The 93,274-nt window shown below is 60.9% G+C and carries 110 protein-coding genes, 1 tRNA gene and 7 pseudogenes (1 of these 118 only partly in view); 76 read left to right on the top strand and 42 right to left on the bottom strand.

The features are described 5' to 3' along the window. Both msbA and DY250_RS13825 read right to left on the bottom strand, forming a co-directional pair. Nucleotides 1–2,191, bottom strand: a 2,191-nt coding sequence (gene msbA / locus DY250_RS13520) for a lipid A export permease/ATP-binding protein MsbA (RefSeq protein ID WP_115612721.1), incomplete at its 3' end; no start/stop codon positions are given. 337 nt (nt 2,192–2,528) lie between these two features. Then, the gene (locus tag DY250_RS13825) at nt 2,529–2,729 is read right to left on the bottom strand and encodes a hypothetical protein (protein WP_147293526.1); all 201 of its coding nucleotides are present in this window, start codon (nt 2,727–2,729) and stop codon (nt 2,529–2,531) included. Here DY250_RS13825 and DY250_RS14140 point away from each other — a divergent pair. From DY250_RS14140 to DY250_RS13510, 3 genes and pseudogenes are all read left to right on the top strand, one after another. After that, nucleotides 2,728–2,901, top strand: coding sequence for a hypothetical protein (locus tag DY250_RS14140; protein ID WP_006984528.1), 174 nt, complete (start codon nt 2,728–2,730; stop codon nt 2,899–2,901). The two genes, DY250_RS13825 and DY250_RS14140, sit on opposite strands and share 2 nt — an antisense overlap. 181 nt (nt 2,902–3,082) lie before the next feature. Beyond that, nucleotides 3,083–3,418: pseudogene (locus DY250_RS15185) on the top strand (transposase); the annotation flags it as partial. Next, a complete protein-coding gene (locus DY250_RS13510) occupies nt 3,346–3,555 on the top strand; it encodes a hypothetical protein (RefSeq protein ID WP_174904609.1) in 210 nt (69 codons plus the stop codon). The pseudogene DY250_RS15185 and the gene DY250_RS13510, both read left to right, overlap by 73 nt. 8 nt (nt 3,556–3,563) lie before the next feature. Here the strand turns inward: DY250_RS13510 and DY250_RS13505 are convergent, their stop codons facing one another. The 3 genes and pseudogenes from DY250_RS13505 to DY250_RS14700 all read right to left on the bottom strand — a co-directional run. Continuing rightward, nucleotides 3,564–4,145 carry an IS630 family transposase gene (locus tag DY250_RS13505; protein ID WP_172542399.1) on the bottom strand — a complete coding sequence of 194 codons (582 nt, stop codon included), beginning with the start codon at nt 4,143–4,145 and terminating at the stop codon, nt 3,564–3,566. After that, nucleotides 4,135–4,788, bottom strand: a complete 654-nt coding sequence (locus tag DY250_RS13500) for an IS1595 family transposase (RefSeq protein WP_172542397.1) — start codon at nt 4,786–4,788, stop codon at nt 4,135–4,137. The genes DY250_RS13505 and DY250_RS13500 overlap by 11 nt, the downstream gene beginning before the upstream one ends. Before the next feature lie 70 nt (nt 4,789–4,858). Next, nucleotides 4,859–5,122: pseudogene (locus DY250_RS14700) on the bottom strand (transposase); the annotation flags it as partial. Between the two features lie 14 nt (nt 5,123–5,136). On the opposite strand from DY250_RS14700, the gene DY250_RS14695 reads away from it, so the two are divergent. After that, nucleotides 5,137–5,592, top strand: coding sequence for an IS256 family transposase, variant Zn-binding type (locus tag DY250_RS14695; protein ID WP_425455476.1), 456 nt, complete (start codon nt 5,137–5,139; stop codon nt 5,590–5,592). Nucleotides 5,593–5,655: 63 nt separating this feature from the next. Here DY250_RS14695 and DY250_RS14135 read toward each other — a convergent pair whose 3' ends face one another. From DY250_RS14135 to DY250_RS13430, 14 genes are all read right to left on the bottom strand, one after another. After that, the gene (locus DY250_RS14135; RefSeq protein ID WP_172542395.1) at nt 5,656–5,811 is read right to left on the bottom strand and encodes a hypothetical protein; all 156 of its coding nucleotides are present in this window, start codon (nt 5,809–5,811) and stop codon (nt 5,656–5,658) included. A gap of 149 nt (nt 5,812–5,960) precedes the next feature. Beyond that, nucleotides 5,961–7,253, bottom strand: coding sequence for a serine--tRNA ligase (serS, locus tag DY250_RS13485; RefSeq protein ID WP_115612718.1), 1,293 nt, complete (start codon nt 7,251–7,253; stop codon nt 5,961–5,963). Between the two features lie 12 nt (nt 7,254–7,265). Beyond that, complete coding sequence (locus DY250_RS13480; RefSeq protein ID WP_115612717.1) at nt 7,266–7,595, bottom strand: outer membrane protein assembly factor BamE; 330 nt, start codon at nt 7,593–7,595, stop codon at nt 7,266–7,268. 156 nt (nt 7,596–7,751) lie between these two features. Continuing rightward, nucleotides 7,752–8,393: a hypothetical protein gene (locus DY250_RS13475; RefSeq protein WP_115612859.1), complete on the bottom strand. Its 642-nt coding sequence runs from the start codon at nt 8,391–8,393 to the stop codon at nt 7,752–7,754. Between the two features lie 374 nt (nt 8,394–8,767). After that, nucleotides 8,768–9,025 (bottom strand): hypothetical protein, encoded by a 258-nt coding sequence (locus DY250_RS13820; RefSeq protein WP_147293525.1) that lies wholly within the window; start codon nt 9,023–9,025, stop codon nt 8,768–8,770. 104 nt (nt 9,026–9,129) lie between these two features. Further along, nucleotides 9,130–9,753: a YdbL family probable chaperone protein gene (locus tag DY250_RS13470; protein ID WP_115612716.1), complete on the bottom strand. Its 624-nt coding sequence runs from the start codon at nt 9,751–9,753 to the stop codon at nt 9,130–9,132. A 24-nt stretch (nt 9,754–9,777) separates the two neighbouring features. After that, nucleotides 9,778–10,347 (bottom strand): elongation factor P, encoded by a 570-nt coding sequence (gene efp / locus DY250_RS13465; protein ID WP_006984540.1) that lies wholly within the window; start codon nt 10,345–10,347, stop codon nt 9,778–9,780. 151 nt (nt 10,348–10,498) lie between these two features. After that, nucleotides 10,499–11,593 carry a redox-regulated ATPase YchF gene (gene ychF, locus DY250_RS13460; protein WP_115612715.1) on the bottom strand — a complete coding sequence of 365 codons (1,095 nt, stop codon included), beginning with the start codon at nt 11,591–11,593 and terminating at the stop codon, nt 10,499–10,501. A 65-nt stretch (nt 11,594–11,658) separates the two neighbouring features. Further along, a complete protein-coding gene (gene pth, locus DY250_RS13455) occupies nt 11,659–12,231 on the bottom strand; it encodes an aminoacyl-tRNA hydrolase (RefSeq protein WP_172542393.1) in 573 nt (190 codons plus the stop codon). Between the two features lie 2 nt (nt 12,232–12,233). Then, nucleotides 12,234–12,881, bottom strand: coding sequence for a 50S ribosomal protein L25/general stress protein Ctc (locus DY250_RS13450; protein ID WP_115612713.1), 648 nt, complete (start codon nt 12,879–12,881; stop codon nt 12,234–12,236). A 74-nt stretch (nt 12,882–12,955) separates the two neighbouring features. Continuing rightward, nucleotides 12,956–13,894 (bottom strand): ribose-phosphate pyrophosphokinase, encoded by a 939-nt coding sequence (locus DY250_RS13445; RefSeq protein WP_115612712.1) that lies wholly within the window; start codon nt 13,892–13,894, stop codon nt 12,956–12,958. Nucleotides 13,895–13,938: 44 nt separating this feature from the next. Continuing rightward, nucleotides 13,939–14,014: transfer RNA gene (locus tag DY250_RS13440), tRNA-Gln, on the bottom strand. 109 nt (nt 14,015–14,123) lie between these two features. Next, entirely contained in the window at nt 14,124–14,576 is a 453-nt protein-coding gene (locus tag DY250_RS13435) for an outer membrane lipoprotein LolB (protein WP_245951145.1), read from the bottom strand. Nucleotides 14,577–14,661: 85 nt separating this feature from the next. Next, a complete protein-coding gene (locus DY250_RS13430) occupies nt 14,662–16,356 on the bottom strand; it encodes a tetratricopeptide repeat protein (protein WP_245951144.1) in 1,695 nt (564 codons plus the stop codon). Between the two features lie 88 nt (nt 16,357–16,444). Here DY250_RS13430 and hemA point away from each other — a divergent pair, with 88 nt between their 5' ends. Further along, nucleotides 16,445–17,728, top strand: coding sequence for a glutamyl-tRNA reductase (hemA, locus tag DY250_RS13425; protein WP_115612709.1), 1,284 nt, complete (start codon nt 16,445–16,447; stop codon nt 17,726–17,728). Then, nucleotides 17,729–18,808 (top strand): peptide chain release factor 1, encoded by a 1,080-nt coding sequence (prfA, locus tag DY250_RS13420; protein ID WP_115612708.1) that lies wholly within the window; start codon nt 17,729–17,731, stop codon nt 18,806–18,808. It abuts the gene before it with no gap. A gap of 112 nt (nt 18,809–18,920) precedes the next feature. On the opposite strand, the pseudogene DY250_RS15180 reads toward prfA, so the two are convergent. Continuing rightward, nucleotides 18,921–19,788, bottom strand: a pseudogene (locus tag DY250_RS15180) (IS256 family transposase, variant Zn-binding type); the annotation flags it as partial. Nucleotides 19,789–19,913: 125 nt separating this feature from the next. On the opposite strand from DY250_RS15180, the pseudogene DY250_RS15000 reads away from it, so the two are divergent. Further along, nucleotides 19,914–20,404, top strand: a pseudogene (locus DY250_RS15000) (tellurium resistance protein TerA); the annotation flags it as partial. 181 nt (nt 20,405–20,585) lie between these two features. Here DY250_RS15000 and DY250_RS13395 read toward each other — a convergent pair. Next, complete coding sequence (locus DY250_RS13395; protein ID WP_115612705.1) at nt 20,586–22,757, bottom strand: primosomal protein N'; 2,172 nt, start codon at nt 22,755–22,757, stop codon at nt 20,586–20,588. Nucleotides 22,758–23,008: 251 nt separating this feature from the next. On the opposite strand from DY250_RS13395, the gene DY250_RS13390 reads away from it, so the two are divergent. The 7 genes from DY250_RS13390 to manA all read left to right on the top strand — a co-directional run bounded on the left by DY250_RS13390 (nt 23,009) and on the right by manA (nt 30,894). Continuing rightward, nucleotides 23,009–23,725 carry an ATP-binding cassette domain-containing protein gene (locus DY250_RS13390; protein WP_115612704.1) on the top strand — a complete coding sequence of 239 codons (717 nt, stop codon included), beginning with the start codon at nt 23,009–23,011 and terminating at the stop codon, nt 23,723–23,725. Further along, the gene (locus tag DY250_RS13385) at nt 23,722–24,417 is read left to right on the top strand and encodes a 1,3-beta-glucan synthase regulator (RefSeq protein WP_115612703.1); all 696 of its coding nucleotides are present in this window, start codon (nt 23,722–23,724) and stop codon (nt 24,415–24,417) included. Before DY250_RS13390 ends, DY250_RS13385 begins: the two co-directional genes overlap by 4 nt. 6 nt (nt 24,418–24,423) lie before the next feature. Continuing rightward, complete coding sequence (locus tag DY250_RS13380) at nt 24,424–25,245, top strand: metal ABC transporter permease (RefSeq protein WP_115612702.1); 822 nt, start codon at nt 24,424–24,426, stop codon at nt 25,243–25,245. 66 nt (nt 25,246–25,311) lie between these two features. Beyond that, a complete protein-coding gene (locus tag DY250_RS13375) occupies nt 25,312–27,561 on the top strand; it encodes a DUF1176 domain-containing protein (RefSeq protein ID WP_115612701.1) in 2,250 nt (749 codons plus the stop codon). 550 nt (nt 27,562–28,111) lie between these two features. After that, nucleotides 28,112–28,774, top strand: a complete 663-nt coding sequence (locus DY250_RS13370) for a Crp/Fnr family transcriptional regulator (protein WP_006985839.1) — start codon at nt 28,112–28,114, stop codon at nt 28,772–28,774. Between the two features lie 360 nt (nt 28,775–29,134). Next, nucleotides 29,135–29,641 (top strand): DUF986 family protein, encoded by a 507-nt coding sequence (locus DY250_RS13365; RefSeq protein WP_115612700.1) that lies wholly within the window; start codon nt 29,135–29,137, stop codon nt 29,639–29,641. 65 nt (nt 29,642–29,706) lie between these two features. Further along, nucleotides 29,707–30,894 carry a mannose-6-phosphate isomerase, class I gene (manA, locus tag DY250_RS13360; protein ID WP_115612699.1) on the top strand — a complete coding sequence of 396 codons (1,188 nt, stop codon included), beginning with the start codon at nt 29,707–29,709 and terminating at the stop codon, nt 30,892–30,894. Nucleotides 30,895–30,974: 80 nt separating this feature from the next. On the opposite strand, the gene prmC is transcribed toward manA, so the two are convergent. The 9 genes from prmC to DY250_RS13315 all read right to left on the bottom strand — a co-directional run bounded on the left by prmC (nt 30,975) and on the right by DY250_RS13315 (nt 38,666). After that, nucleotides 30,975–31,805: a peptide chain release factor N(5)-glutamine methyltransferase gene (prmC, locus tag DY250_RS13355; protein WP_115612698.1), complete on the bottom strand. Its 831-nt coding sequence runs from the start codon at nt 31,803–31,805 to the stop codon at nt 30,975–30,977. Next, on the bottom strand, nt 31,802–32,050 hold the full coding sequence (locus tag DY250_RS13350; RefSeq protein ID WP_115612697.1) for a hypothetical protein: 249 nt from the start codon (nt 32,048–32,050) through the stop codon (nt 31,802–31,804). The genes prmC and DY250_RS13350 overlap by 4 nt, the downstream gene beginning before the upstream one ends. A gap of 87 nt (nt 32,051–32,137) precedes the next feature. After that, nucleotides 32,138–32,347: a hypothetical protein gene (locus DY250_RS13345; protein ID WP_040389202.1), complete on the bottom strand. Its 210-nt coding sequence runs from the start codon at nt 32,345–32,347 to the stop codon at nt 32,138–32,140. Between the two features lie 107 nt (nt 32,348–32,454). Beyond that, complete coding sequence (locus DY250_RS13340) at nt 32,455–33,573, bottom strand: iron-containing alcohol dehydrogenase (RefSeq protein WP_115612696.1); 1,119 nt, start codon at nt 33,571–33,573, stop codon at nt 32,455–32,457. Continuing rightward, the gene (locus tag DY250_RS13335) at nt 33,570–34,550 is read right to left on the bottom strand and encodes a phosphoglycerate dehydrogenase (protein ID WP_115612695.1); all 981 of its coding nucleotides are present in this window, start codon (nt 34,548–34,550) and stop codon (nt 33,570–33,572) included. The genes DY250_RS13340 and DY250_RS13335 overlap by 4 nt, the downstream gene beginning before the upstream one ends. Next, on the bottom strand, nt 34,547–35,497 hold the full coding sequence (locus DY250_RS13330) for a dihydrodipicolinate synthase family protein (RefSeq protein ID WP_115612694.1): 951 nt from the start codon (nt 35,495–35,497) through the stop codon (nt 34,547–34,549). The genes DY250_RS13335 and DY250_RS13330 overlap by 4 nt, the downstream gene beginning before the upstream one ends. Before the next feature lie 12 nt (nt 35,498–35,509). Then, complete coding sequence (locus tag DY250_RS13325; RefSeq protein WP_115612693.1) at nt 35,510–36,997, bottom strand: tripartite tricarboxylate transporter permease; 1,488 nt, start codon at nt 36,995–36,997, stop codon at nt 35,510–35,512. 58 nt (nt 36,998–37,055) lie between these two features. Then, nucleotides 37,056–37,748 carry a tripartite tricarboxylate transporter substrate binding protein gene (locus tag DY250_RS13320; RefSeq protein ID WP_245951143.1) on the bottom strand — a complete coding sequence of 231 codons (693 nt, stop codon included), beginning with the start codon at nt 37,746–37,748 and terminating at the stop codon, nt 37,056–37,058. 213 nt (nt 37,749–37,961) lie between these two features. Further along, on the bottom strand, nt 37,962–38,666 hold the full coding sequence (locus tag DY250_RS13315; protein ID WP_115612692.1) for an XRE family transcriptional regulator: 705 nt from the start codon (nt 38,664–38,666) through the stop codon (nt 37,962–37,964). Nucleotides 38,667–38,853: 187 nt separating this feature from the next. On the opposite strand from DY250_RS13315, the gene DY250_RS14810 reads away from it, so the two are divergent. The 54 genes from DY250_RS14810 to DY250_RS13045 all read left to right on the top strand — a co-directional run bounded on the left by DY250_RS14810 (nt 38,854) and on the right by DY250_RS13045 (nt 74,367). Then, a complete protein-coding gene (locus DY250_RS14810; RefSeq protein WP_006984866.1) occupies nt 38,854–39,087 on the top strand; it encodes a helix-turn-helix domain-containing protein in 234 nt (77 codons plus the stop codon). Between the two features lie 12 nt (nt 39,088–39,099). Then, nucleotides 39,100–41,037, top strand: a complete 1,938-nt coding sequence (locus tag DY250_RS13305) for a DNA-binding protein (RefSeq protein ID WP_115612691.1) — start codon at nt 39,100–39,102, stop codon at nt 41,035–41,037. Between the two features lie 8 nt (nt 41,038–41,045). Then, nucleotides 41,046–41,927, top strand: a complete 882-nt coding sequence (locus DY250_RS13300; RefSeq protein WP_115612690.1) for an AAA family ATPase — start codon at nt 41,046–41,048, stop codon at nt 41,925–41,927. A gap of 13 nt (nt 41,928–41,940) precedes the next feature. Then, entirely contained in the window at nt 41,941–42,135 is a 195-nt protein-coding gene (locus DY250_RS13295) for a hypothetical protein (RefSeq protein WP_115612689.1), read from the top strand. Then, nucleotides 42,132–42,647 (top strand): hypothetical protein, encoded by a 516-nt coding sequence (locus DY250_RS13290; protein WP_115612688.1) that lies wholly within the window; start codon nt 42,132–42,134, stop codon nt 42,645–42,647. Before DY250_RS13295 ends, DY250_RS13290 begins: the two co-directional genes overlap by 4 nt. Before the next feature lie 13 nt (nt 42,648–42,660). Then, nucleotides 42,661–43,182, top strand: a complete 522-nt coding sequence (locus DY250_RS13285; protein WP_115612687.1) for a host-nuclease inhibitor Gam family protein — start codon at nt 42,661–42,663, stop codon at nt 43,180–43,182. Continuing rightward, a complete protein-coding gene (locus DY250_RS13280) occupies nt 43,179–43,745 on the top strand; it encodes a hypothetical protein (protein WP_115612686.1) in 567 nt (188 codons plus the stop codon). The genes DY250_RS13285 and DY250_RS13280 overlap by 4 nt, the downstream gene beginning before the upstream one ends. Beyond that, complete coding sequence (locus tag DY250_RS13275) at nt 43,742–43,897, top strand: hypothetical protein (RefSeq protein ID WP_006984859.1); 156 nt, start codon at nt 43,742–43,744, stop codon at nt 43,895–43,897. Before DY250_RS13280 ends, DY250_RS13275 begins: the two co-directional genes overlap by 4 nt. Then, a complete protein-coding gene (locus tag DY250_RS13270; protein WP_115612685.1) occupies nt 43,894–44,091 on the top strand; it encodes a hypothetical protein in 198 nt (65 codons plus the stop codon). The genes DY250_RS13275 and DY250_RS13270 overlap by 4 nt, the downstream gene beginning before the upstream one ends. Then, a complete protein-coding gene (locus tag DY250_RS13265; protein WP_115612684.1) occupies nt 44,088–44,567 on the top strand; it encodes a hypothetical protein in 480 nt (159 codons plus the stop codon). The genes DY250_RS13270 and DY250_RS13265 overlap by 4 nt, the downstream gene beginning before the upstream one ends. 9 nt (nt 44,568–44,576) lie before the next feature. Further along, nucleotides 44,577–44,939, top strand: coding sequence for a hypothetical protein (locus DY250_RS13260; RefSeq protein WP_115612683.1), 363 nt, complete (start codon nt 44,577–44,579; stop codon nt 44,937–44,939). Next, the gene (locus DY250_RS14125) at nt 44,936–45,097 is read left to right on the top strand and encodes a hypothetical protein (RefSeq protein WP_172542389.1); all 162 of its coding nucleotides are present in this window, start codon (nt 44,936–44,938) and stop codon (nt 45,095–45,097) included. Before DY250_RS13260 ends, DY250_RS14125 begins: the two co-directional genes overlap by 4 nt. After that, the gene (locus tag DY250_RS13255) at nt 45,094–45,525 is read left to right on the top strand and encodes a gp16 family protein (protein WP_115612682.1); all 432 of its coding nucleotides are present in this window, start codon (nt 45,094–45,096) and stop codon (nt 45,523–45,525) included. The genes DY250_RS14125 and DY250_RS13255 overlap by 4 nt, the downstream gene beginning before the upstream one ends. Continuing rightward, nucleotides 45,512–45,976 (top strand): Mor transcription activator family protein, encoded by a 465-nt coding sequence (locus tag DY250_RS13250; RefSeq protein WP_115612681.1) that lies wholly within the window; start codon nt 45,512–45,514, stop codon nt 45,974–45,976. Before DY250_RS13255 ends, DY250_RS13250 begins: the two co-directional genes overlap by 14 nt. Nucleotides 45,977–46,083: 107 nt before the next feature. Then, on the top strand, nt 46,084–46,614 hold the full coding sequence (locus DY250_RS13245) for an N-acetylmuramoyl-L-alanine amidase (protein ID WP_115612680.1): 531 nt from the start codon (nt 46,084–46,086) through the stop codon (nt 46,612–46,614). After that, entirely contained in the window at nt 46,611–46,853 is a 243-nt protein-coding gene (locus tag DY250_RS13240) for a DUF2644 domain-containing protein (protein WP_115612679.1), read from the top strand. Before DY250_RS13245 ends, DY250_RS13240 begins: the two co-directional genes overlap by 4 nt. Next, entirely contained in the window at nt 46,843–47,082 is a 240-nt protein-coding gene (locus tag DY250_RS13235; protein ID WP_115612678.1) for a hypothetical protein, read from the top strand. Before DY250_RS13240 ends, DY250_RS13235 begins: the two co-directional genes overlap by 11 nt. Further along, nucleotides 47,066–47,269 (top strand): hypothetical protein, encoded by a 204-nt coding sequence (locus DY250_RS13230; RefSeq protein WP_115612677.1) that lies wholly within the window; start codon nt 47,066–47,068, stop codon nt 47,267–47,269. Before DY250_RS13235 ends, DY250_RS13230 begins: the two co-directional genes overlap by 17 nt. Further along, the gene (locus DY250_RS13225; protein ID WP_115612676.1) at nt 47,266–47,541 is read left to right on the top strand and encodes a hypothetical protein; all 276 of its coding nucleotides are present in this window, start codon (nt 47,266–47,268) and stop codon (nt 47,539–47,541) included. Before DY250_RS13230 ends, DY250_RS13225 begins: the two co-directional genes overlap by 4 nt. Continuing rightward, a complete protein-coding gene (locus DY250_RS13220; protein WP_115612675.1) occupies nt 47,538–47,768 on the top strand; it encodes a hypothetical protein in 231 nt (76 codons plus the stop codon). The genes DY250_RS13225 and DY250_RS13220 overlap by 4 nt, the downstream gene beginning before the upstream one ends. A gap of 2 nt (nt 47,769–47,770) precedes the next feature. Then, nucleotides 47,771–48,268, top strand: a complete 498-nt coding sequence (locus DY250_RS13215) for a DUF1804 family protein (protein ID WP_115612674.1) — start codon at nt 47,771–47,773, stop codon at nt 48,266–48,268. Then, nucleotides 48,265–48,549 (top strand): hypothetical protein, encoded by a 285-nt coding sequence (locus DY250_RS13210; RefSeq protein ID WP_115612673.1) that lies wholly within the window; start codon nt 48,265–48,267, stop codon nt 48,547–48,549. Before DY250_RS13215 ends, DY250_RS13210 begins: the two co-directional genes overlap by 4 nt. Beyond that, nucleotides 48,546–50,168 (top strand): phage terminase large subunit, encoded by a 1,623-nt coding sequence (terL, locus tag DY250_RS13205; RefSeq protein WP_115612672.1) that lies wholly within the window; start codon nt 48,546–48,548, stop codon nt 50,166–50,168. The genes DY250_RS13210 and terL overlap by 4 nt, the downstream gene beginning before the upstream one ends. Before the next feature lie 11 nt (nt 50,169–50,179). Next, the gene (locus tag DY250_RS13200) at nt 50,180–51,784 is read left to right on the top strand and encodes a DUF935 domain-containing protein (protein WP_115612671.1); all 1,605 of its coding nucleotides are present in this window, start codon (nt 50,180–50,182) and stop codon (nt 51,782–51,784) included. Further along, on the top strand, nt 51,771–53,225 hold the full coding sequence (locus tag DY250_RS13195; protein WP_172542387.1) for a phage head morphogenesis protein: 1,455 nt from the start codon (nt 51,771–51,773) through the stop codon (nt 53,223–53,225). Before DY250_RS13200 ends, DY250_RS13195 begins: the two co-directional genes overlap by 14 nt. Further along, the gene (locus DY250_RS13190) at nt 53,201–53,656 is read left to right on the top strand and encodes a hypothetical protein (protein WP_115612669.1); all 456 of its coding nucleotides are present in this window, start codon (nt 53,201–53,203) and stop codon (nt 53,654–53,656) included. Before DY250_RS13195 ends, DY250_RS13190 begins: the two co-directional genes overlap by 25 nt. Beyond that, nucleotides 53,649–54,128: a phage virion morphogenesis family protein gene (locus DY250_RS13185; RefSeq protein ID WP_115612668.1), complete on the top strand. Its 480-nt coding sequence runs from the start codon at nt 53,649–53,651 to the stop codon at nt 54,126–54,128. The genes DY250_RS13190 and DY250_RS13185 overlap by 8 nt, the downstream gene beginning before the upstream one ends. Before the next feature lie 556 nt (nt 54,129–54,684). After that, on the top strand, nt 54,685–55,788 hold the full coding sequence (locus DY250_RS13175; protein ID WP_115612666.1) for a HigA family addiction module antitoxin: 1,104 nt from the start codon (nt 54,685–54,687) through the stop codon (nt 55,786–55,788). A 361-nt stretch (nt 55,789–56,149) separates the two neighbouring features. Next, nucleotides 56,150–56,734, top strand: coding sequence for a hypothetical protein (locus tag DY250_RS14120; protein ID WP_172542383.1), 585 nt, complete (start codon nt 56,150–56,152; stop codon nt 56,732–56,734). A 164-nt stretch (nt 56,735–56,898) separates the two neighbouring features. Then, nucleotides 56,899–57,957, top strand: a complete 1,059-nt coding sequence (locus DY250_RS13155; RefSeq protein WP_115612663.1) for a phage protease — start codon at nt 56,899–56,901, stop codon at nt 57,955–57,957. Next, nucleotides 57,950–58,861 (top strand): Mu-like prophage major head subunit gpT family protein, encoded by a 912-nt coding sequence (locus DY250_RS13150; RefSeq protein ID WP_115612662.1) that lies wholly within the window; start codon nt 57,950–57,952, stop codon nt 58,859–58,861. The genes DY250_RS13155 and DY250_RS13150 overlap by 8 nt, the downstream gene beginning before the upstream one ends. A gap of 9 nt (nt 58,862–58,870) precedes the next feature. Beyond that, on the top strand, nt 58,871–59,296 hold the full coding sequence (locus DY250_RS13145; protein ID WP_115612661.1) for a hypothetical protein: 426 nt from the start codon (nt 58,871–58,873) through the stop codon (nt 59,294–59,296). Next, a complete protein-coding gene (locus DY250_RS13140) occupies nt 59,293–59,712 on the top strand; it encodes a gp436 family protein (RefSeq protein WP_115612660.1) in 420 nt (139 codons plus the stop codon). Before DY250_RS13145 ends, DY250_RS13140 begins: the two co-directional genes overlap by 4 nt. Continuing rightward, entirely contained in the window at nt 59,696–60,349 is a 654-nt protein-coding gene (locus tag DY250_RS13135) for a phage protein Gp37 (protein WP_172542381.1), read from the top strand. Before DY250_RS13140 ends, DY250_RS13135 begins: the two co-directional genes overlap by 17 nt. Further along, entirely contained in the window at nt 60,346–60,549 is a 204-nt protein-coding gene (locus DY250_RS13130) for a DUF2635 domain-containing protein (protein ID WP_218565606.1), read from the top strand. The genes DY250_RS13135 and DY250_RS13130 overlap by 4 nt, the downstream gene beginning before the upstream one ends. Beyond that, nucleotides 60,536–61,960 (top strand): phage tail sheath C-terminal domain-containing protein, encoded by a 1,425-nt coding sequence (locus DY250_RS13125; RefSeq protein WP_115612658.1) that lies wholly within the window; start codon nt 60,536–60,538, stop codon nt 61,958–61,960. The genes DY250_RS13130 and DY250_RS13125 overlap by 14 nt, the downstream gene beginning before the upstream one ends. 9 nt (nt 61,961–61,969) lie before the next feature. Further along, a complete protein-coding gene (locus DY250_RS13120) occupies nt 61,970–62,344 on the top strand; it encodes a phage tail protein (protein WP_115612657.1) in 375 nt (124 codons plus the stop codon). 71 nt (nt 62,345–62,415) lie between these two features. Continuing rightward, entirely contained in the window at nt 62,416–62,793 is a 378-nt protein-coding gene (locus DY250_RS13115) for a hypothetical protein (RefSeq protein ID WP_115612656.1), read from the top strand. 2 nt (nt 62,794–62,795) lie between these two features. Beyond that, the gene (locus DY250_RS14115; RefSeq protein ID WP_006984826.1) at nt 62,796–62,957 is read left to right on the top strand and encodes a hypothetical protein; all 162 of its coding nucleotides are present in this window, start codon (nt 62,796–62,798) and stop codon (nt 62,955–62,957) included. Next, entirely contained in the window at nt 62,944–65,130 is a 2,187-nt protein-coding gene (locus DY250_RS13110) for a phage tail tape measure protein (RefSeq protein ID WP_115612655.1), read from the top strand. Before DY250_RS14115 ends, DY250_RS13110 begins: the two co-directional genes overlap by 14 nt. 9 nt (nt 65,131–65,139) lie before the next feature. After that, a complete protein-coding gene (locus DY250_RS13105; protein ID WP_115612654.1) occupies nt 65,140–66,462 on the top strand; it encodes a DNA circularization protein in 1,323 nt (440 codons plus the stop codon). Beyond that, complete coding sequence (locus tag DY250_RS13100; protein WP_115612653.1) at nt 66,446–67,543, top strand: phage baseplate assembly protein; 1,098 nt, start codon at nt 66,446–66,448, stop codon at nt 67,541–67,543. The genes DY250_RS13105 and DY250_RS13100 overlap by 17 nt, the downstream gene beginning before the upstream one ends. A 22-nt stretch (nt 67,544–67,565) precedes the next feature. Continuing rightward, entirely contained in the window at nt 67,566–68,057 is a 492-nt protein-coding gene (locus DY250_RS13095; protein WP_115612652.1) for a phage baseplate assembly protein V, read from the top strand. 46 nt (nt 68,058–68,103) lie between these two features. Further along, nucleotides 68,104–68,454 (top strand): phage GP46 family protein, encoded by a 351-nt coding sequence (locus DY250_RS13090; protein ID WP_115612651.1) that lies wholly within the window; start codon nt 68,104–68,106, stop codon nt 68,452–68,454. Beyond that, nucleotides 68,451–69,512, top strand: coding sequence for a baseplate J/gp47 family protein (locus tag DY250_RS13085; protein ID WP_115612650.1), 1,062 nt, complete (start codon nt 68,451–68,453; stop codon nt 69,510–69,512). The genes DY250_RS13090 and DY250_RS13085 overlap by 4 nt, the downstream gene beginning before the upstream one ends. Beyond that, nucleotides 69,512–70,063 (top strand): putative phage tail protein, encoded by a 552-nt coding sequence (locus DY250_RS13080; RefSeq protein ID WP_006984819.1) that lies wholly within the window; start codon nt 69,512–69,514, stop codon nt 70,061–70,063. The genes DY250_RS13085 and DY250_RS13080 overlap by 1 nt, the downstream gene beginning before the upstream one ends. Before the next feature lie 3 nt (nt 70,064–70,066). Then, nucleotides 70,067–70,894, top strand: a complete 828-nt coding sequence (locus DY250_RS13075; RefSeq protein WP_115612649.1) for a hypothetical protein — start codon at nt 70,067–70,069, stop codon at nt 70,892–70,894. A gap of 9 nt (nt 70,895–70,903) precedes the next feature. Beyond that, nucleotides 70,904–71,542 carry a hypothetical protein gene (locus tag DY250_RS13070; protein ID WP_115612648.1) on the top strand — a complete coding sequence of 213 codons (639 nt, stop codon included), beginning with the start codon at nt 70,904–70,906 and terminating at the stop codon, nt 71,540–71,542. Next, the gene (locus DY250_RS13065; protein ID WP_115612647.1) at nt 71,539–71,799 is read left to right on the top strand and encodes a hypothetical protein; all 261 of its coding nucleotides are present in this window, start codon (nt 71,539–71,541) and stop codon (nt 71,797–71,799) included. The genes DY250_RS13070 and DY250_RS13065 overlap by 4 nt, the downstream gene beginning before the upstream one ends. Continuing rightward, nucleotides 71,796–72,263 carry a hypothetical protein gene (locus DY250_RS13060; RefSeq protein ID WP_115612646.1) on the top strand — a complete coding sequence of 156 codons (468 nt, stop codon included), beginning with the start codon at nt 71,796–71,798 and terminating at the stop codon, nt 72,261–72,263. Before DY250_RS13065 ends, DY250_RS13060 begins: the two co-directional genes overlap by 4 nt. 116 nt (nt 72,264–72,379) lie before the next feature. Further along, nucleotides 72,380–72,565 carry a Com family DNA-binding transcriptional regulator gene (locus DY250_RS14995; RefSeq protein WP_115612645.1) on the top strand — a complete coding sequence of 62 codons (186 nt, stop codon included), beginning with the start codon at nt 72,380–72,382 and terminating at the stop codon, nt 72,563–72,565. Then, complete coding sequence (locus DY250_RS14110; protein WP_172542378.1) at nt 72,540–72,677, top strand: hypothetical protein; 138 nt, start codon at nt 72,540–72,542, stop codon at nt 72,675–72,677. Before DY250_RS14995 ends, DY250_RS14110 begins: the two co-directional genes overlap by 26 nt. After that, the gene (locus DY250_RS13050) at nt 72,674–73,786 is read left to right on the top strand and encodes an ABC transporter ATP-binding protein (protein ID WP_115612644.1); all 1,113 of its coding nucleotides are present in this window, start codon (nt 72,674–72,676) and stop codon (nt 73,784–73,786) included. Before DY250_RS14110 ends, DY250_RS13050 begins: the two co-directional genes overlap by 4 nt. Continuing rightward, nucleotides 73,774–74,367: a formyltransferase family protein gene (locus tag DY250_RS13045; protein WP_115612643.1), complete on the top strand. Its 594-nt coding sequence runs from the start codon at nt 73,774–73,776 to the stop codon at nt 74,365–74,367. The genes DY250_RS13050 and DY250_RS13045 overlap by 13 nt, the downstream gene beginning before the upstream one ends. Nucleotides 74,368–74,468: 101 nt before the next feature. Here DY250_RS13045 and DY250_RS13040 read toward each other — a convergent pair whose 3' ends face one another. Genes DY250_RS13040 through DY250_RS13020 form a run of 5 tightly spaced genes read right to left on the bottom strand, consistent with a single transcriptional unit; the run spans nt 74,469 to nt 78,585 of the window. After that, a complete protein-coding gene (locus tag DY250_RS13040) occupies nt 74,469–74,810 on the bottom strand; it encodes a Bug family tripartite tricarboxylate transporter substrate binding protein (RefSeq protein WP_115612642.1) in 342 nt (113 codons plus the stop codon). A gap of 27 nt (nt 74,811–74,837) precedes the next feature. Beyond that, nucleotides 74,838–75,305 (bottom strand): tripartite tricarboxylate transporter TctB family protein, encoded by a 468-nt coding sequence (locus tag DY250_RS13035; protein ID WP_115612641.1) that lies wholly within the window; start codon nt 75,303–75,305, stop codon nt 74,838–74,840. Beyond that, on the bottom strand, nt 75,302–76,336 hold the full coding sequence (pdxA, locus tag DY250_RS13030; RefSeq protein WP_115612640.1) for a 4-hydroxythreonine-4-phosphate dehydrogenase PdxA: 1,035 nt from the start codon (nt 76,334–76,336) through the stop codon (nt 75,302–75,304). The genes DY250_RS13035 and pdxA overlap by 4 nt, the downstream gene beginning before the upstream one ends. Then, complete coding sequence (locus DY250_RS13025; RefSeq protein WP_115612639.1) at nt 76,333–77,592, bottom strand: four-carbon acid sugar kinase family protein; 1,260 nt, start codon at nt 77,590–77,592, stop codon at nt 76,333–76,335. Before DY250_RS13025 ends, pdxA begins: the two co-directional genes overlap by 4 nt. A gap of 3 nt (nt 77,593–77,595) precedes the next feature. Continuing rightward, complete coding sequence (locus tag DY250_RS13020; protein WP_115612638.1) at nt 77,596–78,585, bottom strand: 2-keto-3-deoxygluconate permease; 990 nt, start codon at nt 78,583–78,585, stop codon at nt 77,596–77,598. Between the two features lie 412 nt (nt 78,586–78,997). Between DY250_RS13020 and DY250_RS13015 the strand changes: the two genes are divergently transcribed. The 7 genes and pseudogenes from DY250_RS13015 (at nt 78,998) to DY250_RS12985 (ending at nt 85,270) form a co-directional block, all read left to right on the top strand. Then, entirely contained in the window at nt 78,998–79,711 is a 714-nt protein-coding gene (locus DY250_RS13015) for a GntR family transcriptional regulator (protein ID WP_172542376.1), read from the top strand. Nucleotides 79,712–79,748: 37 nt separating this feature from the next. Next, nucleotides 79,749–80,546, top strand: a pseudogene (locus DY250_RS13010) (McrC family protein); the annotation flags it as partial. A 344-nt stretch (nt 80,547–80,890) separates the two neighbouring features. Beyond that, entirely contained in the window at nt 80,891–81,328 is a 438-nt protein-coding gene (locus DY250_RS13005) for a SixA phosphatase family protein (RefSeq protein ID WP_115612635.1), read from the top strand. A 9-nt stretch (nt 81,329–81,337) separates the two neighbouring features. Then, complete coding sequence (locus DY250_RS13000; protein ID WP_115612634.1) at nt 81,338–81,853, top strand: hypothetical protein; 516 nt, start codon at nt 81,338–81,340, stop codon at nt 81,851–81,853. Nucleotides 81,854–81,858: 5 nt separating this feature from the next. Further along, nucleotides 81,859–82,413, top strand: coding sequence for an isochorismatase family protein (locus DY250_RS12995; protein WP_115612633.1), 555 nt, complete (start codon nt 81,859–81,861; stop codon nt 82,411–82,413). 56 nt (nt 82,414–82,469) lie between these two features. Beyond that, entirely contained in the window at nt 82,470–84,332 is a 1,863-nt protein-coding gene (locus tag DY250_RS12990) for an MFS transporter (protein WP_115612632.1), read from the top strand. A gap of 53 nt (nt 84,333–84,385) precedes the next feature. Next, nucleotides 84,386–85,270: an HpcH/HpaI aldolase/citrate lyase family protein gene (locus DY250_RS12985; RefSeq protein ID WP_115612631.1), complete on the top strand. Its 885-nt coding sequence runs from the start codon at nt 84,386–84,388 to the stop codon at nt 85,268–85,270. A 237-nt stretch (nt 85,271–85,507) separates the two neighbouring features. On the opposite strand, the gene ilvE is transcribed toward DY250_RS12985, so the two are convergent. From ilvE to DY250_RS14990, 6 genes and pseudogenes are all read right to left on the bottom strand, one after another. Next, entirely contained in the window at nt 85,508–86,509 is a 1,002-nt protein-coding gene (gene ilvE / locus DY250_RS12980; protein ID WP_115612630.1) for a branched-chain-amino-acid transaminase, read from the bottom strand. 182 nt (nt 86,510–86,691) lie between these two features. Next, nucleotides 86,692–87,243, bottom strand: coding sequence for a metallophosphoesterase family protein (locus DY250_RS12975; RefSeq protein WP_245951141.1), 552 nt, complete (start codon nt 87,241–87,243; stop codon nt 86,692–86,694). A 121-nt stretch (nt 87,244–87,364) separates the two neighbouring features. Next, a complete protein-coding gene (locus DY250_RS12970) occupies nt 87,365–88,153 on the bottom strand; it encodes a transferrin-binding protein-like solute binding protein (protein ID WP_115612628.1) in 789 nt (262 codons plus the stop codon). Between the two features lie 654 nt (nt 88,154–88,807). Further along, a complete protein-coding gene (gene leuS / locus DY250_RS12965; protein WP_115612627.1) occupies nt 88,808–91,414 on the bottom strand; it encodes a leucine--tRNA ligase in 2,607 nt (868 codons plus the stop codon). Between the two features lie 92 nt (nt 91,415–91,506). Next, nucleotides 91,507–91,821 (bottom strand): HigA family addiction module antitoxin, encoded by a 315-nt coding sequence (locus tag DY250_RS12960; RefSeq protein WP_115612857.1) that lies wholly within the window; start codon nt 91,819–91,821, stop codon nt 91,507–91,509. A 17-nt stretch (nt 91,822–91,838) separates the two neighbouring features. Next, nucleotides 91,839–92,118 (bottom strand): annotated as a pseudogene (locus DY250_RS14990) (type II toxin-antitoxin system RelE/ParE family toxin). 156 nt (nt 92,119–92,274) lie between these two features. Here DY250_RS14990 and DY250_RS12950 point away from each other — a divergent pair. Next, nucleotides 92,275–92,805: pseudogene (locus tag DY250_RS12950) on the top strand (sulfate ABC transporter substrate-binding protein); the annotation flags it as partial. A gap of 5 nt (nt 92,806–92,810) precedes the next feature. Here DY250_RS12950 and DY250_RS12945 read toward each other — a convergent pair. After that, nucleotides 92,811–93,274, bottom strand: partial view of a HemK family protein methyltransferase gene (locus DY250_RS12945; protein ID WP_115612626.1) — the end only. Its footprint extends 508 nt past the window's final position; the window shows 464 of its 972 coding nt (coding positions 509–972); the start codon falls outside the window, past its right edge; the stop codon is at nt 92,811–92,813.

Raw genomic sequence — 93,274 nt, 5'->3', positions numbered from 1 at the left:
GGGCAAAGCGCAGGCGTAGTGCCTGTTCCAGCAGGGTGAAGGTGCGCTCGAAATCTTCCGGCTGACCGAGATACGGGTCGGGCAGTTCCGGGCTGTCCGGCAGGTTTTCCAGCATAAAACCGACTTTGTCGCGTTGCGCGTCATCACTGGCGAGTGCGCTCACATCCTGATGGTTGCGCCGGTCGGCGACGAGGATGCGGTCGAAGCGGTCAAAGTCATCCAGGTTGAAGGCGCGGGCGCGCAGATCGTCAATCGGCATGCCGTGCGCGCGCATGACGCGGCGGGCGCGCGGGTCGGGGGCGTCGCCGTCGTGATAAGCGGCGTGGGTACCGGCGGAGTCGAGGATAACATCGCTGCGGCCCATTCCGCGCAACAGATAACGGGCAACACCTTCCGCCATCGGCGAGCGGCAGATGTTGCCCATGCAGACCATTAATATTTTCAAGTTTTTCATAATGTTACTGATAATGTTGGGACAGCAGTTTAGCATAACTGCCCCCCGCCCGAGCAGTTCGGTGTGGTTGCCGCTTTCGACAATACGCCCCTGTTCGAGGACGACGATGCGGTCGGCATTGCGGATGGTCGAGAGGCGGTGCGCGATGATGATGGCGGTGCGTCCCTGACGCAGCCGTTCCACCGCTTCCTGCACCTTGGCCTCACTGTGATTGTCCAGCGCTGAAGTCGCCTCATCCAGAATCAGAATTGGCGCGTCTTTATAAAGGGCGCGGGCAATGGCAATGCGCTGCTTCTGCCCGCCGGAGAGGCGCCCACCCTGCGGCCCGATGTTTTCCGTGTAACTATGCGGCAGTTTGGTGATGAAATCCGCCGCGTTGGCCGATGCCGCCGCCATTTCAATGTGCGCCGCATCCGGCTCAGGGTCGGCGTAGGCGATATTGGCGGCGATGGAGGTGGAAAACAGCACCGTATCCTGTGAGACAAAAGCAATGGCGCGGCGGCGGTCGGCGAGCGACATTTCTGCCGTATCCGTGCCATCAATCAGAATCGCCCCCGCCTCTGGTGCATAAAAACCGGCAAGCAGCGCGGCAATGGTCGATTTGCCGCTGCCCGACTCGCCAATAAGAGCCACCGTTTCGCCCGCCTGAATATGCAGATTGAAACCGCGCAATACCGGCTGTTCCGGATAAGAAAAAGACACATCGTGGAAGACAATCTCGCCGCGCGTGATGGTACAGGGCGGCAGGGCAGGCTGCGGTTCAGCTGGCGTATCCAGAAAATCAAAAATACTCTGTGCCGCTGCCAGCCCGCGCTGAATCGGCTCGTTCACCTTGCCGAGGCGTTTTATGGGCGGGAATAGCAGCGCCATGGTGCCGAGGAAGGAGACAAACACCCCGGTTGTCATCTGATCCGGCGTGGCGCGTGCTTTCAGGGCAAAAAGAATAATCACCGCTGATAGCGCAGCAATAATCGTCATTTCGACGACAGGCGACGCGCCGGCGGCGATTTGCGTTGAACGCACCGCATGAAAACGCACCGCCTCCGCCTGACGGTCAAAGCGGGCGAACTCAAAGTCCTGACCGTTATAAATGCGCACAATCGCCCGCCCGCGCAGCGCCTCATCCACCACATGATTCATGCCGCTCATATCCTCCTGCATTGCCCGCGCCATGCGGCGCAGCTTGCGTGATACATGGATGATGACAAACGCCAGGACCGGTGCGACGACAAAAAGCAGCAGCGTCATTTTCCAGTCAAGATAAAGCAGGAACACCGTCAGCGCGATGATGGTCACCACTTCGCGCAGCAAAATCGCGACCGCATCCGTGCTCGCCGCCATAAGCTGCAACACATCATAAGTAAAACGCGAGACGACGCTGCCGGCGCTGTGCGCATCAAAATAGCCCATCGGCAGACGCAGCAACTGGCGGAACATCAGCCCGCGCAGCGTGTATACCACCTGCTGCGCCAGCCAGTTCATGCTGCACGTCGCCATATAACTGGCCAGCCCTCTCAGGGCAAAGCCGAAAAAGAGCAGGGCGGTGAGGGTATACACCGTGCGCATGTCTCCCTCGGCAAAGCCGCCATCTACCAGCGGTTGCAGGACAAACGGCACCAGCGGTTCAGTGAGGCCGTAGAGCACCGTGCCGACGATGGCGAGCAGCACGACCTTCCAGTGCGGGCGGATGAAAGCAAGCAGGCGCGCATAACGCGCACGGTCTTCGGCATTAAACATGAGCGGTTACAGGATGATTAAGGAGGAAAGGGCATTGTAGCCCAAGCGGCGTAGATACTGGGCCCGCCAAGCGGCGTCAATACTGGGCCCGCCAAGCGGCGTCAATACTGGGCCCGTCAAGTGGCCATAGGTATCTACCCATCTCAATGGCTGTTGGAAATAAAGGGAAAGCCATCGCTCGCTTACAGGAGCGGGACAGCGTGTAGCGAGAAAAGGGTAGGGAGTGAAAGCGTTCGCCGGCAGGATGAAGCATGCCAAGCTGAACGAACAGGTATTTTTGCCCTTTGTCGCTTCGTGCCACCTCCCGGGCTTCCATGAAAGAAATGCGAACATTTTTTCATGGAAATCCCTCTTTCCCCGCAGGCGGCAGGAGAGATTGTCGGCTGTTTTTTAAAGATTTTTTCTCTCTGCGCAATGTGTAGATACCTATGCCGCCTTTGGTGCACCTGATTTGCAAAATTGGTAAACCATTGCACCATTGTGCGCGAAGAGGCGTACAATGCGCACCCGGATAAACAACCTGACTTTCATCAATCATGAGCAATACTCCTTATACTTTTAGTATTGATGGCACCCTGCAACAAGCCTTTGTCCTCGCCGCCCGCCAGCCGGACAGTGATAGAGCGGCGCTGCTGCGCGACTATGTGCGCGCCATCGTCTCTTATCAGGTGCAAAGTGGTGAGTTACCGCCCGATTCTTACGCGTTATAAGTGGTCGCCATAAAAACGGCGCGGTTTCCTAGCGGGAACCGCGCCGTTTTTTGTCGTGAAAAGGGTCGGGCAACGGCAAAAGTGGCGTAATGGACAAATTTCATGCTAAGAATCGCCGTAGCCCTTACGCTGCAAGGCTTTACGCGAGGTCAAAACCTTTGAACACAAAAAATGCTTTTTCTGCGGCTCAAAACAGGTCAAGAAAAACGGGCATCGTGACAACGGGAAACAGCAATACCATTGCGGCTCCTGCAAGCGCCAATTCATAGGGGGCCAACGCCTTAATCCCAACACCCTTTGGCGGCGCTACAGCGAAGGCAAGCAAAGCGCCGCACAGCTTGCCGCGCAGTACGGATGCAGCATCAAAACGATCCGTCGCCACCTCATCAAAGCCGCTACACAGGCCGAATGCGCGCTGCCACAGGCACCCGTGAACCTCTCATCATGGACACCACCTATTTCGGCCGAAAATGGGGCGTCATGGTCCTCTACGACGCTTGCAGCAAGCGCGCCTTGATGGTCGTGGCAGTTGAGCGGGAAACCAACGCGCTCTACACGCAGGCGGTCGCGGCGTTGCGAGAAAAAGGCATTGAGATACAAAGCATTATCTGCGATGGCAAAAGCGGCTTGCTGGATTCGTTCCTGGGTATATAGTCGAATCGCTAATAAAGAGTAACGAGAGTAAAGAACCAAAACAGCAGGGCATTCACATCAGCCAACCGCCATTGTTTCCTCAACCGTTTGATCCATGCCCATGTCTTCTCTATCGGGTTGAAATCCGGGCTATAGGGCGGAAGCCACAGCACCGTATGTCCCTCAGCCTGTAACGCATCCAGCGTGTCCTGCCGTTTGTGGAAGGAGGCGTTGTCCATCACGATCACGCTGCAGGCGGGCAGTTCCGGCAGCAGTATTTCTGTCGCCCATGTATGAAAAACATCGCTGTCTATGCTGCAATCAAAGGCAGTGAAAGCAAATGGCACAGTGCCACACAGGGCGCCTATAACGTTGGTTTGTGCCTTGCTCCATCCGGATACGCCTGCGCATTTTTGCCCGCGTGGTGCATAGCCGTAAGGACGGGAGATGTCTTTTCTGAAGCCGCTTTCATCGATATAAACGAATGGATGCAGGCGTGCTTCATAGACACTTTTTACTTCGAGGAATTCACGGCGTTTTTCTTCGTCTGCCTTGCGGTGGCGGAAGTCTTTTTTTTTTAGGGGCTGTACTAGATTAGCCCTAAATTCCACACCAATCACGCAGTGTTTTTAGCTGCTGGGACGGCGTACCGAAGTTAAACCGAAATTCACATTCTTTCAAGAACAGCGGGAAAGATTTGCGGTCAATGCCGTTGTATTTGCGCAGTATACGCTTCGCTTGGTTCCAAAAATTTTCAATGCCGTTGATATGATTCTGGCGCTCGGCAAACGCTTTGCAATGGTTGATGCGGTGATGGATAAAACCGCTCACATCCAGTTTGTCATAACTGCTCAGGCTGTCTGTATAAACAATACTGTCAGGCATGATTTTCTTCTTGATAACAGGTAGTAAGCTTTCAGATTTGGCATTATCTACCACAACTGTATAGACCCGTCCGTTGCGTTTCAGGATGCCGAAGACAACAACTTTTTCTGCCGCACCGCGACCACGTCTGCCCTTGCGACGTCCGCCGAAATAGCTTTCGTCTAATTCGACAGAACCATCAAAAACTTCATCGGCAGCCAAGGTCAAACGATGGCTGATAACCATACGAATTTTGCGGTAGAACAGGACTGCTGAATTGGGATGGATACCCAAAATATCGGCGGCGGAACGTGCAGTAACTTCTAGCACAAAAAAACGGAGTAGTTCTTTCTGTACTTTTTTCTTTAATTTGCAGTGTGTTATCTTCATTTTCGGAGGGTAACATATCTGCTAATCTAGTACAGCCCCTTTTTTTAACGGTGAAGCGATAGCGTTTGAGCGCCTTGCAGATGCCGTTTTGCGAGCAGCCCAGACGTGCAGCCCTTTCCCATTGATAGTCATCAGGGTGCTCGGCCACGTCTTGCCGGATGACTTCTTCTGTGAGAAGGCGAGGCGTAGAACGGCGGCTGCCTTTGGGTTGTGGCTGTTTCTTCCAGGTAGCAAGGGTGTTGGGGCTGATGCGGTGTCTGGCTGCCACTTCGCGATAGGTGCTATCTTCGAGTTCTGCAAGGATTTTTTTACGGATATGGGCTGGATAGGTCATAATTTTGATGGTTACTGTTTTTTTGCTATTTAACTATACCCGTGCAGATGTGCCAATTTCACCAAATAAAAATCATCGTGCGCCACCTGAGCAGAAAGCCTAAAAGCCGGGCAGCACAGGCGCTGCGGGCCCTGTCATTGACCCTGACGGAGACCACTCAGGCGGCGTTTGAAGCGGCGCTCAAGCGCTGGTACGAGCAGTACGCCGCCTTCCTGAACGAACGCAGCGTGAACGAGAAAACAGGCCACTCACACTACACACATAAGCGCCTGCGCACCGCCTACAACAGCCTGAAACGGCATCTGCCATGGTTGTTTACCTGCGAGCGCTTTCCCGACCTGGGTATCCCGAATACGACCAATTTGCTGGAAGGAAAATTCAGCGAAATGAAGCAGCTTTTGCAGTGTCATCGGGGCTTGAAAAAAGAGAGTAAGTTGCGGTTTATAAAAGATTATTTCAGCAAAAAATAGAGGGAAGAGCATGAAATTTGTCCATTAGAGCGCAACGTCTCAAAAAAGCATGGAATTTGTCCATTACGCCCTTTTTTGCGGGGTGGCACCGGCGTGGTTCCAGTTGAGGTTGACGCGGATGGTGCCGTAATCCGTCTGTTTGGCGAGGCTGACAGCGGGGTTGCGTTTGTCGAGGGTGATTTTGGCGCGGCGGGGTGGTGGGCGCGGGAGCGTCGGCAATTTCCACGCCGACGTGTTCGGAGAGCGGTTTCAGAACGTGTTCATACTCTCCGTCTCTGCTGTAAACTATCGGCATGAACACGTTCTGAGAAGGCGGCGCGGCGAAGACAGTATGTGTAAATACGGTGAGGCGCGCCAACACACTCGGATTATTTCCTGGGATTAGTGCCAGGGCGGATTTCGGTGAGGCCTCCCATGTAGGGGATAAGCACTTCCGGGATGGTGATGCTGCCGTCGGCGTTTTGGTAGTTTTCGAGGATGGCGACGAGGGTGCGGCCAACCGCGAGGCCGCTGCCGTTCAGGGTGTGCACCGGCTGCGGTTTTTTACTGTCTTTCGGACGGTAGCGCGCCTGCATCCGCCGTGCCTGGAAGTCACCGCAGTTACTGCACGAGCTGATTTCGCGGTATTTGCCCTGTCCCGGCAGCCAGACTTCGAGGTCGTAGGTTTTGGTCGCCGAGAAGCCCATGTCGCCGGTGCAGAGCAGGACGACGCGGTAGGGCAGGTTGAGTTTTTGCAGGATGATTTCGGCATTGGCAGTGAGTTTTTCCAGTTCGTCAAAGCTGGTTTCCGGCGCGACGATTTTCACCATTTCCACTTTTTCAAACTGGTGCTGGCGGATCATGCCGCGCGTGTCTTTGCCGTGTGCACCCGCCTCGCTGCGGAAGCACGGGGTCTGCGCGGTGATGTAGAGCGGCAGGTCGGCTTCGTCAAGGACGGTGTCGGCGACGAGGTTGGTAAGACTGACTTCAGCCGTCGGGATGAGGTAGAAGGAACGCTCGCCGAGGGCGGTTTTGAAGAGATCTTCTTCGAATTTGGGCAGTTGTCCCGTGCCGAAAAGGGTTTGCGCGTTGGCGAGGTAGGGGACGTACATTTCGGTGTAGCCGTGTTCGCGCGTGTGCGTGTCGAGCATGAACTGGGCGATGGCACGGTGCAGGCGGGCGAGACCATCGCGTAGGACGGTGAAGCGCGCCCCGGCGATTTTTGCGCCGTCATCGAAATCAAGGCCGATGTTTTCCAAGTCGGCGTGTTCTTTCGGTGGGAAGTCAAAGACGCGCGGTGCGCCCCAGCGGCGTACTTCGACGTTGTCGTCTTCGTCTTTGCCAACTGGTACGCTCTCGTGCGGCAGGTTGGGCACACCGGCCAGCAGGGTATCCAGCGCAGTCTGGATGTTGGCGTATTCCTGCTCACTGGTTTGTTGCTGGCTGTCCAGCGCGCCGGCTTCAGTCATGAGCACTGAAGTGTCTGTGCCATTGCGCTTCGCCTGGCCAATTTGCGCGGAAAGGGTGTTGCGCCGCGCTTGCAGTTGTTCGGCGGCGACTTGCGCGGTTTTGCGCGCTTCTTCAAGGCGCTGGTATTCGGCAAGCGGGAATTCGTAGCCACGGGTTTTCAGGCGTTCGGCAATGGCGGCGGCGTCCTGACGCAGGAGTTTGCTGTCTATCATGATGTTTTCCTTTTATTTTGCGGTGAGGTTCTGTTGCTCAACGTGGGCGACGGTGTTGTCGGCGGTGTAGTACACGACCAGGCGACGGCTGAAGGTGTGCTTGCTGTCGCCGGCGAAGTAGCGGTAGAGATAGTTGGCACGGTCGGGATGGAAGGGATCAACCAGCTGCGGCGTACCGAGAATGCGCTCGACTTCGGCGCGCGACATACCGCGCTGGATGCGGGCGATATCGGCGTCGGAATAGACGTTGCCCTGAATGACGTCGGTTTTATAAAGATACGGGGTGTAGCTGCCACAGCCACCGAGGGCAAGGGCAAACAGGCAGAGGGTAGCAAGGCGCATGCGGATTCCTGTGGTTGACAAAGCGTGCATTATAGCGCGGGCAAAAGGAAACCATGCGGACGGGGCAATAGACGAAAATTCCCGTTTATTCAAATAATTAGTAATAAGGGCAAAGATAGGGTAGCGATACCATCCCCGGCAAAGCGGCAAGCAACTTCATCCCTGCTGTGGTTTGTTGATGGCTTTTTCGACGAGAGCGATCAGTTCGTCAGGGGTAAGGAAGGTATTGAGGTAGTCTGCCAATGTTCCTTCATTCGTTATTTCGCGGAAAAAGACTTCATGATCGGTGCCAAATAGCGTGGGATTATCGGGATTGGGGTCGCTGAGCGCGATGTAGAGGTTATCCGGATAACCATAGGCATAAAACAGGCGGATGAAATCCGGGGTGTCATCCCCGGTAAAGGCGGTAATTTCCTGTAAATCCACTTCTTCGGGATCGACAAAGTCGGCATGCCATTCGTCGTAATCCGCCGTGCCCTGTTTATACGGGGTAAAGGGTTGGGCAATCCAGAAATGCTGACCATAAGGTTCTTCGGTCAGGCGGTAGTAATGCGCGATCATTTTTTCGTAGAAGGCTTCTTTGTCGGCTTGATAGAGCGTCATGTGTGCTTCGACAAATGCACCCAGCCCATAGATGGGCTCTGCATCCTCCGCTTTTTCCCACGGGGTATCTACCGGCCGTGGATACAGCACGGTATTGAAGGTAATGGATTGCAAGTCATCTTGCAGCGATACCCCGCTGACTTGGCTGATGTCTCCGCCAAGGGCCTGAATACGGTCGAGGATGTCTTTTTTCATGGTCATGCTGTGTGAAGGGGGAATAGACGGGGAAGCCTGTACCTTCGCCGCTTGGCGAGTGTAGGGTGGGCTTCAGCCCACCGAGCAGGCGTAGTCTGCTTTGTCACTATTTTTATCAAACGCCGCAAACCCAGTATTTACACCGCCTGGCGGATTCCCACTCTATCCTTCGGACACCCCACTCCGCAAGCGGGCGGAGAGATTTTGCTTGGCGGGGCCAGTATTTATGCCGCCTAGCGAGAAATGTTGTTGTTTTATCTCGCTTTGCAGTTTTTGATGGTTGTGGATGTCTGTTTTGTTCCGCTTAGTAGCTACTGGAAATAAGGGAATTCTTCCTTACGTCATTGACGGCTTCGTTGAGCATACTTTTCAGGTCACCACTTACAAGAGCCTGGACACAGAGCGTTAAATAAAACTAAAAGAACCAATATGCCACCCAAAATTATCATAAGTCTAGAGATAATAATTATTGTGCCCTCAGCAAAGCCTCTACTTGCAGCTTCTGTATAGCTTTTATTACTTTCTTCCCCTTCTTCTCTTTCAATGCGACGATAGAATTTTCTTCTATCAATAACGATTAAAAGGATTGTGCCAATAATTATAAAAATAATACCAACTGGTAAATTTCCCATTTTTTTCTCCTAATTTAATAGTTGCGTTTCAGCGGTGGAAATGTTTTCCATGCTGTCTATATTTGTGAGAAGCCTGTGTTGTTCGTCATCTCACGCAGAAGGTTTTATTTCTGTTTCCAGCCACCGCCGCTTTGGTACCACCAGCCTTTGTTGGCCTGGGTTATCCAGCGTTCGGCAAAGGTTTTCTGGATTTGTGCCGCCCAGCTTGGCTGGTTGTTGGCATCCGCAATAGCTTGGTAGAGGGCTTTGCGGTCTTTGTTTTCGGCGCTGACGAGCTGGTTCATGCGGGCCCGATCACGCATTTCGGCGGCACCTGCGTCACGTACGGCGATAAGGCCGTCAGCGGTGAGGCCGATCGCGCCTTTATCTAGGAAGGGCCGCAGCTCACCGAAGCGGCCTGCCATGCGCGCTTTGATTTGTTCAATTTGCGGCGAGGTGGCGTTGAAGTCCACGTTTTGGGCGTGGGCTTCGCTGCTGATGCCGTTTAGTACGGCGATAAGGATGTAGCGCGGGTCAAGCGCGCTTTGTTCGGCTTTTTTGCCCGGGGTGGCAGGTAGGGCTTTGTTTTCTTCATCTGCTGCCGGGGCGTCGCCGCCCTGTTTGTGCCACACATCCAGGATGATTTGGTCGGCAACTTTTTCGACGGCTGCCGCCGGGAAGTAGATGTTGACGGTGACGCAGGAGACGACGGCGATGGGGGCAAGCAGAGCGAGGCTGCGACTGAGCATGGTGTGCTCCTTCCCGATAGGGGGTTATTCTTTGGCGCGTCCGAGGTATTCGCCGCTGCGGGTATCAACACGAATGACGTCGCCGATGTTCATGAAGAGCGGTACGCGAACGACGGCGCCGGTTTCGAGGGTAGCCGGTTTACCACCACCGCCAGAGGTGTCGCCGCGCAGGCCGGGATCGGTATCCACAACTTTGAGTTCGACGAAGTTCGGCGCGGTGACGCTGATGATGTTGCCGTTCCAGAGGACGACGGTGCATAGCGCCTGTTCGAGCATCCATTTGTCAGCATCCGCCACGGCAGCGGCGTCAGCTTGCAGTTGTTCGAAGGTTTCGGGGTGCATGAAGTGCCAGCTGCTTTCGTCTTTGTAGAGGTATTGCATTTCGGTTTCGTGCACGTCGGCCGCTTCGACGCTGTCGCCGGATTTGAAGGTACGCTCGATGACGCGGCCAGTTTTGAGGTTGCGCACTTTGACGCGATTAAAGGCTTGTCCTTTGCCGGGTTTGACGAATTCGTTTTCGACGATGTTATAGGGGTCGCCGTCGAGCATGATTTTCAGGCCGGCTTTGAATTCGTTGGTTGAGTAGTTTGCCATTGGGGTTCCTTAGTTGTGGTGTTGTGGGGGTGCTATGTTAACGGAATCAGACCGATACCAGAAAATTATCTGGCTGCGCTGACGCACCTTACCGTATTAAGCATACGGTTAGCGACGCGCCGCCTTCCCGGCTCTATTTCCGGTATTGGCATCAGACGTTGAAGCGGAAATGGATAACGTCGCCTTCTTGGACGCGGTAGTCCTTGCCTTCAAGCCGCCATTTGCCGGCTTCTTTGGCGCCCGCTTCACCGTGGTAGCGGATGAAGTCGTCGTAGGCGATAACTTCGGCGCGAATGAAGCCGCGTTCGAAGTCGGTGTGGATGACGCCCGCAGCCTGCGGTGCAGTGGCATTGGCGGGCATGGTCCAGGCGCGAACTTCTTTGACGCCAGCGGTGAAGTAGGTGCCGAGACCGAGCAGGTCGTAACCGGCGCGGATGACGCGATTCAAACCGGGTTCGGCAAGGCCGTAACTGGCGAGTAATTCGCTTTGTTCGTCGTCTTCCAGCTGGGACAGTTCGGCCTCAATAGCGGCGCAAACGGTGACAACCACAGCGCCGCTTTGTGCGGCTTTGTCGCGCACTTGCTGGACGTAGGCGTTGTCGCCGTTAATATGCGCTTCATCCACGTTGGCGACGTACATCATTGGCTTCATGGTGAGCAGGAAGAGTTCACGCAGGGCTTTTTTTTCTTCGTCAGCAAGCGGCAGGGTACGCGCGAGATTGCCGTCTTCAAGGTGCGGGGTAAGGCGGGCGATGATGTCGAGTTTGAGCTTGGCGTCTTTGTCACCGCCTTTGGCAACGCGGGTCAGGCGCTGCTGGGCTTTTTCCAGTGAAGCCATATCGGCAAGGATGAGTTCGCTTTCGATGACCTGAATGTCGCTCAACGGGTCGATTTTGCCGGCAACGTGAACGACATCATCGTTATCAAAGCAGCGTACGACTTGCGCGATAGCGTCTGTTTCGCGGATGTTGGCAAGGAACTGGTTGCCCAGGCCTTCACCTTTGGATGCGCCCGCGACGAGGCCGGCGATATCTACAAATTCCATGGTGGTCGGCAAGATGCGTTCGGGTTTGACGATGGCGGCCAGCGCATCCAGTCGTGGATCGGGCATATAGACAATGCCGGTATTCGGCTCAATGGTACAGAAGGGGTAGTTTTGGGCGTCAATGCCTGCGTTGGTCAGGGCATTGAAGAGAGTGGACTTGCCGACATTTGGCAGGCCGACGATGCCGCAGTTAAATCCCATATGGTGTGTCCTCTTGTTTCGTGTGAAACGACAATGTTGTGAAGCTGGTGTATCCGTATAGCAGGTTATTCGGTACTGTGCAGGCGGTGCATAGCTTTTTCCGCACCGTCTTGCAGCAGGATGGGCAGGACGTTCAAGCCACGTATGATGGCAGTATCGATTTGTGCCTGTTCTGCCTTTCCAGGCGGATGTAGGACGTAATCCACAACTTGATTGCGATCGCCGGGATGGTTGATACCGATGCGCAGACGGTAGAAATCTTTACTGCCGAGCGCAGCGATAATGTCACGCAGACCGTTATGGCCACCGTGACCGCCACCGTATTTAAGTTTGACCGCACCTTCCGGCAGATCTAGTTCGTCGTGAACGACCAGGATTTCTTCCGGGGCAATATCATAGAATTTTGCCGCAGCACTCACCGCACGCCCGCTGGCATTCATGAAGGTCAGCGGTTTAAGCAAGTGCAGCGGGTGGTTGGCCAGGAAGATTTTGCCGTATTCACTTTGGAATTTTTTGTCTTCAGCAAGACGGTTATGCTCATTAACAACCAATTGGTCTAATAACCAAAAACCCGCGTTGTGGCGGGTTTTTTGGTAGCGATCCCCGGGGTTCCCGAGACCGACGATCAGTTTGATCATGCTTATTCAGCGTCGCTGTCGCCGTCTGTGGCAACACTTTCATCACTTGCGACTTCATCATCAGCAGCAGCACGATTCGGGTGAATGATTTGTGCCACCACGACTTCGGCACGTTCGTCTTCGTGAACAAGGCGCACACCTTGTGGCAGTTTCAGGTCACGCAGATGAATAACGTCACCCAAGGCAACTTCCGCCATATCAATCTCGATGTTTTCCGGCAGGTCACGCGGTAAGCAGACGATGTCCACACTGTTGAGGTGGTGTTCGACCAAGCCGCCCGCTTTCACACCAACACTGCTGTCTTCGTTGATGAAGTGCAAGCTGACAGTCGCTTGCAGTTCTTGACCACGAACAATGCGTTGGAAGTCAAGGTGTTGATACAGCGGTTTGTAGAGGTGGCGCTGTACGTCACGGACGATCACTTCAATATCGCCCTGCCCTTCGACTTGTAGGCAGATGATTTGCGAATAGAAACTATCAAATTTGCCGTAACGAACAAGCGAATCTTGTGAGATAGCGATAGACAGCGGTTTTTCTTCACCGCCATAGATGATGGCGGGTACCAGTCCTTCACGACGCAGGCGGCGGCTCGCACCTTTCCCGTTGTCCTGACGAACAGTGGCACTCAGGGTATAAGCATAGTTACTCATAGTTTTGTTTTCTCCATAATATAAAAAAGAGCGCTTGCGACCAGCGCTCTCCCGTTTTTCGCGTTCGTTCAAGATTAGTTGACGAACAGCGAAGAAATCGATTCCTCAACGTGAATGCGCCGAATACTTTCAGCCACCAATCCAGCGATAGAAAGTACACGAATTTTTTTACAAGCTTTTGCCGGCTCACGCAGGGCGATGGAATCCGTCACAATCAGCTGATCCATACCGGATTTCTCAATGTTATCAATCGCCTTGCCCGACAAAATGGCATGGGTGCAATATGCAGTGACAGAGCGCGCATTACGTTCTTTCAGTGCAGTCGCCGCGTTGGTCAAGGTTCCAGCAGTATCAACCATGTCATCAACCAAGATACAATCGCAACCTTCAATGCTGTCGCCAATGATATTCATTACTTCCGATTCGTTCGGACGGGGGCGACGTTTGTCAATAATGGCCAGTTTGGCGTTCATTTGTTTGGCAGTAGCCCGCGCCCGCAGCACACCACCTATATCCGGCGATACAACTACCGGATTTTTGAAATCTTGCGCCATCAGGTCATTAAGAATGATCGGGGTGGCATAGATGTTATCCACTGGAAAATCAAAAAAGCCTTGGATTTGATCGGCATGCAAGTCAAGGGTGAGGACTCGATCTATACCGACGCCAACAATCATGTTAGCCACTACTTTAGCCGATATCGGTACACGCGCCGAACGGGGACGCCGATCCTGACGGGAATAGCCAAAATAGGGGATAACAGCTGTAATGCGGTTGGCAGATGCACGACGTAAAGCATCGCTCAAAATGAGTAATTCCATGATGCTGTCGTTAGTTGGATGGCTGGTTGGCTGGATAACAAAAACGTCTTTACCGCGTACGTTCTCTTGCAGTTCAACGCGAATTTCGCCATCTGAAAATTTATCAACGACGGCATTGCCGAGTGGCAAGCCAAGATGCTGAACAATCTGACGGGCAAGCTGTGGATTGGCATTGCCCGTGAATACGGTCATGCTGCCTCTGGACACGTGTTCACCTTACATATGGGAAAGAAAGATGGCTGGGGTGGAAGGATTCGAACCTACGAATGCCGGGATCAAAACCCGGTGCCTTAACCACTTGGCGACACCCCAGTATTGTGGCGGATGTTCCGCTTGGCCTCTGCCACTGTCAGCGCGAGGCGGGCATTATAGCGATTTGTCACTCCACCGCAAGGAAAAAGTCGGTTTTTTGTGCATCTCTCTATATCGCATAGATATTTTGTACAACGAGACGCGTCTGATAGTCTTTCTGCCGCAAACGGATGCTGCGGTAATGCGTACCCTGCCAATCACTCAGCTCGACATGCCAACCTTCAGCATCAAAGGCTTCATCAGCGCGTTTTGTCGTTAACCATGCGGCTAACGATTCAAACGGCAGAGGGATCCCCATTTCGCGGATCATGTCCTCACGATTGAAGCTGCGTTCACGTGAGCCTTCGCGCACATTGACTACGCCGTCAGCATAGGTGATGCGCATTCTTTCCTGCCCCATCGGATCGGACAGAACCAGCATTTCGGTTTTGTTTTGGTGCGTCCAGGCGGCGGTCGCCATCACGCTTTTTTCTTTGCAACCATGCACTTTTGAACATTCCGGATAGCGTAGGGCAATTTTGCCTTCTGCCAGCCAGCGTTGCGGATTGAAAGCGACATACACCTGCGGTTGTGTGGTATCCGGCGGTGGTGTTTGTGCGCACCCTGCCAGTAACAGCCCCAATGCAAATGCCCATTTATAGCTCGCGTTACTTTTTTTTGTCATCGTTCAGTTTCAGTTTTTTACCAATTTCTTTCAACGGCGTGTTATCCGGCTGCCCTTGTCGCTCATAGCGATACACTTCTTGTGCCAGCGCCTTTTCGCCAGTGGCGTAGAGCACTTCGATGTAATGCGCCGAGATTTCGTTACTGCGATAAGCGGCGTAAGCGCGACGCAGCCAGGATAATGCTTCTTCCGTCTTGCCCTGGCGAAATAGCAGCCAACCATAGCTGTCCTGAATCGCCGGTGAATCGGGATACAGCTTGATCGCTTCCTCGATTAACTGCGCTGCTTTTTCTGCGTCATCCGTCTGCGTCAACAGCAAATAGCCATAGGCGTTGAGTGCATCAATATTTGCTGGATCAATGGCAAGAATTTTTGCGAACTGCGCGGCAGCATCCTCAATTTGCCCACGCGCGGCATGATATTCGGCGAGGACATACAGCAAATCCACCTGATCGGGATAGCGGGCCAGCGCTTCTTGTAGCAGCGTTTCCAGCCGCTTCCACTGCTTCGTCTGCTGCAATTGCGCTGTTTCAATCAGATAAGTATCCAGTACCTGCGCATCATCGGGAAAATCCTGACGCAGTGCGGCAAAACGTGTCTGTGCCGAATCATAGGCACCACGCCGGAAAGCAAGCAGCGCCAACTGTTCCTGTGCCTGCAAATAGCGGGTTGAGTCCTTGCTGACCTTACCCAACATCGATACCGCCGTATCCATTTGTCCGGCGCGTTCGGCGGCGTTGGCGACAAAAAACAGATAACTATTGAGATCAATACGCCGTGCATCCAGCAACTCGCGAAACGCTTGCGAAGCAGCAGGAAAATTCCCGGCAGACGCATACAACTGCGCCACCAACTGCCGTACTGCGCTATCGTGCGGCTGCAATTCCTGCCAACGCAAGGCTAACGGCAGCGCATCCTGCCACTGATAATGCGCCGCCAGTATATCCACATAAGCCGAAAGCACATTGGTATCCTGCGGATAACGCGTCGTCATCTTATCCATCACCTTGCGTGCTTCCTGCAACTTGCCGATGCTTGCCAACACCTGCGCCTGCATCAATTCCAGTTCACGCCAGTTGCCGTCCAGCGCAATCGCACGGTCAAACGCGTCCACGGCAAGCGTCACCTTACCCTGTTCCTTGGCCATCAATCCCAAATAATAAAAAACATACGGGTTCTTCGGGAACTGTCCGCTTAACTGCTGCAACAAATCCAACCGCGCGGCACCATCAGGCAAATCGGCAAGCACACGAAACACTTGCGCCACCATCTGCGGGCCACCATCCCGTTCCAGCAAAGCCTGCATATGCCCCAGTGCCTCATTACTGCGCCCATCGGCAAGCAGTACCCGCAGCAACGCCAGTCGTGCCGCATCATCCTTGGGAAAAGCGCCAAGCCAGGCACGGGCAATCTTTTCTGCGCGGGCAAAATCCCGCGTATCCCAAGCAAGACCAAACCCATATTCCAGCGCGTCATATTCGCCGCTCTGCACCGCCACATCGGCCATCGTATCCAGTGCTGCTGCGTACTTGCCGGCATGATCCTCAAAACGTGCCGTCATTGCACCATAAAGCCATTGCGAAGACTGTGACCACTCCTGCTGCGCCCGTTTTTGCACAGGCACAGCCATGGCCTGCACATACAAAGACGGCAGCACACAGAACAAAGCAAAAGACAAACAATTACGGCGTGGCAACCTATCCACCATCGGCTGAAAGAGAAAGCGCGATAGCTTAAAATAGAAGCACCAAAAAAATCATGACCATATGTTGACCCCCCTTGACGAAACCATAAAAACCATAACTGCCTACGGCATCAACCATCACACCGCCGACGCCGCCGTGCGCGAAAAAATCGCCTTCAGCCTTGCAGAAACCGCCTCCGCCCTTACCGACTGCCGCCGGCAAACCGGCGTGGATGAAGTCGTCCTGCTCTCTACCTGCAATCGCAGCGAACTCTATACTGTCGGTGACCACAGCGCGCACGTTGCTGCCTGGCTTGCCGCCTACAAACACCTCGACCCCGCCGCTCTCGCCCCGCTCACCTTCCAGGTGCACAACCGCGACGCCATCCGCCACATCTACCGCGTCGCCAGCGGCCTTGACTCCCTCATCCTCGGCGAACCGCAAATCCTCGGCCAAATCAAACAGGCTTACCGCCTCGGCCAACAAGCGGGCACTATCGGCAGCGTCCTCGAACGCCTCTTCCAGCAAAGCTTCGCCGTTGCCAAACAAATCCGCCACAGCACCGCCATCGGCGCGAACAACGTCTCCGTCGCCGCCGCCGGCGTCAAACTCACCCACCGCTTCTTTGACGACCACGACCGCCGCACCGCCCTCATCATCGGCGCGGGCGAAACCGCCCAACTCGTCGCCAAATACCTCAAAGACACCGACATCAAACGTCTCATCATCGCCAACCGCACCCTCGCCCACGCGCAAAAACTTGCCGAAGAACACGGTGGTTTCGCCATCAGCCTCGAACAACTGCCTGCGCAACTGCACGAAGCCGACATCATCATCGGCGCAGCGCGCAGCGACTGCCTCCTCATCCATCGTGAACACATCAAAGAAGCACTCAAACGGCGGCGCAACCGCCTGCAAGTCCTTATCGATCTTGCCATCCCGCGCAACCTCGACCCCGCCATTGATAGCCTGAATCAAGCCTTCCTGTACGACGTGGACGACCTCGCGCAAATCATCGACGACAACCTCAAAGCACGGCAAAGCGCCGCACGCCAGGCCGAAGCCATCATCAACCTCTACAGCGACGACCTCATTGGCTGGCTGCGCTCCAAACCCCAACAACAAATCGTGCGCAAAATGCGGGAAAACGCCAACATCATCCGCGAACAACTCCTGCAAGAAAGCTACCGCCGCCTCGCCCACGGTGAAGACCCGGCGCACCTGCTCGAACAACTCAGCCGCAAACTCACCAACAAACTGCTACACAACCCCAGCGAACTCATCCATGCCATCCCGCCGGATCACAAAGACTGGCTGGCCATCATCGCCGATACCTTCAAAACCGAAACCCACGAGAACCCCTGAATGCACCCTGCCATCCGCGAAAAACTCGCCACCCTGCGCGAGCGCCATGAAGAACTGAACGCCCTGCTTGCCGATCCGGCGACCGCCGCCAATGCCGACCTGCTGCGCCGTTACGCCCAGGAACACGCGCAAATTGCGCCTGTTATCACCATCCTGGACGACACCGCCCGCCTCGAACAAGAACTCGCCGGACTTGCCGAACTCGCGCACGACCCCGACATGGCGGAACTTGTCGCCGCCGAACGCCCGCAACTCGAAGCACAAATCGCTGCCAACGAACAAACACTTGCCCGCCACATGATCCCGAAAGACCCGCTGGATGGCGCCGACGTGTACCTCGAAATCCGCGCGGGCACCGGCGGGGACGAAGCCGCCATCTTTGCGGGCGACCTCTTCCGCATGTACGGCAAATACGCCGAACAAAAAAACTGGAAACTCGAAATCCTCAGCGAAAACCCCGGCGAACACGGCGGCTACAAAGAAATCATCAGCCAAATCAGCGGCCAGAACGTCTATTCCACCCTCAAATACGAATCGGGCGCGCACCGCGTGCAGCGCGTGCCCGAAACCGAATCCGGTGGCCGCATCCACACCTCGGCGGCGACCGTCGCCATCCTGCCCGTTGGCGACGAAGTCGAGCCCATCGACATCAACCCCGCCGATCTCAAAGTGGACACCTACCGTTCCTCCGGCGCCGGCGGTCAGCACGTCAACAAAACCGACAGCGCCATCCGCATCACCCACCTGCCAAGCGGCATCGTCGTCGAATGCCAGGAAGAACGCTCACAACACAAAAACCGCGCCAAAGCCATGCGCCTGCTTGCCGCACGACTGCTCGACATCGAACGGCAAAAAGCGCAAAGCGAACAGGCGGCAGAACGCAAAAGCTTGGTCGGCAGCGGTGATAGAAGCGAACGCATCCGCACCTACAACTACCCGCAAAGCCGCATCACCGACCACCGTATCAACCTCACCCTGTACAGCCTCGCCGAAGTACTGGAAGGCGGGCTGGATGCTGTCATCATCCCGCTGCAACAAGAGCAGGAAGCCAACGCCTTACTCGCCCTGCAAAACGGTTAACCGCTTGACGGCCTGTCGCGAGCCAGCATTTATCCCGCCTGGCGGATAAGACAAGCTTGTCGCCAATCATGCAACTTTTGCGGCGTAATGGACAAATTTCATGCTCTTCCCTCTATTTTTTGCTGAAATAATCTTTTATAAACCGCAACTTACTCTCTTTTTTCAAGCCCCGATGACACTGCAAAAGCTGCTTCATTTCGCTGAATTTCCCTTCCAGCAAATTGGTCGTATTCGGGATACCCAGGTCGGGAAAACGCTCGCAGGTAAACAACCATGGCAGATGCCGTTTCAGGCTGTTGTAGGCGGTGCGCAGGCGCTTATGTGTGTAGTGTGAGCGGCCTGTTTTCTCGTTCACGCTGCGTTCGTTCAGGAAGGCGGCGTACTGCTCGTACCAGCGCTTGAGCGCCGCTTCAAACGCCGCCTGAGTGGTCTCCGTCAGGGTCAATGACAGGGCCCGCAGCGCCTGTGCCGCCCGGCTTTTAGGCTTTCTGCTCAGGTGGCGCACGATGATTTTTATTTGGTGAAATTGGCACATCTACGGGTATACCCAGGAACGAATCCAGCAAGCCGCTTTTGCCATCGCAGATAATGCTTTGTATCTCAATGCCTTTTTCTCGCAACGCCGCGACCGCCTGCGTGTAGAGCGCGTTGGTTTCCCGCTCAACTGCCACGACCATCAAGGCGCGCTTGCTGCAAGCGTCGTAGAGGACCATGACGCCCCATTTTCGGCCGAAATAGGTGGTGTCCATGATGAGGTTCACGGGTGCCTGTGGCAGCGCGCATTCGGCCTGTGTAGCGGCTTTGATGAGGTGGCGACGGATCGTTTTGATGCTGCATCCGTACTGCGCGGCAAGCTGTGCGGCGCTTTGCTTGCCTTCGCTGTAGCGCTGCCAAAGGGTGTTGGGATTAAGGCGTTGGCCCCCTATGAATTGGCGCTTGCAGGAGCCGCAATGGTATTGCTGTTTCCCGTTGTCACGATGCCCGTTTTTCTTGACCTGTTTTGAGCCGCAGAAAAAGCATTTTTTGTGTTCAAAGGTTTTGACCTCGCGTAAAGCCTTGCAGCGTAAGGGCTACGGCGATTCTTAGCATGAAATTTGTCCATTACGCCCAAAAAAGCGGCTTCCACAGCGGCCTTTTCAATAAAAACAAGGGGATTGACCTCGACCTCGGCGCTTTCATCCGCCTGCAAAACGGCGCCGCGACTGCGTGCAGGCGCTTGGCAACCGCTTCGGCAGCTTCGACCGCCCGCCGTATGTACGCCTGAGCGGCGACGACCGTACCGGCGCGGTCATTGACGGCGAATGGCAGCACATCAACGGTTCGCACTGGTCGGATATCGCCGAAGTCCTCGTCTTCGCCTTCATCTACGACGGCGTGCCGAACCGGAACGTTACTGACGGCATCGTCACCCTCCATGTGCAGGGGCAGGAAATCGAAACCTGCCTCACCGACGGCAACCCGCGCCACGGCATGTGCGCCATCGCCCGTCTGATTAACGACGGCGGCAGCATCCGCGTCGAACGCATCAACCGCTATTTTCCCGGCCACCGCGACATGAACCGCGCCTTCGGTTGGGGTTTCCAGTGGACGGCAGGGCGGAGTAAGGGTCGTCGTACCACCCTTCTGGCAGGAAAGGGTTGGATAAATCGCGATGCGACGAAAACGCTAGGCCCGCCAAGCGGCGTCAATACTGGGCCCACCAAGCGGCGAAAACACTGGGCCCGCCAAGCGGCGTCAACACTGGGCCCGCCAAGCGGGATAAATCCCGGCCTCCCGCCTATTCCAGCCACAGCGGGTCAACATCCACCGCGCACCGCACCCGAAACGCCTTCGCTTGCGCCTGCAACCACGCCACCAGTTGCGGCAGTTCGCGTTGCAGACTGTTTTTATCCGCCGCCTGCACCAGCAGTTGCGCGCGTTGCTGACCGTCCTTGCGCGGCATGACGGCGGGCGCGGGGCCGAACCATTGCCAGTCCCGGCCAATCCCCGCCGCTTGTGCGCCGTCGCGGGTGAAGGCGAGTGCCTGCATGACGCGGGCGGCGTCGCGGTGGCGGGCGAGCAGCGATACTTGCGCGCTGTGCGGCGGCAGGCCGGCGGTGTGGCGTTCGCTGTCGAGGCGGCGCGCGGTCGTTTCATATGGCGCGGTGAGGACGCCGAATACGGGATGCTGCGGCTGCCGCGTCTGCACCCACACCTGTCCCGCGCTCTCCATTTCCCGCCCTGCCCTGCCACCCACTTGCACGAGTAATTGCGCAAGCCGTTCTTCGCCGCGATAGTCCACGCTGAACAGCGCCTGGTCGGCATCAACGATGGCGACAAGGTGCAGGTTGGGGAAGTGGTGGCCTTTGGACAGCCACTGTGTGCCGAGGATGATGTCTACTGCGCCCGCATGTACTTGTGCCACGGCGGCCTCAAACTGGCGGCTGGTGGTGAAGGCGTCGCTGTCGATGCGCAATACGCGCGCCTGCGGGAATTGCCGCGCTACAGTCTGTTCAAGGCGCTGGGTGCCGAGGCCGATCATCTGCAAGCCGTCGCTGCTGCCGCAGGCAGGGCAATGCAGCGGCATGGGCTGGGCGCGGCCGCAGTGGTGGCATTGCAGCTGGCGGCTGGCAGTGTGCACGGTCGTCATCGCGTCGCAGGCGGGGCATTCGCTGCACCAGCCACAGGCATCGCAGCGCAGGAGCGGCGCGTAGCCCCGGCGGTTCAAGAACAGCATCACCTGCCCACCTGCTGCCAGCGTTTGCCGCATGGCGCGCATCAATTCGTGGGCAAGCCCGCCGCTCGCTTCCGCACCGCGCATATCGAGAATGCGCACGGCGGGCATCGCCGCTGTTGCCGCCCGCACGGGCAGGCGCAGGTGTTGCCAGGCACCCGCCCAGGCATGTTGCAGGGTTTCCAGCGACGGCGTCGCCGAGCCGAGCAGGAGCGGCACGCCCGCCTGCCGCGCCCGTACTACGGCGAGGTCGCGGGCGTGGTAACGGAAACCGTCCTGCTGTTTGTAAGCGCCGTCGTGTTCTTCGTCAATGATGATGCCGCGCAGATCGGCAAAGGGCGCGAACACCGCCGAACGTGTGCCGACCAGCACTTGCGCCTCGCCTGCGCGCACTGCCAGCCAGTTGTCAAGGCGCGCGCCATCGGCCAGCGCGGAATGGGATACGGCGACCTGTCCGGCAAGCCGTGCCGCCAGCCGCGCCGCGAGCGCCTGCACCAGGCCGATTTCCGGCACAAGCAGCAGCACCTGCCCGCCGTCCGTGCTCAGGCGCTCAATCCAGCGCAGATAGACTTCGGTTTTGCCTGAACCCGTAACGCCGTCGAGCAGGGTCACGCTGTGCCCTGCCAGCGGCAGGGCGGCGAGCGCCGTCGCTTGCGCGTCGTTCAAGGTTGGGGCGGCAACGGCTTCCGCCGCCACGCCGCGCCAGCTCTCGTGACAGGCGAGCCAGCCGCGCCGCTGCAAGTCCATCAACCAGGCGGGCGAGGCAGGGCAGGCCTCGCGCAATGCCGCTTCATCCGCCTCGCCATGCGCCGCGAGATACGTCAACGCCGCTGCCTGTTTCGCGCCGAGGCGTCCCGCTTGCGCCGCCACGCCCGCCTCCGTCAGCCGCCAACGGCGCGGCAGTTGCCGCAGGACAGGCCGACCTTCGCGCAGCGGCACGGGTAACGCCGCCTGCACGACCTCGCCGATGGGGTGCTGGTAATAGCGGGCGGCGAAGCGCAACAGGGCGAGTTGCGCGGCATCGAGCAGTGGCGCGCTGTCCAGCACCGCCTCGACCGTTTTCAGACCGCTGGCACCATCCACATCCGCCACCGCCAGCACCACGCCGATGACGCGGTCCCGCCCGAAAGGCACCCGCACCCGCGCCCCGACCGTCACCGGGCCGGCGCAGAGATAATCAAAACATCCGGCCAGCGGGCGCGGCACGGCAACGCTGACCTTACGCATAGCGGTCATTGGCGATCCCTGAAAAGCGCGTGGTTGTCCTGCTTAGTCATAGGTGCCTACACATCTCACAGAGAAAAAATCTTTTAGAAAGCCGCAGACCATCCCGCCTCCCGCAAGCGGGCGAGGGATTTTCCTTAAAATCCGGCATCCACCCTGCGCGCCGGCAAAAAGCAAAACCCCGCCCCGCAAAGATAGCGCTTACCCCGTGCAAACCCGATAACATATAACCCTGCCCCGAACCACAAAAAAACACACCATCCATGACCGACCAACTCCTCATCGAACTGCGCGACGTCGCCTACCACGCGGGTGGGCGCAGCATTCTACATGACATCACCCTCACCATCCGCCGCAACCGGATTCTCACCATCGTCGGCCCGAACGGCGCCGGCAAAAGCACCCTGCTCGCCCTCATTCTTGGCCACCTCGCGCCGACAGCGGGCAGCATCTACCGCAGAAAACCGCTCAAAACCGGCTTCGTGCCGCAAAAATTCCATCCGCCGCCTGATCTGCCCGTGACCGCGCGCCGCTTCCTGCGCGACATCCCGCAGGCAGCGCAAAGTGAACTGCTCACCCGCCTCAACATCGCCCGCCTGCTCGACACCCCGCTGCAAACCCTCTCCGGCGGCGAAACCCAGCGCCTGCTGCTCGCCCGCGCCATGCTGCGCCACCCCGACCTCATCGTGCTGGACGAACCGGCGGCAGGCATCGACCCCATCGCCCTCGGCGACTACTACCAGACCATCCGCGACTGGCAGCGCACGCACCGCACCGCCATCCTCATGGTCAGCCACGACCTGCACCTCGTCATGGCGGCGAGCGACCATATCCTCTGCCTGAACCGCCACATCTGCTGCCACGGTAGCCCGGAAAGCATCATCGGCAACCCCGAATTCCTGCACCTCCTCGGCGACGACGCCCGCCACCCCGAAGCCATTGGCGTTTACACCCACCACCACGACCACAGCCACCTATGAATTACCCTGCCTATATCGCCCATATGGAAGCCCTCACCGGTCGCCGTCTGCCCGCACTTTACCATCGCCTTGCCGCCGACGGCATGCTCGACTGGGGGACAGGCGCGCCGGACTGGTACAAAACCACCTACCCGCGCCTGCTCGCCCACCCGCCGCTGCTCCTCATCGGCAACGACTTCGAAATCCCCGCCGCCGACCAACTGCCGCCGGAAATCGACGACGACCTCTGCTTCACCCTCAAACCCGCCTACCGCCACCGCTTCATCGCCTTCGGCCAAAGTGGCGCGGGTGATGCCTACGCCTTCGCCTACCTCGATGATGCCGCCGCAGAACCCTGCATCGCCTGTATCTACCACGACGACAACAGCCGGCTGCTCGCCGCCGACCTGCACGACTTCATCTACATCATGCTGCTGCAAGCCAATCGCACCTGGGGCGACGAAAACGCTGACGACGCCACCTATCGCGCCAAACTCTACGCCCAACTGGAAAGCCACCGCCCCTACCTCAAACCCGCCCACTACGACAACCTGCACGCCATCTACGCGCGCGACTTCATCCCCATCCACTACGGACGCGGCGGCGCATACGCTGTCTATCGCCAGACCACGGACGACGAAGAAGCACAGCTCATCGCTACCTACGCCCCCTTTGCCCGGCGCGGCGAAACCTTTGACCCTTTTGAGGCCTGACCTGTCATGATCCTAAACCTCATCCTCATCCCCTGGCTCTGCGCCCTCATCACCGGCATCATCGCCGCCCCCATCGGCGCGCTTATCGCCTGGCGCCGCCTCGTTTACTTCGGCGAAGCCCTGTCGCACGCCTCCCTGCTCGGCATTGCGCTGGCCCTGAAAAGCGGCCTGCCGCCGGTCGTCGGCATCTGGAGCATCACCCTGCTGCTCGTCGCCCTGCTCTACCTCATCGAAAAAGACGGGCGGGAAAACCCCAGCAACATCCTCGGCAGCCTGTCGCACATCGCCCTCGCCCTCGGCATGGTCTTGCTTTCGACCATGGAAAACATCCGCACCGACCTTATCAACTACCTTTTCGGCGACATCCTCGCCACCGGCGCGGGCGACCTCGCCAACATCACCATCGTCGCCCTCATCGGCGGTGCCCTGCTCTACCGTCTGTGGCAACCGCTCATCCTCATGACCATCAGCCCGGCCATCGCCCGCACCGAACACCCGCGCGCGCGCCACTACGACCTCGCCTTCCTGCTGCTCATCGGCCTCTTTATCGGCACCACCGTGCAGTACTTCGGCCTGCTGCTCGTCATCGCCCTGCTCATCATCCCGGCCAACACCGCCAACCGCCTCGCCAAAACCCCGGAACAAAGCGCCGCCCTCGCCGCCGCCCTCGCCGCCCTCTCGACCACCCTCGGCACGGTACTGGCCTGGACCGCCGACCTGCCGCTCAGTCCGGCCATCATCAGCATCGCCGGCGGCCTGTACTTCGCGGTGCTCATCGCCACGCACCAGTGGCGCCGCCCGCAAAGCCCGCCCCCTGAAAAAACCTGAAACAATAGACAGAAAACGGTAAGACAGACCCGTATAATCCGTGGAAAGCCACACCGGAGCCACAAAATGTCACGCCAAATCCTCACCCTGCTTGCGGCTGCCCCGCTCGTCGCCCTCACCGCCGCCGACGATGGCCGTTTCGAACACAAAGACTGGCAACTCGTCTGCGAAAACAACGGCACCTGCCGCGCCGCCGGCTACCAGAAAGCCGATGACAAGCGCCCCATCTCCATCCGCATTACCCGCGAAACGGGCGCCGATGCCGCCGTCAGCGCCCGCCTCGCCATCACCTACCACCTCTGGAAAGACAAGCCCGCCTTGCCCAGCAGCGGCGAACTCTTCCTCGATGGCACGAGCCTCGGCACCCTCACCCTGAAAAAAAGCGGCCACGCCACCTACGCCGATCTCGACCCGACGCAAACCGCCGCCGTGCTTGACGCCGTCATCCACACCGGCAACATCACCTTCACTGCCGACGGCAACACCTGGGCGCTGTCCGGCGCAGGCGCGACTGCTACCCTGCTGAAAATGGACGAATACCAGCAGCGCACCGGCACCCCGTCCGCCCTGGTCAAACGCGGCGACAGCAACGCCCCCGTGCGCCAGGCGAAAAACCATCCCGTCATCCAGGCGGCCGCCGTCGCCAGCGACCCCGGCCGCACCGTCACCCCCACCGACCCGGACTACCTCGCCCTGCGCGCCCTGCTCCTCAGCAAAGCCGACGCCGGCTGCAACGTCCTGCGCGAAAGCCAGCAACCCATCACCCTCTACCCGCTCGATAACAAACACACCCTCGCCGAAACCGCCTGCTGGCAGGGCGCCTACAACCGTAACAACTACTACGCCGTACTTAACGCCGAACAAAACCGCGTCCTCAATATCGTGCCAATTTCCGACATCCCGGATGACAACGGCCGCGACAGCGGCGCCGGGCCCATCGCCTACAAAGACGGCGTCATCACCGCCTTTGCCCGCGCAAGCGAAGAAGGCGATTGCGTCGTCAACAGCCGCTACACCTGGAACGGCAAAACCTTCGCGTACAGCTACCGTAGCGAAAGCAACCTGTGCCGGGGCTTCCCTGGTAACGCCTGGAAACTGCCCTCCTTTGCCGCTGCGGTGAAAAAACCGGCCAGCGCAGGAGAGAGCGGCCAGAGCGCGGCAGCGCCAGCGGCGAAAGACAACAAAAACATCCCGCCCGCTGTCACCATCCGTGCCAGCAGCGAACCCGCCGCTCCCGTCACCGAAAACACCGCCCCTGCGCCCACTCCGGTGCAAAAAACCGACAACAGCACACCACCACCCGCCAAAACCCAACCGGCTGCCACCAGCAAACCCCTGCCGCTTGCCGCCGACCTGCCCGCTAGCGCAGATGGCGCCCTCGCCTACCTCGGCACTGAAACCACCACCACCGCACCGCTGATACTCACCCTCGACCCCGGCGGCGGCGCAACCGTCGCCGTCATCCCGCGCGGCGGCAAAATCACCGTGCTGCTGGCAGACGGCGCTGGTCACTACCTCGTCAAAAACCACTTCGGCCTCACCGGCTGGGCACTTGTCAGCGAAAGCAGCAAAAACGACGACTTCCCCACCCTCGCCACACAAGAACAGCCCATCCCCGACAGCGAAGCGCGCTACACCCTGCACTACCTGGCTAACCTTGGCAGCACCATGCAGGACGACTACCACCGCGACCCAAACGGCGTGCTGAACAAAGGCACCCCTCCGGCGGGAGCCGAAAAAAACAGCCACTACCGCCACCTGCTCGACACCCGCCTCAAAACCGGCGGACCGCGCTACCACATCCTCTGCCTGAACGAACCAAGCGACAGCCCCTACTGCTACCTGGCGCAGGCCGCAGACGGCTGGGAAAAAGAAACCCTGCCGGCCCTGCACGCCACCACCTACTACCTCCCCGGCAACGGCTACCTCTACACCGCCAACGACGGCCCCGGCCACTACCGCAAACGGCAAAAATGGCAACTCAACGGCGGTACCCTGCAAGAAGAAACACAGCCCTACTACGCCCTCGACCTTGCCAGCACCTACCGGGGCCTCGGGCAAAGCCAGGACGCCCCGCTTGAGCTGCATGATGCGGACGGCAAACGCGTGGCGACCCTCGCTCCCGGCGACAGCGTCACCCTGCTCCTCGCCGACGGCCAATACAACTGCCCGGCGGACGCGCGCGCGAGCAACAACCGTTGCCACGAAAACCGCCTGCTGCTGAAAACCGCCGACAACATCCTCGGCTGGGTCATCGTGAACGACAAACAGGACAAGGCCCCCAAATTCGACGGCCTGACCCCCTCAGCGGACTAAAAAGCCCCGGCCCGCCAAGCGGATTCAGGATCTATCCCGCTGGGCGGGCTCAGCAATGACGCCGCTTGGCGCGCCTCAAACCGTAGGGCGGGCTTTAGCCCGCCGTACATCTGTTATTGGAGTCAGGGTGGGTCAAGGCTCACCCTACGCTAAAGCCCAAGGATTTACGCTGCTAGGCGAGTCCAGCAATGACGCCGCTTGGTGCACCCCAAACCGTAGGGCGGGCTTTAGCCCGCCGTACATCTTCTGTTATTGGTGTCAGGGTGGGCCAAGGCTCACCCTACGCTAAAGCCCAAGGATTTACGCCGCTAGGCGAGTCCAGCAATGACGCCGCTTGGTGCACCTCAAACCGTAGGGCGGGCTTTAGCCCGCCGTACATCTTCTGTTATTGGTGTCAGGGTGGGTCAAGGCTCACCCTACGCTAAAGCCCAAGGATTTACGCCGCTTGGTACGCCTCAAACCGTAGGGCAGGCCGCTGCCGTCCGGCAAATTGGTGACCGAAGCGGTACGGATTATAATTGTCAAGGAATCCCAACCCGCAGGTACCGTCATGACCGGAATCATCGACAAACACTACCTCTTCGCCCCCCTCTCCGCCGCGGACCGGCAACGCCTGACCCAGCGCAAAAACCGCCGCTATTACCACGCGGGCAGCATGATCTTCACCCGCAACCAGGCCACCACCGACTTCTTCTTCGTCATCTCCGGCACCGTCCGCCTCTACTTCTCCGCCCCTGACGGCAAAGAAAAAACCGTTAAACTGTTCAGTCGCGGCCAGAGCTTCGGCGAGGCGCTGATGTTCATGCGTCACGACACCTACCCCGCCAACGCCATCGCCACCGAAGACACCGAGCTGCTGGTTATCAACAACCGCGAATTCCGCGAAATCCTCTCGAAAAACAACGAATTGTGCTTCGCCATCATGGGGGCGTTGGCCGAATACGTGCAATCCCTGAGCTCGCAGATAGAAATGTTGAGCGTCTTTGATGCCCGTACCCGCCTCCTGCACTACCTGCGCGAACATATGCGGGGCGAACGCAAGAACGGCGCACTCTGCACGCTCGACATCAACAAAAAAGACCTCGCCGAATACCTTGCCATCCGTGCCGAAACCCTGTCGCGCCTGCTCAAACAGCTTGAGCAGGAACACGTCCTGGTTTGGGATCAGCGCGGCGTGATCGTGCATGACTGGAAGAAATTGCAGGACGCCTGAGCCGCCAGAATGACAACAGCGGGCTGCGGCCCGCTTTTTTTATGCCGCTTCCGATGAAACCTGGCCTCGTCAAGCGGCGTGGTTACCGGGTTTCGTAGAGACGTTGCCTGCAACGTCTCAAAATCAAAAAAACGCGCGGTTTCCCCGCTTGGTGGTTGCCTTTGCCCGAAACGCAAAAAGCAGGCTGCGCCTGCCCGGCGGGCTGAAGCCCGCCCTACGCCCGCCAAGCGGCGTCAATACCGGGTCCGTCAAGCCGCTAGGGAGAGGTTTTTGTCGGGTCCGCAGGGGGCTGGTGTAAAAAACCTTCTTCTTGTCACAGCTCCGCTATAAGATGCCGCCACGCCGCTTACGGAGCCCTCCATGTTCACCACCCTTGCCCTCTGCCTCATTGACCTCGCCTACGCCGCTTTCCTTATCTACGACAGCCACATTCAGGCGAAACGCTTCGGCAAAACACAAGTCGCCGTGCGCCTGCGCCGCCGCCTCGCCGACGCCGTCTTCCTCAACCTCATCGTCGCTGCCGGGCTGTACCACGAAATCAGCGTGCGCCACACCGTGAACAGCCTCGCCCTCGGCGGCTTCTTCCTGCTCGTCCTCATCCACGGCCTGCGTTACCCGAAATGGCGCCTGAAAAAAGACGGTTTCACCGCCGGCGGCCGCTACTGGCCTTACGACGCCATCGCCGCCATGCAACTCTCCGAAGACGGCGTGCTCGTCCTTACCCTGCAAAACGGCCAACCCGTCGTCCTTCCTGTCGCCCGCATCGAAGATTTGGAAGCTGCCGCCGCCTTCTTCACCGGCGAAGAAGCGCTGCAACACCTCTTTAACCGCGCCGCGCCGCCCGCCGCCGGGGAAAACGAGGCCTGACGGCGGCGAGACGTAGCGCCGCAAAAGGGGTAGCATGGCGGCACACCCACACACGGAGAACCCCCATGCTTTACCGTTTGCACGGCACCATCCAGCCCTACGCCTGGGGCGGCCACGACTACATCCCGCAACTGCTGCGGCGCGAACCCGGCGACCAGCCCGCCGCCGAACTGTGGTTTGGCGACCACCCGCAGGCGCCGTCCACCATCGAAGCGGATGGCCGCCTGCTGCCGCTGGACACCTGGATTGCCGAAAACCCCGCGCGTGCCCTTAGCGCCCAATCGCGGCAGCGCTTCGGCAACCGCCTGCCGTTTCTGCTGAAAATCCTCGATGTGCGCCTGCCGCTCTCCATCCAGCTTCACCCTGACAAGGCGCAGGCCGAAGCGGGTTACGCGCGCGAAGAAGCGGCGGGCATCACCCGCGATGCCGCGACGCGCAACTACCCCGACGACAACCACAAACCGGAAAGCATGATCGCCCTCGGCGACTTCTGGTTGCTGCACGGTTTCGCACCGCTCGACACCATCTACCGCCGCATCGACAGCCGCCCCAGTCTCGCCCCGCTGGCGGCACTCATCAGCGCGCATGGCCTGCTCGACGCCTACACCCGCATCATGCAGGCAACCCCGGCGGCACTTGCCGCCTGGCTCAATCCGCTCTTTACCCGCCCCGCGCCGCAAGACGTCTCCACCGACCCTGACTACTGGCTGCACTACGCCACGCGCGCCATGCACATCGATCCCGCCCGCCCCGACCCCGGCCTGCTCTCCTTCTATCTTTTTAACATCGTCCACATGAAAGCAGGCGAGGGCATCTTCCAGCGCGCACGCCTGCCGCACGCCTATCTGCGCGGGCAGAACATCGAACTGATGGCCGCCTCCAACAACGTCCTGCGCGCCGGACTGACCCCGAAACACATCGACATCGGCGAATTGCTGCGCATCGTTGATGCCAATCCGGTCAACCCTGCCATCCTCGCACCGCCCGCGTCCCACGAACACGCGCCCCACGCCTACCCGGCGCCGGTGGACGATTACACCCTGACCACCGTCCGCCTGCCCGACGGCATGAACCTGCCGCTCGCCAACCCCGAGGCGACCATCCTGCTCAACCTGGAAGGACGCCTGCGCGTTACTGCCGGCGAGCACAGCCTCGAACTGCGCGGCGGCGAAGCGGCCTACCTCACCCCCGGCACCCCGGTACATCTGGATGCGCATGAAGGCTGCTATATCGTGATAGCCAGCAACCGCTGAACCGGCATCAATACCGGACTCGCGTAGGGTGAGCCTTGGCCCACCAAGCAGACCGGGTTCCCGCCAAGCGGCTGACCGCGCTAGCCGCCTTTCTGCATTTCCGTATAGCGGTCGCGCCGGGCGTAATCCTGCCCGGTCGCGATATGCCGCCAGGCGGGATAACGTGTGGCGCGGGCGCGCAGGGTGTCGCCCTGCTGCCAGCCATGCTCCATGATGAGCCAGCCGCCCGATTTCAACACGCGCGGCGCATCGTCCATGATGACGTTGAGGTCGCGGTAGCCGTCCTCGGCGGCGACGAGGGCGCTTAACGGCTCATGGCTGAGGGCGGCGAGGTGCGGATCGTCCGGGGCGATATAGGGCGGATTGCTGATGATGAGGTCGGCGCTTTCGTCAGCAAAGGGGGCAAGCCAGTCACCGTGCAGGAAGCGGACATTAGGCATACTGAGACGGCGGGCGTTTTCCGTGGCGACCGCCAGCGCCGCCGCGCTTTGATCGCTGCCGGTGACATCGGCATCGGGGCGGGCGCTCGCGATGGCCAGCGCCAGCGCACCGCTGCCGGTGCCGAGATCAAGCACCGTCGGGCGGGCAACGTCGCGCAGATGATGAAGGGCACGCTCTACCACCGCTTCGCTGTCGCTGCGCGGGATGAGGGTGGCGCGGCTGACGGCGAGATCAAGCCCGTAGAAAGATTGATTGCCGAGCAGGTAGGCGAGCGGTTCGCCCGCGTGCAGACGGGCGGCGAGGGCGTCAAGCGTCGCTACAGCATCGGCGCTGAGATCGGGGTCGTGGATGCGCTGCTGCGTCAGGCTGAGGCCGGTCACGAAGGCGGCAAGATGGCGGGTTTCCAGCAGCGCGGTCTCGCTATCGGGATGGGCGGCGGCGCTGCGGTGGATCCAGAGGCTGAGTTTCATGATGGTGAATGCAGGCGGATGAGGGTGATGTACTGCGCCGGACTGATGTCGCCGGCAACAAGATGGCGGATGAGCTGTGCCGCAAAGGCATCGGGCGGCGGCAGGCCCTCAATACGGTTTTTGCGCGCGAGATAAGCCTGGTGGCGGGCGCGTTCCTGTTGCGCGGCCGGGCTGCGGTCGAGGTCAGGATAGCCGGCGGCGGCATTGGCGGTGAGAATGGCGGTGAGTTGGGCGGTAGCGGTCATGGCTGGGAGGGGGGCGATGGTGGGGATAGGCCGATACGCAAAAAAGCCTGTCTTTACGACAGGCTTCTTCTGCAAACCGGCGCCGTCTCACTGCGGATTAGCGGAAGGACGCGCGGACACGCGCGCCTCGTTCAACCGCTCAATGGCGGCAACACCGGAGGCGTTGCTCTTGTCGGGCGGGGTGATCGTGCTGATGCGGGTAATGGTGAAATAGACCGTCAACCCAAGCACGATCGGGGCGAGCAGGGCGAAAAAGACGGAGAAAGTCGGGGATTTGATGGTGTGTTGTTCTGTCATGGATGCCTCCAACAGGTTTGATAAAACGGGAGCGCTTTATATCAAATTATCCGCTTGTGTGGCAGGGAGATCGCCAACAGCCTCCCTTATCCGTCCGCACTCACCGCTCAGTAGGCGGCGCGGTAGAGGGCGAGGATGTCATCTGCCGAGAGGTCGACCGGGTTCCAGTCGAGCAGGCGGCGGATGCTGTGCGCTTCTTCCGCCATTGCCGGCAGGGCCGTCTCTTCCACGCCGTGATCGCGCAGGCGCATGGCGAGGCCGAGGCGCTTGCAGAAGGCATAGGCGCCAGCGAAAGTGCTGGCACGGTCATGGGCGGCAAAGCCCAGTGCTGCACCTATTTTTGCGGTTTTTTCCGCGCAGGCGTCTCGGTTGGCGGCCAGCGTGTGCGGGAAGATGAGGGCGTTGGCGAGGCCGTGCGGGATTTTGTAGCGCGGGCCGAGCGGGTAGCTGACGGCGTGTCCGGCGGTGGTGTTGACCGGCCCCAGGCAGATGCCGCCGTAGAAGGAGGCCAGCGCCATGCCGCTACGCGCTTCTTCGCCCATGCCGTTATCAACGGCACGTTGCAGGTATTTGCCGACCAGTTCGATGCCGCGCAGGGCGTAGTCATCAATGAGCGGGTGGGCGCGTTTTGAGGTGTAGGCTTCGACGCAGTGCGCCATGGCGTCCACGCCGGTGGCGGCGGTAACGGCAGGCGGCACGCTTAACATGGTCTCTGGGTCGATGATGGCGAGATCGGCCAGCATGTGCGGGCTTTCGGTGGCGATTTTGCTCAGGTTTTCCGGGTTGGTGATCAGCGCGCGTGTGCCCGCCTCTGATCCCGTCCCGGCGGTGGTGGGGATTTGTACCAGGCCGACGGTGCGTTGCGGGGCGCGGTTGGGGCCGCTGATATCGGCGAGAAGCGGGTGGCCGTTTTGCATGACGGCGACGAGTTTGGCGAGATCCATCGCCGAGCCGCCGCCGTAGCCGATGACGACGTCGCAGCCGTCAGCCGCCGCCACGGCGGCATCCAGCATGGGGATGTCGGGTTCGCCGCACACGTCGGTGTAGTGGCGCAGGTGGGCGAGGTGCAGGGCGTTGAGGCGGTCGCGCAGGAAGGGATCGGCGACGATGAAGGGGCGGTGGTAGTTGTGGGCGGCGAGCCAGTCGCCGAGTTGGGCGAGGGCGCCCGCGCCGAAGAGGACGGTGCGCGGGCGTTCAAGGCGGATGGGGGTGTCAAGTGTGGTCATGGGGTCTCCGTTATGGGGGTTTGCCGGGGCGGTAGTTCTCCGGCGTTCAGGCAGTGTGGTGGGGTGTCGCCGCGCAGGACGGCGTCTATGCTGTCAATGACCATCAAGCCGACGTTTTCCAGTGCTTCCAGGGTGTCCGCGCCGCTGTGCGGGGTGAAGATGGCGTTGGCGTGGCGGAAGATGGGATGACTCGTGTCCGGCGGTTCCCGGGTGTAGGCATCAATGGCGACACCGCCGAGGTGTCCCGCTTGCAGGGCGTCGTAAACAGCGTCGAGGTCAATGACTTCGCCGCGCGCGAGGTTGATGAGACAGGCACCGGGTTTCATCTGTGCCAGGGTGCGCGCGTTGATGAGGGCGGTGTTGTCTTTGCCGCCAAAGATGTGTAGCGAGATATAGTCGGCGTGGGTGAGGACGTCGTCCAGGCTGGTGAGGCGGATGCCGTGTGCGGTGGCATAGGCGGTATCGGGGTAGGCGTCGTGGGCGATGACGGTCATGCCGATACCCTGCGCCAGTTTGGCAAGGCGTTTGCCGATGTTGCCGAGGCCGATGATGCCGAGGGTTTTGCCGCCGAGCTGGCGATCGGCAACGCGGTTCCAGCCGCCGCTGGTGACGCTGACGTGTCCCTGCGGGATGTGGCGGGCGAGGGCGTAGAGCAGGCCGACGGCGAGTTCGGCGACGGCATCGGCGTTGGCCGCCGGGGTGTTGCAGACGGGCAGGCCGTGTGCGGTACAGGCGGGGATGTCGATATTGTCCACGCCGACGCCGTGTTTGAGCACGGCTTTGAGGCGCGGCGCGCGGACGAGGATGGCCTCGTCCACGGGCGGCAGGCCGACGACGAGGATATCGGCCCGTTCAAGGTGTGGTGTGAGGGCGTCGTTGTCGGCGCAGCGGATGAATTCCCAGCCGCGTGCGGCGATGAGGTCGGGGACGCGCCCGTGTTTGCCAAAGCCGGGTGAGGTGGTAATGACGGTGGTCATGCGAGGAGCCCGTGTTGTTTGAGGATGGCGGCGATGGCCTGGTCTTGGGCGTCGTTCGGCAGCAGCGCAGGCTGGCGCGAGGCGCCGACGCTGTGATCCATCACCCACAGGGCACGTTTGACCATCGCCGGCTGGCGCGAGGCGCCGACGCTGTGATCCATCACCCACAGGGCACGTTTGACCATCGCCGGCGGATAGCCGAGTTTGTAGAGGTCGGTGCGCAGGGCGGTGTATTTTTCTTGGGCGGCGCTTGCTGCGGCTTCGTCACCCCGGTTGTAGGCGGTGATGATGGCGGCGAGCACGTCCGGCATGACGTTGCCGAGACCGGAGATGCAGCCGCGTGCGCCGTTGGCGAGTGCCCAGTGCACGAGGTGGTCGGGGCCGGAATAGACGTCGAAACCGGGCACGTCGTGGCCGACTTGCAGGTAGGCTTCGAGGGTTTCTTTGGCGCCGCCGGAGTCTTTGATGCCCTTGATGTTGCCGTGGGCGGCGAGGGCGCGCGCGGTTGCCGGCTCAATGTGGTTCTGGGTGCGCGCCGGGATGTCGTAGAGGTACACCGGGGCTTCCACACCATCGGCAATGGTGGAGAAGTGGCGGATTAGGCCGTCCTGAGTGCATGCGATGAAGAAGGGGGTGATGACGGCGATGCCGTCCACACCGAGGGCGTCGAAGGCTTTGGCCAGTTTCAGGGTTTCGAAGGTGGCGGGCATGCCGGCGTTGACGATGACTTTGACTTTACCGCCCGCTTCTGCGACGACTTCGCCGGTGAGCTGCACTTTTTCTTCAAAGGTGAGCGCGCTGAAGTCGCCGTTGGTGCCGCAGCAGAGGAGGTTGTTGCCGGCGGCAATTTGCCGCTGCACCTGGCGGCGGGTGGCAGCGTAGTTGATGGTTTCGTCGTCGTTGAAGCAGGTGACGAGGGCGACGTAGGCTTCTTTTGCGGGTGTCATGGGAGAATCTCCTTAGTGGGTTGCCGCGCGGCGGCGGGACAGGTGCTGGCGGATGAGCGGCCAAAAGAGGGAGAAAGCGGCCAGTACGAGGAAAAGCAGGGTGATGGGGCGGGTGAGGAAGGCGGCGAAGCTGTCGTTGTTCTGGATGAGGCCACGGCGCAGGTTGGATTCCATCAAGGGGCCCAGGATGAGCGCGATGCACAGTGCCGCCTGGCTGAAGCCGAATTTCTGCATCGCCCAGCCGAGGACGCCGAAGCCGATCATGGTGTAGAGGTCCACCGGGTTGAGGTTGAGCGAGAAAGCACCGATGAAGCAGAAGAGGATGATGGACATGGTCAGCAGGCGGCGCGGTACGAGCAGGATTTTCGCGGCGAAGGGGATGATCATCAGGCCGAAGACGAGCATGAAGAAGGTCGCCATGAAGGTGCCGCCGAAGATGCCGACGATGACGCCTGGTTCGTTCTGGAAGAGCAGCGGCCCGGGGGCAAGGCCCTGGATCATCAGCCCGCCCATGAGCACGGCGGTAACAACGTCACCCGGTACGCCGAGGGCAAGGAGCGGGATGAGTGCGGCGGCGCAAACGGCGTTGTTGGCCGATTCGGTGGCGGCGATACCGGGGGCGTGGCCGGTGCCGAATTTTTCCGGGGTTTTCGAGGCGCGGCGCGCTTCGTTGTAGGCGATCCACGAGGCGGTGCCGGAGCCCGTGCCCGGCACGATGCCGATGAAGGTGCCGATGACGGAACCGCGCCACAGCGCGCCGATGCTGTCTTTCATCTGCGCCAGTGTCGGGAAGACGCCGCCGGAGACGGCGGAGATGTCGCCGCCGTCCGTGCGCGCACTGCGCTCAAGCTGCGAGAAGATTTCCGACAGGGCGAAGAGGCCGATCAGCGCCGGGGTGAAGGCGAAGCCGGAGGCAAAGCCCTGGATGCCGAAGGTGTAGCGCAGGGTGCCGCTGATGGGGTCGGCACCGACGCAGGAGATGAGGATGCCGAGCAGGCCGGAGAGGATGCCTTTCAGGATGTCGCCGGAGAGCGAGGCGATGATGGTGAGGCCGAAGAGCGCGAGGGCGAAGTATTCGGAGGCGCCGAATTTGAGGGCGATGCCGGCGAGTTGCGGTGCGAGGAAGGCAAGCACGACGGCGGCGAAGATGCCGCCAATGAAGGAGGCGATGGTTGCCATGCCGAGCGCACAGCCCGCTTCGCCTTTTTGCGCCATCGGGTAGCCGTCGAGCACGGTCGCGGCGGAGGCGGGTGTGCCGGGGGTGCGCAGCAGGATGGAGGAGATGCAGCCGCCGTAGATGCCGCCGATGTAGATGCCGATGAGCATGTTCAGCCCCATCACCGGGCTCATGCCGAAGGTGAGCGGGATAAGCAGCGCCACCCCCATGGTGGCGGTCAGCCCCGGCAACGCACCGACCAGAATGCCGCCGAGGGTGCCGAGGGCGATGGCCATCACCACGTTCCATTGCAGGAGCGGGGTGAGTAATGCGAGATGGTCCATAAGCTGTCCTTTGTCGGGTTGGGTGAAGAGGCGGCAGCAGCGGAGCCGCCGCTTGCCGTCAGTTGTTCATGTTGAGCATGCCGAGTTTCTCAAGGACGGCGCGGGTGGTCTGTTCGTCTTTATCAACACGGGCCTTGAAGTCAGCGGCGTTTTCGTAGGTGGGGAAGTCGCCCATTTCGGTCATCTTCGTCTTGAAATCCGCGTCATTCGCCACGGTTTCCACCGCTTTTTCCAGCCAGGCGGCGGTGTCAGGCGGCAGTTTTTGCGGGGCGATGATGCCTTTCCACGAGGACCAGGTGAAATCGACGCCTTTTTCCACGGCGGTCGGCACGTCGGGGAACTCGGCAATGCGTTCGGCTTCCATCACGAAGAGCGGCTGCATTTGTCCCGCTTCAGCGGCGGACTTCACTTCTGCCGGCGAGGCGACCAGGGTTTGCACATGGCCGCCGATGCAGGCGGTACGCGCGTCGGCGGCACCGTCGAAGGGGACGGAGTCGATTCTGATGCCGGCGGCGAGGGCGAAGGCTTCAGCGGAGACGTGGTTGGCACCGCCCGCGCCGGAGTTGGCGACCTGCACCGGTTTGTCTTTGCCGTAGGCGATGAATTCGTCGTAGGTCTTGAAGGGTGCGTCCTTGCAGGCGGCCAGCACTTGCAGCGAGCGGGCGAAGAGGCCGATGTAGGCCGGGCTGTCGTGTTTGTGTGGGGGACTGTTTAAATATGCATAAAGAGGAAGGGGGAAAATCGGCGCCAAATTTTGGCAGTCAGCCCAATAACGGCGCGGGTTGCGGGGAAATGCAAGGCGGCGGGAAGGCGCGGAAAGGATATGCATAGGAACGCGCAAAAAACGGGCAAAACTTGCGCTGTTGCGTTACTTATTTGTGCATAAATTGCGCGGTGTTTAAACGGATTTAAAAAGTGGGTGAAGCGGCTGTTAAGGCCGCTTTTTTGTAGCGTGTGGCGGGTCTCAGTATAGGTCGAAGGACGCGTTAACGACCTGCCCACATACCTCGAAATCTCCGTGGTTGAGCTCGGCACGCGGGATGTCGAACGGCTCGTAGTCCGGGTTGTCCGAAATCAGGCGTAAAGCGCCGGTCGGTATCCAGCGGGTACGTTTGATCCATAGACGATCGCCAATGCGGATCACGAAAATTTTGCCGTCCACCGGCATGCGGTGGCGCAGGTCAATCACAATGGTAGCCCCGTCGGGGACGGTCGGGGTCATGCTGTCGCCTTTGGTGAAGATGGCAGCGAGCTGGTTGGTGTCAAGACCGCGCTCTCTTATCCATTGGCGGCGGAACGCAAGGTAGCGGTCGGGTTTGACGGCGCCATCCGTAAACATCCCGTGCCCGGCGCTGGCCTCGATGTCATATGCGGCGACGTAGGCGTAGTCATCGTCATTGCTTGCGGGGTATTCCGATCGTTGACCCGTCAAGAGCTCCCACGGATGCGTCCCGTAAATCTGCGCCAATTCAAACAAGTTATCAAGGCTAGGCTCCCGCTCTCCCGCCTCCCATGCTTGCAGCGAACTACGCGAGAAGCCCGTAGTAGCGCGCTCAACTACGGCATCTCTAGATAATTTCGTGCCTTCGCGGGCAGTTTTCAGCCTGTCGCCCAGTTTTACCCTGCCATCGAAGAGCGAGAGTAGTGCGGTTTCAGGTTGTGTAGTCATAAGGTGCAACTCGCAGGAAACCAAAAATCCCGGTTTCAGGTTTATCTAAGGTGTTGAACAGTCAAGTAATTAACCCATAAACAGGTTTTATCGCTTAAAATTAACCTGAAACCAACCTGTTTACACTTTCTGGCAACTTGGTTTCAGGTTATTATGTGCGCATCAGGTTAGCAAAACAGGTGAACAAATGCGTACAAATATAGTTACAAAAAAAGTGCCAGGCGACTGGCACCCCGCCGACATCATTGCCGGCCTGAAAAAGGCCGGAACCAACATGTCAGCGCTATCAACGGCGAACGGTCTAAGCCGGGGCGCTCTACGGAACGCACTTTATCGGAGATACCCCAAAGCGGAACGCATTATTGCCGCGACAATCGGCGTCTCTCCGGCGGTGATATGGCCGAGCAGGTATAGCAAGTAAGCTGGGCCAGATATGAACCCGAAATCAGGTTACACCGCGCAAGAGTTGGCTGATTTGCGGTTAGTAAGTCTGCCACAAACGCGCCCCGGTGTCACGAAGAAGGCGAAGCGGGAGGGGTGGCCGATGCAAGAACGCACCGGTCGCGGCGGCGGTAATGAATACGCCCTCTCGTCGCTGCCCGCTGAGGTGCAGGCCGAGATACGTGAGCGTCACCTGCAAGCGCTTGCCAAGCAAAACCCCGTCGTCGTCCGCGAGGTGAAACACCTTGACCGCGACCTCGGTGCGTTAAGCGACAAGCAGCGCGCTGTAGCGGATGCACGGATGGCACTGGCGCGCTATGTGCGCGAGGTGGAGGCCGCCTGCAAAACGCGGCAGGAAGCGGTGCGGCGCGTGAGCGAAATGAGCCGCGCGAATGAGCTGCCCGGCGACCTCAACCGGCAGTGCGCCATCGCCTGCGCGCGCAAGGGGGGCAAGCCGGGCGTGGGGACACGCGTCCTCTACCAGTGGCTGCTGGACGAGGAGCTGTGCGACAACGGCGCCGAGCGGCTGCGCGCCCTCGCCCCGCAAAAGCAGGGGCAACCGCCCATCACCCTGACACGGCGCGAATGGCTACCGGAGTTTTTGGGCGTGTACCGCAACACCAACGGTGTCTGTATCGCCGAGGCCTACCGCAGCTTTGCAAAGGCCTACGTGGCACGACATGGCGCGGCGCTGCTGCCCAGCCTCGGCGTGGTGGAGACGGTGATGAGCCAAATGCCCGCCTATATCCGCGAGCAGGGGCGGATTACCGGAGCGCGGATGCGCGCTCTGAAAACCTACACAAAACGGGACTGGTCCACCCTGAAAAACAACGACGTGTGGGTCGGCGACGGGCACTCGTTAAAGATGAAGGTTAAGCACCCCGACCACGGTCAGCCGTTTGTGCCGGAGCTCACCCTGATTATGGACACCGCCTGCCGCTACATCGTCGGCTGGTCGCTGTCCTACGCCGAGAGCTGCATCGCCGTCGCCGATGCCCTGCGCCACGCGATGACGAAGAACGGCATCCCCGCCATGTACTACTCGGACAACGGCGGCGGGCAAACGAACAAGACGCTGGATGCCGACATCAGCGGCATCTTTGACCGCCTCGGCATCCACCACGAGACCGGCATCCCCGGCAATCCGCAGGGGCGCGGCATTATCGAAAGAGTCATGAAGACACTGGCGCACACCATCGCGCGCCAGTTTGCAACCTACCACGGCCCGGGCGCCGACCGCGACACGGTGCGGCAAATCCACACCGCTACCGCGTCGCTGGCCAAGGCGCAGCGCGAGGGGAAACAGGAACTCACGCCGAAGCAGGCATGGGCGCAGGGCAAGTTGCCGTCATGGGATGACCTGCTGAAAACCGTCGCGGCGGCGGTGAACTGGTACAACGAGGAGCACCAGCACCGCGAACTGGGCGGGATGACGCCGGCGCAGATGCGGGGGCACATCTTCGCGGAGATGACGGATGACGAGTTTCACCCGCTGACCGAGGTCGAGGCGCGGGACATGTTCAGGCCGGGTTTCAAACGCGTGGTGCAACGCGGCTGGCTGACCGTACTGAACAACCAGTACTGGCACAGCGCCCTCGAAGCCTACGACGGCGAAACCGTGCTAGCGCTGATCGACCAGCACGATCCGGCGCTGGCGATCATCCGCGACCTTGATGGGCGCTGGCTGTGCGACGCCAAGCTCGACGGCAACAAGCGCGCGGCCTTTCCGGAGTCACTGGTGGAACGCAGCCGCCGGCAACGCGCCGAACGCCGCCTGCGCAAGCTGGATGACAAGCGCGCCAAGGCTATCGCAGAAACGCGGCCCACTCTCGAACACGAAAAGACGCAAACCCTCCACGACCTGCTCGGCACGGGCGGGGGCGCGGCGGAACAAGAGACCCAATACCAATTTTTGAAAAGCATGATGTGAGGACAGACATGAGCAACAAAAGAGACGACCTGCGCGCTTACATGGACGCGCACGGCCTGACGCAGCAACAGGCGGCAAGCAAGCTGGACGTGTCCAGCGCGACGATCAACCAGTACTTGCAAGGTAAGTACAAAGGCGACACCGCCGCCCTGGACGGCAAAGTTACGCAACTGATAGCGCGCAGCAAAGAAAAAGCCAAGGCGGTCAACATCGGCTTTGTGCCAACCAAAACCGCCAAGCATATGCACGAAACCGCGCTGCTGGCGCACTCGCTGGGCGAAATCTACCTGATCATCGGCGAGGCCGGGCTCGGCAAAACGATGGCGCTGACTGAATACGCGAAAAAAAATGCCGACGTTGTCATGGTCGAGGTTGAGCCGACCTACAACGCCAAAGTGTTACTGCAGACCATCGCGGCGGCACTGGGCCTCACCCCGGCGCGCACCAACCACGAAATGATGACCGCCATCTGCGACAGATTGCGCGGCAGCGAACGCCTCTTGATCGTCGACGAAGCGGAACTACTTGGCCTCAAGCCCCTGGAAATCCTGCGCCGCATCCATGACCTGACCGGCATCGGCATCGTGCTGGCGGGGATGCCGCGTCTGCGCGCCAACCTGCGCGGTGCGCGCGGCGAATACAAACAGCTGTACAGCCGCATCGGCTTTTGCCAGGACATCAAGAACGCGCTGCCCGCCGAGGACATTGCCAAGATTGCCGAGGCCACCCTGGGCAACGGCGAGTACAACGAACTGCTCTACCAAGTGAGCGGCGGCAACGCCCGCCGCCTCGCAAAACTGCTGCGGGGGGCGCTGAAAATCGCCGACAACCACGGGAGACCCGTGGACGAGGCGCTGATTAAACGCATGGCAGAGATGCTGATTGATTAAACGGAGGACACCCATGAAAAACGATCCCTTATTGCAAGCCCTGACCGCGTGGGCACAAGCTGCCGCCGTGCTGGGACGGGAACTGGCGCGGGAAGGCCGCGCCAATATCGAGACGCAGGTGGAATGCGGCGACGGCAAGCGCGCCGTCGCTACGCTGACCTTACGCGGTGCCCCCGCTGCCAGCGTTGTCAAGGAGGCCGCCGCATGAACCGCGCAGACGCCGAAAAACAACTGTGGGCAGGCTTCCGCCGTGCGGTACGGGAACGCGATTACGACCCGCTTCTCCCCTACCACGAAGACTTGCGCCCCCTCGCGGACAGACTCAACGCCATGCTGGCCGACATCCAAAACCGCATGTCCTGCGCACTGCGCATTGCGCAGGACATACAGGGAGACGAACCCCGGGTTGAAGCTGTCCGCAATGCGGAGAAGTGGCAAGGGGGCGCCGTGGAGATTGCCCTGACTTTTGCTGACCGTGCCCGTGCGGCGTTGAACATTGGCGTGAGCAGCATTTACAGCCTCTTTTACTACGGCAACGACTACGACAACGCCCTTGTGACCACAAAAACCAGCCGCTATGCCGACATGACCGCCGGCGACAGTATCGACACCCTTGCCCACCAGCATCTTGAGTGGCTGCGCGCAGAAAATCGCGCCCTGCAACAGTATCTGGCCGAGCGCCGTGCCGCGCAGGCCGATTTGCCCTTAACCAACCCTTAAACAGGAGCCCAACATGGCCAAAAATACAAACAAACGCCTCAAAGCGGCAACCCTCGAAGCCCCGCAAAGCCGCGAGGAAACCCAGAGCTGGATCAAAGCCCTCGGCGACACTCAGCGCGAACACGCCCGCCTGACCCACGACCTCAACGACAAAATCGCCGAGCTCACCGACGAGGCCAAACCGGCACTCAACGCACTGGCCGAGCGCTCCGCCGCGCTACAACAAGGCATCCAGGCGTGGTGCGAGGCGAATCGCGCCGAACTTACTGCCGGCGGCGGCAAAACCGCCAACCTGATCACCGGTGAAGTGAGCTGGCGGCAGCGTCCGCCGTCCATCGCCGTCCGGGGCAATGATGCCGTCCTCGAAAACCTGCGCAGCCTCGGTCTCTTCCGCTTTATCCGGGAAAAAGAAGAAATCAACAAGGAGGCACTCCTCAACGAACCGGACATCGCGGCGGGCATCGCCGGCATCAGCGTCATCAAAGGCAAAGAAGACTTTGTCATTGTCCCCTTTGAAGTGGAGACACAGCCATGAAAATCCCCTCTCGAAAACTGACAGCGGCACGTCTCTTTACTGCCAGCCGCAGCGACCCCCGCGCCTATCTCTACGGCGTGCTGTTTGACTATGACGGCGACCGTATCGTCGCCAGCAACAGCCGGGGGTTCTGCGTCATCCCGCACACCTTCGGCGCCAACAAACCGACCGGACGGGCGCTATATCTCCTGCCGCGCGGCAGCCTCGGCGACTACTGCGAGCTGACGGACGGCACGTTGACCACCTACAACCGCCGCGACGAAGAGCAGGAGCGTTACCAGCTCTTTGCCCAAGATGCCGGCAAATATCCGCATTTTGAGCGTCTGCTCCCTACCACCGATGCCGCGCCACAAAACGGACAAATCTGTCTCATCAGTGACAGCCTGCGCCTCCTCGCCCGCATACTGCCTGCGGGCTGCCCGATACAAGTGACGGTATATGGAGACGAGGCGGAGAACAACGATGTTGTCGAAGTCCGCGCAAATGACGGCGATAACTACGAAGAGCTAGCGGGGATGCGCGTCATCCTCGGCCCCACCCGCTGGACGAGGAAAGAACTATGAACCTCCTGCACATTCTCCTCCGCCGCCGCGCGTCGCTGCGCTACACCCTCGCCGCCGACGGCAGCGTCACCATCCGCCAGGGGTGGCGGCGGGTGCAGCTCTCGCACAGCGATTACCTGCTGCTCGCCCAGCTCAAAGGATGGCAAGCATGAACGGGCGTACCTTGACCCTACTATGCGCGCTGGCGCTGACGCTGGCCCTGCTGGGCGGGGTGATGGTGCTGGGCGGGATGCTGCGGCAGGACATGGCCGTGGGGGCGGTTGGCCTGCTGCTGGGCAACACCGCAATCAGCGGGCTGACGCTGCTGCTGATGCTGCAACAGGGTGGCAAAAGGGGGCAGCAATGAACATCCGCTGCCCCTGCTGTGGCGCGGTGAACAGCCTTGACGCCCTCATCGCCCACGATGACGCGCGCGCCGCCCTGGACCGGCTCGCTGACCTCGGCGGCGAGCTGACCCGCCTCCTCGTCCGCTACTGCGGCCTGTTTAGGCCGGAGAAATCAGTGCTCTCCATGCCGCGTCTCGCGAAACTGCTCACCGAACTGCAAGCCGGTATAGACGCGCAGCGCATCGAGCGCGGTGGCAAAACCTGCGACGCACCACTGGAAGCGTGGCTGTGGGCGCTGCAACAAGTGCTGGAGGCGCGCGATAGCGGCCGCCTCGTGCCCCCACTGAAAAACCACGGCTACCTCTACACCGTGCTGGCCAACTGGCAACCGGAAGCAGCGGTAAGCAGCGGCGGCAATACGGTGCGGGTCATGGAGACCGCGCCGAGCAAAACCAGAGGCGGTCTTGCCTCTCTTGCCAGTATGAAACGCTACTAAGGACATCCCATGTCAGCCCTGCCAAAAGCCGTACATAACGCCGTTATCGACGGCATCCAGCGCCTCTATGCCCTGCGCCTCGAAGGCGCGCCGCCTGCCGACAGCCTGCAAGCCACCGCCACCGTGTGGCTGGACGCCCTCGGCTACAAGCGGACGTGGCGCGAGGATGACGCTGCGCGTGTCGCCCGCGCCTTTACCGGGCTGTGCGTCAGTTGCCGCCGCTGGCCGTCACCGGCGCAGTTTATCGACCACCTGCCACCGCCTCCACCACCACCGGCACTGCCCGCACCGGTGCTGACAGCGGCAGACCGCCAGGACAATACCGACTGGCTGACAAGGCTCGTTGACAAACTGCGCTGGGGGCGGACATGACTCGCGATACGACTGCTGCGGTTATTGCCGCCGTAGCCTGCCACCTGCTGCAAACAGCGGTAGACATCAAGCGCGGCGAGCGCAAGGTGCCGCAAGAACTACGCGCCGCCATCAACAAACTGCAAGCCATATTGCACGACATGGAGACCCCATCATGACCATGACACCCGCCCAGGCAGCCCACCGCAAAAACCTGCTTAAAGCCATCCACACCGGCCGTCGCGCGCTGGCGATGCAGGAGGACGACTACCGCGCCCTGCTGATGCGCACCGTCGGTAAAAGCAGCGCCGCCGACTGCACCCTGCCGGAGCTTAAAGGCGTGATTGACGCCCTGCGCCGTCTCGGTTTTACGCCGGCACGCGGCCGCGCCGCCCGTCCGCGTGTAGCGCCGGAAAACCGCGTCATCCTCGACAAAATCGGCGCCATCCTTGCCGATAAACAGCTGCCGTGGGCCTACGCGCACGGCATGGCGAAACGAATGTTTGCACGCGAGCGTGTGGAATGGCTGCGCCCGCCGGAGCTGTACAAACTGATGCAGGCGCTGGCCGTCTATCAACGGCGGGAGGCAGGCCGTGGCAGTATTTGACGCAAGCGAATATCCGGACATCGCTCACCTGCTGCCGGGCAGTGTGTTGGCGCTGATTACTGTCATCGGTATCGACGCCACCCTGATGCTGATTGACCACTACGGCGGCACCACCTTTCCAGTCGCCCTCGGCAAAACGGTGACTGGTAAAGCCACCCGCGCCGTCCTCGCTGAAGTTATCGGTGAGGACGCAGCAGACCGTCTCTGCCACGCCTACGGCGCGCAGGGCAAGCTCTGGGTACCCAAATGCGAGGGACTGACGCTGGAGTTGCGCAATCGCCGCATCCGCGCGACCTTTGACCGGCACACCATTGGCGGCGGCATGACCGCCGCCGACAGCGTGCGCGAGATTGCGCGCCGCTACCACCTCACCGACCGCCACATCTGGCGCATCCTCAAAGAGGTCGATCAGACCCCGCCTGCGTCAAGGCAGACGCGCATTATTTGGTAACGTGCTACCATGACCGCAGTCCGCCCCCTACCTCACTGACATCCGCCACACCGCGCGGCGACGCTCCGAATTCCACAATGCCCCCTGAACAAACAGGGGGCTTTTTCATGGCTGATAACACCATCAAACGCATCATCATCCACTGCGCCGCGACACCCAACGGCAAACGGCTCGGTAACGCGCGGCAAACCGCCGCGCAACGCATCGACGATATGCACGCACGGCGCGGCTTTGCCCGCCGCCCGTGGCATATCAACACCTTTAACCCGCATCTCAAAGCCATCGGCTACCACTACATCATTGACACTGACGGCACGCTGGAGAGCGGTCGCGCCGAGGGCGAGACCGGCGCGCACGTCAAGGGTTACAACACCGGCTCTATCGGCATCTGCATGGTCGGCACCACCGCTTTTACGCGCGCGCAATGGGCAACGCTCACGGAAATCGTGCAGGACTGCGCCCGCCGCTATCCCGACGCCATCATCTGCGGCCACCGCGATCTCTCGCCCGACCTGAACGGCGACGGCAAAATCACCGCGAATGAATGGATCAAACTCTGCCCCGGCTTTGACGTCGCCGAATGGCTGGAAGAAGGGATGCAGCCGCTGCCCGACCATACCACAGAGGAGGTCGTATGAGCCCGCGCGTCCTCGAACTCGTCAGCAACAGCGACGGGCGGCTATCGACCACGGCGACGGTGCAGCTATGCGGTTTTGCCGTGCTGGCGCTGGTGCTGCTGGTGAGTGTCATCCTTGACCGCGCCAGCGCTACCGACCTCTACGCCTGGTTTGCCGCCTACTGTGGCGGCCTGACCGTGAGCAAGGGAGCGGTAACCGCCTACCGCGAGCGCAACAAAGGAGGCAATGATGACGCTTAACCTTATCCTCGCCGCTGCCGCTGTCTGCGGCCTACTACTCGGCCTCCTTAAACTGCAGACCGCGCGGCTGCGCCACGCGCGGGCACAGCTCGCCGACTGCGAGCAGCGTCTTGCCGCCACCGCCGCACAACTCGCCGCCGTACGTGACCGCGCCGCCATCCTCGCCAAGGTGGAGCGCATGGATGACGCTACCGTACAGGAGGGGCTCACCAATGACTACCGCGACTAAGACCCTCCTCCTCGCCCTGCTGCTGACCGGCTGCGCCAGCCGTGCGCCGGTCATCATTGACAGCGCCTGCGACCGTTTCGCCGTTATTTATCCCTCGCGGCAGGACACAATGGAGACGCAGCGGCAAATCCTCATTCACAACCGTGCCTGGCGTGCCGCCTGCATCGGCGGCAAGGTTGTGCCATGACGCAAGAACAGCTGTTTAACACCATCATCTCGCTGCTGATTGCCATCGGCTGGTACTGGGTGCGCGGCATTGACAAGCGGCAGGACGAAGACAAACAGCGCATGGACAATATCGAGCGCCAGCTCAATACCGAGCTACGCACCATTGGTGAGCATTACCAGCGCCGCGACGATGCCAAAGAGCAGTTTAACCGCCTCTATGACCTCGTGAACGAGGTCAAGGGGCAAACACAACGGATTAACGACAAACTCGATAACAAGGCAGACAAATGAGCAACATCATCATGACCGACAGGGCACAGCAGGAGCCGACCATCGCCGACTTGATGCAAATCCTGCGCGAAATCCGCGCGCAAAACGAACGGCTGTACACCCGCCTTGACACCCTCGAGCGCGAGCAGACGCGGCGCGCGGCGGTGATTGGCTTTGCCGGTGGCGTCCTTGGCGGCGGCATCGTCAACGTCGGTGTTGCCTTTATCCGCGCCAAATACGGGATATAAGCATGGCGCATGGGCAGGAGACCAGGGACAAACTGCGACGGCTCTACGTCTTTGAGCGGTTGTCGCTGGAGGTCGCGGCGGGGCAGTGCGGTGTGAGCTTTGCCACCGCGCGCCGCTGGAAGGACAAGGCGGAAACCGCCGGCGACAACTGGGAAAAACTGCGCGCCGCACACACGATGGCCGGCAAAGACCTCGAAGACATCGCGCGGCAACTACTCACCGACCTCGTCCTGCAATTCAAGGGGACAATGGATGCGCTGGCGCGTGAAGACATCCCCGCCAGTGAGCGGGTAACGCTCTTGACCTCGCTCTCCGACAGCTACAACAAGGCCATCAGCGCCAACAAAAAACTGCTGCCGGAAACCTCACGCCTCGCCGTGGCACTGGAAGTGCTGGAAAAATTGGCCGACTGGCTGAAAACAAAACGCCCCGAATTACTCGGCGCGTTTCTCGACGAACTCGAACCTTTTGGGGCGCAACTGGAGAAGGAATTGAAATGACGCGGGTCTGTTTTAATTTTGAACTGGCCGCTGTGGTGCGAATGCTGCACATCCACGCGAGCGAAATCGCCACCTACCACAAGCCGGACGGCAGAGCGTGGACCATCATCACTATCCGCCACCGCGTCGTATGCGTGAGCTGCGACAACCCGCAACGGCCACGCTACGAGCTGACCGTGGGCGGCAAGACCGTGCCGCACGATTGCGCCAACTTCGCCGCGTTTTTGGAACTGGTCAGGACGGAGACGGAAAAACTCCTCAGTCCCGCTGGTGAAGCATGAAAAAAGCTGAATTTTTTGAAAACCTCGCCGCGCTGTCGGCGTCGTTGCGTGCCAATATTGAGGCACACTATGCGGGCTGGGACGACAGCGCCAAGGCGGTGGCGGCACGGCGCAAGTTGGTTTTCGACCCGCGCGCGGGCTATGACTACTTCGTCAACCACTATTTCCCGCATTACACCCGCCATCCAGAGCGCAGCGACCTGCACCGCTACCTCTTTGACCGTCTGCCGCGCATCCTGCAAAGCCCGAAAAGCGAGCTGGACGCCATCGCTGCGCCGCGTGGCGAAGCCAAATCCACCCTCGTCACCCAGCTTTTTACCCTGTACTGCATCGTCACCGGGCGCAAGCATTACGCGGTGCTGATTATGGAGAGTATCGACCAGGCCTATCCGATGCTGGAGGCCATCAAGGTCGAGCTGGAGGCCAATCCGCGTTTGCGCATAGATTTCCCGGAGGCGGCGGGCAAAGGGCGGGTATGGCAGGCGGGCACCGTGGTCACCGCCAACAACATCAAAATCACCATCGCCGGTAGCGGCAAAAAGCTGCGCGGTCTGCGCCACGGCGCACACCGTCCCGACCTGGTCATCCTTGACGACCTCGAAAACGACGAACAAGTGCGCAGCGCCGAGCAGCGCGACAAGCTGCACAGCTGGCTGACCAAGACCGTGCTGCCGCTGGGCGCCGCCGGCGAGAAAATGGATGTGGTCTATATCGGCACCATCCTCCACTACGACAGCGTGCTGGCGCGCACTCTAAACAACAAGGCATGGACCACGGCGCGTTTTAAGGCGCTGCTCAAGCCGCCGAGCGACATGGTGCTGTGGGACGAATGGGAGAGCATCTATCTGTCCGGCGGCGAGGCCGCCGCCGATCGCTTTTATTACGAGCACCGCGCCGCGATGGATGCCGGCGCGGTGGTGAGCTGGGCGGCGCGACCGCTCTTGGCACTGATGAAAATCCGCGCCCGCGACGGACATGCCACCTTTGATTCGGAGTACCAAAACGACCCGGTCAGCGGCGAGGATGTGCCCTTTGCCCATGTCATCCAGTACTGGGGAGAGCTGCCGCACGACCTCGTCTATTTTGGCGCGGTGGACCCCTCTTTGGGCAGAGCGGGCGCAGCGCGCGACCCGTCCGCCATCCTCGTTGGCGGCTACGAGCGCAAGAGCGGCACGCTCTACGTTGTCGAGGCGCAAATCAAAAAACGTCTGCCCGACCGCATCATCAGCGACGTCATTGCCCTGCACCAGCGCTACCACTGTCTGGTGTGGTTTGTCGAGGCGGTGCAATTCCAGGAATTTTTGCGGACGGAGCTTATCCGCCGCAGTGCCGCGCAGGGCATCCCCGTCCCCGCGCGTGCGGTCAGCCCGCATAGTGACAAGATGCTGCGCATTGAGAGCCTGCAACCGCATATGGCGAACGGTCTGATCAAGCTGCACAGCGAGCAGGCGACATTGATCAGCCAGTTGCGCCATTTCCCCAAGGCCGATCATGACGACGGCCCCGATGCCCTGCATATGCTGTGGGCGGGGGCGGTGGCGCACGGCGGGCAGCAGGTGGGCTATACGGCGGTGCCGCGTCATAGCGACGCGGCGCGCTTTGGCGACGGCGCATGGTAGGAGGACAAGCAATGCAACACTGGTTTAAGGCGGCGTTAAAGGCCGTACAACAACGCATTAAAGTACCCAAAGGCGCACAGAGCGCAGCGCTGGCCGCGCGGCTCGGCACCACGTTTGACCATCCCGGACGCGGGCTGACGCCGCTGAAACTGCACGACATCCTCGAATCCGCCGAGGACGGCGACATCACCGCGCAAGCGGAGCTTTTTGCCGACGCCGAGGAAAAAGACGGCCATATCTTCGCCGAGATGAGCAAGCGCAAACGGGCGCTGATTGGCCTGCCGTGGCAGGTATTGCCGCCGGTGGATGCCACGGCGGCGGAGCAGGCACTCGCCGAAGAGGTCAAGCGCTGGCTGTACGGGCTGGATGATTTTGAGGCGTTGCTCTTTGACCTGCTCGACGCACTCGGCCACGGCTTTGCCGCCTGTGAAATCGCCTGGCAACAGCGCGATGGGCTATGGTTGCCCGCCACCTTTACCCATCGCCCGCAGGGCTGGTTTCAGCTGCGGAAAAATGTATTACGGCTGCGCGCGGTGGACGGCGACCCCGAAGGGGAGGAGCTGTGGCCTTGCGGCTGGATTGTGCATCGTGCCCAGGCGCGCAGCGGTATCACCGCGCGCGGCGGCTTGATGCGGTCATTAGTTTGGCCGTATCTCTTCAAAAATTACTCGATCCGCGACCTCGCCGAATTTTTGGAAATTTACGGCCTGCCGGTGCGCATCGGTAAATACAGCGCCGGAGCCACCGAGGAGGATAAAAAGACCCTGCTGCGCGCCGTGGTCGGCATCGGCCACAACGCCGCCGGCATCATCCCCGAGGGCATGGGGCTGGAGCTGCTCAATGCCGCCGACGGCAACGGCGACGCTTACATGACCATGATTAGCTGGTGTGAAAAAACGGCGAGCAAAATCATCCTCGGCGGCACCCTGACCAGCCAGGCCGACGGTAAGACGAGCACCAACGCCCTTGGCAACGTCCATAACGAGGTGCGGCACGACCTGCTCGCCAGCGATGCCCGTCAACTGGCGGCAACGCTGACACGGCAGCTGATTGCGCCGCTGGTACTGCTCAACCGTGGCGGCGTTGACCCGGCGCGGATGCCGTACTTTGCGTTTGACCTGTCACAACCCGAAGACCTTGCCGTTTACGCTGACGCTCTGCCAAAACTGGTCGGCATCGGCATGCAGATTCCCGCTGCCTGGGCGCGCGAAAAGCTCGCCATTCCGGCGGCGGTGGAGGGCGAGGCCGTGTTGCACCTGCCCGACAATAACGCCGCACCCGCGCCACTCGCTGCCGCTGCCGGTTTTGCCGGCGCGGGATGTAGTTGTTGCGCGCCACGGCAGGCGGCCCTCTCGGTCACGCCGGCCAATGCCAGCGGGCAACAACTGCTAGAAGCAATACTTGATCGCGACGCCGCGCATAATCCGCTTAACGAGGGCGGCGAGGCGCTGGCGAAACATCTCGGCAAGCTGCTGCAACAGGGCGTGAGCCTTGATGCGCTCGCCACCGACGTGCGCGCCGCCTATCCCGACTGGGATGGTGCGCAGATGCAGCAGGTATTGGCGCGCGCCCTCTTTGTCGCCAATCTGTGGGGGCAAATCCATGCCCGCGCCTGACCTCGGTTTCGCCCTCGGCCTGCCGCCGGAGCGCGCCGTCCGCTATTTCCAGAGCCTAGGCTACGCCACCCCCGCCAACTGGCGCGAGGCGCAAATCGCTGCCGAGCAGCAGGCGTTTTTTATCACGGGTCTCTACCGCGAGGACGTGGTAGAGGAACTGCGCGCCTCGCTGCAAGAAGCCATCAATCAGGGCAAATCGCAGCGTGAGTGGCGCGAGGATGTCGGCGGCCGCATGGCGCAACACGGCTGGCTGCTTGATGACGGCCTGATGGTGGACAGCAAGACCGGCGAGCAACTGGCGGTGCGCTTTGGTGAGCACCGTCTTAACTCCATCTACCGCACCAACGTCAAAAATGCCTTTGCCGCCGGACGCTGGCAGGAAATCACGCGCGTACAAAAGGCCATGCCCTACCTTGAGTACACGGCGGTGATGGATGACCGTACCCGCGACGAACACGCGGCACTGGATGGGCATATTTACCCTATTGATGACCCGTTTTGGCAGACTTTTTATCCGCCCAATGGTTTTAATTGCAGGTGCAGTGTCATCCAGCACAGCGCGCGCGACCTCGAAGCCATGGGCCGTGTTGCCGAGAGCAGCGAGGGGCAGTGGGAGGACGTGGAGCAGCTGGTCGGGCGCGACGGCGACACCGTGACCACACGCGGCCTGAAAATGCCCAATGGGCAGATCATCAGTGCCGATGTCGGCTTTGACCGCAACGTCGGCGCCAATTACCTCGACCGATTGCAGCAGATTGCGGCGGAGAAGCACGGCGCGGCCTTTGCCGAGCGGCTGGCCGAGCGTGCCAAACTTGCGGGTGAGGCCGCCGGACTGCGTGGCATAGAGAATCTGGATGCGCTGAAGCAGGCACTGGACACCGTGCCGCAATATGGTGCGGCGCAGGCAGAGATTACCCACAATATCCGCTATAAGCACAATGACCTGTTCGGGCGTGGTGCGGCGCTGGGACTGGACGAGGCGGAGACGCTGTCCATTGCCGTGTTTACCCGGGTACACGGGCACATCAACAACCTGCTGCTGCACGGCGGTGCAGGACTAAAATACCCCGAAAAGCTGGTCAGCGCGGCGCTGGTGGCCAATATGGAAAGCGCCCTGCGCAAACTGCCCGACTATGCCGGCACGGTGGTGCGGCGCGCCACAGCGGCGGAGTACAATGCCCTTTTCGCCGGACTGGATGTGGGCGATGTGGTCTATAACCCCACCTTTTTCAGCGGCAGTGCCGGAGCGGAGGTTTTTGCCCGTTATCCGGTGCGCCTCACCCTCCATTGCCAACGCGGCAAGAAAATACGCGCCCTCAGCCTGCTGCCGCAGCAGGAAGAAGTGATATTCCGCCCCGGTACGGCATGGCGCATCCTGAGCGGCGAAATAAGAACCATCAACGGAAAAAGCGAACAATGGCTCACCTTGCAGGAAATCTGAACGAAAACGAACCGCGCGGCTGGCAGCCTGAGGATTTTATCTACAACTACCTGACGGAGGCGGAGCGGCGCACCCTCTGGCGCTACCACCCGCAATACCCGACCTTTGCCGCCTTTGAGGCAGCGCAGCAGGCGTGGATTGCGGTGGCGGTGGCGGAAGACCCGGATGCCGCCTATGCCGCTTATGGCCGCGACCTGTTCGGCGAAGACTGGCAAGGCTTCGACGATGCACCGGTGAACGCCTACAACACGCCGCACAATGAAGAGATGTGGCGCTGGCTGGATGCACACCGCAACATCAATGGCGAGCTGTATTCCTACGGCGTCGGCGAGGCCTTCGGCCTGCTGTGGCTGGTGGAGCATAACCCTGAGTGGATGGAAGCGCAGTTTGCCGACATCAGGGCATGGCACGAGGCACGGCAACATGGCTGAACTCGACATCCGCGTTAACCTCGACCCCCTCACCAATCTGCTCAACAGCATCGAGGGCACGCTCGCACACTCCGATGACCTTACCGCGCTGCTTGCCGCAAGGATGCAGCGCGCAGTGATGCTCAATTTCCGCGCCGGTGGCCGCCCCGCCTGGGCGGGTCTGAAAGCACGACGCGGCAGGCCGCTGCTGGATACCGGGCGGCTGCGCGACAGTATCACCGCAGAAAGCGACAGCAAGCAGGCGGTGGTCGGCTCCAGCCTCAGTTACGCCCCCTATCACCAATTTGGCACGGCGCCGCACGCCATCACCGCCCGCCGCGCCAAGGCACTGGCTTTCAAGGTCGGCAACCGCACCATCTACCGCAAGAGCGTCAACCACCCCGGCATCCCCGCTCGCCCCTTTTTGCAGCTCACTGATGAGGATGTGGCGGAGATGGTGCAGCTTGCGGGGGATTACCTTGCTGGGCAGTGAGCGGGTATTGACTTATGGTTTTTGAGTTTGTACCATTTTACACAAAATGACATTTCAGGCGCTTCATGCGGTACAGTATTCAGGACAAGAAGTTGCAAAAACTGGCGGACGGACAGCCTGTCAAAGGCTACCCAGCGGAGCTCGGTAAAGCGTTCAGGAAGTGCCTCAATTACATCAAGGCGGCAAAAAACATACGCGATTTGCAAGCCATGCGTTCTTTGCATTGTGAAGAATATAGAGATAGAGATAGACGGGAGCGTCCTTTGTATTGTGAAGAATATAGAGAGAGACGGGAGAGTCCTTTGTATTGCGAAGAATATAGGGGGGGACGGGAGCGTCCTTTGCATTGTGAAGAATATAGGGGGGGACGGGAGCGTCCTTTGCATTGTGAAGAATATAGGGGGGGACGGGAGCGTCCTTTGCATTGTGAAGAATATAGAGAGAGACGGGAGCGTTCGTTACGACTGAACGACCAATACCGCTTGATGTTCCTCCTTGACGCGGAGGAAATCGTGATTTGTTCTATTAAGAAGATTTTCATTAGGGTGAGGGTGCCATGAGCCATATCGAGGAAGAAGCCTTCCATCCAGGGGGATACCTCAAGGATGAGCTGGATACGCGCGAATGGACACAAACAGAACTGGCCGAAATGATTGGCCGGCCGCTACGCGTGGTTAACCAGATTATTGCCGGCAAGGCGGGCATTACCGCACAGACGGCACAGCAGCTGGCCGCCGCGTTCGGCACCAGCGCGGAATTATGGATGAATCTGCAAAGCCAGTACGATCTGGCGAACACCGAGATCAATCAGGCGGAGATCGCCGATAAAGCCAAATTCCGCGAGACCTTCCCGTTTTATCAGGAAATGGTCAAGCGGGGCTGGATTCAGGCCGTCAATGATATTACGGCACGAACCCGAGCAATGCGGCAATGGTTTGAAAGGTCCCCTGTCTTTGCCGCCAAGACCCAGGCGGCGCTCTATGGCGATTATCCGCTGGTGCAGCAGGCGTGGGTGATGCGCGCGCGCGCCATCACAGAGAAAATGCCGGTACCGACAACGTTTGATGCCGCCTGCAAGGCCCCCCTGCTGGCCCAACTTGAAACCATGCTGGACGATGAAGCACGTGTGGCCGAAGTTGCTACGCTGCTACCGTCTTACGGCATCCGTCTGCTGTATTTGCAGGCGCTGAAAGGCGCAAAAATTGATGGTGCCTGTTTCTGGCTGGACGAAGAGAATCCGGTAATTGCCATGTCGTTGCGCCTGGACCGGATTGATAATTTCTGGTTTGTCCTGCGTCATGAGCTGGAGCATGTTTTCAATGGCGACGGACAAAGCGCAGAAACCGTGGATGATCCGCAGATTTTGCAGCGTGAGGATACCGAGAATTTGCCGGCGCATGAACAGCAAGCCAATGCGGCGGCGGCAGATTTCTGTGTGCCACAGGCCGCATTGCAGGCCTATTGCGCGCGTTATGGCGGCAATGTTTTTCAAACTTCGGCGCTGGAGACTTTTGCCCGCGATGTACGACGGCACAAAGGCCTGATCGTCGGGCAGCTGCAACATCAAACCGGGCAATGGAAGATGCAGCGCCGGGTTCTGACCCCGGTTGGGGCTATTGCACGTGCCAATCCGGCCTATTGTGAGGGGTGGGATATGTAACGCATAAAAACAGGCGGGCATACGGTCATATGCCCGCCTTTTATCCTTGGGTCCTGCATGTAAAGTGGGAGCTTTTACATGAAACCCCGCAATAGGTATTGCGATGGATAAGTACTTTGGAACGGTACCGCGCCATCTTGACACATATTCGGGTGCACAGGCAAGCCAGCTCCTCTGGAACATGGGAGGGATTATGATCCTTTGCCACTACCCGAAAGCCGTGCACGTATCGCGTTACCTGCGTTTTCGTCGCGGTCGGTTGGAATATGTGCGCGAGCATTGTCGCCGCTATCCCCGCCGTTAAATACAAACGAGGGGCCCTGCGGGGCCCTTCGTTCCTGATTAAAGCAAAGGAAAAAACATGACAACACGCAAACTGTGCCTGCTCGCAGCAATGATGGCAATCCTCGCCGCGCCGCTACAAGCCAAACCAACAACGGAGAAAGCGACACAGGCGGCGGAAAAAGCGGACAAGAAAGCCGCTAACCCCCGCTACGAAGAGGCGAAACGACGCTGGACGCAAAATAAACCCGCCGCGCAACTGGTCTTGGCCATGAGCGACGTTTATGACAATGCGGAAGCGGTCACGCAGGCTGTATATCTGGCGAACAAAGGAGAACCAAACGAGCTATCGCAGTTGCTGGAAATGGGTATGTACGAGGCGCTGAATTTTGCCTACTCCCCCGATTTTATTGACCCGCTGGACTCCCGCCCTTATCGCGCCTGCCGCGAACTGGCGTTACAGCCCGCGAGCATCATCCTGAATATTACCCGTGCGTTCAAATACGGGGTTGAAAATGACGAGGTAGACAAGGACAGTCGCTACGTCAAAGAAGCGCAAACCGCTTGGGACAATTTCCGCCGGTACAAAGCGCTGTGCAAGGCGGAAATCGAAAACGAGCCCAAAGAGGCCGACTATGCCCCTGATGTCATCAAGCCCCTATAAGCCCCTCTCACGCCCGCAAAGGGCAAAGCGCGGCAGGACTACCGCCCCGCTTCTTTTAAACAAAATTAAATGGATTTAAACGGGTTTTAAACGCTATCCCGTGCAATCTCCTAACTGACACCCGCCAGCCAGCCCCGCCTCCGTGCGGGGCTTATGCTTGGCCCATGAACAAGATTGCCCTCTACACGGCGGCGCTTGCCGCCAACTCCGATACGCCCGACACCATCCAGCTTTTCCCCGCCGGTAATTTCCGTGCGGGGGACGGTCGCCCTACGGACGCGCCGCACTGGCAGATGGACGCGGCGACCGCCGCCCGCCTCAATGCCGTGCTGGCCGCGCGCAAGACGCGCCTGCTGGTGGATTACGAGCATCAAACCCTCTACGCCCGCACGAATGGCCGCCCCAACCCCGCCGCCGGCTGGATTGAGGCGCTCGAATGGCAGGAGGGCAAAGGGCTCTATGCCCGCGTGCAGTGGACGGCTGCCGCCAAAGCGGCGATTGCCGCCGGTGAGTACCGCTACATCAGCCCGATGTTTGAGTACGACGCCTCCGGCGCCATCCTCAGCCTGTTGCCCGCCGCGCTCACCAACACCCCGGCACTTGACGGCATGGATGCGGTCACCCTGGCCGCTGCCCTGTCGCTGTTTGCCACCCCCGATGAATCCCCAAAACCCGAAGAGAAAGATGACATGAACGAACTGGAGAAACTCTATGCCCTGCTTGGTCTCACTTTTGACAAGGACAAGGCGTCACTGACCGCCGCTCTCGCCGCGCTGACCGAACAGCTTGGCGGGCAGACAACGCTAAAAGCTGCGCTCTCCGCGCCGCCGGACGCCGGCAAATATGTGTCCGTTGACGTGATGAGCGGGCTGCAAAAGCAGGTCGCCGAATTGCAGGCGCAATTAACGGCGCGCACTCAGGCCGACAACGCCGCGCTAGTCACCGCCGCGCTTGCCGATGGGCGACTGCTACCCGCGCAAAAGGACTGGGCGGAGAGCCTGGCAAAAAGCAACCCACAAGCGCTCACCGACTATCTCGCCACCGTCAAGCCACTGGCAGCACTGACCAAGACGCAGACCGATGGCAAAGCGCCGCCGGAAGCGGGCAAAGTCGCGGCGCTCTCGGCAGAGGAAATCGCGGCAGCGAAGATGCTGGGTATGACCGTCGACGAGTACCAAAAAACTGTTAAAGGCGATGTAAAGGGGGATAAACCGAATGAATAAAACCGAAATTCTGAAAGCGCTCACCGCCGCTTTCCGCAAGGAATTTGCCGACGGACTGAAGCACCGCGACCCCAGTTGGAACAAGGTGGCGATGCTGATTCCGTCCACCACCCGCACCAACACTTACGGCTGGCTTGGTGCCTTCCCGCAAATGCGCGAGTGGGTGGGAGAACGCAGCATCAAAAAGATGGCAACGCAGGTGATGGCGATTGAAAACAAGCTGTTTGAGTCCACCGTCAGCATTCCGCGTGCGGACATTGAAGATGACCAGGTCGGCATCTACCGCCCCATCATGAAACAGGCGGGGGTGGCCGCCGCCGAGCTGCCGGACAACCTCGTCTGGACGCTACTCGGCAAGGGCAAGACCACCCTTTGCTACGACGGGCAAAACTTTTTCGATACCGACCACGTCTGGTATGCAAACGAAGACGGCACCGGCACGCCGACGACGATGAGCAACCTCACCACCGGCACCGACAATGACGCGCCGAACTGGTACGTCATCGACGCTACCAATGTGGTGATGCCGCTGATTTATCAGGAGCGCACCCGCCCAGAATTTGAAGAAAAGTTTGACCCGAGCAAATCGGACAAGGTCTTTTTGGAGGATTTGTACCTCTACGGCGTGCGCGCTCGTGGCAATGCCGGCTTTGGCTTGTGGCAGCTGGCGCATATGGCCGAGAAGACCAAGTTGAACAAAGAGGCGCTGGCCAAAGTGGTCGCAACCATGAAAACCATTAAGACCGACGGCGGCAAGACGCTCGCCATCCGTCCCTCGCTGCTGGTGGTGCCGCCCGCCCTCGAAGAAACCGCGCGCGAGCTGCTGGAGCAAACCATCCAGAACGGCACGACCAATATCTGGGCGGGGCGTCTCAGCCTGCACGTCGAGCCGCTGTTGGCGTAAGGAGGGCATATGGCAAAACGCAACGACACGCAGGACGCCGATGATGACCTCACAACCGAAATCACGGCAAGCGCGGAGACGCCGGCAGAAAACACGGACACACCCACGGAAAACCCGACGGAAACGCTATCCGCAGGTGCGGAGAGCTCGGCTGCGCCCACTGAAAACGAGGATATGTCTGCCGCAGACACGGCGGAACATCCGGCAGACGGTACCCCCGTCATCCTGGACTACGCACCAGAAGACGTGATGCAGGAGACGCTTCTCGCGGTGAAGAGCCGTCATGGCGCGCCTTACCGTCGCTGCGGCCTGCTGTTTGGCTCGGCCTTTGTCATCGTGGCACGTGCCCAGCTGCCGGATGACGGCGCCTGGGCACGGCTTGCCGCCGATGTGCATCTGGAGGTGCGCGCGGTAGTGGCAGGAGAGGCGGCATGAGTTACGCCACCCCCGCCGACATGCTCGCCCGCTACGGCGAGGCGACGATGGTCGGCCTCTCGGACCTGACCCGGCGCGGCGAGATGGTGGAGGCGACGGTGCAACTGGCACTGGATGACGCCACTGCCGAGATTGACGGCTATCTCAACCGCTACCGCCGTCCCTTTGCGACTGTCCCACGCATCCTCACCGTCTATTGCTGCGACATCGCCCGCTACCGTCTTGCTACCGGATTGCGTCAGCTGACCGATGACATCCAAGCCCGCTATGACGCCGCCATTGGCTATCTGAAACTGGTGGCACGCGGACAGGCGGGCATCTCGGGGCTGCCGCTGGCGGGAGAGGTGGACACGGTCGGCGCGGTGGTGATGCAGACGCCGCCAGACAAGGTGTTTGGTCGTGATAAACCTTGTTGAGGCCGCCATCACCCGCCGCCTGAGCCTCGGCCTCGGCGAGCTGGTCGCAGGCGTCCACAGCTACGGCGGCGAGATGGACGACGAGGGGATATTTCAGGTGGCGGTGCAACTGCCCGCTGCCTGGGTCGCCTTTGGCGGCTGCAAAAGCGAGACCTTTTCGACGGCGCGCAACAAGGACAAAGTCTTTGCCGATTTTGCCGTCATCGTCGCCGCAACCGCTGCGCGCAGCGAGGCGGCAAGCCGTCATGGTGGCACCAGCCATTGGGAGATTGGCAGTTATGACCTCGTCTATGGCGTGCGTCGTCTGCTGTCACGGCAGGACTTTGGCCTCGCCATCGATCCTCTCACGCCCAAGGCGGTGCGACCACTCTTTACCCCGCAACGCGAGGTGGGGCGGGCCCTGTCGGTACTCGCCTGCGAATTTACCACGCATTGGATCGAGACCGCCTTGCCGCATGGTGCCTGGCCGGAGGTGGACAACGGCCAGGCGGTGGACGCTGCCGATAACATCCTGCTGCGCTATCGCGGGCAAACCCAAGGCGCAACATGGCTGGAGGCCGTTGGTACCCACCTGCACCGCCCCGCTGCCGACAGCGAGAAACGTATGCCAACCCATATCAACCTGAGGAAACCATGAACAACACCATCTGGATTAAAGCGGCGCCGGGGCTATCCCTGCCGCAGGAGTACGCACCGCAGCGTCTGATTGACGACAAGCGCGCGGTCGAAGTCGAGGACAGCACCTATTACCGTCGTGCGCTGGCCGACGGCGACATCATCCGTGCCGAGGCGCCACGCACCGCCACTGCGAAGGAGGCCGACAATGGCAAGTCCTAATATCAGCTTTGAGCAAATCCTGTCGTCCACCCGCAAGCCCGGCCAGTACCTCGAATGGAACACCAAACTGGCACTGCGCAACCTGCCGACCAACCGGCAAAAGGTGCTGCTGCTGGCCGCGCACACCGCCAGCCTCGGCGCGCTGACCGAACTGACCGAAGTGGTCAGCGAGGATGCCATCGCCAACCGCTACGGCGCGGGCAGCCAGGCGCATTTGATGGTGCGCGCCGCGCTCACCGCCTACGCCAATGCGGCGCTGTCGCTGATTACTATCGCCGACCATAGTGCCGGGGTTGCCGCCAAAGGCAGCCTGGTCATCAGTGGCACGGCAACCAGTGATGGCATCCTACGCATCATCCTTGGCGCCGCCGATACGTTGCTGGTCGCCGTTAATCGCGACGACACCGCCAAGACCGTCGCCGAGGCTGCCGCCAAGGCCATCAACGATAACACCAGCCTGCCGGTGACGGCAGCCGCCAATGACGCCACCATCAACATCAGTGCCAAAAACAAGGGGACCGAGGGCAACAGCATCACGCTCGCCGCCACGGTCAGCGCCGCCGGGATTGGCGTGCAGGCAACTACTCTCAGCGGTGGCGACGGCGACCCCGACATTGCGCCGGCGCTCTCGGCGGTGGCCGCCGAGGGGCATGACATCATCGTCTGCGGCTTTAACGGCGAGGAGAACTTGCTCAAGCTGCGCCGCCACCTCGAAACCGTCGCCAATCCCTATGAAAAACGCTGGGCGATTGGCATTTACGGGCACAGTGGCAGCCTCGCCCAGGCAACGACGCTGGCGAAAAAGCTCAATAACGGTTTTATGTTGTGTGCCTGGTATCGCGGTACACCGTCGCTGCCATCGGCACTCGCCGCCGCTTATGGGGTAGTGATGGCGAGCGAAGAAGACCCCGCACGCCCGCTGAACACACTGGCGCTACCCGGCATCGCCGTCTGCGCCTCCAAAGACAAGACCCTGCGCAGTGAGCAGGAGTCGGCGCTGTACAACGGCGTCGCGCCGGTGGAGACGGGCGCGGACGGCACCACCGCGCGCATTGTGCGCGCCATCACGACCTACGTCGTATCAAGTAACGGCACCGCCGACGAGAGCCTGCTGGATGTCACCACGGTGCGTACCCTGATTTACGTCAGCCGCGCCATCACCCAGCGTATCGCCCTGCGCTTCCCGAGGGAAAAACTCAACGACAAGACAGCGCAGCGGGTCAGGAGCGAATTGATTGACGTGCTGATGCGCTGCGAGGAGCTCGAAATCCTCGAACACGTCGAGGCCAACCTCGACAAGCTGCTGGTCGAGCGCGACAGTCAAAATCCGGGGATGCTCGACGCCCGCATCCCGGCAGACGTGGTCAACGGCCTGCACGTCTTCGCGGCGGTTGTGGATTTGTATCTGTAAGGAGGAAACATGAGCGTGGAATACGTGGGCAGCGTCACCCTGTATGTGGACGGACGCGAGATCGAATGCACCAAGATTGACGTCAAGGACTCGACCGGCCGCAAACAGGTCAAGACCATGAACCGTACCTACCGCGTCAAGGGCTTTACCCGTGGCGTCGGCGAGTACAGCGTGACCGTGTCGGCGGTCATCCCGACCGACGGTACCGCCATCGACTGGGGCGGCATCTCGGATGCGAAGATCACCCTCGTGCCGGATGTGGCCGGCGCAAAAAGCGAGAGCTATCTCGGCTTTTGCACGACCGAGGTCGGCGCGAGCTACACAGTGGACAACGAGGCCGTGATTGATATCACCGGCTTCGCCATCCGCCGCGTTATCGAATGATTGTTGAGAGAGAGAGAGAGAGGCTTGCCCCCGTGAGGGGGCTTTTTTAAAGCAGATTTAACGGGGTTTTTATGTACGACGAAAAAGACTTGCAGGCAGACATCAAGCGCTTTGCGGTGGAAGTTGCCGATGACGGACGCAGCGCCAGTGGTCGCCTGCTTTTCGGCGCGGATGTGGACGGCACGCTGCATTATGACTTTGCCTTGCGTCTGCCGACGCTGGCCGACCAGATGGCGGCGGAAGAACGCGGACTGGCACCACTGGCACAATCCATCTATCTGACGCTTGCCAGCATCACCCGTCTCGGCTCGCTGACAGAGGTGCCGGATTACGAGGTGCTGCGCGCGAGCATCGCTGCCCCGGATTTTGATGCGCTCTACGCAGCGAGTGCCGCGTTGAAAAAAAAGCGGCTGAGTTTGTCCGACGCGGCAACCTCTGGCGCCGCCTGATTATGCGTCTGCTTGCCGCCGGCCTGCCTTATGACAGGGTCATCGCGATGAGCAGAGACGAGGCGCTGGCGTGGCTGGCCGCACTCACCCCACAAGAGAGCAGCGACAGCAGCGGCGGACGCACCATCATTGCCAAGAGACGGAGTCAGCATGGCGGGGAGTAACATCATCCAGCTCGCGATCCAGTTGCGCGACCAGGCCTCGGCAGCACTCGCCCGTCTGACCGGCCAGACCTCGCGCGCCAACAACAACTTTAACCGCGACCTGCAACGGCGCGGCCAGGCGTCGCGGGCGATGGCGCAGCTTGGTATTAGAGGCGAGCGGCAAATCCAGGCGGAAATCCGCGCCAGTGAGCGGGCGCTGCTCAATCTGCGCCGCAGCGGTATTGCCACGCAAAACGAGCTGGCGCGCGCCACGGAGCGGCACCGCGCGCGGGTGCGCGAGCTCAACGCGGAGATGCGCGGCACCAGCAAGGCCGCAGCCGCGATGCGCGGCATGGCCGCCATTGGCGCCGGCATTACCGCCGGCGTGGCAACCCTAAAAAGCCCGATTGACCGCACCTGGGCGTTTGACAAGCAGCTTACCTACCTCGCCAACACCATGTACGAGGGTAGCAGCGTCGCCGAAAAGACAGCGGGTATCGCCACGATTAATGAGACCATCCGCAAGGCGGTGGCCTCCTCTGGCGGCTCGCGTGAGGACGCAGTGGCGGCGCTTGCCGCGATGGTGTCTTCCGGCGCGGTCAACGCCCAAGACGCACAAACGGTGCTGCCGTCGCTGATGGCCGCCTCGACCGCTTCTGGCGCAACCGCCGAAGAGGTGGCAACGGTCACGGTCAAGGCGCTGCAAAACGGCTTCAAGCTGGACGACATCCCGGAGTTGCTCGACCGCGCCGTCAAATCCGGCAAGGACGGCGGCTTTGAGTTTCGCGACATGGCACGTTGGTTGCCGCAACTGCTTGCGCAAGGGCAGGCAGTCGGTATGGCGGGTGACAAGGACAAATTCTCGCAAATCCTGTCGGGGGCACAGATTGCCTTTACCGCCGCCGGTAGTGCCGACGAGGCGGGCAACAACCTCGCCAATCTCCTCACCAAAGTCATCAGTGAGGACACCAAAAACAAGGCGAAAAACATCACCATCAACGGCCGCGAGGGCTTTGATTACTACAAAAGCCTTGACCGCCGCATGGCGAAGGGCATGAGCTCGATGGAGGCTTTTGTCGACATCACCCGCGAAGTGGCCGCGAAGGACAAAAAGAGCCAAAAGCTCATGAAAGAGCTGGCGAAAGCGGGCAACACCGAAGAGGCGATTGCCATCCTTGAATCGCGCAAGCAGCTGTTTGAGGGCGCGGCGGTGTCGCAACTGGTTTCCGACCGGCAAGCCTTCGCCGCCCTTATCCCGATCATGAAAAACCCGCAGATGATGCGGGACTTGATGGAGGGACAAAAAAACGCGAAGGGAACGATTGCCCAGGACAATGCCTTTATCCTCCAGCGCGGCTGGGCGCAAGCGGAACGCGCCAAAGCACTGGCCGCAGACGCGGAATACCGTGCCATGAGTCCCGCCGCTGAAAAAGTCGGCGCGGCGGCAGGCAAAGCCGCCGATGCCGCCGCCGGCAATCCGGAGTGGGCGTCGGCGCTCTCCAGCGCCGTGACCGCGCTGAAAGCGCTGGCAGCGGCGGCCGGTGCGGCCGGACTGGCGACGATTGCCTTTGGCGGCGGTCTCGGCGGTCTTGGTACTGCCATACGCGGTCTTGCCACGGCGGTTGGCAAGGCCAGCGGTGCGCTGGGCGTCTTTGCCGCCGGATTGGCGGGATGGTCCTACGGTACACAGGTCTATAACAATCTGGACGAGTCCGCCTCCGGACGCGAGTACGCCGACGCCATCGGCGAGGTCGGCACACGGGTGATGGCAACACTCGGTTCGGATTTTGCCCAGGACGCCATCGCGCGGCGGGAGGCGGAGGGGAAAAACCGCACCCAGGGCTTTTGGTCGGGGATGAAAGAGATCATCGGTGAGGGTGTCGGTCGGGCAATGGCGGCGATGGGCAATGACAACGCCAAGGGCTATCTCGAGATTAACGAGACGCGCGCGGCGATGATTGCCGCCGAGGAGGCGGAGGCGGCGCGGGTGATGCGCGTCGCGGTGGACAAGCACGCCACCACGCAGGCGACTCAGGCGCGTGATATGGATGCGGCGGCACAGCGGATGCAGGCGGCAGCGGCAACGATGGAGCGCGCCGCCAGCCAGGCGCAGCGCGTCGAGGTGTCCGTGCAAAACGGCAATATTGTCGCGGCGCAGCAAGAGGCTGCCGCCCGCGACGCACGAAGAAATTAAGGAGCAAGCATGAGCTGGCGCGACACTTTGCTGGATGCCTCCTACAAGGGGGTGCGTTTTGACGTGACGGGTGACAATCTCGACGGCGGCCACGCCCTCAACGAGCACGCCTATCCTTATGTGGCAGGCAGTGATATTGAGGACATGGGCGCAGTCGGTCTCTCCATCCGCCTCACCGCATTGCTATGGGGCGACGATTATGAGCGCCGCCTGCAAACGTTGCTCAATGTGCTGCGCGAACGCGGCGCGGGCGAGCTGGTGCATCCGGTGTACGGCAGTGTGCCGGATTGCGTGGTAGAGAGTTACAGCGTAAGCCATGACCCCGACCGTCCCGACGGCTGCGAGGTGACGATGACCTTCCGCCCGGCGACCGCTGCCGCGCCGTTTTTTGACCGCGAGCTGCCGGAGGCTCTGGCCGACGGGCTCGACGCGCTGGCAGAGCTGGCGCAGTTTGCGGGTTTGCAGGCGTTTACCGAGGCGCTGGCACGACTGGATACGGTGCGAGGCCGGGTGCAGGCGCTCACCCGCGCCGTCAATCATGTGCTGGTCACGCTAGCGCAGCAGGCAGGTGCGTTGTGGCAGGGTGCGGTTGACCTCGCTCGCAGTCCGCGTCATTTTTTCGACGAGACACGCGCCGTGGTCGGCCTACTCTTTGCCCGCCACGACAAGGACAATGGCATCAGCGGTTGGCAGGCGGTGTTACGCAGCACCGACAGCGCCGTGCAGACCGTGCCGTCCCTGCTCGCCACCGATGAGGCACGGCTGGATGCGGCTGCGACAGTGGCTGTTACCGCCGCCGTGGCGCTGATTGCGCATTGCGAGCTGGCCGCCGAGGCAGCCGACCGCCTCGCCGTTGAAGCGCAGTCGCCACAGATGACTCCCGCCGAGGTGGCGCAGATTGCCGCCGCCACCCGCGAGCGCCTGCAACGCAGTCTCACCGTGGCACGCGGGCAGGCACTCACCGCCGTCTTGCCGGAGGGGCAGCAAATGGAGATGCAGCGGCGTCTCGCGGCCATCCTCGCCGGCAATGACAGCATTGAGGTGTATGACGACCGCTGGCGCCCGCAGGCAGATTATCTCGCCGCCACCGCCGCACTCGCCGATGCCCTGCGCACGATGGCGCAACAGGTGCAGCGGCAGGCATTGGCGGTGATTGTCCTGCGTCCGCCGCTGATCCGCCGCCGCGTCGAGGCCGACGGCAATCTGCACCTGCTGGCACACCGCTGGTACGGCGATTACCGCCGCGCCGGCGAGTTGCTGCGCCTCAATCCGCAGCTGCGTTTGCCCTGCTTTGTGCTACGCGGGGAGGTGCTGTATGCCTATGCGCGATGAGCGGGTCAGCCTCGCCATCGGCGGCAAGGCACACGACGGCTGGACGGACTACGAGATTGACTCCGACCTGCTTGTCCCCGCCGATGATTTTCGCGTCAGCCTGGCGTTTCCGGCAGAGGGGATTCCGGAGGTGGTGGTGCCGGGCGCGGCTGTAACGGTACGTGTCGGCGATGATGTGGTGCTCACCGGCCAGATTGACCAGGTCAACACCGAGACCGCCAAAGACGGCAAGCAGCTGACGCTACAAGGCCGCGACGGCGCGGCGGTGCTGCTCGACTGCTCTTGCCCGCTTTTTGACGCCCTTGATATGGACGTGGCGGCGATTGCCGAACGCATCGTCAAGCCGCTGGGTATCAGCAACATCCGCATCGCGGCTGAATCCGCCGGCAAAAAGAGCAAGGTGCAAATTGAGCCCGGACAGCGCGCCTGGGACGCCCTCACCGCTTACGCCGAGGCTAATGGCGTGTGGCCGTGGTTTACCCCGGACGGCACGCTGGTCATTGGCGGCCCCGATTACAGCACGCCGCCGGTTGCCGATCTGCTGCTGCGCCGCGACGGACGCAACAACAATGTCCTTACCCTCAACATCCAGCGCGACATCAGCGCCCGCTACTCCGAGATTACGGTGCTGGGGCAGAGCCACAAGGGCGCACGTGCCATCAAGGCAGTGGCGCGCGACAGCGAGGTGAGCAATCACCGCCCGCTGGTGGTGGTAGACGGCGAGGTGGATAGTCAGGCACAGGCGGAGCGGCGTGCGCGCAAGCTGCTTGCCGACAGCCGTCTGGCGGGGTTGTCCATCACCGCGACGGTGCAGGGACACCGCACCGATGACGGCACCTTATGGACACCCGGGCAGCGCTTGCGGCTAGTGTCCGAGCCGGACGGCATCGACGGCATCTATTTTCTGATGGGGCGCACCCTGCGCGGCGGGCGCAATCAGCCCACCGTCACCGAGTTGCGTCTCAAAGAGGACGGCGCCTGGGTGCTGGATGCCAATCCGCCCAAGAGCAAAAAAGACGGTAGCGGCCGCAAGAAAAAACGGCACAAGAAGAAGGCTAACGAGGCCTTGCAGGTCATTTAAGGCAGAGTTAAACGGGGGTTATATGGACAGCAAACAGGTGGACAGTCGCATCCGGCGCGCCCTGGACAGTGTGCGCCGTGCTTTTCGCGGTGCGGTGGCGCAGGTGGAGAGCGGCGCGGCAGTGCAGCGCATCCAGATTGAGGGGTTGGCCGGCGAGACGGTGCAGGCGCTGGAGCACGGCGAGCCGTGGGGATTGACCGCCAATCCGCCCGCCGGTTGCGATTGTTTTGTCCTGCCGCTGGGTGGCGCAACCAGTCATGGTGTGGTGATCGCCGTCGCTGGCGGCGGCGCACGGGTAATAGGCCTCAAAAGCGGCGAGGTGGCGCTATACAGCGCGCACGGCAGCACCATCGTGCTGCGTGAGGGCAATGTGGTCGAGATTACCGCGCAGACAGTCAAAATCAGCGGCGATGTGGAGGTCGGCGGTGATGTAACCGCCTCCGGTGTGTCGCTGGTGCATCACACCCACGGCGGCGTCAAGGGCGGCAGCGACAACACCCAGCCGCCTCACTGACCTCTGCCGGACAGTGGCGCGCGCCACGTCCGCCGATAATGGCGCAATGGACGCCAAACTCAATCCGCGCACCGGCAGCTATATCACGAATGCCCGCTGCGCCGACATCAGCAACGAAATCTACATCCGCCTGCTCACACCGCTGGGCTCGTGGTGGGCCGACCCGTCTTTGGGCTCACGCCTGCACGAGTTGCAGCGCGAGAAAGACCTGCCGCGCGTGATGGTGCTGGCACGGCAATATGCCGAGCAGGCCTTGGACCCCGTCATCAAGGGCGGGCGGGCGCGCCGTATCGCAGTTGCGGTCAGCCGCCCCGCGCGTGGCTGGCTGCTGCTCGCGATTGCGGCGGAGGATAACGGTGGCGTTGTCACCCATCTCAATCTGCGGGTGGTCTTATGAGTATCGCGAAAAATTTTGTGGAGGTGCGCGACGCCTATTTGCGCGACCTCGCCAATCAGGACAGTACCGCACACACCCACGCCGGCAGCGACAATTTTGTTCGCGCCAGTGCCTTTGCCGCCGTTGCCGAGGGGCTGTACCAGCATCAGGCATGGTTACTCAAACAGGCGTTTGCGGACACCGCCGACAGTGATTATTTGGAGATGCACGCCGCGCAGTACGGCATCTACCGCAAGGCGGCGGCCGCCGCCGGCGGTTCTGTCACCCTGCGCGGTCGTGATGGCAGCGTCATCCCTGCCGCTACCACATTTACGCTGGGCGAGGTGCGCTATCAAACCGACAGCGCCGTCACTATCAGCGGTGGCAGCGCCACGGTGCTGGCGCATGCCGTCCGTCCCGGTATTGCCGGCAACAGCGAGCGGGGTGGTGAGGGACGACTGGTATCGCCATCGTCCGGCGTTGAGGCAGCGGTTACGGTCGGCGCCATGCAGGGCGGTAGTGATGCTGAGGATGACACCGCATTGCTGGCACGTTATCTCGACCGTCTCCGCTATCCACCGGCAGGCGGCAATGCCCGCGATTTTCGTCGCTGGTGCTTGGAGGTCGAGGGGGTGGCGGATGCGATGATTTTCCCGCTGCGGCGGGGCAACGGCTTCGTGGACGCGGTGATTTTGGGTGCTGAGGGACTACCCTCGGCGCAGACGCTGGCCGCTGTGCAGGCCTATGTAGACGAGCGCCGCCCGGTGACGCGCAAAAACGGCTTTCTGGCCCTCGCGCCAACGGTGCAAACGGTGGATGTGTCGCTGCGCCTCGCCCTCGTGGCGGGCAGCGACCGCGCCACGGTACACGCAGCGGTGACCACCGCCGTCCGGGGCTATTTTGCGGGCTTGCGCCCCGGCGAGGACGTGGTGCGCTCCCAGCTGGAGGCCGTCATCTCTGGTGTTGCCGGGGTGCGTGACCGCGCCGTTGTCGCTCCCGCCGCCAATGTCAGCGCCACCGTGACCGCCAGTGCCGTGCCGTGGCTGCGCCTCGGACAGCTGCAAATCGGGGATATGTGATGGATTACCACGACCTGCTTGCCGCCCTGCTGCCGCCGGTCAGCTATCAGCCGCAGGCGGCCGCCGTCTTTGCGCCGGCAGCAGCAGCGTTTACCCGCATCGAGAGCCGCGCCGGTGCGCTGGCTTTGGCTCCCTTTGCCCGCGCTGATAATGATTTTTTGGCGCGCTGGGAGGCAGTGCTGGGGATTGCTCCCGCCGGCAATATGCAGCTGCGCGCCGCCACCGTCCTCGCCCGTCTCAATGCCACCGGTGGTCTCAGCATCGCTTATTTCAAGCGCCTGGCCGCCGCGCAGGGTTTTTCGGTGGACATTCAGGAGCTGGATAGCTTCCGCGCGGGCGTTGGGCGCGCTGGTGAGCGTCTCAACGGCGAGGATGCGGTGTGGACGTGGGTCATCCGCGTTTCCGGGCAGGCGGTACGCCGTACCCGTTTCCGCGCCGGGGTCTCGCGTGCGGGCGACCGCCTCTCCGAGTACGGCACGCCGCAGATTGAGGATATTTTTCAAGAGCTCAAACCGGCGTGGACGACGGCGATTTTTCAGTACGAGGATTAAGCTATGCAAAAAATCAAGAGTGCCGACCAGACGTTTCATAACGGCGACGGTCGGCAAGAGTTAGGCACGGTCGTCACCGCCGAATGGCTCAACGCGGTGCAGGGCGAGCTTGTTGCACCGATTGAGGCGGCGGAGATGACGCTTAATGACAATGACAACGGGCAGCTGCTCAAAGCCGTCAACAAGATTGTCGCCAGCGCCGTCGGCGGGGCCAATCAAAACGCCAACGGTAAGGTGAGCAAGACGGGCGACACGATGACGGGCGCCCTGACCGTCAAGAGCACGAATCCGGGGCAACGCTTCGCCGCGCTGAAATTACAAAACGAAGGTACGACCACCAATACGGCCGTTGGTGTTGATGTGTGGCTTGGCGATAAACAACGCGGCTGGCTGGGCTATACCGCAGACGGTCAAGGCAGCGATTTCTATGTCGCCAATGCCGACTCGGCCGGCCTGGTCGGCCCCCTTATGCGCGCCAACAACGCGGGGCTTTGGCTACAGCCCTATGGCGGCTGGTTGCACGATTACTTCGCCAAGAAAAACGAAGCGCGCTGGACCTGGAATTCGTACCCGTCTCACCACCGGGGAGCGCAGGTGTTTTATCACGCCGCTTCCGGCCTGAAAATTATCACCATGACTGTCAACACCGCAAGCGGCCAGAGTCTGATTCAGTTGCCAGAATCGTTCACAGGGTATTTTGTGCCCATCGGCTGCGATGTCGGCAGCGGCAAGTTTGCCATCGGGGCGTCGGCCAATGGGCAGAGCGGCATTTCTGTCTATACCCCGGCGGCGATGACCTGTCATTTCATCTGCATCGGCTATCACAAGTAAGGAGGACACATGCGCCAGTTTCATTTGCGTGATCACTATTTTGCCGATCTCGTCCGCGATGATGCGGGCAACCTCACCACCAGCGGCGACGGCTGGGTACGTATTACCTCGCAGGCCGGTATTGACGCCATCTGCGCCAGCATTACTAACGGTGGCGAGGTATGGCTTAACGACAAGGGGCAATTGTGCGTGAGCGGTCCCGCGCCCGCACCCGGCATGGTCTTCGACCGGCAAAAGGGCTGGCAGGCGGACGTACAGGCACAGGCGGCACTCCTCGCGCAAGCCAAAGAGAACAAGCTGCACGCCATCGCCACCGCCGCGCAGGACTTTATCAACACAGCGGCGGGGCTTACGGGCATTCCCGCCTTTGAGCAGGAGAGCTGGGCGCAACAGGCGCGTGAGGCCGAGGCCTGGGCGGCGGATAACAACGCGGAGACGCCGCTCCTCGCTGGGATTGCTGCCGCGCGTGGTGTGCCGCTTGATTTACTGCGGCAAAAAGCCCTCAGCAAGAGCCGCGCCTATACCACCCTGACTGCCACTATTGCCGGACAACGGCAGGCACTCGAGGACGCTGTCGCGGCCTGCGCCGATGTAGCGGCAGTGGAGGCGATTGAGGTGCAATTTACCGCGCCGGAGTTCAATCAGTGAACGGATATTTTGCCCAGTACATCAAGCCGCTTCTTGAGCATTTTGCCGATGCCGACAGCGTCGAGTTTTCCATTCACCAAGACGTCATGCTCTTCGCCGCATACATGGATCGAGGGCTGGACGTCGCTGCCGTCCGCGTCTGGAAAAAATCAGACGGGGCAGGGGACGGCTTCGGTATTGACGACGCGCGCGGCTGTGTCATCGGCGAATACCCCACGTTTGCCGAACTGCTTGCCGCACTGTCGGAGGTCGCGTGAGTACCGTTACCGCTTATCTCGCCTGCTATAAATACCGGCCACCGCGTGATGCCGCGTGGCGGGTGCGCTGGCGCTACGCCAGTGACTGGCTCATCCGCGTGTTTACCCGTAGTCCCTACTCGCACTGCGAGATTGCCGTGCCGGTCAGAGGACTATCGGGGGTGTTCGAGTGTTACAGCAGCTTTGCTGCCGACGGTGGCGTGCGCTGCAAGCAGATGGTGTTGGACGGCGAGCATTGGGATTTACTGCCGCTCACGCTAGATTACGGACGGCTGCTGACGCTATTTCGTGAGACGGAGGGACGGCGTTATGACTACATCGGCATCCTGCGCTTCATCCTGCCTTTTCTCCCGCCGGCGCATTCGCGCTGGTATTGCTCGGAGTGGTGCGCTGCCGCTCTCGGTTACGACGGCAAACGCCAATGGACGCCCGGCCAGCTGGCCGAGGCGGTTAAACATCACTGACAAAGACAGCGACGCGCGCCGTGCGCTAACACGGCACGCGCCAGCTCGCAGACAGACCCTGCAAGCCAAAGCTGCCACCTCTAGAGGCAGCAGAATCTTACCCAAAAGGATCTGTTATGCACAAATACACGACGCAACACCGTTGCTGCGTCTGTCACAAACTGCTCGCGCAAAGCCACAACCTGCGTGGCCAGCTCGAAATCAAATGCCCGCGCTGCAAGCGTGTGGCGGTCTTTAACAATCAAGAATGCCGCGAGCATCTACACGGAGATGCTTATGCAATACGGCAAAAACGGCTATAAATACCGGCCACAATACGGCGTTATCGTTCGCTGCAAGGACGAGGCACATCAACAGGCGCTGTACAAACAGCTCACTGCGCTGGGTCTCAAGGTCAAGGTGGTGTGTGTATGAGGGTCAGCATCCATCACCGCTGCGCCGACTTCAACTCCTACCGCGCGGCGCGGGTTAAATCCCTCTTTAACGTGGACAGCGGCGCGGACGTTTACATTGACGCCGACCTGCCGCTTGATGCGCGGCCGTGGCAAATCGGCGTCATCGTCGGGCCTTCCGGCACTGGCAAAACCAGCATCGGCAGACGCCTGGGTGCGCTCTACGCTCCCGCCTGGCCGCGTGACCGTCCCATTGTTGACGCTATCGCACCGGACGGCAGCTTTGATGACGTCACGGCGGCGCTGGCCTCCGTTGGTTTGGGTACGGTGCCCGCGTGGCTGCGACCTTACGCCGCACTCTCCAATGGGGAACAATTCCGCGCTAACCTTGCCCGCGTCATCTGCGAGGCGCCACCATTGGTGGTAATTGACGAGTTTTCCTCAGTCGTGGACCGGCAAATCGCGCAAATTGGCGCCGGTGCCTTTGCCAAGAGCTGGCGCCGCCTGCCGTCACGACCGCAGGCAGTGCTGCTATCCTGCCACTACGACATCCTTGACTGGCTTACGCCTGATTGGGTGTTCGACACTGCCAGCGGCACCTATCAATGGGGGTGGCCCAGGCGACGCCCCACAATCGACCTGGAGATATACCAATGCCGCCAAGCCGACTGGGCCCTGTTTGCACCGCATCACTATCTAGACCTGCCGCCGATGATAGCGGCCACTCACTACATGGGGCTGGTGGACGGCCAGCCCGTGGCACACATCGCCTTTTCCACCCGACCGGGGCTGACCGAGGCGCGCGCTTGCCGCTTGGTTGTGATGCCGGAGTGGCAGGGAGCCGGTGTAGGAATGCGCTTCCTCAATGGTTGCTGCGCGCTGTGGCTGGCCGGACAAAACCGCTACGGTCTGCCGCTGCGCACGCTTTTCCACACCAGTCACCCCGGTCTTGCCGCCGCATTGCGCCGCGACGCGCGCTGGACGCAAGTCTCTGGCACGCTTTACGGCAGCAACAAGGGCCGGTCACGCGACACCCTGCGCAAATCGGGGAAAGGGTCAGGCTTCGGCGGTCATTTCCGTGCGGTGCAGGGCTTTCGCTACTTGGGGGAGGAGGACGCATGCACGTCGTGATCGTCGGGCAAAAATGGCTGGCGGCGGCGGTATTGCAGGCGTGCCACACCAAGCACTACACCGTCTCGGCGGTTGCAACAGGCGGGGATGACACCTTCCGCCGCGCAGCTCACGCCGCCGGAGTGTTGCATGGCGAGGCTGTCACCCAGATCCCCGCTTGCGATCTGATAGTGGCGGCCCACCTGCATGACTACCTGCCCGCCGCTATCCGCGCGCGGGCGCGGCACGGCGTGCTGGCCTATCACCCGTCGCTGCTACCGCGCCACCGTGGTCGCGACGCGGTGCGCTGGGCCATCCACATGCGCGAGGCCATCACGGGCGGCACGGTGTATTTGATGGACGACGGCGCCGACACCGGTGGTATCGTAGCGCAGGACTGGTGCCACATTCGCCCGGATGACACCCCGGAGAGCCTGTGGCGACGCGAGCTGGCACCGATGGGGGTAAGGCTGATAATGGCGGCGCTGGACACCCTGCACACCAACGGCGCGCTCCCTCACCGCGCTCAGGACGACGCCCTCGCCACCTTCGAACCCGCCTTCCCCCGACACAAAATCGCTGACGCCAGAGGGGGGAAATAGAGGGGGCAAAATTAAGGGGGATTTAGCGGCGTTTAAATCTGCATTTTATGCACATCTAAATAACGGAGGGGCCGGCTGGGTATGCACAAATAAAGCCGGTTTTATGCACGAATAAAAAGCGCCGTACATTTGTAGTCGGTGCCGCCGATGAGCGGTTTGATGACAAGCGGGCCTTGGGCGCCGGTACCGAGGGTGTAGCCGTCCGGGCGGGCGTTGATGGCGGCCGAGGTGCCGATGGAGCCGCCGCCGCCCGGCTGGTTGCGGATGACGACGTTGGTGCCGGGGTAGTGTTTTTTCACGGTTTCGCCGAAAAGGCGTAGCGCCAAATCGCTGCCGCCACCGGGGGAGTAGGGGACGATAATCTGGATAGGCCGTTCCGGGTAGGCGGCGAAGGCGGGCAGGATCGCAGCGCAGGCGGCGGCAAGCAGGGCTTTTTTCAACATGATGACGGTCTCCGTTGTAGGTAATGATTAGGGCAGCCAGACGGCGAGTAGCTTGGTGAAGCCGAGGTACACCGCCGCCGTCATCACCGCCGGGAAGAGGATGAGGACCAGCGGTTTGCGTTCGCCGAGGATGAGCAGGCCGAGGAGGAGGGTGGCGGCGGTTGTCCAGATATAGCCGATGGGCATGAGGGTGACGGCGTAAGCAATCATCAGCAGCACGAACAGCACCATTTGCCGCAGCACGCGGCGCCCAGGCAGGGCGATACTGCCGCTGTCGCCCGTTTTTTCCTGCCACAGGGCGCGGACGAGCAGGCCGGCGGAGCCGAGGCCGAGCAGCACCACCATAATCCAGGGCATGAAGGCGGGCCCGGCGATGCTGCCGCCGGGCGGGGTTTTCAACTGTGCGGTGGCGATGGCGGCAAAGACGCAGAAGACGAGCAGGCCGATGCTGATGTAGAGATCGGCGCGGCTTTCGCGGATGGCCGGGGTATTCATGGCGTGTTCTCCTGTTGTGCGCTTTGCCAGACTTGCGCCCAGCCTTGCGAGAGGGCGGCGGCGCGCTGGCAAGCGAGCACCAGCGAGCCTTCACGGGCGATGCCACGGCCTGCGATGTCGAAGGCGGTGCCGTGGTCAACCGAGACGCGCACCACCGGCAGGCCGGCAGTAATGTTGACGCCGTCGTCGCCATAGACAGCCTTGAACGGGGCGTGGCCCTGGTCGTGGTAGCAGGCGATCACCATCGGCCATTTGCCGCGCACCGCCTGCGGGATGAGGGCGTCGGCGGGCAGCGGGCCGTGCACGTTGATGCCGTCTGCCTGCGCCGCATGAATGGCGGGGGCAAGTTGGTCGGCGTCTTCGTCGCCGAAGAGGCGGTTTTCCCCGGCATGCGGGTTGATGCCGCAGACGCCGATTTTGCTCTCCGGCTGGCCGAGGGCGCAGGCGAGGGCGTGGGCGAGGTTGATGACGGTGCGGGTGCGCGCCGGGGTGCAGGCGTCAATGGCGCTGTGCAGCGATTGGTGGGTGGTGAGGTGGAAGAGGTAGAAATCACCCGCCGAGAGGATCATCGAGTAGTTTTTCACCCCGAATTCGTGGGCGAGGATTTCGGTATGCCCCGGCCAGTGGTGGCCGCCGGCGTGCATCGCTGCCTTGTTGAGCGGGGCGGTAACGATGCCGTCAATTTCCCCGGCGCGGCCGAGGCAGCAGGCTTCGACCACGTAACGGTAGGCGCCATCGCCGGCGCGTGCCGCGATTTTCCCCGGCGGTACGTCATCCAGCGCCTCCCCCACTTGCAGCACTTCGATGGTGGCGGGGTCGTTCGTCACATCGGCGGCGCCCGCGATGGTGCGCACGCTGGCGGGGTCAAGCCCGGCGAAGCGGCAGCCGCGCCGCAGGGCAGCGGCGTCGCCGATGACGAACAGCTTGGCAATCTGCCGCAGTCCGGGGTGGTTGAGCAGGGTTTTGGCGGTGATTTCCGGGCCGATACCGGCGACGTCGCCGAGGGTGATAGCCAGTACTGGCAGGGTCATACGTGAGCCTCCTTGGGGTTGAGGTCTGCCATCATGCGGCAGAGCAGGTCGGGCGCGCCGAAACCGCCGGATTTGGTGATGACGACGAGACCGTCATAAGCACCACCACGCACAGTGGCCAGCGGCACGCCTTCGGCGATGGGGCGCAAGACGCGCAGTGCGGTAACGCCGAGCGCGTGCAGCAGGGCGGCCGAGCCGTCGCCGCCGAACAGCACCAGCGCACCGAAGCGGCGTTTTTTCAGGCTGTGTTTGCCGAGCGCCGCCAGTTGCTGTGCGAAAGTCTTGGCCAGCGCTTCGGCGGCGGCGCCGCTGGCAATGCGGGCAGGGTTGGCGCGGATAATGACGGTGCCGTCGCCGGAGACGAGCAGCGCTTGCAACTGCGCGGTCAGCGCGGGCAGGGAGCCGGGCGCGAGTAGTTGCGCCGGGTGCGGGCTGAAAACGATGGCGTCCGCGCCGGCGGTCGAACCGATATAGGCATCAACCTGCTGCTGGCTGGTGTCATGGATGGAGGTGACGAGGAGCAGCGCCGGAGCATTGAGCGGTAGCGGGTCGGGCGCCGCCTGTGCCGTCGCAGCCGGCAGGGTGGCGACGATGGCGTTCGCGAGGCCGGCGGAACCGACCGGGATGGCGCCGTAGCCGAGGAGGGCGATCGCTTCAGCGATGCGGCGCAGGTCGTCATCGCTGCGCGCATCAACCACGACCACCTCCGCCTCGCTCTGGCGGATGGCATCAGCCAGGGCATGTGCTTCCTGACAGGGCATCACCAGCGCGCCGGGCAGGAGCGCCGCCATGTCGGCAGTTGGCACCGGGCAGATGGCGTCGCGCCCGGATGGGGTGTCGTTGACCGGGATACCGCTGACCAGCAGGCGGCCGCTTTCGATCGTCCGCCCCATTGCCGGATAAGCGGGGCAAACCACCGCGCGGGCATCGCTGTGTACGGCGCGCCAGGCGGTAAGCGCGCCCTCGATTTGCGCCGCCACCGAGCCGCGCATGGTGGAGTCGATTTTCAGATAAAGACGGGCGAGATCGCGGGCGTGCGCAGCGGCAATCACCGCTGCCGTCGCCGCTGCCGCCTGCTCCGGCAACGGGCGGCAGTCCGTGGAGACGGCGAAGACTTCGGCCTCGGCCTGCAAGGCTTCGGGCAGTGTGTCGGGGGAGAGCGCGAGGACGGTGGCAAAACCGGCCCGGGCGAAAGTCACGCTGGTGTCATTGGCGCCAGTCAAATCGTCGGCGACGACGAGCAGGGAAGTGGACATGATTTACTCCTGTTCTTGGGGAAGACCGCCTTCCCGCTTGAGTACCCAGGCGGCGACCAGTGGCGCAAGCACGGCGGAGACGAGGACAGCAGCCGCCACTTGCGCGGTCGCGGTTTGTACATAAGGCAGCATGGAAGGGTCGGCCTGGGCGACGATTTCCGGGGTGATGACCGCATTGCCGGCGGTCGTCCCGGCAGCGAAGCCGATGCCGGACTGCTTGCCGCGGTGCAGCAGCTTGTATCCGGCGTAAGTCATCGCCCCGGTTAGCAGGCAGCAGAGCACGCCGAGCACCAGCCCGACCGCGCCGCCGGTGGCGATAGCGTGCAGATTGATGCCGGTGCCGAGGGCAAAAGCGAAAAAAGGAATGACAATGGCGCCGGTCGGCTTCATCACCTCCGTCCATTTCGGGTCAAGATTGCCGATGACCATGCCGAGCAGGAGCGGCACCACCGCCGCCACCATTAACAGCACCGGAATATCGGCCAGTCCGGAGACGCCGAGGAAAAGCAGGACGAAGAACGGCCCGTCGTTTACAGCGGAGGCGATATAGGCGCCCCGGTCACGGAAATCGCCGTATTTACCGGTGAAGGCCAGCCAGATACCGCCGTTGGAATTGGCGACAATCGTCAGGAGCGCCAGCAGTGACGCCCCGGCGATGCCGTCCCGCCCAACCACCAGGCCGAGCAGGGTGACGAGCAGGGCGGGTAGCAGCGTCTTGCAGAGTAGCACCACCCCAGTATGCGCCAGCACTGGTCCGGAACTGCGCAGCGTGATCTGCATCCCGGTCGCAAAAATCAATAATGCAATCAGCGGCGCGGCAGAATTCTTGAACAGGGCTGTGGTAAACGAGCCGATATTCAGCGCCTCCGGCGCGAACGTACCGGCCAGCGAACCCAGCACCAGCGGAATCACCATCGCCCCGCCGGGCAGACGGTTCATCCAGTCATACAGCGGAACAATACTGCGCGGCGTAGCATCCGGACGGGTAGACATGGCAACCTCCAAAGACAAAAGGAATAACAACATGTACGTACAAGTTGAAATTACCTCTAAGACTGACAAAAGTCAATGCGGCAAACGCAAAAAACCAGTCGCGATGTGGCGGTAATGGAAAGAAAGCTGCAAAAACAAAGCGATGGCGTAGCCGACGCCCGCAGAAAAAACCATAAACAAAGCACCGCACCACCCTGCCGCTTGCCGGGCGTAGGGTGGGCTTCAGCCTGCCGGGCAGGCGATACCTGCTTTTTGCGATGACGACAAACCCGGCAACGACGCCGCTTGACGGGCCAGTGTTTACGCCGCTTGGCAGGCCCGGCAACCGTGCCGCTTGGCGGTGCCTACGCCCGTCGCCCCCACAAGTGGGCGCGTTACAATGCAGTTCCCACAATCCCGCTCAGGAGAGCCCATGTCCACCACCCAACCCCTGTACGCCACCGTCGCCGACAGCCTGCGCCGCGACATCCATTCCGAACTGCTGCACGGTCCGCTGCCGTCCGAAGCCGAACTGCAAAAACGCTTCGGCGTCTCGCGCTCGGTGGTGCGGCAGGCACTCGCGACCCTGGAAGCAGAAGGACTGGTGCAAAAAGCGCGCGGCAAAGGCAGCTTCGTCCTGCCGGTGAACCGCATCCGCCGCATCGTGCAATCGCTGAACGGCCTCGGCCTGCAAGTCGAAGAAACCGGCGCGACCGTGCAGACAGAAATCCTCGCCTGGGGCGTGGTGCCCTACGAAGAAGCGCCGCCCGCCTGGGGCGGGGAAGCATTGCACCTGCAGCGCCTGCGCAGCGGCTACGGTTACCCGCTGGCGCTTATCGAAACCTGGTTGCCGCCGGTGCTGGTCGGGCAACTACCGCGCGAAGTGCTGGAAAACGCCTCGCTGCACGAACTGATGAAAACCCGCGCGCACATCAACCTGCTGCGCTCCCTGCGCAACGTCTATGCCGTGCCCGCCGCCGACCCGATGGCTGGTTTGCTCGGCGTCTCGCCCGGTGCGCCGCTGCTGCTCCTGAGCGGCACCACCTACGACGAACACGACGAAGCGGTGGAAATCTTCTCCACCTGGCACCGGGGCGACCGGGTGATGTTCCAGCTGGAACGCTTCAACGGCAAAGTGGCGGGCTGAACCCCCTTCTTCGTCAAAACGCTGCGACGTCCGCGCCGACCGCTTCTACACCGCGCACGATGAATACAGCCCCGACCGCGCGGAAAACCGCCTGCTGCACAGCGCCGTGTTGCAGGCCCTGCAACGTACCCGCCACCCCGGTCATCAGCGCCTTGCCCGTGAACTGCGCTTTGCCCTCGCCGACATTCCGCCTTCCACGCGGCCCGGCGATGATTTTGCCCGCGTCCGCTTTGAGCGCGGCATGGGTTACTACCGCGAGGCGCTCGCTTGGGCGCAGCTCTTGCTGGCGGAGACCAACCCGCTTGGCGACGGGCGCGACGATAGGCTGCCCGCGCTGCTGTTCCCGATGGAAGCACTGTTTGAAGCTTACGTGGCGCAGCATCTCACCCGTACCTTCCCCCATCTGCGCGTGCACACGCAGCACCGCAAGCACGGCCTGCTGGCTGGTGACGGGCCAAACCGCTTTTTGCGCCCCGATCTCGTCCTCAGCGACGCCGCAGATGGCAGCACGCAATGGGTACTGGATTGCAAATGGAAGGTGCCGGAAGGGCAGGGCATCAGTGGCGTCGCGAGTAGCGACCTCTATCAACTACTGGCTTACGGCATCAATTACTACGATGACCGGACAGGCAAACTGGCGCTGGTGTACCCGCAAACGGCACTGTTTTCGCAACCGCTGCCTGTGCAGTTCCGCAACACGCAACTGCAACTGTGGCTGCTGCCGTTTGATTGTGATGCGGAAGAATGCCGCCTGCTGTTGCCGGACGATTATCCGCCTGCGCAGCCACCAAGCGGGATAAAGACTGACCTGCGCTACGCCGGAGCGGTGGACTGAAGTCCACCCTGCGCCCGCCAAGCGGCGCAGTTACTGGCCCCGTCAAGCGGCGCAGTTACTGGCCCCGTCAAGCGGCATAGTTACTGGCCCCGCCAAGCGGCATAGTTGCTGGGTCCGCCAAGCGGCGTCATTGCTGGGCCCGCCAAGCGGCGTCATTGCTGGGCCCGCCAAGCAGCATAGTTACTGGACCCGTCAAGCGGCGTAGTTACTGGCCCCGCCAAGCGGCGTAGTTACTGGTCCTGCCAAGCGACTAGTTGCTGCGCCTGCCAAGCGGGACAACCACGCGCTTTTCCCGCCCGTTATACTAGCCTCCTCTCATCACGCCGCTTGCGGCAGGAGTTTGTATGCAACTGATCCTCTGGCGCCATGCCAGCGCCAACAGTTTTAACGGCTATGACCGCATGCTCGACCCGACCGGGCACAAGCAGGCGGCGCAGGGCGGGCAGTGGCTCGCCACGCACTACCCCAATCTGCCCATCCTCACCTCGATGGCGCGGCGGGCGATCGAGACGGCGGCGCATTATCCCTTCCCCAGCGAGGCGGTGGCCGCGCTCAATCCGGGCAAGGCGACGATGAGCGTCTATGATTTTCTTGTTGCGCGCGGCGAGAGCGACCTCATCGCCGTCGGTCATTTGCCGTGGATCGGTCAGCTCGGTGCACATCTGCTGCGCACGGGCGGCTATTACCCCTTCAATCACGGCATGGTGCTGGTCTTTGCCAGTGATGACGGTGAGAACTGGCAGCTGTGTGATTCTTTCCAACCACAACCCGTGACGGGCTAAGGAGTTCTTATGCGTTTTCTTTTCCCCCTGCTGGCGGCGCTGGCCGCCCCGTTTGCTGCTGCACTCAGCGAAGCGGATTTGCTTGGCCGCTGGTCGTGCAGCACCTCGTATCCGGAAATCAATGCCAAGATTGACGATGTGCGCATTTTTAATGCCGATGGCACCACCACCAGCGACGGCACTACCATCTTCTTCATCCGCGACGGCCTCTTGCAATACACGACGCACAATGAAGAAACGTGGAAGCTCACGGATGGCGTGCTGCGCGTGGAAACGGTAAAAAGCGCGGTTGAGCGGGCAATGCCGCCGCGCATTCAGAAGATGCTGGACGAAAAACCCGATGTGGCGGCGTTTGAAGCGAAGATGTTTGGCGTACTGCGCGGCGTGAAGGCAGGCGATGCGGTTTCGCTGACCGTTGCTAAGGCCGACAAGCAGCAGCTTAATATGCACGACGAACGCGACAATCCGACGGAATGTACGCGGGCGGAGGTTAAACCGGCGGCGAAGCAGAAGAAAGGCAAGTGAAGCCGATGCGCGACGCCCTGCTCGTCATTGATATGCAAAATGGCGTGTTCGCCACCCCGCGTCATGCGCGCGCGACGGTCGTTGGCAACATCAACCGCCTGATGGCCGCTGCCCCGCATACCGTCGTCATCCGCCACACGGACGACGATTTGCCGGCAGGCGGCGCGGTGTGGCAGTTATTGCCGGAACTGCACGTCCCCGCTGCCGCGGTGTATCTCGACAAGACTGCCTGCAACGCCTTTTACCGCACCGCGCTCGCCGCTACGCTGGCTGAGTGGCACTGCCGCGACCTGACCATCTGCGGCTGCACGACCGATTACTGTGTGGACAGCACCATCAAGGCGGCAGCCGCGCTGGATTACCGCGTGACGGTCGCTGCCGATGCCCACACCACCGGCGACCGCCCGCCCATCGCGGCGGATGTGCTCATCGCCTACTACAACGACCTCTGGGCACAGCTCATCCTGCCGGATAACCCTGTCCGCGTCCGCCGCAGCGACAGCATTATCGCCGCCTGGCAGGCCTCCCCTGAATCTACTGGTGTCGCCCAAAAAAGATAACGCCATCTCCTCTACCGCTTGCCGGGCCGAGACCCACCCTACTTTGGAATCCCCCCATGCTCCTCTTTTCCCGACGCTTCCTGCCGTTCTTCATCACCCAGTTTGGCGGCGCCTTCACCGACAACCTCTACAAAAACGCACTCTTGGTGTACCTCACCCTGCGCCTCAGCGACAGCAAAACCCTCAGCTTCTACACCAACCTGAGCATGGCGCTCTTCATCTTCCCGATGTTCCTTTTCTCCGCCTGGTCCGGCCTATTGGCGGACCGCTTCGAGAAGCGCTTCCTCATTGTGCGTATCAAATGGCTGGAAGTGTTCATCATGGCCGTCGGCATCGTTGCCTTCGTCTTCGACCTCATCCCGCTGATGGTCGCCGTCCTCTGCCTGCTCGGCCTGCAATCCACCTTCTTCGGCCCGGTGAAATACGGCCTCCTGCCGGAACGGCTGCGCGAAGAAGAACTGATGCTGGGCAACGGCCTCGTCGAAGCGGGCACCTTCCTCGCCATTCTCGGCGGCACCCTGGTGGGCGCTTCGCTGGTCGCGCGCGAATCGCTGTATCCGCTGCTGTATGCGGCAATGGTTGCCGCCGTCACCATCGGGCTTATCAGCGCCTACCTCATCCCTGCCGCCCAGGGCGCGACCGACCGCAGCGCCCTGCCGCCGTTCCATCCCTGGCAGCAGACCAAAACCCTGCTCACCTACACCATCCGCCAGAAAACCATCTACCAGTGCATCCTCGCCATCTCCTGGTTCTGGCTGCTCGGCGGCGCGCTCTTGACGCAAATCCCGCAGTACGCCAAAGAAGTGCTGAATAGCGGCCCGGAAGTGACCACCTACCTGCTGGTGCTGTTCTCCGTCGGCATCGGCATCGGCTCGCTCCTCAGCAACTTCCTTGCGCGCGGGCGGATTGAGGCGGGGCTTGTCCCCGTTGGCGCCTTCATCCTCGCCGCCGGCATGGCGGGTGTCATCACCATCAGCGCCAACCCCGCCCTCAGCGAATTGCACACCTTCCGCACCTTCCTGCACGACCCGCGCTTCCTGCACACCACACTTTCCTTCTTCGCTATCGCCTTCGGCGGCGGTATCTACGCCGTGCCGCTCTACGCCATCATCCAGCACCGCGCCGAAAGCGGGCACAAATCGCAGATGATCGCGGCGAACAACATCCTGAACGCCCTCTTCCTCGTGCTGGTGAGCGTCCTCTCCATCCTCATCCTCAGCGTCTTCGGCTGGTCGCTGCAAGCGCTCATCGCACTCCTGCTCGGCGTGCACCTCGCCATCTCGCTTTACATCTTCACCGTCGTTCCGGAATTCATCATGCGCTGCCTCGTCATCCTCATCGTCGCTTGCTGCTACCGCCTGCGCGTACGCGGCCGCGACAACATCCCGCGCAGCGGCGCGGCCATCATCGCCTGCAACCACATCTCCTACATGGATGCGCTCATCCTCATGGTCGCCATCCGCCGTCCGCTGCGCTTCATCATGTACTACAAAATCTTCCGCATTCCCGTGTTGCGCTACATCTTCAAAAGCGCGCGCGCCATCCCCATCGCTGGGCGCAGCGAAGACGCCGCGCTCTTCCGTCAATCCTTTGAAGACGTGCACACGGCGCTCGCCGACGGCGACATCGTCGCCATCTTCCCCGAAGGCGAACTGACCCGCGACGGCGAAATCGGCGTGTACCGGCGCGGCATCGAAAAAATGCTGGAACGCGATCCCGTGCCGGTCATCCCCGTTGCCATCGATAACCTCTGGGGCAGCCTCTTCTCGCACGCGGGCGGGCTGATGAAAGGCGGGCCGCGCAAATGGTTCGCCCGTATCGACGTCCTCATCGGTGCGCCGCTGCCGCCGGAGACCGATGCTGAAACGCTGAAAGAAAAGACGCTGGCCCTCCTGGAACAGCACAAAGCATGCTGTTGACCCGCCTGCCGCCTTCCCCGTAGCATCATCATCACCCACATCCGGAACCGTCCATGAACGCCCACCAACTCGGCGCCTGCCTCTACGTCCCCGCGACCCATCCGCAGCTGGTTGCCATCGCGCGCGGCGACAAACTGCCCGGCGTGCGCTCGCTCATCTACTGCACCGAAGACAGCGTCTCTGCGCGCGACCTGCCGCAGGCGCTGGCCAACCTCGCTGCCGCGCTGGCCGCCACGCCGGACGACTGCCTGCGCCACCGCTTCATCCGCCTGCGCGATGCCGGCGTGATGCGGCAGGTGTTGGCCATGCCGCATATCGAACGCATCCATGGCTTCGTACTGCCGAAGATTACCGCTGCCAGCCTCGGCGATTACCGCGACCTGCGCGGCACGGCTTTCCGCCTGATGCCGACCCTGGAAACACAGGAAACCTACCGGGAGAGCGAAGTGCTACGCCTGTTGGATACCTTCGACCGCGACGGCTGGCGCGCGCACATCCTCTGCCTGCGTATCGGCGGCAACGACCTCTTGAGCCAGTTGCACCTGCGCCGTCCGCCGGATGTCACCCTCTACGCCACCCCGCTTGGCACATTGATCGACCGCCTGGTCGGTCTCTGCAAACCGGCAGGCTACCTCCTCTCCGCTCCCGTCTTCGAATACCTCGACCGCCCCAACCTCCTCGCGCAGGAAGTGCGGGAAGACCTGCGCCACGGCCTCACCGGCAAAAGCGCCATACATCCCGCGCAGGTAGCGGTGATTGAGCGGGAATACCGCGTCAGCCAAGAAGAACGCGACCTCGCGCAGCAAATCCTCGCCAGCGAAGAAGCCGTGTTCCGTGCCGGCGGAGCGATGCAGGAAACCGCCGTGCACCGCAACTGGGCGCAGGCGACGCTGCACCGTGCGGCGGCGTTTCCTACCGCAGCGGAGGATGGGGAGTGAACATGACGACGGTTGCACGGATGGATGCCGCGTTTTGCATGAAGCCGTACGAAAAACGGTGTCACGGCAGCTATCCCGCTGACGCGCGCCAGTCTGCAAGATAGTCGTTTTAGTAGGGATGACACAGGGCGGCGCAACGCCGTTACGGTTTTTTAGATGTTTGGGTATATGTCGCCTCATCATTGGCAATAAAAACGCCACGCAATGCGTGGCGTTTTTCGCAGGTGCGGTGAATGTTCAGGCGACTTTATGAATCCAGCCGTAGCGGTCGGGGGTGATACCGTACTGGATGTCGGTAATGGCTTTACGAATGGCGAGGCCGCGTTTTTGTCCGCCGGTGACGGGTACTTCTTTGCCGTCGATGACAAAGGCGGTCACGGGTGAGATTACCGCCGCTGTGCCGGTTAGTATCGCTTCTGCGCCGCCTTCTACTGCCTGTTTGAGTTCGGCGACGGTGAAATCGCGTTCGCTGACGCGGTAGCCGAGGTCGGGCGCAATTTGCAGCACCGAGGCGCGGGTGACGCCGTGCAGGAATTCGGCGGTAAGCGGTTTGGTGATGATTTCATCGCCCTGTATCAGCATGAAGTTGGAAGCACCGGTTTCCTGTACGTCGCCGCCCGGGCAGAAGAGCACCTGGTTGGCGCCGTATTTTTCTTTGGCGTCCACTACCCACGGCAGGGCGGAGGCGTAGTTGCCGCCGCATTTGATGCGGCCCATGTGCGGGGCGCAGCGCATATGTCCGGTTTCGACCAGGAGTTTCATCGGCGAGCCGACTTTGAAGTAGTCGCCAACCGGTGAAGCGAGGATGTAGAGCAGGGCGGAAGTGGTGCCGCTTCCCGCCTTACCGATGACTGGGTCGGTGCCGACCAGGGTTGGGCGCAGGTAGAGGGCGTTCGGTGCATCAGGAACGATGTCGGCGGCGCGTTTGACCAGCTCGAAGAGGGCCGCGCGGTAGGTGTCCGCTTCCGGCACCGGCATGTGCAGCAGGCGGGCACTTTGCCGCATGCGCGCGATGTTGTCGTCCGGGCGGAAGATGACGATGTCGCCGTTTTGTTGGCGGAAGGCTTTCAGTCCTTCGAAGCATTCGCTACCGTAGTGCAAGGCGTGCGCGCCGGGCGGGAAAGACATTTCCGCACTGCTTTGCCAGCGCACCTTTTGCCAGGCGCCGTCCTCAAAGGCGATGACTGGCATTTCGGGGGAAAAGACGCTGCCGAAGACGGCAGGAACTTCTCGACTCATGGGGTTTCCTTTGTGTTATGGGTTGGGAGTGGCACGATAGCGCGCCGCCTGATGCTTGGCAAGGTAAAGGATGCGCGCCGGGCGCAATTTCTGCGGTTAATAACGGTAGATGTGGTGTTTATCGCCTGGATTGGGAGTTGTAGAGGCGATTTATGGCGCAGTTAGCGTGAATATCGCCAGCGCTATTGGTTTTTCATCTCGCGCGGCGGGTAGGGCAGTGGCGGGATGCCATTAAGGCGGGCGCGGATGTCGTCCCAGCTCCACAAGCGGAAGGCAGGATGGGCATCAATGCCGACGTCCAGCGCTGCGCCGCGCAGGCGCACGGTGCCGTGGGTGTGGCCATAGAGGTGCCAGCTGCCGCGCTGCGCACCGCGCCATTCGAGGATGGGGTAATGGAACATGATCAGGGCGATACCGTCGCGGGTTTCTTCGTGGTAGGGCTTGATCCAGTGGAAGCGCTCGGCGAGGTAGGGATCGGTGCTGAGTTCGTCGTCGTGGTTGCCGCTGATCAGGCAGATTTCGCCGTTGAGTTCGGCAAGCAGGCGGAAGGTTTCGGCGAGGCCGCCGAAGGAGACATCGCCCAGGTGATAGACGCGGTCACCCTTGCCGACCTGGGCGTTCCAGCGGGCGATGATGCCTTCGTTCATCTCGCGCACACTGCGGAAGGGGCGGTGGCAGTATTTGATGATGCCGTGGTGAAAAAAGTGCGTATCCGCGGTGAAAAATACTGCCATGCCTGTTTCCATTAGGGTTTTCGCGGCATGATAACAAAAAAGCATGTCGCCTTTTCGCCTGCCCGGCGATAAAAAGGCCCCTTCGGGAAGGGGCAGGCAGGAGAAGACGATCCCATGTATATCAATGGGTACCGGTACCGCGCGACCACTGCTGCGTGCCGCCAAAGGCGCCCTGGAAGTTTTCCTTCGCGTTCGTGTAGTGACCGGCCATTTCTTTGGCGTCGTTGCCGTAGAAAGCGCCATCCACATGTGTGCCGTTACTGAGGCCGCTGAATTTGTTGCCGTTGATCGTCGCTTCCAGGTTGCGGTTGACGAAATTGCTCTTGTCGCCCGGTTTGGTAAAGGCCATCTTCAGTGTCTTGTCGGCGAAATTGGCTCTGGCAATCATGATGCCGTTGGTATAGTTGTTGTCAGTATTGTTGACATGAATGACGTCGCCGACATATTCCGCTTCACCTCGGGTTGGTACATGGGCAGACAAATATCCCTGATGGAAGACAATATTGTTGCCGTCGTAATTGAGGGCGCCGAAGCGGGCATTCGCCTGCCGCGTGGTGCCGACATAGAATTTCTTGTATGAAACGCCGCCCAGTTTCGCACCCCGATCCAGGGCGACAATCCGCCCATTCTTGATATTTTCAACCACCAGCGGCAATTCCCGCCCGTTGAAAGTCAGCGTGTCGAAGCTGGGGGCATTATTGGAGACCGAGCCGTTGCTGGCGTGCTTCGTGCTGTTATAGGAACTCATGCTGCGGTAAACATTGTTACCCGGTGTCGGTTTGGGTGAAGGAATGTCGGGTGTGGGTTTGGGCGACGGAACGACCTTTATACCGGGACCGCTGCCGCCGCAACCGGTGAGTAATAGCGCGAATGCAATACTGCTCATAATGCCAATAGATTTGAAGGACATGACAATCTCCTAAAAACGGATAAAAACAACAGGGGATTCATCGCAAAGAAGATGCAGGCATCGGGCAATGATTTTTAGGGATTGTCCGGAATCTTTCACCTGCATACAGGTAATGGAGAATCCGGGCATTATTATGAAAATTCCCCCGCATTTCTGCAAGTAAACGGTATGTCATAACGCCATTCTTACGAATTTATCCCAATGAATTTATGGAATCTATTAGTAGATTACGAAAGCCGCAGGGGATGTTCATCTTTTCTTAAACTTTTATCGCCAGCATTAAAATGTCTCTGTTCGATACATTAGCCAGATAGGGGGTTCATCTATCCAAGGGAAAAAGTATGGTTAATATGACTAAGAAATAGAGGTGGAGAAAAAAATATCGTTTTTGCTATGGCTAAAAATACCATCATGACTCCTCCGGCGAATTGCTCCACTATTCCGGTGGATGAGGCATTTGTTATCAGGTGGGTTTCCGTCCGTTATATGTATCATGTAAATGGTGGGTCAAAGCACGCCCTGCCGTTCGGAAAGCCGCCAAGCGGGATAAATGCTGGGTTCGTGGGCAGCCCCAAGCGGGGCAAAACCTGGCTTTCTGTCAGGCATAAAAAATCCCGCTGTAGCGGGATTTTTGTTGTCGGAAACGGCAGGGCGTCAAATGACGAGGTTCACCAGTTTGCCGGGCACAACGATGCTTTTTTTCGGCGTTTTGCCCTCGGTGTGGCGGGCGACGTCGGGATGGGCAAGGGCGGCGGTGATGATGATGTCGTTGTCCGCGTCCGCTGCCACACTGATTTCCGCGCGGCGTTTGCCGTTGACTTGTACGGCGAGGGTGATGCTGTCCTGTTGCAACGCGGCTTCGTCCGGCTCAGGAATGGCTGTGTCGAGGATGTTCCCTGTGTAACCAAGTTCCTGCCACAGGGCAGCAGTGATGTGTGGCGCGATCGGCGCGAGGACGAGCAGCAGGATGCGCAGGCCTTCGTAGCGCAGGCGGTTGTTTGTGGCATCTATTTCGCTGATGGCGTTCAGGATTTTCATCGTCGAGGAGACAACGGTGTTGAACTGGTTGCGGCTGTAGTCGTAACGGGCGCTGCGCAGTTCGCTGTGGATGGTGTGGCGGATGGTTTTGTGTTTGGCGTCGAGTGCTGCCGGATCAACGGGCGTGGCGTCCAGCGCGTCGCGATGCTCGTAGGCGTAGCTCCAGAGGCGGCGCAGGTATTTGTGCGCGCCTTCAACGCCGCTCTCGCTCCATTCGAGGGTGGATTCGGGCGGCGCGGTGAACATGGTGTAGAGGCGGGCGGTGTCGGCGCCGTATTTTTGTACGAGGGCTTCGGGATCGACGCCGTTGTTTTTGGATTTGGACATTTTTTCCATGCCGCCGTATTGCACGGGCTGGCCGTCGGCCATCAGGGTGCCGCCGGTAACGCGGCCTTTGTCGTCGGTCTGCGCTTCGACATCCGCGGGGTTGTACCAGGTTTTTTTGCCGCTTGTGTCTTCGCGGTACCAGGTAGCGGCGAGCACCATGCCCTGGGTCAGGAGGCGTTTGAAGGGTTCGTTGACTTGCACGAGGCCTTCGTCGCGCATGAGTTTGGTGAAGAAGCGGGCGTAGAGGAGGTGGAGGATGGCGTGTTCGATGCCGCCGATGTATTGGTCCACGTCCTGCCAGTAGGCGGCGTCTTCCGGCGCAACCATGCCGCCCTGGTAGTCGGGCGACATGTAGCGGAAGAAGTACCAGCTGGATTCGACGAAGGTGTCCATGGTGTCGGTTTCGCGCCGCGCGGGCTGGCCGTTGGCGTCGGTCGTCTGGTAGTAGGCGGGGTCTTTGGCGAGCGGGCTGCCGCTGCCGTCCGGGATGATGTTCTCCGGCAGGACAACGGGCAGGTCACGGTCGTCCACCGGCAGGTCGCGCCCTGCGGCGTCGTGAATGATGGGGATGGGGCAGCCCCAGTAGCGCTGGCGGCTGATGCCCCAGTCGCGCAGGCGGTATTGGGTTTTTTCTTCGCCCGCGCCGCTTTTGCCGAGCGCCGTACCGATGGCGTCGAAGGCTTGGCTGAAGTCGAGGCCGTCAAAGGCGCCGCTCGCGATAAGGCGGGTGTTTTCTTTCGCGGCGTACCATTCTTGCCAGGTGGCGGGGTCGTAGTGTTCGCCATCTTTGGCGACGACTTGTTTGATGGGCAGGCCGTATTTGTGGGCAAATGCGAAGTCGCGTTCGTCGTGCGCAGGCACGGCCATGACCGCACCGTCGCCGTAGCCCCAGAGGACGTAGTTGGCGACCCACACTTCCAGTGCTTCGCCACTGAGCGGGTTGATGACGTAGCGCCCGGTCGCCATCCCTTTTTTTTCCATGGTGGCGACATCCGCCTCGGCGACGGATCCGGCCTTGCATTCGTTAATGAAGGCGGCAAGCGCCGGGTTATCGATGGCGGCAGCGGTTGCCAGCGGGTGTTCGGCGGCAACGGCAAGGTAGGTGGCGCCGAGCAGGGTATCGGGGCGGGTGGTATAGACCTGCACGTTTTGGATGTCTTCCGGCAGGCCTTGGCGGCTGTCGTCGCGCAGGGCGAAGCGGATGGTCATGCCGCGCGATTTGCCAATCCAGTTGCGCTGCATGGTTTTGACGCGCTCCGGCCAGCCGTCGAGCGTGTCGAGGTCGCGCAGGAGTTCTTCGGCGTAGTCGGTGATGCGGAAGTAGTACATCGGAATCTCGCGCTTTTCCACCAGCGCGCCGCTGCGCCAGCCGCGCCCGTCGATGACTTGTTCGTTGGCGAGCACGGTTTGGTCCACGGGGTCCCAGTTGACGGTGCCGTTTTTGCGGTAAATCAGCCCTTTCTCGAAGAGGCGGGTGAAGAGCCATTGTTCCCAGCGGTAGTAGTCGGGTTTGCAGGTCGCGATTTCGCGCGACCAGTCAATGGCAAAGCCCAGCGCTTTCAGCTGGGTTTTCATGTAGTCGATGTTGCTGTATGTCCAGGCGGCGGGGGCGACCTGGTGGTTCATCGCCGCGTTTTCAGCGGGCATTCCGAAGGCGTCCCAGCCCATCGGTTGCAGCACGTTTTTGCCGAGCATCCGCTGGTAGCGGGCGATCACGTCGCCGATGGTGTAGTTGCGTACGTGCCCCATGTGCAGCCGTCCGGACGGGTAGGGGAACATCGACAGGCAGTAGAATTTTTCGCGCGTCGGGTCGGTTTTCACTTCAAAGGTGCGGTTCTCCGCCCAGCTTTTCTGGATGGCGGCTTCGAGGGTCTGCGGTTGGTAATGCGGCTGCATGGGGTTTCCTGAATTCTGGTCAATGAAAAGGCGGCAATCATACACCAACCGCCCTGCGCGGGCGGCTGAGGCACGGGGTGGTTCTGCTTGGTTTATGCGGTCTCTGCCGCGTGCTGCGTTTCCGCAAAGGGCAAGACTTCTTCCGGACGGAAGCTTTGCATGGCGATTTTGATGTCGTAGGTGCTTTGCAGGTTCAGCCATAATTCCGGCGTGGTCCCGAAGTAACGCGCCAGGCGCAGGGCGGTATCAGGCGTGATGCTGCGCTCCTCTTTGACAATCGCGTGCATTCGCGTGGCGGGTACACGCAGCGCCAGAGCGAGTGCGTTCACGCTGAGGCCCAGCGGAGCCAGGTATTCCTCGCGCAGGATTTCGCCCGGATGGATGGGGCGCATACCGTTCTTGGTCATCATGAAATAACTCCTGTTTAGTGATAATCGACGATTTCCACATCATATGTGTCGCCGTCCTGCCAGCGGAAACACAGACGGTATTGTTGATTGATGCGGATGCTGTGCTGGCCGTTGCGATCCCCCCCTGAGCGCTTCCAGTTTGTTTCCCATCGGGATTTTCAGATCATCCAAGGCCTTGGTTTCATCCAGCAGTGTCAGTTTCCGCCCGGCAGTCGCCGCAAACGCTTGATAACGTTTAACCGTATCGCCTGCAAAAAAGGCTTTGGTCTCTTTGGATGCAAAGGATTTGATCATGTCAGCCAGCTTATTTTTTTCCGTGCATTGTGTTACGCACTACGGAATACGTCAATCGTGTTTGATGTCGCATACCCACAGGTTATAAGCCCCGAAAAAAACCGCTATTGGTCAGCGATAGCAGAAATTCCTACCATGCCCGCATCGCTAATTACCATGAAAAAAATCCTCCTCGCCGCCCTCTTTGCCGCTAGCGCCCTGCCGACCTTTGCCGCTGATAAAGAGCTGCTCAACGCCTCCTACGACATCGCGCGCGAACTCTTTGTCCAGTACAACGCGCTGTATCAAAAGGAACACCCGGACGTGAAAATCACCCAATCGCATGCCGGTTCCTCGAAGCAGGCGAATGCCATCCTGCAAGGGCTGAAAGCCGATGTCGTCACCTTCAACCAGGTGACCGATATTGATGTCCTCGCGCAGAAAGGCAAACTGCTGCCGGAAAACTGGCGTGAACGCCTGCCGCATCACAGCTTGCCTTACTACTCCACCACCGCCTTCCTCGTGTGCAAGGGTAACCCGAAACACATCGAAAACTGGGGTGACCTCGTCAAAGACGGCGTGGAAATCGTCCTCGCCAACCCGAAAACCAGTGGCAATGGTCACTATGCCTACCTTGGTGCGCTCGGCTACGCGCAAGACGCATTCAAAAGCGAGGTCGAACAGCACGATTTTCTGAAAAACGTCCTCTGTGTTTAGACGATGCCAGCGTCGCGCCAGGCGAGGAGTTCGTCGGCGCTGATGACACAGACGCCGGCACCGCCGCGTGTGAGTTCGGCCCAGTCGAAGGCCGCGTCGGGGTAGGCATCTTCGAGGTTTTGCCCGCTCATGCCGACTTCCAGTACGAGTAGGCCGCGCTCGCTCAGGTAGTCGCCCGCTGTGTGCAGCAGGCGACGGGTGAAGTCGAGGCCGTCGGCACCGGAGGTGAGGGCGTGGCGCGGTTCGTACCGGTATTCGACAGCAATGTCGTCCATTTCGCCCTCTTCGACGTAGGGCGGGTTGCAGAGGATCCAGTCGATGCCGCCGGTTACGTCGCGGTAGGTGGCGCCTTGTGCGCGCGCGGCAGCGGCTTCTGTGCCGTAGAGGTCGGCAATAGCGGCGTCCAGCGCGGCAAGGCCGTCGCCTTGCAGGAGCGGGATGCTGTCGCTGAGTTGGTAGC

It is taken from the genome of Cardiobacterium valvarum, assembly GCF_900460955.1.
GTDB lineage: Bacteria > Pseudomonadota > Gammaproteobacteria > Cardiobacteriales > Cardiobacteriaceae > Cardiobacterium > Cardiobacterium valvarum.
Note: the sequence above shows the minus strand (reverse complement) of the source record. Positions and strands in the feature narration are given on the sequence as shown.

Bases quoted from the DNA above. Each gene is read 5' to 3' on its own strand.
- DY250_RS14140 (WP_006984528.1), top strand. From the start codon at position 2,728: ATGAGCAATACTCCTTATACTTTTAGTATTGATGGCACCCTGCAACAA.
- DY250_RS13825 (WP_147293526.1), bottom strand. From the start codon at position 2,729: ATGATTGATGAAAGTCAGGTTGTTTATCCGGGTGCGCATTGTACGCCT.
- DY250_RS13510 (WP_174904609.1), top strand. From the start codon at position 3,346: ATGGACACCACCTATTTCGGCCGAAAATGGGGCGTCATGGTCCTCTAC.
- DY250_RS13500 (WP_172542397.1), bottom strand. From the start codon at position 4,788: ATGAAGATAACACACTGCAAATTAAAGAAAAAAGTACAGAAAGAACTA.
- serS (WP_115612718.1), bottom strand. From the start codon at position 7,253: ATGATAGACAGCAAACTCCTGCGTCAGGACGCCGCCGCCATTGCCGAA.
- DY250_RS13480 (WP_115612717.1), bottom strand. From the start codon at position 7,595: ATGCGCCTTGCTACCCTCTGCCTGTTTGCCCTTGCCCTCGGTGGCTGT.
- DY250_RS13475 (WP_115612859.1), bottom strand. From the start codon at position 8,393: ATGAAAAAAGACATCCTCGACCGTATTCAGGCCCTTGGCGGAGACATC.
- DY250_RS13820 (WP_147293525.1), bottom strand. From the start codon at position 9,025: ATGGGAAATTTACCAGTTGGTATTATTTTTATAATTATTGGCACAATC.
- DY250_RS13470 (WP_115612716.1), bottom strand. From the start codon at position 9,753: ATGCTCAGTCGCAGCCTCGCTCTGCTTGCCCCCATCGCCGTCGTCTCC.
- efp (WP_006984540.1), bottom strand. From the start codon at position 10,347: ATGGCAAACTACTCAACCAACGAATTCAAAGCCGGCCTGAAAATCATG.
- ychF (WP_115612715.1), bottom strand. From the start codon at position 11,593: ATGGGATTTAACTGCGGCATCGTCGGCCTGCCAAATGTCGGCAAGTCC.
- pth (WP_172542393.1), bottom strand. From the start codon at position 12,231: ATGATCAAACTGATCGTCGGTCTCGGGAACCCCGGGGATCGCTACCAA.
- DY250_RS13450 (WP_115612713.1), bottom strand. From the start codon at position 12,881: ATGAGTAACTATGCTTATACCCTGAGTGCCACTGTTCGTCAGGACAAC.
- DY250_RS13445 (WP_115612712.1), bottom strand. From the start codon at position 13,894: ATGACCGTATTCACGGGCAATGCCAATCCACAGCTTGCCCGTCAGATT.
- hemA (WP_115612709.1), top strand. From the start codon at position 16,445: ATGTTGACCCCCCTTGACGAAACCATAAAAACCATAACTGCCTACGGC.
- prfA (WP_115612708.1), top strand. From the start codon at position 17,729: ATGCACCCTGCCATCCGCGAAAAACTCGCCACCCTGCGCGAGCGCCAT.
- DY250_RS13395 (WP_115612705.1), bottom strand. From the start codon at position 22,757: ATGACCGCTATGCGTAAGGTCAGCGTTGCCGTGCCGCGCCCGCTGGCC.
- DY250_RS13390 (WP_115612704.1), top strand. From the start codon at position 23,009: ATGACCGACCAACTCCTCATCGAACTGCGCGACGTCGCCTACCACGCG.
- DY250_RS13385 (WP_115612703.1), top strand. From the start codon at position 23,722: ATGAATTACCCTGCCTATATCGCCCATATGGAAGCCCTCACCGGTCGC.
- DY250_RS13380 (WP_115612702.1), top strand. From the start codon at position 24,424: ATGATCCTAAACCTCATCCTCATCCCCTGGCTCTGCGCCCTCATCACC.
- DY250_RS13375 (WP_115612701.1), top strand. From the start codon at position 25,312: ATGTCACGCCAAATCCTCACCCTGCTTGCGGCTGCCCCGCTCGTCGCC.
- DY250_RS13370 (WP_006985839.1), top strand. From the start codon at position 28,112: ATGACCGGAATCATCGACAAACACTACCTCTTCGCCCCCCTCTCCGCC.
- DY250_RS13365 (WP_115612700.1), top strand. From the start codon at position 29,135: ATGTTCACCACCCTTGCCCTCTGCCTCATTGACCTCGCCTACGCCGCT.
- manA (WP_115612699.1), top strand. From the start codon at position 29,707: ATGCTTTACCGTTTGCACGGCACCATCCAGCCCTACGCCTGGGGCGGC.
- prmC (WP_115612698.1), bottom strand. From the start codon at position 31,805: ATGAAACTCAGCCTCTGGATCCACCGCAGCGCCGCCGCCCATCCCGAT.
- DY250_RS13350 (WP_115612697.1), bottom strand. From the start codon at position 32,050: ATGACCGCTACCGCCCAACTCACCGCCATTCTCACCGCCAATGCCGCC.
- DY250_RS13345 (WP_040389202.1), bottom strand. From the start codon at position 32,347: ATGACAGAACAACACACCATCAAATCCCCGACTTTCTCCGTCTTTTTC.
- DY250_RS13340 (WP_115612696.1), bottom strand. From the start codon at position 33,573: ATGACCACACTTGACACCCCCATCCGCCTTGAACGCCCGCGCACCGTC.
- DY250_RS13335 (WP_115612695.1), bottom strand. From the start codon at position 34,550: ATGACCACCGTCATTACCACCTCACCCGGCTTTGGCAAACACGGGCGC.
- DY250_RS13330 (WP_115612694.1), bottom strand. From the start codon at position 35,497: ATGACACCCGCAAAAGAAGCCTACGTCGCCCTCGTCACCTGCTTCAAC.
- DY250_RS13325 (WP_115612693.1), bottom strand. From the start codon at position 36,997: ATGGACCATCTCGCATTACTCACCCCGCTCCTGCAATGGAACGTGGTG.
- DY250_RS13315 (WP_115612692.1), bottom strand. From the start codon at position 38,666: ATGACTACACAACCTGAAACCGCACTACTCTCGCTCTTCGATGGCAGG.
- DY250_RS14810 (WP_006984866.1), top strand. From the start codon at position 38,854: ATGCGTACAAATATAGTTACAAAAAAAGTGCCAGGCGACTGGCACCCC.
- DY250_RS13305 (WP_115612691.1), top strand. From the start codon at position 39,100: ATGAACCCGAAATCAGGTTACACCGCGCAAGAGTTGGCTGATTTGCGG.
- DY250_RS13300 (WP_115612690.1), top strand. From the start codon at position 41,046: ATGAGCAACAAAAGAGACGACCTGCGCGCTTACATGGACGCGCACGGC.
- DY250_RS13295 (WP_115612689.1), top strand. From the start codon at position 41,941: ATGAAAAACGATCCCTTATTGCAAGCCCTGACCGCGTGGGCACAAGCT.
- DY250_RS13290 (WP_115612688.1), top strand. From the start codon at position 42,132: ATGAACCGCGCAGACGCCGAAAAACAACTGTGGGCAGGCTTCCGCCGT.
- DY250_RS13285 (WP_115612687.1), top strand. From the start codon at position 42,661: ATGGCCAAAAATACAAACAAACGCCTCAAAGCGGCAACCCTCGAAGCC.
- DY250_RS13280 (WP_115612686.1), top strand. From the start codon at position 43,179: ATGAAAATCCCCTCTCGAAAACTGACAGCGGCACGTCTCTTTACTGCC.
- DY250_RS13275 (WP_006984859.1), top strand. From the start codon at position 43,742: ATGAACCTCCTGCACATTCTCCTCCGCCGCCGCGCGTCGCTGCGCTAC.
- DY250_RS13270 (WP_115612685.1), top strand. From the start codon at position 43,894: ATGAACGGGCGTACCTTGACCCTACTATGCGCGCTGGCGCTGACGCTG.
- DY250_RS13265 (WP_115612684.1), top strand. From the start codon at position 44,088: ATGAACATCCGCTGCCCCTGCTGTGGCGCGGTGAACAGCCTTGACGCC.
- DY250_RS13260 (WP_115612683.1), top strand. From the start codon at position 44,577: ATGTCAGCCCTGCCAAAAGCCGTACATAACGCCGTTATCGACGGCATC.
- DY250_RS14125 (WP_172542389.1), top strand. From the start codon at position 44,936: ATGACTCGCGATACGACTGCTGCGGTTATTGCCGCCGTAGCCTGCCAC.
- DY250_RS13255 (WP_115612682.1), top strand. From the start codon at position 45,094: ATGACCATGACACCCGCCCAGGCAGCCCACCGCAAAAACCTGCTTAAA.
- DY250_RS13245 (WP_115612680.1), top strand. From the start codon at position 46,084: ATGGCTGATAACACCATCAAACGCATCATCATCCACTGCGCCGCGACA.
- DY250_RS13240 (WP_115612679.1), top strand. From the start codon at position 46,611: ATGAGCCCGCGCGTCCTCGAACTCGTCAGCAACAGCGACGGGCGGCTA.
- DY250_RS13235 (WP_115612678.1), top strand. From the start codon at position 46,843: ATGACGCTTAACCTTATCCTCGCCGCTGCCGCTGTCTGCGGCCTACTA.
- DY250_RS13230 (WP_115612677.1), top strand. From the start codon at position 47,066: ATGACTACCGCGACTAAGACCCTCCTCCTCGCCCTGCTGCTGACCGGC.
- DY250_RS13225 (WP_115612676.1), top strand. From the start codon at position 47,266: ATGACGCAAGAACAGCTGTTTAACACCATCATCTCGCTGCTGATTGCC.
- DY250_RS13220 (WP_115612675.1), top strand. From the start codon at position 47,538: ATGAGCAACATCATCATGACCGACAGGGCACAGCAGGAGCCGACCATC.
- DY250_RS13215 (WP_115612674.1), top strand. From the start codon at position 47,771: ATGGCGCATGGGCAGGAGACCAGGGACAAACTGCGACGGCTCTACGTC.
- DY250_RS13210 (WP_115612673.1), top strand. From the start codon at position 48,265: ATGACGCGGGTCTGTTTTAATTTTGAACTGGCCGCTGTGGTGCGAATG.
- terL (WP_115612672.1), top strand. From the start codon at position 48,546: ATGAAAAAAGCTGAATTTTTTGAAAACCTCGCCGCGCTGTCGGCGTCG.
- DY250_RS13200 (WP_115612671.1), top strand. From the start codon at position 50,180: ATGCAACACTGGTTTAAGGCGGCGTTAAAGGCCGTACAACAACGCATT.
- DY250_RS13195 (WP_172542387.1), top strand. From the start codon at position 51,771: ATGCCCGCGCCTGACCTCGGTTTCGCCCTCGGCCTGCCGCCGGAGCGC.
- DY250_RS13190 (WP_115612669.1), top strand. From the start codon at position 53,201: ATGGCTCACCTTGCAGGAAATCTGAACGAAAACGAACCGCGCGGCTGG.
- DY250_RS13185 (WP_115612668.1), top strand. From the start codon at position 53,649: ATGGCTGAACTCGACATCCGCGTTAACCTCGACCCCCTCACCAATCTG.
- DY250_RS13175 (WP_115612666.1), top strand. From the start codon at position 54,685: ATGAGCCATATCGAGGAAGAAGCCTTCCATCCAGGGGGATACCTCAAG.
- DY250_RS14120 (WP_172542383.1), top strand. From the start codon at position 56,150: ATGACAACACGCAAACTGTGCCTGCTCGCAGCAATGATGGCAATCCTC.
- DY250_RS13155 (WP_115612663.1), top strand. From the start codon at position 56,899: ATGAACAAGATTGCCCTCTACACGGCGGCGCTTGCCGCCAACTCCGAT.
- DY250_RS13150 (WP_115612662.1), top strand. From the start codon at position 57,950: ATGAATAAAACCGAAATTCTGAAAGCGCTCACCGCCGCTTTCCGCAAG.
- DY250_RS13145 (WP_115612661.1), top strand. From the start codon at position 58,871: ATGGCAAAACGCAACGACACGCAGGACGCCGATGATGACCTCACAACC.
- DY250_RS13140 (WP_115612660.1), top strand. From the start codon at position 59,293: ATGAGTTACGCCACCCCCGCCGACATGCTCGCCCGCTACGGCGAGGCG.
- DY250_RS13130 (WP_218565606.1), top strand. From the start codon at position 60,346: ATGAACAACACCATCTGGATTAAAGCGGCGCCGGGGCTATCCCTGCCG.
- DY250_RS13125 (WP_115612658.1), top strand. From the start codon at position 60,536: ATGGCAAGTCCTAATATCAGCTTTGAGCAAATCCTGTCGTCCACCCGC.
- DY250_RS13120 (WP_115612657.1), top strand. From the start codon at position 61,970: ATGAGCGTGGAATACGTGGGCAGCGTCACCCTGTATGTGGACGGACGC.
- DY250_RS13115 (WP_115612656.1), top strand. From the start codon at position 62,416: ATGTACGACGAAAAAGACTTGCAGGCAGACATCAAGCGCTTTGCGGTG.
- DY250_RS14115 (WP_006984826.1), top strand. From the start codon at position 62,796: ATGCGTCTGCTTGCCGCCGGCCTGCCTTATGACAGGGTCATCGCGATG.
- DY250_RS13110 (WP_115612655.1), top strand. From the start codon at position 62,944: ATGGCGGGGAGTAACATCATCCAGCTCGCGATCCAGTTGCGCGACCAG.
- DY250_RS13105 (WP_115612654.1), top strand. From the start codon at position 65,140: ATGAGCTGGCGCGACACTTTGCTGGATGCCTCCTACAAGGGGGTGCGT.
- DY250_RS13100 (WP_115612653.1), top strand. From the start codon at position 66,446: ATGCCTATGCGCGATGAGCGGGTCAGCCTCGCCATCGGCGGCAAGGCA.
- DY250_RS13095 (WP_115612652.1), top strand. From the start codon at position 67,566: ATGGACAGCAAACAGGTGGACAGTCGCATCCGGCGCGCCCTGGACAGT.
- DY250_RS13090 (WP_115612651.1), top strand. From the start codon at position 68,104: ATGGACGCCAAACTCAATCCGCGCACCGGCAGCTATATCACGAATGCC.
- DY250_RS13085 (WP_115612650.1), top strand. From the start codon at position 68,451: ATGAGTATCGCGAAAAATTTTGTGGAGGTGCGCGACGCCTATTTGCGC.
- DY250_RS13080 (WP_006984819.1), top strand. From the start codon at position 69,512: ATGGATTACCACGACCTGCTTGCCGCCCTGCTGCCGCCGGTCAGCTAT.
- DY250_RS13075 (WP_115612649.1), top strand. From the start codon at position 70,067: ATGCAAAAAATCAAGAGTGCCGACCAGACGTTTCATAACGGCGACGGT.
- DY250_RS13070 (WP_115612648.1), top strand. From the start codon at position 70,904: ATGCGCCAGTTTCATTTGCGTGATCACTATTTTGCCGATCTCGTCCGC.
- DY250_RS14995 (WP_115612645.1), top strand. From the start codon at position 72,380: ATGCACAAATACACGACGCAACACCGTTGCTGCGTCTGTCACAAACTG.
- DY250_RS14110 (WP_172542378.1), top strand. From the start codon at position 72,540: ATGCAATACGGCAAAAACGGCTATAAATACCGGCCACAATACGGCGTT.
- DY250_RS13050 (WP_115612644.1), top strand. From the start codon at position 72,674: ATGAGGGTCAGCATCCATCACCGCTGCGCCGACTTCAACTCCTACCGC.
- DY250_RS13045 (WP_115612643.1), top strand. From the start codon at position 73,774: ATGCACGTCGTGATCGTCGGGCAAAAATGGCTGGCGGCGGCGGTATTG.
- DY250_RS13040 (WP_115612642.1), bottom strand. From the start codon at position 74,810: ATGTTGAAAAAAGCCCTGCTTGCCGCCGCCTGCGCTGCGATCCTGCCC.
- DY250_RS13035 (WP_115612641.1), bottom strand. From the start codon at position 75,305: ATGAATACCCCGGCCATCCGCGAAAGCCGCGCCGATCTCTACATCAGC.
- pdxA (WP_115612640.1), bottom strand. From the start codon at position 76,336: ATGACCCTGCCAGTACTGGCTATCACCCTCGGCGACGTCGCCGGTATC.
- DY250_RS13025 (WP_115612639.1), bottom strand. From the start codon at position 77,592: ATGTCCACTTCCCTGCTCGTCGTCGCCGACGATTTGACTGGCGCCAAT.
- DY250_RS13020 (WP_115612638.1), bottom strand. From the start codon at position 78,585: ATGTCTACCCGTCCGGATGCTACGCCGCGCAGTATTGTTCCGCTGTAT.
- DY250_RS13015 (WP_172542376.1), top strand. From the start codon at position 78,998: ATGTCCACCACCCAACCCCTGTACGCCACCGTCGCCGACAGCCTGCGC.
- DY250_RS13005 (WP_115612635.1), top strand. From the start codon at position 80,891: ATGCAACTGATCCTCTGGCGCCATGCCAGCGCCAACAGTTTTAACGGC.
- DY250_RS13000 (WP_115612634.1), top strand. From the start codon at position 81,338: ATGCGTTTTCTTTTCCCCCTGCTGGCGGCGCTGGCCGCCCCGTTTGCT.
- DY250_RS12995 (WP_115612633.1), top strand. From the start codon at position 81,859: ATGCGCGACGCCCTGCTCGTCATTGATATGCAAAATGGCGTGTTCGCC.
- DY250_RS12990 (WP_115612632.1), top strand. From the start codon at position 82,470: ATGCTCCTCTTTTCCCGACGCTTCCTGCCGTTCTTCATCACCCAGTTT.
- DY250_RS12985 (WP_115612631.1), top strand. From the start codon at position 84,386: ATGAACGCCCACCAACTCGGCGCCTGCCTCTACGTCCCCGCGACCCAT.
- ilvE (WP_115612630.1), bottom strand. From the start codon at position 86,509: ATGAGTCGAGAAGTTCCTGCCGTCTTCGGCAGCGTCTTTTCCCCCGAA.
- DY250_RS12975 (WP_245951141.1), bottom strand. From the start codon at position 87,243: ATGGCAGTATTTTTCACCGCGGATACGCACTTTTTTCACCACGGCATC.
- DY250_RS12970 (WP_115612628.1), bottom strand. From the start codon at position 88,153: ATGTCCTTCAAATCTATTGGCATTATGAGCAGTATTGCATTCGCGCTA.
- leuS (WP_115612627.1), bottom strand. From the start codon at position 91,414: ATGCAGCCGCATTACCAACCGCAGACCCTCGAAGCCGCCATCCAGAAA.
- DY250_RS12960 (WP_115612857.1), bottom strand. From the start codon at position 91,821: ATGACCAAGAACGGTATGCGCCCCATCCATCCGGGCGAAATCCTGCGC.